This is a genomic window from Hymenobacter fastidiosus (genome assembly GCF_039539565.1).
Lineage (GTDB): Bacteria > Bacteroidota > Bacteroidia > Cytophagales > Hymenobacteraceae > Hymenobacter > Hymenobacter fastidiosus.
On record NZ_BAABDJ010000002.1, the window covers coordinates 372117 to 487459 of the forward strand.

Genomic DNA, 115343 nt, shown 5'->3' on the forward strand with positions numbered 1-115343 from the left:
CTCATTCTGGCCCTGAACCGGCAGCTGCACCGGGCCACTGCGCAGCTACGCCACGCCGACTTCCGGCTGGATGAGCTGGTCGGTTTCGATCGGCACGGCAAAACCGTGGGCATCATTGGCTGCGGAATCATCGGCGGAACGATGGCCGGGCTGCTCCACGGGTTCGGGGGCCGGCTGCTGGGTTCCGATGTGCAGGAAGATGCCACCCTGAGTCAGCGCTGCGGCCTGGAATACGTGCCGTTGGATACGCTGTGCGAGCTGTCCGACGTCGTTACGGTCCACGCTCCGCTCACGGCGGCCACCCGCCACCTGCCCGATGCCGGGCCGCTGGCCAGGATCAAGCGGGGCGTGATGCTCATCAACACGAGCCGGGGTGGCCTGCTCGATACCAAAGCCGCGTTGGCCGCCCTGGACTCGGGCCAGCCGGGCTACCTGGGCCTGGACGTGTACGAAAAGGGGCTGTTCTTCTACGACCATTCCCAGGAGCCCCCCCAGGATGCGCTGCTAACCCAGCTGCTGGCCCGGCCCAACGTGCTCATCACGGGGCACCAGGGCTTCCTGACCCGGGAGGCGCTGACCAACATTGCCACCACCACCATCGAAACCCTCGACTGCTGGCTCGGTGGGCAGCCCGCCGCTAATGAGCTTGCTGCTGCTGCTCCCGTCCCGGAAGAAGCGCCGGCCGGCGGAACCGGGGCCCCGGGCCGCGGCTAGCGTACTATCGTGATGGTACCGTGCTGCACTACCCGCTGGCCGGTTTCGTCGGTGGCCTCGAAGCGCCAGACGTAGGGCCCGGGTACGGGCGGGGCCGAGCTGATGCGGCCGTCCCAGGTCTGGGTGCGGTCGGTGCCGCGAAACACCTCCTGGCCGTTGCGGTCGACGACGGTGAAGCGGAACGTGGTCAGGAAGCGGCCTTTCACTTCGAGCACGTCATTCAGCCGGTCGCCGTTGGGGCTGAAGGCGGTGGGCAGAAACACTCTGAACTGCCGGGCTACGGTGGCAATGTTGGAATAGCTGACCGGCTGGCCGGCTCCGCTGGCCGCAATCCGGTAGCGCAGCACCTGCCGGTCGGTGGGCGGCTGCAGATCCAGAAATTCGGGGGCAGTGAGGCTGCCGCTGATATCCCGCCACGAGTTATCGGCCTGCTGCACCTGAACCAGGTAACGTACCGAGCTGGCCGGGGCCGGGCTGCGGAGTGCCGACCAGCTGAGCTGCGCCTGGGTGCCCTCGGCATCGGCCGCGGCGGCGCGCAGCACTACCGGGCAGAACCCCGCACTGGCTGCCGAGCTGTTCCCGCAGGCATCCAGAAACTGTACCGTGTAGCAGACGGGCTCAATCAGGCTGGTAACCGTAGAGTCGCGGACGGTGCGGCTGGGCGTGGTAGCCACCGTCAGCGTGTTGTCGCGGCGGTACAGGAGCTGGCCACCGGTGGGCAGGCCAGGTACCGTGGCCGTCAGCTCTACCTGATTGCGGGCCGTGAAGGTGGCAAACAGGCGGGGCACCGGCTGCGTCCGCAGTGCTGAAGTCAGCACTGACACTTCACTGGTCGAAACGGCGGCCGTGGCTCCCGTCCCGGTGGTGGCTTCGAGACGGTAGCGGTAGCTTACCCCGCAGGTGATACCAACAGAATCGAGGTACGGCGAAGACCCCGGGGGCAGGATTATGCCTTCGCGCCGGAGCACGTAGCGGTACCCGGCCCTTGGAGTCCAGCTCAGCAGGTTGCGGCCGTCGTTGGAAGTACCCGTCAGCTGAACGGAGCATAGCTCACCCGAGGGCAGGTTGCTGATGCTGGGCTGGCAGGCGTCGGTGAGCAGCAGGCGGTAGCAGCCCGCCGCCGGGGCAGGCGCAAGCGTGTAAGAGGTTTGACCTGCGGTGATGGGCGCAACCGTGCGGAAGCCGCCGGGAGTGGCGGCATCGGCCTGTTGAAGCTGATACTGGTAGTCGGCTTGCAGCGGCCCGAACTGGAAGACGAAGCGGCCGTCCTGCGCGTCGAGCTGCCGGATAAGGGGCCTGACCGCGGCAGGCTTGGGCGTGAACGACCTGGTGCTGGCCGCTTCGCACCCGCCGGTGTACTTACCGATTACGGTTACGGTGGTTACTCCGCTGCCTACTGCGTAGGGTGTGGCTTGCGCCGGTTGCCGGGCCCCAGTGCCCAGCTGCACGAAGTACTGGTCGTAGTTGCGGTCGTCGATGGTCACCTGCACGAAGCCGGGGGCGCAGACCGTGAGGGTAAAAGCGGGCCGGGGCAGGGCCTTTACCGCAAACGGGCGGGGGTAGGTAAATCCCGGAGCGGCCGGTACCAGGTTCGGGGTGAGCTGGGTGATGACGATGCTGCCCGCCGCGGTGGGGGTGTAGAAAGTAGCAGTATCGGTGGGGGCAAAGGAGCAGGTGATGGCCGGCCGGGCCACGTAGTAGATAACGCTGGGCGAAAGGCTCCGGCCGCTGGCATCCTTGAGCCGGTACGTCTGGCCCACGCACAGCGTGCTTACCTCCAGCCTGGTGCTGGCATCGTAGACCCGGAATCGGCTGTTGCCGTTGGAGTTGTCGAAGCATTGGGCCTGACTCCGGCCGGGAAAGAAACCTGCCAGCAGCAGCAGCAAAACCAGAAAAAGCTGTTTCGTAGTCGCCATATTCATCAGGTCTGTAACGCGGGCCGGTGGGGTTTGCGTTTTCGCCGGCCGAAAAATAGCCCGCGCCGGCTTAGTCGGCCCCGCGGCTACTGCCAGTCGTACGTGCGTACGAAGGCGGCGGCGGCGTGCAGGTCAGGGTAGAGCACCCGGTCCCGACTCACGAACTTTACTTTTTCGCGGAAGGCGGCCACCACCTTTTCCAGGGCCGGCGAGGTGCGGGTGGGAAGGCGGAAAGCCAGGGCCTGGGTCGCGGTCAGCAGCTCAATACCCAGAATCTGCTCCACGTTCTCCACCACGCGCCGCACTTTGGTGGCCGCGTTGGCGCCCATGCTCACGTGGTCTTCCTGCCCATTGCTGCTCACGATGCTGTCGATGGAAGCGGGAGTACAGAGCTGTTTGTTCTGACTCACGATGCCCGCGGCAGTATACTGCGGAATCATCAGCCCCGAGTTCAGGCCCGGCTCAGCCACCAGGAAAGGCGGCAGGCCGCGCTGCCCCCCGATAAGCTGGTAGGTGCGGCGCTCCGAGATGCTGCCCAGCTCGGCCACGGCCAGTGCCATAAAGTCGAGGGCCAGGGCCAGGGGCTGGCCGTGGAAGTTGCCGCCGCTCAGAATCAGGTCGTCGTCCGGGAAGATGTTGGGGTTGTCGGTTACGGCATTGCACTCGGTTTCGAGCGTATGAGCCACGTAAGTCAGCGCGTCGCGGGAGGCGCCGTGCACCTGAGGCTGGCAGCGGAAAGAGTAGGGGTCCTGCACCGCCGTTTTGGGCTGGCGCTGCAATTCGCTGCCGGCCAGCAGCTCCCGGATCCGGGCGGCCACCAGCCCCTGCCCGGCGTGGGGCCGGATGGCGTGCAGGCGGGCATCGAAGGGCTCGGGCCGGCCCTCAAAGGCTTCCAGCGACAAGGCTCCAATCACGTCGGCGGCGTTGGCCAGGCGCTCGGTCCGCAGCTGGCAGTGGACGCCGTAGGCCAGCATGAACTGGGTGCCGTTGAGCAGGGCCAGGCCTTCCTTGGCTTCCAGCCCCAGCGGCTTCCAGCTGAACAAGCTCAGCACGTCGGCGGCCTGCAAACGGTAGCCCTGGTAGTTCACTTCGCCCAGGCCCAGCAAGGGCAGACACAGATGCGCCAGCGGGGCCAGGTCGCCGCTGGCGCCCAACGAGCCCTGCTGGTACACCACGGGAAAGATGTCGCGGTTGTAGAAGTCGAGCAGGCGCTGCACCGTAGCTACCTGCACGCCGCTGTGGCCGTAGCTCAGGCTCTGCGCTTTCAGCAGCAGCATCAGGCGCACTACTTCCTCGGGCACTTCCTCGCCCGTACCGCAGGCGTGCGACATCATCAGGTTCGTCTGCAGCTGTTGCCGCTCCTGCGGGGCGATACTCTGGTTGCACAACGCGCCAAACCCGGTGTTGATGCCATATACCGGGGCGTCCGACTTCCCGAGTCGGTCGTGCAGATACTGGTGGCAGGCCTGGATGCGCTGGCGGGCGTCGTCGGCCAGCTTAACGGTAGGTTTATCGGCCAGCAGCCGGCGCAGGGTGGGCAGGTCGAGGTGGACGCTGGGGGTGAGGTGGTAGTCGGCGGACATAAACGAGGGCAGGCAAGCGGGGGTGGGAGGTCCGAAAGTTCCTCAATTCTTTTGGAACTGGTTGCCGGGCTGAGGAAGAGGGAAACAAAAAGACCGTCATGCCGAGCGAAGCCGAGGCATGACGGTCCTGGTAAAAACTGACGGTCTAGGCCAGCGCCGCTACCACTTCAGCCAGCGTCAGCGTCTGCTCCTGCCTGGCCCGAAGATCTTTGAGCTTGAATTTGCGAACACCAAGTTCTTCAGGAGCCTCCAACAACATATAAGGAATCCCTTTGGCATCAGCATATTTATACTGTTTGACCCGCTGTTTATCAGATTCAGCTTTATCCGGATACAGCTCACTGGCAATGCCGGCCGCCCGCAGCTCGCGCAGCACCGGCAGCATGGCCGTCATGCCCGCCGCGTCGAAGTTGGCGACCAGGCAGCGCGTGGTGGCCGCCGCGCCCTCCGGAAACAGGTTCAGCTCTTCCAGACAGTCGTAGAGCCGGTCCACGCCGAAGGAGAAGCCCACGCCCGACACGCCCGGCAGCCCGAAGGCGCCGGTGAGGTTGTCGTAGCGCCCGCCGCCGCTCACGCTGCCCATGTTCACGTTGTTGATCTTGATTTCAAAGATGCAGCCGGTATAGTAGGAGAGGCCGCGGGCCAGGGTCGGGTCGAATTCAAGCTGCTCGAATTGGGGGAAGCCGAAGCCGCGCAGCAATTCCAGCACCTGGCCCAGTTCCCGCAGCCCCTTGTAGCCATCGGCGTGGTCGGCAGCGACGCCGGCCGTAACGAAGCCGGCCAGCAGGCGCTCCAGCTTTTCCGGGAAGTCGCCGCTCACCGACAGCAGCTCAAACAGGGTGTCGATAACCGGCTCCGAAAAACCGCGCTCCAGCAACTCCTTCGTCACCCCGTCGCGCCCGATTTTGTCGAGCTTATCAATGGCCACGAACAGGTCCGACTCCTTGCCCTCGCCGCCCAGGGCCTGGAAAATATTGCGCAGCACCCCGCGGTGGTTGATTTTGATGGTGAAGTCCGTCAGGCCCAGCGCGTTCAGCACCTCGGCCATCATCAGCACGATTTCGGCTTCGCAGAGCAGCGAGTCGGTGCCCACCACATCGGCGTCGCACTGGTAGAATTCGCGGTAGCGGCCGCGCTGGGGCCGGTCGGCGCGCCACACGGGCTGAATCTGGTAGCGCTTAAACGGGAAAACCAGCGTGCCGCGGTTCATCACCACGTAGCGGGCAAAGGGTACGGTGAGGTCGTAGCGCAATCCTTTTTCGGCCACTTTGGGCAGCACCCGGCGGGTGGCCCGGCCGTCGTCATTAGCCAGATCCTCGGCCGTTACGTCTTTCAGAAAGTCGCCGGAGTTCAGCACTTTGAACAGCAGCTGGTCGCCCTCATCGCCATACTTGCCGGTGAGCACCGAAAGATTTTCCAGGGTTGGCGTTTCGAGCGGGGCGTAGCCGAACTTCTCGAACGTGCGGCGGATGATGCCGAAAATGTAGTTGCGGCGGGCCACTACGGCGGGGCCAAAGTCGCGGGTACCTTTGGGAATGCTGGGCTTCTGGGTGCTCATCAGGAAGTAGGCGGAATACTGGCGCGAAGGTACAACGGCCCGCCTGACTTCAACCTGCCGCCGCCGAGTTGCCGCCGGGCGCGGCGCGGCACATCATCATGTGAGCCGGAGTCCCCTATTCAGGGCAGTGGCCCGGCTCGGGTAAGTTGTATCTTCAAGGAGTTGACTTTGTGGGGGATAATCGAATTCTCTGCTCCCGGAAGCTATGCACATTCAGTCTTTCCGGCCCGCGCCGGCTTTGGCCGCTTACGTGGAGCAATACTGCCTTTGGGACGACGAGGCCACGCCCGAGACCCCGGTGCTGCACCCGGTCTTTCCGGGCCTGGTAAACGGCCTCAACGTGCTCTACGGGGACCCTTTCGAAACCGTGACTTTCGCCGGCGACGAAGTGCTGACCACGCCGGGGGTGGAAATGATCGGTATCGTTACGGAGCGCCGACTCTACCTGCGGCAGACCGGCCGGGTGGGGGTATTGGGAGTCTACTTTCGGCCCACGGGCTTTTTTAGTCTGTTCGGGATACCCATGTCGGCCGTGACCGACGCTACCCTGGAGCTGGACCACGTAGCCGGCCCGTTCGCCCGCGAGCTATATCAGTGGGTTGGGGAAGCCACTACCCCGGCGGCCCGGCCGCCGGGCCGCCGATAAACATCCAAGCAATCGGGGCTAGGATAAGGCGAGTAAGCCTCTAGTCCTACGTTCCGACTCTTTAAATGGTATCCTATTGTAGTTTTTTCAGCTGTTCCACGGCATTCTGACTCGTCGGATCGAGCTTCAGTACCTGCTTATAATTTCGGACGGCCAGCTCCTTATTGCCCAGCTCCTGGTAGGTTTCGGCCAGGCTGTCGTAGGTATTGGCGCTTTTGGGGTTCAAACTCACGTTCAGCTTGAACACTTCCACGGCGTCCCTGAGCTGATGCTGCTTTACCAGCGCGTAGCCCCAGTTGTTGACGTCCGCTTCAGGCAGCTGGTAGCCGGCATTTTTCTTCTGCTCCTTCTTCACCAGCTCCAGAGCGTGGCTAAACCCTTGCTGGCGCAGCTGCAGATGCAGCGCCCGCAGGGTCGGCGGCAGCCCGAAGCCCGTTGCGGGCCGCATGTCGGGAATGTAGTAGCTGGCAATTTCGTCGATGTAGGTGTCGGGGTTCGCGCCCATCAGGTTGGTCAGCACCACAATGGCCAGCTCGTCCTGGGGGTAGAGAAACACCGCGGAGCGGCCGCCGCCCACGGGCGCCACGGCCGGGTGTTCGGGCCGGTCGACGGTGGGCCAGCCCAGGGCGTAGCCCGTAAGCTTGCCGCCGAAGCTGCGCTGGCTGCCGTCGTTGAGGCGGCCGGGCGTCCAGAGCGTGACGAGGCTGGCTGGCTGCAACAGTCGGCCCTGCTGCAGGGCTAGCAGCCAGTGGGCCATTTCTTCGGCCGTCGAGCTCATGCCGGCCGCTGGGCGCACGGAAGGGGGAAACACTTCGAACAGGTTGCGCAGCTGCGGGCTGCGCCGCCGCTGCCCGTTGACGTACTGAGTGTAGGTGTAGCCGCGGGCACCGTGGGGCAGCACGTCGTGGGCATCGCCGGCGCTGGTACGGGGCATACCGACCACGTCGAGCTGGCGCTGCCGGATAAACTGCGCGAAGGGCTGGCCGCTAAGCTGGTCGATGAGGCGGCCCAGCAGCAGGTAATTGGTTTGGTTGTAGGCAAACTGCTGGCCGGCCGGAAAGTCCAGCGGCTGGGTTTGCACCTGGGTCCAGGCCGCTGTTTCGTTGTTTTCGGTCACCAGCGCGTCTTCGGGCATAATGTCGGGCAAGCCGGAGGTATGCGTGAGCAGCTGCCTGACGGTAACCGGGTGCCAGGCGGTGGGCAGCTCGGGCAGGTAGCGTCCCACCGGCGCGGCCAGGTCGAGCTTGCCGGCTTCTACCAGCTGCATCACGGCCACGCCTACGAAGGCTTTGGTAATGGAGTTGAGGAAAAAGCGCGTCTGCGTGATTACCGGCACCGAGTCCTGCACGTTGGCCAGCCCGTACTGGGCCAGCTTCACGATTTTGCCGTGCCGAACCACGGCCAGCTGCAGGCCGGGAATGCGCAGCTGCTGCATCTTCGCCTTCAGAAATAAGTCCAGACTATCGGCGGGGGCAGCGGCCCGGGCGTTCCGGAGTGGGCTGGTGGCCAGGCAGAGCGCGAGGCCGATACCGGCCAGCCAGGTTGAGGTACGCATGGTGGTGGGAAAGAGAGTGGAAGGGAATGGGCGCGGGAAGCGGACCGGAGGCCGGCCGTACTTACTGCCCGGGGATACCAGACAGTCCCGCAAGAATAAGTAGAATATATTGATACCCGGATTTAGCCGGAAATTACCCGCCAAACCCGCCGCCACCGGCCTGGGGCTGGCTTTCAATCTTCTTCGGGGGCTTGTTGGAGCCGAAATACCAGGAGAAGCCCAGGTAGCCCACCCGCGTTTCGTACTTGTTGTAGTACGAGGCAGCGAAGCCGGGGCCGTAGGCTTCTATGCGCTGGCGCTGGTTGTTCAGCACGTCGCTGACGCGGAGGGTGAGGGCACCCCGGTCGTTGAACAGGCGCTGGCGCAGGGCTACGTCGATACCACCCTGCGGTGCCAGCCGGCCCTGGGGCGTGATGACGGCCGCCCGGTAGGTGCCGGTCAGCTGCAGGTCGAGCTTGCTGGTGGGGTTGAAGGTATTCTGCAGGCGGGCCGTGCCCGTGAGGTTGCGGCGGCTGGTTTCGGTGCCCGTGGCGGCCGTAATCTGGTTGCGGAACAGCGAGCCGCTGGCCGCTACGCGCCACCACTTCGCCAGGGCCTGGTTCAGCGACACTTCAACCCCGTAGCTGGTGCTCTGCCCGATGTTGCGGTTCAGCTCGGCCGTGACCACGCCGCCGGCCCCGTTTTTCCGGGTAGCTACGGTATCCACCTCCCGGATGCGCTGAATGGAATTGTTGGTCTGGCGGTAGAACAGGGTGCTGCTCAGGCTGGCGCTGCCCACGGTGGCCTGGTGACCCAGCTCGAAAGAGTTGATGTACTCGGGGCGCAATGCCGGGTCGCCGAGACGGTAGTAGCGCGGGTCCTGGTAGAGTGGGAAGGCCAGCAGCTGCATAAAGTTGGGGCGGTTGAGGCGGCGGGCGTAGCTGAGCTGCAGCTTCTGGTCGTGGGGCAGGGTGCGGGCCACGGTAGCCGAAGGGAACAGGTTGAAGTAGCGCAGGTCGAAGGCACCCTGGCCACCCACAACCTGGCCGTAGGTGTGGGTGTACTCGGCCCGCAGGCCGCCCTGGTAGCTCCACGGGCCCCGCTGGGTCTGGTAAGTGGCGTAGCCGGCCTGCAGGTATTCGGTGAAGTCGTAGGTGAAGGAGCGGTCGGCCACGCGGGTGGGCTGCTCGGGGTGGTACAGCATCAGGTAGTCGTCGGCGCCGTTATTCTGCTGCCACTGCCCCTTCAGCCCCAGATCCAGGCGGCTGAGCGAATCCAGCGGGTGGGTGTAGTCGAGCTGGCCGTAGTAGGCGTGCAGGCGGATGCGCAGATCCTGCTGCCATTCGGGCTGGGTCGCGGTTTCGGTCGTCAGCTGCTGGCCCACGTTCACGTCGGCCCCCACGGTGCTATAGCCCAGGCTGGTGGTCAGCTCCCGGCCCTTATGCGCGGCCCAGGTCCGCCGGTAGTCCGATGATATATCCAGCGTATTTACCTTTTCCGTTACGTAGAGGCGGTTTTCCTGCTGGCTGGGCGCCGTGCTGCCCGCGCGCAGGGTGGCCAGCTGGTTGCCCACGTTGTTGTTGCGGGTCTGGTTCGGCTCAACCGTGATGCTCAGGTTCTGCTCGGGCGAAAGGGTGTAGTCCAGCCCCACCCGGCCGCTATGGTTGCGGTTGTGGCGCTGCCCCAGACCCCGCTGGTCGATGGTGAGGGTTTTCTGCTCCAGGACCGTGGTCTGGTGCGAGTTGTTGATGTTCCGGTACCGGTCGTCGCGCAGGTCGTAAGAGCCGAACACGTTCAGCTTGCCGGTACGGCGGTTCAGGCTTAGGGAGGGGTTGTACTTGTCCTGGCTGCCGATATTGGCGGTAGCCTGCCCGTTCCAGCCGTCTTTTTTCTGCTTTTTGAGAATGATGTTGATGACCCCGCCCGCGCCGGCCGCGTCGTAGCGCGCCGAGGGGTTCGTGACCACTTCCACCTTCTCGATGGCGCTGGCCGGAATCTGCTCCAGCCGCGTGCCGGTACCGCCATTCGTGGCGCCCGAAGGCTTGCCGTCGATGAGCACCGTAATGTTGGTACTGCCGCGCATACTCACCGTGCCATTCTGATCCACGGAAACCGACGGCACGTTCTGGAGCACGTTCACGGCCGTGCCGCCCACGCTGCTCAGATCCTTTTCCACGTTGATGACCTTCTTGTCGAGGTTGTCGACTACGGCCGCCCGTTCACCCTGCACCACAACTCCTGCCAGCTGGGTGGCCACCGCGTGTAGCTGCAACTCTCCCAGCCGAACTTCGGGAGCTGCCCCCGTTACGGCAATGGTCTTGCGGAGCGGGCGGTAGCCCAGCACGCTGGCCCGGAGCAGGTAGGAGCCCGGGGCCACCCGCTCGATTGCGAAAGCGCCGGTTTCAGTGGTCTGCGCTCCGGCTACGAAGCTCGAATCCTGCCTGCTTAGCAATACTACGTTCGCAAACGGAATACCCTGAGTAGTGCTTTGGTCCAGCAGGGAACCGGTAACCCGGCCCGGATTCTGAGCCTGCAATGCCAGCGGCAGAAGCGGGAAGAGCAGCGTCAGGCGCCGGAGCGACCAGGAGAAGGGTAGAAGGAAGTTCATGAATGATGGATTGGAATGGGGAATGCCGGGGAGCATCCAATGAGGGTTTTGGTCCGGGCGGCAGTCGTTTATTTTTTTTGTCAAGTACCATGCTATGCAAGGTAGTTTTAGCAAAAAAAATGTGGATTTAATTCCACGTTGGCCAGGGTGTTTAAGTAAGGCTACTGGCGGGACCAGCCACTGTAGCATCACGTTGTGTGCCTCCGGAATTCCCGGGTAGTGGCGTGCGCCGCCACCCCCGGAAATTTCGGAATAAGGTCTCAGCTGCCGTCGGCGTTAGCGGAGGGCGTAGAACCGCTGGGCCCGGCGGTTTATGCCTAGCTCGCTGCCTAACAGCGTGTTACTTTGGGCGTGGTGTAAGTAAGCCAAAGCATTGCTCAACTGACGGGCCGTGCGCCGGCACTTAGCGGTACCCCGGCTCGGATCCAGGCACAGCTCATTCAGACGCTCCTCATAAATCTTCTCGTGCTGGGCAGTGTAAAAGCGGATGACGCTGTAGTCCCGGCGGGTCTGGTCGGTTTCGATGGACCAGTAGCCGGTGCCGGCTTGCTGGGCATCTTCGGTGTAGACTGTTGTTTGGGCACTGGCCACGGTTACGGACAAGCCAAACAGGACGGCAAAAAAGCTCAGGCGGGCAATCAGGAAAGTTTTCATAGTTCAGAAAGACAAAAGGTTGGAGGGGAAATCGGCAAATGAGCGTACTGACCTCTTAGGGCCGGCAAACCGAGAAAGGGACAGCTGAGAGACTGGGAAAGCAAGACGATGCCGACGAAAGCGGCATTAGCGGGCGGCGGCCAGCAGACTCTGGGAGCCCACCGTGGGAGCCGTAGCCAGTTGAGTGTTCAGGGGTTGGAGGGCAACAGTACCCAGGGCTACGCTGGGCTGCTTGGCCTGAACATCGATCCGGGGATAGTGTGAGCGGTAGCCAAGGATGGTAGTGCGGAAGGAATATTGCCCAAAGGGTACTTTAGATACTACAAAAGTGCCATCAGAACGGGTAGTAGTGCTGCTGATGAGGGCTTTATCGGATGCCCGCAGCAGCACTATGTGAGCGTTGGGGATGGGCTCGTGGGTATCGGCATCCAGCAGTTTGCCGGTGACCTTACCATACCGGGGGCTTTGAGCCTGGGAAGAAAGGGTGGCGGCCAGGAGGAGCAGCATCGCGAAACCAGCAAGCACACGGAGGACGAAAGACATTTTCATGACTGAGGGAGAAAAGGGAAAATGAAGGAAATACTCAGCCGGTGCGCGTCTGGAAAGCCGCGGTTCTGTCCCGTAGCACGGGGCTGAGCAAGAAAAAAATGAAGGGAGTAGGGTGCCGGCTGGGATGCGGTTGGCATCAAGCAGCCGGGCAGTCTTCCAGCTCTTCTAGCTGAAAGGGCTCTGAGAGGCGGTTGGCCAGGCCTTAGAGTAACGCAAGGCCTCCACCAGGGAGAGTAAAGGAACGCAACAAAGATATTCTAAGGTACTATGCAAAGCAAGGTACTTTGAAAATTTATTTTCTTTGGAGGAAAAACGATGTGACTAAGAGGAGGGGAGGGGGGCAACAAGCAGCATAATCAGGGCCGGTAGCCAGGTGATTGGTGCTGTTGTGAGGGTAGATGAGGAAACGCAGTAAAGCGTTGCTTGGCCGGTGAGAAAACGTTAGAAAATACTGGGCATTCCCTGAGTTTGAGGCCCCACAAAGGTAGAACAGGCTTTTGGGCAGGGGTATCGCACATTGATGTGAGCCATGGGTACAGAATTTGGGCTCCTCCGAAAGAGCCGTGAGTCGTTACCGAACGTCAGAAAGAGTGTTGAATGAAGCAGCCGCTAAATCCAGCTCTGTTTATGGATGAGACAGACTACTTATCTGATCTACTAACTACGAAACGATTCGTAGGTTGCATGCATTGCCTTGGCCAGAGGAAATCTTTTCCGGGTATTGTTTTACATGGCCTGTTCAATGGTTCTACTGCGGTTCGGCTTGATGTCAGGATGACTCTACCCTGCTATTTTTAAGCCTTTGGCTGCCGCTTCCCGGCGCTTGATTTCAAGCATCCAGAGGCCGTTTTGGGCAGCCGGTATACGAACCGGGCAAAATTGAAAAGCTGCCTTCAGACACTGTTTTGGCGCCTCATGATTTTTAGTCGGCAGAGTACTTGACTACTAATCCCGCTAGGGCCGTGAGGGTAAAGAGCAACAAGGCCAGGTGGTTAGCCCGCTTGCGGTATTGCGGCGACTGGTTGCGCTCATCGTGGAAGATGGGGAAGGCAAATGGAATCATGGCGTACGAAGGGGTTAGGTGAGAGACAGATAGTGTATCGCCGGAGCAGGTAGTGTATTACAGGTTACAGGATAAAATTTTCTTCGGCCTAACGCTTCTTTGGGTATTCGGACCTTTTCCCCGACTGGGGACGATTTTGCCACCCACCGCATGGGCCCCTGACGCGTTTGATTATCGCTATGTTCTCCGTTCAGCCAAAAGACCTGTTTCCAAATACTCAAACATCCAAAAAAACAGAACGTCATGCTTCATCTGGCGTCCGCGAAGTCGAAGCATCTCGCGTGCTGATGTCTGATTGCTAATTCCAGCGTCAGCACGCGAGATGCTTCGACTTCGCGGACGCCAGATGAAGCATGACGCCTCCTTTTTAGTATTTGGGAACAACTCTAAAGAGTCGGGTTTCCGGATTAAGCCCATCTGGGTCCAGGAACTATTGCGGGTGCTGTAGCCCGGCGTATTCTGCTGCTCACCACGCACGGCGAGGCCTTTAAGCAAATCCTGACTGCGGAATAACAGCAGCGCTTCAGCTCGGGGCTACTGGTGGTCCGGAGCAATGTCACGGAAGGCCACCGGGTTTTTGCGGCCTTCCAGCCGGCGCTGTGCTTCCGGGCCTGGGCGCTTACTTGCCGGGTTTCACCAGCTGGCCGTTGCGGAAGGTTTTCCTTTGCACCACGGCCTTGCCATCGGGGCCGTAATAAGTCCAGATGCCGGTTTCGCGGTTGTTGCGGAAAGTGCCGGCAGTTTCGGGAGTTCCATCTTCGCGGAGCTGCCGGAAAGGGCCAGCCTTAATGCCCTTCACGTAGGTGGTTTCCGCTTTGAGCTTGCCCGAGGGGTAGAATTCCAGCCCCAGGCCCGTCGGCTTGCCGTTTTCGTACGGTAGCTTGCTGCGGAGCGTACCATTAGGATCGTAGAGGAGCTTCTCGCCGGCCAAGCGGCCATTCACGTAGGTTTCCTGCTGCTGAAGCTGCTTGCCGCCGGGATGAAAGGTGCGCCACAGACCCGCGGGCTGACCGCCTTTAAACTGCTGGTCAGCCTGCACGTTGCCGTCCTCAAAGTACGAGGTGACTTTCCGGTCGCGGGCCTGATTGCTGTAGTCGGTTTTCTGCTGAGGCTTGCCCGATTCGTAGAAATCTTCCTGCGTGCCGCTGAGCGTACCGTTGCGGTAGGTCATGCGGCTTTTCACCGCGCCGCTTTCGTAGTAGGCTTTGGCCGGCCCATCGAGGTTGGCGGTGCCCCCCGCCAGGCTCTTGGCCTGCTTGGTCAGATCATCAGACAGCGGGTTTTTGATGGCCCGACCCGTGAAGGTGGCCGCCACGTAGGTACCTTCGGTGCGCAGCTTACCCGAGCGATAGTAGCTGCGGTAGCTGCCCCGCCCCGATTTGTCGGCCAGCACCTCGGTTTCCACCTGCCCGTTCTCGTAGTAGGTTTTATAGGGTCCGGCCAGCAGACCCCGGCTGTAAGTGCCCTCGCTCTGGAGCTGCCCATTGGGAAAATAAGTTTTCACCGGCCCGTTCGCCTGCCCGTTCTGATACGTGATTTCGGCCTTGGGCTTGCCCGACGGATACAGCTCCCGGACCGCGCCGGCGGGCTGGCCGTTGGTGAGGGTGGTTTCCAGCTTTACTTCCCCGTTGGGATGGTAGTAGCGCAGCGTGCCGGTGGGCTGGTCATCGTTGTAGGTGCCTTCCTGGGCTGGTTTGCCGGTTTCGTAGTAGGTTTTGAATGGGCCCTGCCGCACGCCCTGCTGGTAGGTGACTTCCAGCCGGCGCGGGCCGCCGGGGTGAAACTCGACGTAGACGGAGTCGCGCTTACCACCGGAGTAGCGGGTCTGGGCTTCGAGCTTGCCCGAGCGGTAAAATCGCTTGTAGGGCCCTTCCATTACCGTGTCGCCCGCCACTATGGCCGAATACACTTCGCGGCGGCGGGTATTGGTCGAATCATAGTAGGTGGTGAAGCGCCGCTGCTGAGCCTGGGCCGCAGTGGAAAGCAGAAGCAGAAAGAACAGCAGTCGTTTCATAGCCACGGATTCAGTCAGATTTTGGACCACGGATTTTTCGGATTGGTCGGATTAGTCGGATTTTGTAGACGCAACGCCGGCGCCCTGGTTTTCCATGCAAAGTAACGGCATAAAAAAGAGCCCCGCCGCCAAACGCCGCAGGGCTCTTTGTGCTCTGACTCGTTGCGGACCGGCCCAAACAAACAGCCGTCCACAAAATCCGACCAATCCGAAAAATCCGGACGAATCCGTGGTCCAAAATCCGGACCAATCCGTGGTCGACGAATCCGGACGAATCCGTGGTCTAGATTTTCTCGATAACGATGCTGCTCGCGCCACCACCACCATTGCAGATGCCGGTGACGCCGATTTTGCCGCCTTCGTTGCGCAGCACGTTCAGCAGCGTAGTCACAATGCGGGCCCCCGAAGCCCCCAGCGGGTGACCCAGGCTCACGGCCCCGCCGTACACGTTCACCTTGGTGCCTTCCAGGTTCAGCAGCTTGTTGTTGGCCAACGACACCACCGAGAATGCCTCGTTGATTTCGTAGAAATCTACTTCTGAAGCGTCGATGCCAGCGTTTTTCAGGGCTTTGGGAATAGCCAGCGACGGCGTGGTGGTGAACCACTCGGGCGCCTGCTCCGCGTCGGCAAAGCCGCGGATGATGGCCAGCGGCGTTACGCCCAGTGCTTCCGCCTTTTCCCGGCTCATCAGCAACACGGCCGCCGCGCCGTCGTTCAGCGTCGAGGCATTGGCGGCCGTTACGGTGCCGCCTTCTTTAATGAAGGCCGGCTTCAGGCCCGCTACTTTCGTGAAGTCCACCTTCAGATACTCCTCATCATCTTCCACAACCGTGGTCTTGCCGCGGCTCTCAATCGTGACGGGTACGATTTCATCCTTCTTCTTGCCGGCTTTGGCCGCGTTGGCGCTGCGGGTATAGCTTTCAATGGCAAAGGCATCCTGCTGCTCACGGGTGAACCCCATTTCCTTGGCCGTATTCTCGGCCGCGTTGCCCATGGCGTAGTCGTGGTAGGGGTCCCAGAGGCCGTCGCGCACCAAACCGTCAATCATTTGGCCGTGGCCGTACTTAGCGCCGAAACGGGCTTTGTCGAGGTAGTAGGGGACGTTCGACATGCTTTCCATGCCTCCCGCCAGGACCACATCGGCCTGGCCCAGCATAATAGCCTGGGCCGCATACATAATGGCTTTGGTGCCCGAAGCGCACACCTTGTTCACGGTAGTGCATTCAACGGTGTCGGGCAAACCGGCTTTCTTGGCGGCCTGGCGGGCGGGGGCCTGACCCAGGTTGGCCGAAATGACGTTGCCCATAATCACCTGCTGCACTTCCTTCGGATCGACACCGGCCTTTGCCAAAGCGCCTTTCAGGGCAATAGCGCCCAGTTCCGTCGCCGACAGCGACGACAAGCTGCCGCCGAATGAGCCAATGGGAGTGCGCACAGCAGCAACGATTACAACTTCTTTGATTTGCATAAGCGGGAGGGGTGGGGAATTGGGTGGAATAGGGGGCAAAGGTAAGAATTGGCCGGCAGCCAGCCCGCAAAGTTCCGGCCCGGCCTGCTGACCACCTCTTTTCCGGATCAGGCCGGGTTTACCAGGCGGGCTTTTTCGGATCGGGTTGGCGGGAGGACTTGTGGGGCAGCTGCTGCAGATACTGTTGTTCGGCCGCGTTCAGGGTTTCCAGCAGCCGCCGGGCCTGCCCCGAGCTGAGGTTCATCTGTTGCAGCCGCTCACGCTGAGTCTGGAGCTGGGTCTCACTCAGGGATGCCGGTTGTGCGCCCGGCTGTCGACGGGTACCATCTTCAACTCCCTCGGCTGCCTCACTCAGCCCCCGCACGGAGCCGGGTTCCGAGCCAATAGCTACTTTTTGCTGGCTGCCCTGCCCCGGCTGAAAGCCCGCGGCCCCCCGGCCCGCGCTGGCCGCCGACTGACCGGGGTCACGCTGGCCCTGTTGGTCCGGCCGGGCCTGCGGTGTATTCAAGGGATTCTCAGGCTGAGCTGGATTATCGAGCTGGCCGGTGCGGTCGTTGCCGGCCCTGGACCGGGGCTGGTTGGCCGGGTTTTCTGGGGTTGTGGGGCGCGGCTCATTGGCCTCCGCGCCGGCCGGAGCGGGCGGCGGAATCCGGGGTTCCCGCTGCTGACGATCCAGGTATGATTTCAGCGCTTCATAATTATAGCGGGCGGCAGTATTGGTCGGATCGGCCAGTAAGGCCTGGCGCAGCAGGCTTACTGCCCGGGCGTAGTCGCCTTGCTGCGCGGCCAGAACGGCTAGCTGCTGGCGGGCAATGCTGCGCGTCGATGAGGTTCGGCTCGTGAGTAGGCGGCCGTAACAGCTCCGGGCTTCGGCCCGCTGTCCTGCCCGCAGGCAGGCGTGGGCCAGATTCAGTACCAACGCCTCATCGGCGGCCCCGGGCTGCTCCACCGCTTTGCGGTAAGCGGCGGCCGCCAGCCGGAAATTTCCCCGCGCGTAAGCCGCCTCCGCCCGCTGAACGGCAGCGTTACGGTCGCGGATGTGGGTAAGGCTTCCCCAGCCGCCCAGAACCACTAGGCTGGTTAAGAGGAAAGTTTTCACGGGCGAATTATTTTCACGGTGACAAGGATATCCAGCAGCAGCAGAACCAGGGCCAGCAGGAGCGGGTAGCGGTAGCGGTTATCGGCCACGGCTACGGTACGAACCTGTTGGGCTTGTCCTTCCACGCGGTTTAATGCGTTGACCAGCAGCGGAAATTCATTGCGCCGGTCTGTCAGTTCGAAATACTGCCCATTGGTTTGCTCGGCCAGACGCCGTAACGCCAGCGGGGCGAGCTTGGTCACCACATCGCGCCCCTGAGCATCGCGCAGGTAGCGGCCGGCTATCCGGGGCAGGCGAGACCCTTCGAGCGTGCCGACGCCCATGGCAAACAGCCGGACGCCGGACCGGGTGAGTTCCCGCAGGGTTGGTTCCAGACTTTCGCCAAAGTCCTCCCCGTCACTGATCAATACCAGCGCCGTTGCCCGGGGTGGTGCTCCGGCAACGGCAGGGGCCGCTTTCAGGCGGGCCAGGACTAAGTCCAACGGGGCCGCCAGGTCGGTAGGCCCAACCGGGACCAGACCGGTTTGCAGCGTATTGATGAAAATCTGCAGCGCCCCCTGATCGTAGGTAAGCGGACAGTGCACGAACGCATCAGCCGCAAAAACGATTAACCCGATGCGGTCGGCCTGAAAGCGTCCGATCAGGGTAGTTAGCTCCGCCCGGGCTTTCTGTAGCCGCGTGGGCACCACATCGGTTGCGTTCATAGACCGCGACAGATCTACCAGCAGCCAGACATCTTTGCCCGCCGTGCGAACGGGCTGCTGCGTGACGCCGTAGGCGGGGCCCAGCAGGGCCACCAGCAGTAAGGCGAAATACAGGAGCCGGAGTCCCAGTTTCCAGCCCAGCGGCCAGCCTTTTTGGCGCAGTGGCAGGGCCAGCCGACGGGTGCGCAGCGCATACCCAACGTAGAGCCCCAAAAAAAGAAGGGCCGCTGAGAGCTCCATCCACGAAAGCGGAAAGGCCCAGCTCATAAAGGTAGCGGGTTAGCCAACTGGTTATAATTCATTGGAAAACGACGTGCGCACTGGTCCGCCGGGTTGGCAAAGATAGGTTGCTATCGTCTTAGGGGTTGATTCAGCAGGACAAGTTATTTTGGGGGGGAGGGTTTGTTTTTCGGGACTAGTCGTATATTTGCGCACTCTTCGGACGGAAGAGCAGCCTTTGCGGAGAGATGGGTGAGTGGCTGAAACCAGTAGTTTGCTAAACTGCCGTAGCTCTAAAGGTTACCGGGGGTTCGAATCCCCCTCTCTCCACTTTGATAATTATGAATGCTGCATTACGAATGCTGAATTGGGCATAACTCACCTCAGAATTCATAATGCAGCATTCATAATTAGTTTTCGGGGTGTAGCGTAGCCCGGTATCGCGCCTGCTTTGGGAGCAGGAGGCCGCAGGTTCGAATCCTGCCACCCCGACTTCACTGTAGCCGCCAGCCCGCCTTTGGGGCAGGCGGCTATTTGTTTTTGACCCCGTAGCTCAGCTGGATAGAGCAGCTGCCTTCTAAGCAGCCGGTCATGTGTTCGAATCACATCGGGGCCACAGTACGCAATGGCAAATGCTCTGATGGCTACCCCGCCATCAGAGCATTTTTGTGTTGATATACTTTCCGGATTAGATTTTTTTGGAAAAGCTTATCTTGGACGTTCAACACGCGGCTTTTTCCTTCCCTTGGGTCCGTTGCCGGGGCGTGCAAAAGCTGGTTTCTCACTTATCTTTTCCTTCCCCCCTCGTTTCTCTTTCCACGAAGAAAATTCTACTTCCCCTTGCCTTATGCTGCGGGCTGGGTTTCTCGGCCCAGGCCCAATGGACGCTCCGGAACACAACCAACCCCTCGACGCCGCCGAGCTATTGCTCCCGGCAGATGCACACCGTCAGCTGGTCCAGGAAAGCGCGCAGGGCGCTACGGTCAACCTGTTCACGCGGACCGCTGATGGGGGCGCAACCTGGTCGTTCAATCCGGTGAATGGCGCGGCCAACTGCCAGGCCGCCAGTGTTCACGCCCTGGATGTCAATACGGCTTTCGTGGCGCAGTTCGGGGCCGCCGGGGGCGGCGAAATCGTGAAAACGGTGAATGGCGGCACCCGCTGGACCAAGTCCACCACCATTTCCCGGTTCGCGGCCCCGGTTGGTTTTGCCAACTGGGTGTATTTCTTCGATGCCAACAACGGGGTGACGCTGGGTGACCCCAATGGCGGCTCATTTGAAGTCTACACCACCAGCAATGGCGGGGGGACCAGGATGCACGTAGCGGCCTCCAATCTGCCGGCCCCGCTGAGTGCGGGTGAATTTGGGCTGGTGGGGTCGTATTGCGCAATTGGCAACACGATCTGGGCCGGTACCATCCACTTGCAGAACCCCGCTGATCAAACAACGGGTATCCCCGTCCGCGTGCTGAAATCTACGGACCGGGGACTGACCTGGACAGCTTCGGCTCCGACGCCTCTGCTGGGTTCGATCAGCAAGGAGAAAGCCGGCCTGTATACGCTGGAGCTACGCACCGAAAGTGGTGTGGTCCGGCAGAAGCTTATAGGTCAATAAGCTGCCGGAGTCATTTGCTTCTTTCTGAAAAAGCTCCTTCCACCCGGAAGGAGCTTTTTTGGGGGTGTCCGTACTCAGGAATAACCAGGGGTGCCTGTTTTTCGAAAAAGGCCATCAAACGCTTCTAAGAGGCCTTTTTTTGGGTTTTGCCGGCTGGCTGGAAACCTCGGAAAGCTGGCAAAAACCGGATAAAATCGGTATCTTTGTCGGTAAGCAAATAAGCTGCAACAAGAGCGTTACTCATGAGCGAACCGAAAGTAAACAAAGCCGACGATCTGTATTCCGCCGATAGTATTCAGGTTCTGGAAGGTCTGGAGGCTGTACGCAAGCGGCCGTCGATGTACATCGGCGATACGGGCGTCAAAGGGCTGCACCACTTAGTGTGGGAAGTGGTCGATAACTCTATCGATGAAGCCCTGGCCGGTCACTGCGACCGGATTGAAGTAACCATCAACGAAAATAACTCCGTCACCGTCCGCGACAATGGCCGCGGTATCCCGGTTGACTTCCACCAGAAAGAGGGGCGCTCGGCCCTGGAAGTGGTGATGACCGTGCTGCACGCCGGCGGCAAATTCGACAAGGATTCCTATAAAGTATCCGGTGGTCTGCACGGCGTGGGCGTAAGCTGCGTGAATGCCCTGAGCAGCGACCTGAAAGTAACCGTGCGCCGCAATGGCCACATGTACGAGCAGGAGTACAAAATCGGGGTGCCGCAGTACGCGGTGAAGGAAATCGGCGACACCGAAGAGCACGGCACCGAGGTGGAATTTCTGCCCGATGCCTCCATCTTCACCGAGTCGGTGTATAAATACGAAACGGTAGCCAACCGGCTGCGGGAGCTGTCGTACCTCAACAAGGGTATCCGCATCACCCTGACGGACCGGCGGGAGAAGGAAGACGACGGTTCTTTTCTGTACGAGGAGTTTTTCTCCCACGGCGGCCTGAGCGAATTCGTGCAGTACCTCGACAGCGGCCGCACGGTGCTGATGCCCGCGCCCATTCACGTGGAAAGCGAGAAAGGCGGCACGCCGGTAGAGGTAGCCCTGCAGTACAACGACTCGTACCAGGAGCACATCTTCAGCTACGTCAACAACATCAACACCATCGAAGGCGGCACCCACGTAGCCGGCTTCCGCTCGGCCCTCACCCGTACGCTGAAGGCCTACGCCGACAAGTCGGGTCTGCTCGAAAAGGCCAAGGTAGAAGTACTCGGCGATGACTTCCGGGAAGGCCTCACCGCCGTTATTTCGGTGAAGGTGCAGGAGCCGCAGTTCGAAGGCCAGACTAAAACCAAGCTCGGCAACTCCGACGTGAGCGGAGCCGTGAATACGGCCGTGGGTGAGATTCTGAACCAGTATCTGCAGGAAAACCCCAAGGAAGCCCGCATCATCGTGGAGAAGGTGATTCTGGCCGCCAAAGCCCGCGTCGCGGCCCGCAAGGCCCGCGAAATGGTGCAGCGTAAATCGGTGCTGGGCTCCAACTCCCTGCCCGGCAAGCTGGCCGACTGCTCCGAGTCGGACCCGGCTATCTGCGAGCTGTACCTGGTCGAAGGCGACTCGGCCGGCGGCACGGCCAAGCAGGGCCGCAACCGGGCGTTCCAGGCTATTCTGCCGCTGCGGGGTAAGATCCTGAACGTGGAGAAGGCGCAGGAGCACCGCATCTACGAAAACGAGGAAATCCGGAACATGATTACGGCCCTCGGCGTGAGCTTCGAAAAGAAGACCGACGAAGATGACGGCAGCACCACCCGCTCGCTGAACGTGGACAAGCTGCGCTACCACAAGATCATCATCATGACCGACGCCGACATCGACGGCTCGCACATCCGGACGCTGATCCTGACGTTCTTCTTCCGCTACATGCGCGAGTTGATCGACAAAGGCTACATCTACATTGCCCTGCCACCGCTTTACCTGGTGAAGCGTGGTAAGGAGGAGCGCTACTGCTGGACCGAAGCGGAACGCATGGCGGCGCAGGAAGAGCTGGGTCGTGGCAAGCCCGAAACGGTGAACGTGCAGCGCTACAAGGGTCTGGGCGAGATGAACGCCGAGCAGCTCTGGACCACCACCATGCAGCCCGACACCCGCTCGCTGAAGCGCGTCGACGTGGAGTCGGGGGCCGAAGCCGACCACCTGTTTGCCATGCTGATGGGGGATGAAGTGCCGCCCCGTCGTGACTTCATTGAGAAAAACGCCAAGTACGCCAAACTGGATGTGTAACGCTCATCCCGGAGCCGGAGCGGAAACGCTGGCCGCTGGTTTGGAGCAGCGGTCATCATTCCGGCGGGTGGGCCTGAACTAGAAAAAAGCTCGCCGCAAGGCGGGCTTTTTTCCATTACTTCCTTTTTTACTTCGTGCTATGCGCCGCACTATTGCTTCCGCATCCGCCTGGGAAAGTATCGTGGGCTACTCCCGGGCCGTGCGGGTGGGCCGCGTAGTGGAAGTGTCGGGGACTACGGCGTCGGGTCCGGATGCCTATGAGCAAACCCGGCAGGTCCTGGAAAAAATGCAGGCCGCTCTGCACCCTGCCGGCGCTACTTTGGCCGATGTGGTACGTACGCGCATGTACGTCGTCACTGACCTTAGCCAGTGGGCAGCCGTGGGGCGGGCGCATGCCGAAGCCTTTGCCGACATCCGGTCCACAACGACCATGGTGCAGGTGGCGGCGCTGATTGATCCGCAGCTGGTGGTCGAAACTGAAGCCCCGGCCATTATTTCACCGCGTGAAAACGCGTAACTGAAGCCGCGGCACGTATATTACCCGGCTTTTACTCTCGCTATGAAACTCTTCAAATCTGCCGACCTTATCCGCAAGAGCAAGTACATCAGCCGCGACCTGAGCTGGATGCGGTTCAACTACCGCGTGCTCGACCAGGCTAAGGATGCGGGCCGTACCCTGTTTGACCGGCTCCGGTTTTTGGCCATCACGTCCTCCAACCTCGACGAATTCTTCATGATTCGGGTGGGCTCGCTCTACAACTATCTGGATTATGGCAAGGAGCGCGTCGACTACTCGGGGCTGCGCGAGCTGCCGTTTCGCCGCAAGCTGCTCGATTTCGCCCACCGCTTCGTCAACGACCAGTCGCTGACCTATATCAATGAGCTCAAGCCCCAGTTTGAGCGCAACGGGTTCAACATCCTGCGGATGGACGATCTGACGGAACTGGAGCTGAAGAAGGCCGAGGGCTACTTTAAGAATACCGTGTTTCCGCTGCTCACGCCCATGGTGTACGATTCCTACCATGGTTTCCCGCTGATGATGAATCAGATGCTGATCTTCGGGGTCGCTACCAATATCGGGACTGAGTCGGGAACCGGGCCGGTGGAGGAGGGCAAAGGGCAGGAGCGGCTCACCTTCGTGCAGATTCCGCAGAACCTGTCGCGCTTTTTCGAGCTCACCCGCAAGGACAAGGTGATGTTTGTGCCCATCGAGGAAATCGTGCGGGCCAATTTGCCCAAGCTGTTCCGCAACGTGGAAATCGTCTCGGCCAACCTGTTCCGCATCACCCGCAACGGCGACTTCACGCTGGAGGAATCCGACGATATCGACTCCGACTTCATCAAGGAAATCCAGGTGGGCCTCAAAACCCGCAAGAAGGGCCGGGTGGTGCGCCTGGAAGTGGAGAAGGATGCTTCGCCCGTAATGATGGCCGTGCTGAAGGAACGCTGGCAGATCGACAACGGCAACGTGTTCGTCATCAACTCGCTGATGGATATGAAGGGCCTGCTGCAGATTCTGAAGCACCCCAACCTGCGCAGCCGCTCCACGCGCCCCCCCGCCACGGTGCCGCCGTTGAGCTTGCCGGAGGGCGCGGAGGAGAATATGTTTGAGTTCCTCAAGCACCACGACGTATTACTGCATCATCCCTACAACAGCATCGAGCCGGTGGTGCGGCTGCTGGAACAGGCCGCCGAGGACCCGCACGTGCTGGGCATCAAGCAGACTATCTACCGCCTGGCCGACGATTCGCGGGTGAGTGCCGCGCTGCTCAAAGCGGCCGAAAACGGCAAGCACGTTTCCGTGCTGTTTGAGGTTAAAGCGCGGTTTGATGAGGAAAAGAACATCCGGGAGGGCGCGCGGCTGGAAAAGGCCGGCTGCTTCGTGATTTACGGCGTCAGCAAGTACAAGACCCACACCAAGCTGCTGATGATCATCCGCAAGGAAGGGGAGAAGGTGACGCGCTACGTACACATCGGCACGGGCAACTACAACGAACAGACCAGCAAGGTATACACCGATGTGAGCCTGCTCACGACCAACGACGTGTACGGCCACGACGTGTCGGAATTCTTCAACGTCATCACCGGCCACTCCCAGCCCGACGAATACGAGTACCTGATTACGGCGCCCAAGGATATGCGTCAGCAACTCATCCAGCTGATTCGGGAGGAAGTGCGCAATGCCAAGAAGGGCCTGCCCAGTGGTATTGTAATGAAGATGAACTCCCTGGAAGACAAAGAGCTCATCGATGAGTTTTATAAGGCGTCCAGGGCCGGCGTGCCGGTGCGCTTCATCGTCCGGGGTATCTGCTGCCTGCGGCCGGGGCGGGTGGGGCTGAGTGAGAACATCGAAGTGCGCAGCGTGGTCGGCGACTTTCTGGAGCACGCCCGGTTGTTCTACTTCCACCAGGCCGGCGACCCGAAGCTGTACGCCGGCTCGGCCGACATTATGGTGCGCTCCTTCGACCGGCGCATTGAGGCCCTGTTTCTCATTGTCAACCCCCAGCTCAAGCGGGAGGCCATCAGCATCCTGATGCTGAACCTGCTCGACAACCAGAACTCGTACCAGATGCGCGAAGACGGGGCCTACGTCCGCTGCCAGCCCAGCCCGGATGAGCCCGTAGTGAACGTGCACCGCGACTTCTACCGCCGCGACGAGGAGCGAATGGCGGCGGCTACCCCCGTAGGGCTGCTGCACCTCATGTTTCAGCAGGCCCGCCACCAGCTGGCGGCAGCTGCCCGGAAATCTGATGAGGCCACGGCGCTGGAAGTCTGCCCGGAACCTGCGGACGAAGAGGATGAAATCGACGAAACTGTTTCCGACGACATCAAGGACGTCGCCCTGATGGAAGGCGAGGCCGACGCGGAGGACGGCTTCGCCAACGCGTAGGTCGTTGTTGATTGTTGGTTTTTGGTTTTTGGTTATTGGTTATTGGTTTATCGTTGTTGGTTTTTGGCTGTTGGCTGTTGGCTGTTGGTTTTCGGCTGTCATCCTGAGCTTGCGAAGGACCTTCCTCTTTCTGCACTGCCAACGTAGTTCACAGTACCAAGTCCTTTACCATCGCCTGGTAAAGGACTTGGTACTGTGAATCAAACCGCGTAGGAAATAAGAGGAAGGTCCTTCGCAAGCTCAGGATGACAGCCGAGAACCAATAACGAACAGCCAAAAACCAACCACCAAAAACCAACCACCAACCTACTCCATTTCCGCCGAGCGGCTGGGGACCGAGGCTACCGGCGTGATGCCGGAATGGTCGGCATGGGGCCGGATTTCCTCGAAGTGGGTTTCGAACAGGGTTTGCAGCATCCCGTCTTTCAGGCCGATGTCGGGCACGATCATCTGGCTGATGTTGGCCCACTCCATGGCCGAAAGGTAGATGTGGCCGGCGGGAATAATCACGTCGGCGCGGTCGGGGTTGAGCATGGCTACGTTCACCCGCTCGTCCATGGTCATCTTGGTCAGGTTGGCGAGCACAGTGGCCATGCGCCGGCGCGTCACGGGCTTGTCGAGCGAGGACTGGGCCAGGCTGTAGAGCTTGTTGATGTTGCCGCCGGTGCCGATAGCCCGGGTGACGTGGTACTTGCGGCCGTTTTCCGTCACCCATTCCTGCATCCGCTCCCACAGTCCGTTCTGGGCCCCGGTGGTCTGCATCCCGCTTTCTTCCTGCTGCATCCGCCGGATCGACCCGATTTCAAACGACTGCGACGCGACCTTGTGCCGGTCGTGGTAGATGTTGAACTCGGTGCTGCCCCCGCCGACGTCGATATGCAGGTAGTGCTTCTTGTCTTCGAGCAGGTGTTCGATGACGCGGTTGATATAGGCCGCTTCGGCCTGGCCATCAATTACCTGAATGGTCATGCCCAGCTCCCGCTGGATGCGGGCGGCTACTTCGGGGCCATTGGTGGCCGTGCGCATGGCCGAAGTAGCGCAGATCAGGTAGTGGTTTGGGGCCACGTCGTGCACTTCCATCAGCAGCTTGAGGGCGTGCAGGAACTTGATAAACTTGTCCTGCTTTTTTTCCGAGATGGTGCCCGTGGCGAATACGTCTTCGCCCAGTCGCAGCGGGTAGCGCACGTATTCCACCCGCTTCAGCCGGTACCGGTCGCCGTAGTGGAGAACTGCTGAAATCTGGCAACGCACGGCGTTGGAGCCAATATCGATAGCGGCCAGTTTCAGCAGGGGATACTCCATCAGGAAGGGGAAATAAAAAAAGGAAGCCAAAGATAGCCGTTTGCAGCAACCAGACTAGCTTTTTTCAAATTTCCCCGCCTCCTGCCAACCACGAGCGTCCCACGCCGTCGGGTAAGAGGCGTGCTGAAGGTGCGGGCCGATTCGCAGCTCAGCTGCTCAAGCGTAACTGGCACTCGGCACCGCCGAGCGGCGGCGGCATAGATGCTGAAGGTGCCGGCAGGATATAGAGCCGCGACCCTTTGCGTCGCGTCGCTCGCGCCTTCCCAACGATTGTCGTTCAACGCCGAGAGGCGCAGTATCGTGGCTCTATTGGTCAATGCGGAAGCCCACGCCGAACTGGATCAGGCCATTCTCCGGCGACTTCTGGTAGGACACCGACAACGCCAGCTGATCCGAGACCGGGGCGATGAAGAAGCCCGCGCCGTAGCCGTCGTGCCAGCCGCCGGGGGAGTTGCCTTTGAAGTACACCCGGCCCCGGTCGTAGAAGCCGAATACACCGTAGGAGAAGGGCAGGAAGGAGGTTTGCACCCGGCCCAAGGCCAGCCGGATTTCCGTGTTCAGGTACAGGCTGGCGTCGCCGCTGAAGCGGTTGCGGTAGTAGCCGCGCAGGTTTTCGCGCTGCCCCAGGCTGGTGAATTTGTAAAACGGAATTTCGTCGTTGTCGCCGTAGTTTCTGGCCCCGCCGCCTTTCACGACCAGCGTCACAGGCACCAGCAGGCGGGCCGTGCCGTAGTATTCGGCGAAGCCCTGGGTGAGGCCGAAGTTCCCCTTGGTGCGGTTGAGCTGGTGGTACGTGTCGTGCTGGGCCAGCAGGCGCACCCCGCGGCGGGCAAAGAGCTTCCGGTCGCGCAGGTCGAGGTCGAGCAGGGCATTCAGGCCCACCAGGCGCTGGAACGCGGTGTTGGGCCGCACCACGTCGGCCGGCTGCGGAGTGGTTTGCAGCTGGCCCAGCAGGCTGGTGCCGGCGAAGCTGCTGGTGTACTGCTCGTAAGCGGGACCGAAGCGGAGCCGGCTGCGCTGGAAGAAGACGTGCTCGGTGAAGGCATTGAAGGTGTAGCCTTTGTAGCGGGCCGTGTAGTAGCCGTTATCGAATTGCGTCTCGTCTTTTGCGGTGTTGTTGCCCAGCCCGAAGAAGTTGTAGAAGGGAAAGAAGTTGCCGTACTCGGTGCGGGCCCCAATGTCCCAGGTGCCGATGGCGTGGCGCTGACGCATGTTCAGGGCCACCTGGAAGTTGCCGTTGGAAGAGCCCCGCACGTCGATGCCGTACAGGTTTTTGTAGTCCGGCTTGCGGAAGCCCTGGCGTACGATATCGAAGCCCGCCCCGATGCCGAAGCCGTCGTTGCGGTTGTAGATGAGCGTGGCCCGCGGGTTGTAGCCGTCGTACTCGAACGCCTCCCGGTCGTAGTGGTTCACGGTCAGCTTATCAGACGTATGGTTATCGGTTTCCCTGCTTGGCTTCAGCTCCGTGTCTGTGACGTCGTAGATTTTAGTTTTGGTGCGCAGCCCCGATACGCTCGATTCGTCGGTTATTTTATCCTTGCCGTCGCCACCGATAATGCGGACCAGTACGCTTTTAGGGGCCGTACCCGTCACGGTAAATACGTCCTTGCCATCGAGGCCGTAAATGGCCACCTCGTCGGTTTCCCGGTGCTTGAAGGTGCGGTCGAACAGCGGTTCACCGCTAGGCACGTCGCCGTCCTTGCCTTTGTCGAACATACGCACCCGCACGTTGCCGTCGGGCTGGCGGTCTACCTGGAACACCTCGGCCTTATTGGAGCCTACCACGTCCACCCGCCTGGCCAGCATGAGGTAATACTCATCCAGGGCCTTGGGCAGCTCCTGAATCCGGTCTTTTAGCTTGCGGTTGAGGTCCTGCCCGGAAATAGGCTGGATTTCCTTCGGTAGCTCGGCCGTGGCCTGGTCGATGGCAGCAGGGGTGATGCGCTGTTGCAGGTAACGGCCTGCTTCCTGCCACTGCTCCCGGGTGAGAGAAGTGAGCAGGAACCGGTCGAGGTGGCGGGCGGGCCAGTTCAGACTTTCCATGTCGTGAAACTCACTCTGGAAATCCTCAATGCTGGGCACGGCCCACTCGCGGTTGGCAGTATAGGTGAGCAGGCCGTTCCAGAGAGTGAAGCTCTGGTCCCGGTCGCGGGGAATGGGACGGAATACGGTGGTTTTGCCCTGCTTAAAGCCGGCCCACTTCCAGTTGTCCTCGTGCTTGCCGAAATCGGCCACCAGCATGTCGAAGGCCCGGGCCTTAGCCAGCGCCGGGGCGTCGATGCGGTTGTCGTGGTCCTTGTAGAGCTGGCGGAAAAAGCTGAACGAGCGGCGCACTTCGTCGGCCCCGCCGAAGCCGGGCAGGTTGGGCTTGGGGTCGCCGGGCCGGTCTTCGAGGGTGCCGAACAGGCCGGCGTACTTTTCGCGGTAGGGCCCCAGCGTGTTGTTGTCGGGCAGCACGAACAGGCGGGGCCGGGCGTGCAGAATATCGGTCCGGTCGAGCAGGGAGCCAGCAACCAGGGCCGAGTAGGGGTGGGCTGTGGGCGTGATGTCGCGCAGCACGTCAGCGGCCACGGAGTTGCGCAGCTCGGGCGGCAGAATCTTGGTCACGTCCTTATCCACGGAGCGGAACACGTACTCGGAGGAGTCGGCGGCAATAATCTTGACCGACGTGGTCTGCCGGCCGCCGCCCTTGCCGAAGATGCGCAGCCCGCCCTTTTCGGTGGCCAGGTCCAGGGTTTTGGCTGCCACCGGCTGGGTCCAGGAAGTGCGATAGCCCGGCCCCAGAAAAAACCGCTTGCCCGGCCCGGCCTTGTACTGCGGCCCCGGCGCCAGGGTCACGGTGGGCTGAGAGGCCGCATCCGGCCTGGGCGCCGCTACGCCCTTCACTGCCGTCGGGCACTCCGGAATAAAGAAGTTCACCGGCACGTTGGGCAGGCGCGGCTCGGTGCAGGCCGACTGGAACAGCGTGGCGCTGTAAGCTTCTCCGGCAGTAGTGCCGGCTTTGTCGAAGGTGTAAAAAAGGGCCTTCACGGTACCGTCGGCGTAGTAGTCGAGGCGGGAGTAGCCTTTCTGCGCCGCGTTATACATCGACTGGCCTTTGGCGCCCACGTGGTCTTTTTCCGTGAAGCTGCCGGCTACCAGGTGGTAGTTGTCTTCGAAGCGGGTAAGCTGCAGGCTGTAGTCGTGGGCGGCGGCGTATACTACGCCGGGATGTTCCTGGAGCGTGTTCAGCATTTCCCGGCGCAGCTCCTGGTAGGCGGGGTTGGCCAGGTCGCGGGGCAGGCCCACGTTCTGGCGGTAGGCCGAATACAGGGTGCCAAATACCGGCAGCGGCACGCCATTCTCGAAGGGAAACAGCTGGCGGCTCAGCGGCATCCGGCCCCCGTACACGCCGTTGCTGATAACGGGCTGGTGACCCACAAGCAGCACGTTTTTGCCCTTCGTGTCGTCGAGTACGTCCTGGAGCTGCTCCCGAAACTCCTCCTTAGTCATGGTTTTACACTCCGTATCGGGCGCTTCGGGCCGGTCGTAGGGGTGCGTCCACCAGGGGGAGTTGATAGCCACGAGGCGCACGTTGGGGGCTAGGTCCACGATTTCGGGACCGGGGCAGCCGCCGGTGGGCAGGAAGGCGTTCTGGCCGGGGAGCTTCTGCTCGATGTATTCTTCCAGGCGCTTCACCCGCTTCAGCCCATCGGGGCCGGAATTGTCCCAGTCCTTGTCGCCGGGCAGGAAGTAGATGCGGCCGTTGGGCAGGCCCTGCACCAGACCGAGGAGCTGGTCGATGCGGGCGGTGGTACTGGCTTCGGGCTCTTTTTGGAGGCCGGTATTGGCGGCAATATCCCCCAGATGAACTACGGTAAACGGGCCCCGGTGCTGCTCCAGCTGTTGCCGTAAAACGCGCAAATGCGCTTGCGGCAGCTCTTTTTCTGCGGTATTGCCGAGTAGATAGACGGCGTGGGTCGCGGTAGAGGATTGAGCATAGAGGGCAGGGGCAAGTGCGGTAAGCAGCGCTGCCAGGAGCAGCCGGTAAGTTTTTCGCATAGAAGGGAAGCGGGACGGAGGATTGAAATCCCCCTTACGCAGGAAATCCAGCCGGGGTGCATAAGGTCAGCGGGCTACCGCGGTTTGACGCGAAAAAAGCCGCTGCACCGTCAGGAGCAGCGCGCAGGGCAGCGCCACCCAGATGGCTTCGCTCTGCAGCACCCGCCACACCGTCGAACCCACGAACTGCCGGATGCCAGTGGGCGAAGCCTCAATCGGGTTGAAGCCGAAAAAGTAGCGCTCCAGCCTGAACGGGCTGAAAAATGCTACCCCCAGTCCGCCAGTGGTCATGGCATCGAGCACCCCGTGCGAGGCCGTGGCCAGGAATACCAGCACCCACAGCCGGCCCGGCGGCGGCCCGGCCTGACGGTGGAAAAGCCGGACCAGCGCAACGCTAGCGGAAGCAACCATAGCCGCCGCGAACAGCGAATGCGTCAGGCCCCGGTGCCCCCACAGGCTGGCGTAAGGCACCTGAAACCGGAAGCCCACCACGTCAATATCGGGCAGGAAGGCGCAGGCAGCGGCCAGCAGCCAATAGCGCAGGTACCGTGGGTCGGGCAGCAGCAGCTTGCCCAGCGTGACGCCCAGCGCCACGTGTCCGAAAATAGAGGCCATGCGCTTACAGCTGGCGCCTTAGCTCGGCCGCCACGCGGGGCACGCCCGTGCTGGCTGGCTCGGTGATGAAGTGCCGGTTGCGCCGGGCCGTAAGCGGGGGCTGGTGGGGGTCAATAATGTAAACAGGACAGTGAGCGGGCGCATACTGTACCAGCCCCGCCGCCGGGTACACCTGCAACGAGGTGCCCACTACCATAAAGATGTCGGCCGTGGCGGCTTCTTCCATGGCCCGCTCCATCAGCGGCACCTGCTCCCCGAACCACACGATGTTGGGCCGCAGCTGGTGGCCTTTCTCGCACCGGTCGCCCAGGTGAATGGTGTCGCCGGTCATGGGGTAGATCAGGTCCTCGTGCCGGGTGCTGCGCGACTCAAACAGCTTACCGTGCAGGTGCAGCACGTGGCGGGAGCCGGCCCGCTCGTGCAGGTCGTCCACGTTCTGGGTGATGATGACCACTTCAAACTCCTGCTCCAGGGCCACCAGGGCCCGGTGGCCGGCGTTGGGCTGGGCGGCCCGGGCGGCGGCGCGGCGCTGGTTGTAGAAGTCGAGCACCAGCGCCGGGTTGCGGGCCCAGCCTTCGGGCGAGGCTACGTCTTCCACCCGATGTCCTTCCCAGAGGCCGTCGGAGCCGCGGAAGGTGGCCAGGCCGCTTTCGGCGCTGATGCCCGCGCCGGTGAGGGCAACCAGTTTCTTTTTCATGAGCATTATTTAACAACGACGGTTCCCGCAGAGGAGCGCAGAGGTTTACGCAGAGGACGCTGAGGGTGGACGGCCGCAAAGTAGCCAGCCGGCCGCAATTCTAGAAGCGCTTCAGCTCATCATTTCTGAACGTCCACTCGGGGGTGCCGAAGCGGGTTTCCTGCGGGTTTACCGCAAACCAGGCCCCCAGCCCCGCGTCGCCCCACACGTTGCGCAGCACGTGCATCTGCTGGGCGGGCATATAGCTCTGAGCCAGCAGCACGTAGCGGCGGCCGGTAGCCAACTGCTCGGCTACATCCAGCACGATAACGGCATGGCCGGGCGAGCCGCCGCGAATCAGCACGTCGCCGGGCTGCACGTCCGTCAGCGGCACCGCCGACAGCTCCCGGGCCAGCGACAGGGTACCGGCGTAGGTGAAAATCTGGTCGAGGTAGCGGCGGAATACGGCGTGGGTGGGCGGCTCGGCCGGGCGTGGGGCCGGCAGTACCTGGTCGCCGCTCACCCGGAAGCCCTGCCCACCGGCCCAGTCGGCAAACCGGACATCGTCGCCGCTGGTCAGGTGGAAATGCACCCGCGTCGGGTCCTGCCCAAACTGGTACTCCCCCCGCAGGCGGATGACGGCGTCGGCGCACTGCTGCAAATCCCGGGTGCCGACGTCAATGTCGAGCACGGCGGCATGCACATCCTGCGGGTCTTTCAACTGGCCATTGTGGAGCCGCACGGCCGTACCCGCGGGTAGCAGCGGCAGATACCGCAGCCAGTGCCCAAACGAGCCCGGGGCCACCGCCACCCGCCGGCATCCGCGCGGGGGCGCAAACCGGGCGGCCACGCTGTGCTTTCTATCATAGGTGCCGGCCGGGAGCCAGGCGTAGCGGTTGGGCTCCACCGTACCGGTTTGAATGGAAACAGCTACTGGGGCCGTGGTGAGCTGGTCGGCTTCAGTGGGGCTGCTGGTGCAGGTAGTGAGCATTGCTAGGGCAGCCCCGGCGTAATATCGCATGAATAACGTGGTAAAGGGTAGCGGACCGGATAGCGTACTAACGAGCCCTTCCAGGTTAAATTTCAAGCTGACCAGGTTAAATACCGGTCAACTGAACGAGTACAAAAAAGGTCCTGATTTTGAAATCAGGACCTTTTGAGGAATGAGTCGTTAGCTCTACTTGGCTTTTACCGCCGGCTTCTTCGCCGTGGTGGCAGGAGCTTTTTTCGCCGCCGGTTTTTTGGCGGCGGTTTTTTTGGCCGCCGGCTTTTTCTTGGCGGGCTTATCGGCCGCTTCTTCAGCCGCCGGGGCAGCTTTCTTGGCGAAGCGGCCACCCTTGGCGGGCTTGTCCGGGGTGGCGTCGCCCAGCTCGATGCAGCGGGCCAGCGTGAGGTCGGCGGGCTCTTCGCCCTTGGGAATCTTCACGTTCTTCTTGCCCACCACGATGTAGGGCCCGAAGCGCCCGTTCAGCACCTGAATGTCCTCCCGCTCGGGGAAGCTCTTGATCAGCCGCTCGGCGTCGGTTTTGCGCTTGGTTTCAATCAAGGTCACCCCCTCGTCGGCCGTAATGGTGTGCGGGTCCTGCTCCTTGGTGAGGGAGTAGAACTTGCTGTCGTGGCGGATGTAGGGCCCGAAGCGGCCCAGGGAAGCCGTCATGTCCTTGTCCTCGAACTGGCCCACGATGCGCGGCAGCTTGAACAGGTCCAGGGCTTCTTCCAGGGTGATGTTCTCGATGAACTGCCCTTTGCGCAGGCTGGCGTACACCGCTTTTTCATCTTCCGGGGCGCCCTCTTTCGGCTCAATCTGCACGTAGGGGCCATAGCGGCCCAGGCGGGCGGTCAGCTTCTGCCCCGTTTCGGGGTGCAGCCCGATTTCGCGGGTGCTGCCCAACGTGCTGCGCTCAATGTCCTGCCCCCGCTCGATGGTTTCGTGGAAGGCCCCGTAGAAGTCGCCCAGCATCTTGCCCCACTGCTCCTGGCCGTTGGCAATCAGGTCAAACTCGCCTTCGACCTTGGCCGTGAACTGGTAGTCGATGATAATGGGGAAGTGTTCCACCAGAAAATCATTGACTACCATGGCCGTATCGGTCGGGAAGAGCTTGGCTTTGTCGGCGCCGTAGGTTTCGGTTTTGGCCTCTACGTTCACCGTGTTGCCGTCCAGCGTCAGCACGTGGAACTTGCGCTCCTTGCCTTCGCGGGTGTCCTTTTCCACGTAGCCGCGCTTCTGAATCGTGCTGATGGTAGGAGCGTAGGTAGAAGGCCGGCCGATGCCCATTTCCTCCAGCTTTTTCACCAGCGAAGCTTCGGTGTAGCGCGCTGCCGGCGAGGCAAACCGCTCCGTGGCTTTCAGACTCTGTAAAGGCAGCTCCTGCTGCAGGCTCAGCGGCGGCAGTCCCCGCGAAAACGACGATTCGGGGCTGGCTTCCTCATCCAGCGTTTCCTCATCCTTCGACTCGCTGTAGGCTTTCAGAAAGCCCTCGAACGTGATGACCTCCCCGCTGGCCGTCAGATTGGTACCGGGCTGGGTGCTGATACCGATAGTAGCCACCGTGCGCTCAATGGTGGCGTCGGCCATCTGCGAGGCCATAGCCCGCTTGCGGACCAGGTCATAGAGGCGCTGCTCCTGCGAGTCGGACCCGGCTTTGAGCAGGGCAAAGTCGGTGGGGCGGATGGCTTCGTGGGCTTCCTGGGCCGAGGCCGACTTGGTTTTGAAGTGGCGGGTGTGGGCGTACTCGGGGCCGTAGGCGCTGCTGATTTCGGCCTTCGCCGCCGCCAGCGCGTCCTGGCTCAGATTCACCGAGTCGGTCCGCATGTAGCTGATCTTACCGGCTTCGTAAAGCTTCTGGGCCACGCTCATGGTCTGGGCCACCGAGAAGCCCAGCTTGCGCGAGGCTTCCTGCTGGAGCGTGGAAGTGGTGAAGGGCGGCGCGGGGCTGCGCTTGCCGGGCTTCTTCTCCAGGTCCTCAATCTTATAGGTCGCGCCGATGCAGCGCGCCAGAAACTCCTGGGCCTCGGCCTGGATTTTGAAGCGCGTCGGCAGCTCCGCTTCGAGCACGGCACCGCGGCCGGCGTCGAAACGGGCCGTGATGCGGTAGGCGGAAGAGGATTTATGCTGGTTGATTTCCCGCTCCCGCTCCACCACGAAGCGCACGGCTACGCTTTGCACGCGGCCGGCGGAAAGGCCGGTCTTCACCTTTTTCCACAGCACCGGGCTCAGCTCGAAGCCAACCAGCCGGTCCAGTACCCGGCGGGCCTGCTGGGCATTTACCAGGTTCAGGTCGATTTCCCGGGGGTTGTCGATGGCATTGAGAATGGCGTTCTTGGTGATTTCGCGGAACACGATGCGCCGGGTTTTGGCGCTGTTCAGGTTCAGCGTTTCGGCCAGGTGCCAGGAAATGGCCTCGCCCTCGCGGTCGTCGTCACTCGCCAGCCATACGATTTCGGCTTCCTTGGCGAGTTTCTTGAGCTGGGAAATGATTTCCCGCTTGTCGGGCGACACCACGTAGGTGGGCTTGAAGCCATTGGCAATATCAATGGCATTGTTGTCCTTCGGCAAGTCGCGGACGTGGCCGAAACTGGACTTCACGATGAAGTCCTTACCCAAATACCCTTCAATGGTTTTGGCTTTGGCCGGGGACTCGACGATGACTAGATTTTTTACCATAAGAGGTACGGAAGGGCAGAGGATGAGTGGGTTTGGGTAGGAAACGCCCGAAGCAAAGCAAAAGTTGAATTTTGCCGCAAAGATGCTGCAATAATCCGGCGTAACCACGCAACGGCTTGTAATTAGCCCCTTGGCTGGTGGTCTGGTTCCCGGTGCGGACCGGCTTATTTTGTTGCCCTGAACCCGCCAAGTGCTTTATAATATGATACTTGGCAAAGTATTTTCCTATTTGCAAACTCATGGGGGGGGAAAGGCCGTATTTATTACCTTTGTAAGTCTGAGGGCCGCTGCGTGGCGGTTTCTGGTTTACAGCACGCCCTTCTTTTCCCAGGCTTCGCAATCCATCCTTTCGTATGGCTTCAGGTAAGACTACCAAGATTACTACCACTCCGGAAACCGACGCTCCCGAGTCATTTACTGCCGCCCTGCCCACGCCGTCGGCTGCCTACGATAAAGGCCAGGTGTTGCGGCCGGCCGGGGCCCGGACCAGCTCCGATATAACCCGGAAGCGGGGGAGTGGCCGCGGCTCGGAGGACAGCCAGGAAGCCGATTACGTCAACGACCAGCTTAACCGGGTGCTCTACGCCCTCGACGCCTTTAAGAAGGGCGACGTATCGGTGCGCCTGACCAAGCAGAACGACGACATCTTCGCCGAAATCGCCGAAGCCTACAACTCGATGGTAGAGATGATCGGCGGCGTAGGTGGCGAGGTGTCGCGCATCTCGAAGGTGGCCGGAGTAGAAGGCAACCTGAAAGCGCGGGCCTCGGCCGAAAATGCCTCGGGCTTCTGGCGCGACATGATCAACAATATCAACGGCCTGGTCGATAGCATCGCCGTACCGGTGTTGGAAGTAGGCAAAGTACTCAAGAACATCAGCAAAGGAAACCTGGACGAAACCTTCCAGATTCCGGTGTCGGGGGACTTCAAGGTGATGGCCGAAACCATCAACAAGACGATTGACAACCTGAACCTGTTTGCCGGGGAAGTAACCCGCGTGGCCCAGGAAGTAGGTACGGAGGGGAAACTGGGCGGCCAGGCCTCGGTACCCAACGTGGGCGGGGTATGGAAACAGCTCACCGACAACGTAAATACCATGGCCCTGAACCTGACCTCGCAGGTACGGGACATTGCCAACGTCGCCACGGCCGTAGCCAAAGGCGACCTGAGCCAGAAAGTTACCGTCGATGTAAAGGGGGAGCTGCTGCAGCTCAAGCAGAACCTGAACCAGATGGTGGACTCGCTGAACCTGTTCGCGGGCGAAGTAACCCGGGTGGCCCAGGAAGTAGGCACCGAAGGCAAGCTCGGCGGCCAGGCCTCCGTGCCCAACGTGGCCGGCGTGTGGAAGGAGCTGACCGACAACGTAAACTACATGGCCTCCAACCTGACCAGTCAGGTGCGCGACATTGCCAACGTAGCTACCGCCGTGGCCAAAGGCGACTTGTCGCAGAAGATTACGGTTGACGTTAAAGGGGAGCTGCTCTTGCTTAAGCAGAACCTGAACCAGATGGTGGACTCGCTGAACCTGTTCGCGGGCGAAGTGACCCGGGTGGCCCAGGAAGTAGGCACCGAAGGCAAGCTCGGCGGCCAGGCCTCCGTACCCAGCGTAGCCGGCGTGTGGAAGGAGCTGACCGACAACGTAAACTACATGGCCTCCAACCTGACGCTGCAGGTACGGGACATTGCCAACGTAGCTACCGCCGTAGCCCGCGGCGACCTGAGCCAGAAAATCACCGTCGATGTAAAGGGGGAGCTGCTGCAGCTCAAGCAGAACCTGAACCAGATGGTGGACTCGCTGAACCTGTTCGCGGGCGAAGTGACCCGGGTGGCCCAGGAAGTAGGCACCGAAGGCAAGCTCGGCGGCCAGGCCTCCGTGCCCAACGTGGCCGGCGTGTGGAAGGAGCTGACCGACAACGTAAACTACATGGCCTCCAACCTGACCAGTCAGGTGCGCGACATTGCCAACGTAGCTACCGCCGTGGCCCGGGGTGACCTGAGCCAGAAGATGACGGTAAACGTGAAGGGCGAAATCCTGGAGCTCAAGAACATCCTCAACCAGATGGTAGACTCGCTCAACATCTTCGGTGACGAAGTAACCCGGGTAGCCCGTGAGGTAGGCACCGAAGGCAAGCTCGGCGGCCAGGCCAACGTGCCCCGCGTGGGGGGGACCTGGAAGGAGCTGACGGACAACGTAAATACGATGGCCTCGAACCTGACGCTTCAGGTACGGGACATTGCCGCCGTAGCTACCGCGGTAGCCAAGGGTGACCTGACCCAGAAGATGACGGTGAGCGTGAACGGCGAGATTCTCGACCTGAAGAACATCCTGAATCAGATGGTGGACTCGCTCAACATCTTCGCCGGGGAAGTAACCCGGGTGGCTCGCGAAGTAGGTACGGAAGGGATTCTGGGCGGTCAGGCCAACGTGCCGAGCGTGTCGGGAACCTGGAAAGACCTGACCGACAACGTAAACACCATGGCCTCGAACCTGACCTCGCAGGTACGGGACATTGCCAACGTGGCTACCGCCGTAGCCAGAGGTGACCTGAGCCAGAAAGTAACGGTAAACGTGCGCGGGGAGCTGCTCCAGCTCAAGGAAAACCTGAACCAGATGGTGGACTCGCTGAACACGTTCGGCGACGAAGTAACCCGGGTGGCCCGCGAAGTAGGCACCGAGGGCAAGCTGGGCGGTCAGGCCGTGGTGCCGAACGTGCGCGGAACCTGGAAGGACCTTACCGACAACGTAAACACCATGGCGGCCTCCCTGACCTCGCAGGTACGGGACATTGCCAACGTAACCACCGCCGTAGCCCGCGGCGACCTGAGCCAGAAGGTATCGGTTGACGTGAAAGGCGAGCTGCTCGACCTGAAGGACAACATCAACCGGATGGTGGATTCGCTGAACATCTTCGCCGGCGAAGTAACCCGCGTGGCCCAGGAAGTAGGTACCGAAGGTCGTCTCGGCGGCCAGGCCAACGTGCCCAACGTGAGCGGGGTCTGGAAAGACCTCACCGACAACGTAAACACGATGGCCGCCAACCTCACCACGCAGGTGCGGGGCATCGTGAAAGTAGTAACCGGGGTATCGAAAGGTGACCTGACCCAGAAGCTGAAGCTGGAGGCCAAAGGCGAAGTAGCCGAGCTGGCCGACACCATCAACCGCATGGTGGACGACCTGAACCGCCTCGCCCTGGAAGTAAGCCGGGTAGCGAAAGTAGCCGGGGTAGAAGGCAAGCTGACCGAGCGCGCCACGGTCGGCGGCGTATCGGGCTCGTGGAAGGAAATCGTGGACACGCTCAACGACCTGATCGAATCCATTGCCTCGCCGGTACTCGAAGTATCGCGCGTGGTACGCGCCATCTCGGAAGGTGATCTGACTCAGAAAGTTGAAATCCAGACCGCCGGCGACATTCTGGCGATGTCCAACGCGTTGAACATCGCCGTGGACAACCTCAACGAGCTGCTCGGCGAAATCAACGAGTCGTCGCAGTTCGTGGGCGAGTCGTCGGAGGAAATGGCGGCCAAGGGCCAGGAGATGAGCCGGGTTACGGTAGACGTGGCGCTGGCCATGCAGCAGATGGCCGAAGGCGCCCAGAACCAGGCATTGAAAACCGACCAGGCCTTCAAGCTGATTGAGGAAATCATGCAGGCCACCAAGGAAACGGCCGGTAAGGCCGACGTGGTGAACAAAGCGGCCATCCTGGGGGAGCAAACTTCCCAGCTCGGTCTGAAAACCGTAGCCGAAGTGGTAAAGAACATGGAGGAAATCTCCAACGCCGCCACCCAGACCTCGCGCACCATCGAAGTACTGAGCACCCGCTCGCAGGAAATCAGCAAGTCGCTGGGCGTAATCACCGACATTGCCTCGCAGACCAACCTGCTGGCGCTGAACGCCGCCATCGAAGCCGCCCGCGCCGGGGAAGCCGGCCGTGGTTTCGCCGTAGTAGCCGAGGAGATTCGCAAGCTGGCCGAAGGCTCCCGCAAGTCGGCCTCCGAAATTGCCACCCTGGTAGAAGACGTTAAGAAAGATACGACCTCGGCCGCCACCGCTATTTCGACCATGGAAGGCCGGGTACTGAAAGGCAAGAACGCCACGTTCGAAGCTTCCAGCGCCTTTAAAAACATTGCCACCAGCAGCGGCGAAACGCTGCGCACGTCCCGCGACATTCTCACGGCCACCGAGGTCCAGAAGACCTCCATTGGCGACGTGGTAAAATACGTGGAAGAAGTGGTAGCCATTGCCGAGCAGACGGCCTCCGGCACTCAGCAGGTCGCCAGTACCGCCAAGCAGCTGTCGACCTCGATGCAGGAGCTGACCACTTCGAGCCAGAACCTGACCGACATTGCCGATGATCTGCAGTTGGGGCTGTCGGCCTTCCAGCTGGCGGAGGAGATGCTGCCCGAGCCCGAGCCCGAGCCCGAGCGCCGGGGGGCTTTGCGCCGCATGAGCAGCCAGCGGGCCGCCCAGCCGGCCCCGGCAACGACCCCGGAGCGTACTCCGCGCCGGACTTTAGACCGTAAGGGAGTGGCTGACGGACGTAGCGGTACTGCCCAGCGTTCAGCTCCGGCCGCCAATAAAGTCAGTGCCCGGCAGCGTCCGACTCCAGCGCCGGCGACGCCGGCCCGGCCGGCCAATGGCCAGTCGGCGTCCGCTGAGCGCCGCACTGCCCGCCGGGCAGCTGCCGTTAAGGCAGCGGAACCGACGGCTCCGGTCAACGGTAAGGCGGTGCCCAAAGCCCGGGCGAAGAACAAAGCCAAATAACTCATTCGCAAATTCCCGGTGAGCAGGCTGCCGCCTGATAGTGCGGTGGCCTGCTTCCCCAACCTTATTGGGCATGCCTGACATAGAACCGACCAACGAGAAAAAGGTAGTCAAACAGGATAAGCTGGTCCAGCTCATCGTGTTCCGGCTCGGCGACGAGGAGTATGGAATTCGCATCGAGCAGGTGAAGGAAGTGACCGTTACGCCGGATATTGCCCGGATGCCCAAGACCCCTTCCTTCGTTAAAGGTATTGCCAACCTGCGGGGCGACATCATTGCCATCATCGACCTGGAAGAGCGCTTCAAGCTGCGCTCGGCTACCACGCCCCTCACCGGCGTGAGCTACACGCTGGCGGTAGAAGCCAAGGACTACACCATCGGCATCGTGGTGCGTGAGGTGCCCCAGCCGCTGTCCATTCCGGTTTCCATCATCGAGAAAGCACCGGAGTTCATCCAGGATATCAACATTCACGATAAATACATTGAGGGCATCGCCAAGGTAGACGAGCGGATTATCATCGTGCTCGACATGCTTAAGCTGCTCTCGCCGGAGGAAATCATGCAGCTCCAGCCGAAAACAGAATCTTCACCTGCTCCGGCCCGTACAAAGGGCTGATTCGCGCGCAGTCGCTCTCCGTTTCCTCTTTTCGCTTCACTGAACCAAACCGTATGAAAAACCGCATTCTCATCGTAGACGACTCGTTCTACATGCGCACGATGCTTAAGAATATGCTTACCGATGCCGGCTACGAAGTAGTTGGGGAGGCTGCCAACGGACAGCAGGCGCTGGAAATGGCCGCGGCTACCAAGCCCGATCTGATTACCCTGGACGTTATTCTGCCTGACAACACGGGCCTCGATGTTCTGAAGGGCATCCGTCAGGAGCAGCCCGACGTGAAGGTGGTGATGTGCAGCGCCGTGGGGCAGGAAATCATTGTGAACGAAGCCCTCGAAAGCGGGGCTACCGCTTACATCGTGAAGCCGTTTTCGGAAGAGAAGGTCCTCGAAATCGTGGGCAGCGCGTTACAGAGCGCTGATACCGGTTCCACCGAAGACTAACTATTCGCCTGGCCCGGCCATGACTCCTGGTTCAGGCTGAAGCTTTGATTTCAGCGCGTATTCCCCACTCAGTGTACGATCTTTCTGCTCCATTCACCCTCTTGCTCGGCGACTTGCCCACCCTGGTGCGCATGGAGCTGACCAAGCTGTTGCATGCCGAGCCCGACTTGCGGGTGGTGGGCTCGGCGGTTGGTTCCGAGGAGTTGGTAAGTCAGGCCCGCCGTCTTCGGCCGGGACTGATACTAGCGGCCGAAAACCAGCTGCGGGGTCTGGAGCAACTGGCGCAACGGCATGCTGTGCCCATACTGCTCTACAGCAACACGGCGCCCTTGGCTGGTATGCTGAATGAAACCGCGCGCTGGGGCGTGTATGACCATATCCTCCCTTTGCTGGGCCGCCAGCACCCTGGTTTCAGTAGCTACCGGCAGGACCTGCTGCGCAAGATTCGTTCTGCTCGGGTGTCCGGGGCTATAGTTTCAGCCGGTCCAGCAACTACCCGCCTGCCTACCGTGCCTATGCCGCCCAACCGCGTGATAGTTATTGGGGGCTCAACCGGCGGGTCTAAAGCCGTCGAAACTCTGATCCGCTCCCTGGGTGCGATGCCCTATACCACCATTATGGTAGCTGTTCACCTGCCGGCCTCTTTCACCGATTCCTTCGTGGAGCGTCTGCGGCGGGCTTCGGCTATGCCGGTGATGGCCGGTATACCCGGCGCCCTACTGGCGGCGGGAACGATTGTCGTGGCCCCGGGCGGACAAAACATGGTTATCCGACCCGTGGCGAAAGGGGCCTGGCTTACCTGGCAAACGGACGTCAGCCCGGAAGCTGGCCCGACCCCCGACGAACCTTCCATCGACTTGCTTATGCGGTCAGTGGCACGGGAGTTTGGGCGCAACACTATTGGCGTAGTGCTCACGGGGCTGGGCACCGACGGCACGCTTGGGGCACGCAGTATCCGTCAGGCCGGAGGGCTCGTGCTGACGCAGAACGAAGCTTCGGCGGCCGTATTCAGTATGCCGAAGTCGGTGATTAAGGCCGGGCTGGCCAATGCGGCCCTATCCCTGCCGGAGCTGGCCGAGTACCTGAACCGCGCCGCAGTAGTGAGTCGTACTCTCCGGACCGGGGCCACTACGTCCTTCTCCCAACCCGCCGCACGATGAAGTCACGGGAGCAGGAGTACCGCGAGATGTTCATGGCCGAGGCCCTGGAATATTACGATGCCATGAGCCGGTACATCAGCGAGCTGGAAAAAGACCCGACCGATGAAAAAGCCCTGAATGAGCTATTCCGGTTTATGCACAACCTGAAGGCCAACGCCCTGGCCATGGGCTATGCCGACATTGGCGAGGTGGCGCACCGGATGGAAACCATTTTCGGGCTGATTCGCAGCAAGGAACGGGCTTTTGAGGGCTCGTTGGTGCCGGTGCTGTTTACCGGCGTCGACACGCTGGGCCTGATGATCCGGGCCGTGGGCGACGGGGAGGAAACGGCCAATGCTGACCTGCTGCTAGCCAACCTGGAGCGACTGGTAGAGGGCGAAGAACCCATTCTGGAAGAAGACCTGAGCAATACCGACGAGGACGCCACGCGCAAGCTGGAGCTGTCGGATCTGGTCTACATTCAGATCAAAAAGCTCGATCATCTGCTCAACCTGGTAGGAGAGCTGATTATTGACCGGGACCGGATTCTGACCCTCAGCCAGGAGATAGGGAACCCGGCCCTGCAAAGTACGGCGGCTCACCTGTTCCGTATTGCCGACGATCTGCAATACAGTGTGATGGATGCCCGGCTGGTAAACGTGGGCTCCCTGTTCAACAAGTTTCCCCGCGTGGTGCGCGACGTGGCCACGGCTGAGGGCAAGGACGTCGAACTGCTCATTGCCGGGCAGGACATCCAGATCGACCGTAACATCCTGCAGATCATTACCGATGCGCTGCTGCACCTCGTGCGCAATGCTATTGGCCACGGAATTGAAACGCCGGCCGCGCGTGTGCAGGCGGGGAAGCCGGAGCAGGGCCACCTTACGCTCTCCGCCCAGACTGAACGCGACGACGTGCTGATTCAGGTGATTGATGACGGCCGGGGTATTGACGTGGAAAGCGTGCGTAAGAAAGCCGTGGAGCGCGGACTGGTCACGGCCAGCACGGCACGCGGCCTCGACGATGATGCGGTGCGGGCCTTCCTGTTTGAGCCGGGCTTCTCCATGGCCAAGGAAGTAACCGATATTTCCGGCCGCGGGGTGGGCCTCGACGTAGTGAAGCTGGCCATTGATTCGCTGGGTGGGCAGCTGCGCGTCGATTCAGTACTGGGTCAGGGAACCACGTTCGCGCTGGTGCTGCCTACTTCTATTGCCGTAAAAGGCGCGTTGCTGTTTGAGTTGGCCGACCGCAGTTACGCCATTCCGCTCATGCACACTGATTCGGTGGTATCGTTGTGGCCCGAGGAGATGCACATCGTCGGCGGCGTGCTGCTGGCCCGGGTGCTGAGCGAAAATATTCCGGTCATCAACCTCCACAATTTACTGCACAGCGCCGAGGAGGGCCCGCTGCCGACGGCTTCCAAAGCCAGCCTCGTGGGACGGCAGGACATCATCATCGTAAACTACAACGGCCGCAAGCTGGGCCTCATCGTCGACCGTTTTCTGCGCCAGCAGGACATTGTCATCAAGCCCATGAGCAAGCCGCTGGATATGATTGACCTGTTTGGTGGCGTCACGCTGCTGGGCAGCGGCCAGGTGTGTCTGGTGCTCGATGTGCCGGCGCTGACGCGCCTGTTTCTAGCCAGGCGACCCTAACAACACGTATTGCAGACACCGGGTGACCTTATAGTAGTTCATCCCACTCAACTGACTGACTCCTATGGATTTGCACATGACGGAACTAGAGCGGGATATTATCCGTGAGATTCTGAACATAGGCTTGGCCCGGGCGGCTGATTCTTTCGCCACCATTGCCCAGGAAAAAGTATTGCTCGAAGTTCCGAATCTGGACATCATGCCCGGGCATAATATGCTCGACAAGGTGCTCGAGTACTCCGATACCCACGCCGTCATTCAGTCCGATATCCGGGGTGACTTCACGGGCACGACTCTGATGTTTTTCTCGGGGCAGCACGTGCAACGCCTGTCGCGGGTTTGTCTGCGCATGTCGGTGCCCGAGTCCATTGCCATTGATGAGATGCAGGAGTCACTGCTGCTCGAAATCAGCAACATCATCACCGGGGCGCTGGTCACGCAGCTGGCCAATATTCTGAAGGCCAAAATCTACGGGGCGCCGCCCGTTGCGCCCCGGGGCGACATTGCCAACGCGCTGACCAGCCTGATGACGCACGAAGCCCTGGTGCAGCCGCTGATTTTCTCGGTTATCACCCAGTTTTCGGACAAAGAAAACTCGGTGGAGCTGCCGCTGATGCTGTTCTTCGACCGCACTACCTTCGATAAGATCCTGGAAATTATCCGCACCTACGATTTTCTGGGCGGCCAGTTATGAGTTGCCAGGTATGAGTTGCCAGTTGTCAGTTGCCAGTTGCCAGTTCGTTCAACGACTACTTCGCAACCCTTAACGCAACTGGCCACTGGCAACTGGCAACTGACAACCGGCAACTGACAACCGGCAACCGGCAACCGGCAACTGGCAACTGGCAACTGGCAACTGGCAACTGGCAACTGACAACTGACAACTGGCAACTGACAACTGGCCACTGACAACCGGCAACCGGCAACTGGCAACTGGCAACTGACAACTGGCAACTGACAACTGACAACTGGCAACTGACAACTGGCCACTGACAACCGGCAACCGGCAACTGGCAACTGACAACTGACAACCGGCAACCGGCAACTGGCAACTGGCAACTGACAACTGGCAACTGACAACTGACAACTGGCAACTGGCAACTGGCAACTGGCAACTGGCAACTGGCAACTGACAACTGGCAACTGACAACTGGCAACTGACAACTGGTAACTCATACCTGGCAACTCACAACTCACAACTGATATGCCTTCGAGCTTAGAGAAAAAACTAGCCGGTTTCGACCCCAATGCCCTCGGCGACGCGGCCGGGGGCGTGTATGGCCTGCCGTTCACCGTTGAGGAAGCCCAGGTGGTTATTGTGCCCGTGCCCTGGGAAGTGACCGTATCGTACCGCGGAGGCACCGCTCAGGGGCCCGAATCCATCCGGGCTGCTTCCTTGCAGGTAGACCTCTACGACCCGGACCTGCCCGACGCCTGGCGGATGGGCCTGGCTATGGAAGAGTCAGATGAGAAAATTTCTGCCGAAAGCCGGACCCTGCGCACTTTGGCCGCCGACTACATTGCCTGGCTCGAAGCCGGTCAGCCAGCGGCCGATGCCGGCAAATTCGCGGGTGCCACCGCCAAAATCGGCGTACGGGGCAAGGCCATGGTGGAATGGCTCCGGCAGAAAACCGGCGCTTACCTCGACGCCGGCAAAGGCGTGGTAGTACTGGGCGGCGACCATAGTACGCCCCTGGGCTACCTGCACGCCCTGGCGGAGCGGCACGAGGAATTCGGTATTCTGCAGATCGATGCCCACTGCGACCTGCGCCCGGCCTATGAAGGCTTCGAGTATTCGCATGCTTCCATCATGTACAACGCCCTCAGACTGCCCCAGGTGAAGAAGCTGGTGCAGGTCGGCATCCGCGACTTATGCCAGCAGGAAGCCGAGCTGGTGGCCCAGTCGGGTGGCCGGGTGGTGATGTTTCACAACCGGTTTCTGTCAAATGAAAAGTTTGCCAAGAAGTCGTGGAAGAAGGTCTGCAGTAAGATCATTGCCCAGCTGCCTGCCAAAGTATACCTGAGCTTCGACATCGACGGGCTGGACCCCAAGCTGTGCCCGGGTACCGGCACGCCCGTTCCCGGCGGTCTGGAGTTTGAGGAAGCGCTGTACCTGATCCGTTCCATCGTCGAGTCAGGCCGGACCATCATCGGCTGCGACCTGAACGAAGTAGCCCCCGGCGACACCGAGTGGAACGCCATTGTGGGGGCGCGGCTCCTGTTTCAGATGGCACACTGGATGGGCGTTTCCCAGGGCCGCCTCCAGGCCCGCGTAGCGGAGTAAATATCCCGGCCAACGTCCACCGCGAATTTGCGTATCGTTGTCCGACCTGTCGACCGGCGGGTCGGACTTCTTTTTTTTACCAACCTGCCCTACCATACCCATGGGATTTATCCTCAAACTCCTGCTTACCGCCGTGCTGACGTTCGTGCTGGCCAAATTCCTGCCCGGGGCGCATCTGGGGGGCTTCAGCGACGCTATTCTGCTGGTTATCGTACTGGCCGTTCTAAATGCCGTGCTCAAGCCGATTCTGAAGATTCTGGGCTTTCCCATCACGGTGCTCACCCTAGGCCTGTTTCTGCTGGTCATCAACGCCGTTATCGTGCTGCTGGCCGATTATTTCCTGGCCGGGTTTAAGGTCGATGGCTTCTTCGCCGCCCTGCTGTTCAGCGTCGTGCTGTCGGTCGTGACGTCGGTCGTGGATATGGTGGTAGACTAGTTGCGCTACAGCCTGATTATCAAAAGCAAAAGCCCCAGCCGGTCATCGGTTGGGGCTTTTGCCTGGGTAAGTACGGGCAGTTTATTTCAGCCGGCTTTAGCAGCTGGGAACGGATGCCGACGCTGCCGCCAGGCCCGCCAGCCCCAGGTTCCGGCCGCGCCCAAGAGCAGCAGCGGCCAGGTGGTAACCAGGGCCAGCACCAGGGCGGTTAGCAGCTCCCACCCGCTGTAGAAGGCCTGAGTGAAACGGCTGGCGAAAGACAGCACGGGGGCATCCGGCGTGTTCAGCGTGATTTCCTGGAAGTAGGTGAGCGTGATAGTAGAATAGCCCACCTGGTCGTCGAGGGTTTTTAGCTTGCTTTCCGTGGCTTCAATGTCGCCGCGCACTTCCCCGAGCTTTTCCTCAATTTCCAGAATCTCCGTTACCTTTTTTGCCTGACTCAGCAAAGCTACGTAGCGCTGCTCCAGGGCCCGCTTGGTGCGCAGCCGGGCTGATACGTCCGCGTGTTCCGCCGTTACGTCGTCGGTGCCCAGCGTTTTCGATTCCAGCGTACCCAGGCCATTCAGGCTGGCCAGCAGTGCCGGGAAGCGGGCCGGCAGCACCCGGATTGTCATCTTATGTTCCCACTCGCCATCCTGCCGCGTTTCCGCCGCCGCCGAAACGTAGGCTCCGTAGGTCCGGGTGAGGCTGTCCATGCGGGCGTTGGCCCGGACCAGGTCGGCTACTTTCACCCGAACCTGCGCGTGGTAGATGAGCTTGCGGCTGGTCGCCGGGGCCGCCGTTATGCGCGTGGGCTCGTCGGCATCGGGTACCGCTTCACCGGCCTCTTCCCCACCTGGTGACTCCATCAATTCCGCTACAGCAAGAGTTTTATCTTGTTCTGAAGCGGATTGCTTGGCGCTGCACGCCGTAACAAATAACAAAGCAAGGGTCCACGCACAAGTTTTCATAGGGCAAGGATAAAGAGTGATAAGAACCAACCACATCTTCAGTTCATCGCCAAAAGCCTGACGGGTAACCCACGGCCTCTGGTATGGCCCCAAAAAAGCCCGGTCTTATAGAAAAGACCGGGCTTCAGGTTATAGTAGAACGGTAGGCTTACAGGCGCCGGATCTGGGCGCCCAAGGCGTTCAGACGCTTATCGATGAACTGGTAGCCGCGGTCAATCTGCTCCACGTTTTCGATTACACTCCGGCCCTCGGCCGAAAGCGCGGCGATAAGCAGGGCTACGCCGGCCCGGATATCGGGGGAGCTCATAGTGATGCCGCGCAGGGCATTGCGCCGGTCGAGGCCAATAACGGTGGCACGGTGTGGGTCGCAGAGGATAACCTGGGCCCCCATGTCGATGAGCTTATCGACGAAGAACAGCCGCGACTCGAACATCTTCTGATGAATCAGCACCGTACCCTTGGCCTGGGTAGCCACTACCAGTACAATGCTGAGCAGATCGGGGGTGAAGCCGGGCCAGGTGTGGTCCGAAACCGTCAGGATGCTGCCGTCGAGATAGGTGGCAATCTCGTAGTGGTCCTGGGCTGGCACGAAGATGTCGTCGCCGCGGAACTCGAGCTGAATGCCCAGCTTGCGGAAGGTGTCCGGAATCAGGCCGAGCTCCGGAATCTGGCAGTCTTTGATCAGGATTTCCGAGCCCGTCATGGCGGCCAGGCCGATGAAGGAGCCAATTTCAATCATGTCGGGCAGCATGCGGTGCTCGGTGCCGCCGAGGCTGGCCACGCCCTCAATCGTGAGCAGATTAGAGCCGATGCCGTTGATTTTGGCCCCCATACGCACCAGCATTTTGCAAAGCTGCTGCAAATACGGCTCGCAGGCCGCATTGTAGATGGTGGTGATGCCTTCGGCCAATACGGCCGCCATCATAATATTGGCCGTGCCGGTTACCGAAGCTTCATCGAGCAGCATATACGTACCGTGCAGGCCGTTGGGCGCCGCAATGCGGTAGAAGTCCGTGCCTTCGAGGGTGAGCTTGCCGCCCATTTTCTCCAGCCCTAAAAAGTGGGTGTCCAGCGGGCGGCGGCCGATTTTGTCGCCGCCTGGCTTGGGCAGCTGGCACTTACCGAAGCGGCCCAGCATCGGACCCAGGATCATAACCGAACCGCGCAGGGACCCGGCCTGGGCCACGAACTCGGGCGTATCGAGGTAGTCGAGGTTGATATTTTCGGCCTGGAAAACGTAGGTGTCGGTAGCCAGCTTGCCCACTTTTACCCCCATATCGCGCAACAGCTCAATGAGCTTGTTCACGTCGCGGATGTCGGGGATGTTGCTGATCGTGACTGGCTCGGCGGTGAGGAGCACGGCACACAGAATCTGCAGTGCTTCGTTTTTTGCGCCCTGGGGCACGATCTCGCCTTTCAGCGGAGTGCCGCCAATTACTTCAAATGAGGCCATGGATATGAGGAGTTAGAAGTCAGGAGTTAGGAGCAAGGAGAGAATTGCCTGATGGCATTCTATCTCCTTGCTCCTAACTCCTGGCTTCTTAAAAAAAAATATTACTGAGGCGGTTGCTGGGGTTCCTGGCGGCTTTTCTTGCCCCCGCGGCGCTGCTTGTCGCGCCGGTTGTTGGTACCGCCGCGGCGCATTTCCCGGTCGCCCCGGTCGCCCCGGTCGCCCCGGTCGCCCCGGTCACTCCGCTCACTGCGGGGCTGGGGCACGACGAACGGTGCGGACCGTGTGCTGGTGGCGGCGGCGGGGGCGGGCATGGTGCTGAACTCAAACAGGCCTTCGTCATCTACCCGGGTCGGATCGAGCTCCAGCTTACCGCCGGAGAGCTCCTTCAGATGCTTGAGAATGGTGACGTCCTTCGCGTTTTCCTTGCTGTAGGAACGGTACAGGAACTTCATGGTGCGCCCGATGGCAATGGTCGCCAGCTCCCGCTCGGCGGGGTCTTCCAGGGTCAGGGCGTGGGTGATCATGGTTTCCACGCTGCCTCCGTAAGGCTTCAGCTTGGGTCCCTTGGTGGGGTAGGCCACGCGCTGGGGCTGCTTGGCCAGAATGTCGAGCTTGTGCAGCTCGAAGGGAGCGTCTACGTCCAGCTCGCCGTCGGTCATCTCAAAGATGTGGTTCCAGACTTTCTGCTGGGAATCGGGCTGGTCGCGCAGGGCGGCATTCAGGCGAAAGATGAGCTGCACGATCTGCTGGGCGCGCTTGGTACGCTCCTCTCGGTCGTCGATGGTGCGCAGCTGCTGAATAAGCTCGTAGGTGCTCTGGCCGTATTCGCGCAGTAGCAGCTCGTGTTTGAAAGGGGAAGGTAAAGCCATTGGGAAAAGGCGAAGCCGCGAGTGAAAGCGGCTGTGGAAAGCAGGAAAAGGCGATGCCGCAGCATCAGCCGGTAAGAGCGGGGCCAGAAAGAAGGCGGCCGGCGTACCCAAAAACAGGCTGCCGGACGAGCCGACAGCGTTAGCTAAGGTCAAGTTACTACGTTCGGCTAACTAACGACGCGCAATTTCGCAAAACTCAGCAATAAGGTCTTTTCACCCACTTCCTCGAACTGGATGATGGCCTTCACCGAGCCGTCCTGCTTTTCGAGCTTGGTTACCGCGCCGAAGCCAAACTTGGGATGCTCCACGCGCTGGCCGGTCTGCAGGTTGCTGGTATCACTGGGCTTGAAGTCAGCCGGGGCCACGTACTTCGTCGCCACGGTTTTACGGGGCGGGGTGGGCAGCAGGTTGCTGCGCCGCTCCAGCACGTGGCCGAAGGTACCGTCGCCGGAACCCGCCGGGCTGGCCGCAAACTTGAAGTCGACGTACTGGGGGTCAATTTCGTCGAGGAAGCGGCTTTTCTCGCAGCTGCGCAGGTTGCCCCACTGGTAGCGGGAGGTGGCGTAGCTGAGGGTGAGCTTCTTTTCGGCCCGGGTGATGGCCACGTAGAACAGGCGGCGCTCCTCCTCCAGGTCGGCCCGCGAGGTTATCATCATCTGGCTCGGGAAGAGGTTTTCCTCCATGCCTACGATGTACACGTTGCGGAATTCGAGGCCCTTGGCCGAGTGAATCGTCATCAGCGTCACCGACTCGCCTTCGTCCTTGGCGTCCTTCAGGTCGGTATCCGTAACCAGGGCAATATCCTGCAGGAAGGCGGCCAGCGACTTTTCCTCGCGCTCCGGGTCCTCCACGAAGGCTTTCACCCCGTTCAGGAGTTCCTGGATGTTTTCGTAGCGCGACAGGCCCTCAATGCTCTTGTCGGAATACAGCTCCTCCACCATGCCCGAGTTCTTGGCAATGAACTTGGCCGCCTCAAAGGCATCTTCCTTGCCCGCCAGCACCGCGTAGCTCTTGATCTGCTCCGCGAACGTCTCAATCGGGTTGGCGATGCGCGTATTCAGGAAGGAGTTGGCGTTGCTCACCACTTCCCACAGCGTGTGGTTCGATTCCTCGGCCGAGTTGATCAGCTTGCTGATGGTGGTGTCGCCGATGCCGCGCTTGGGGTAGTTAATCACCCGGCGCAGGGCCTGCTCGTCGTTGTGGTTGACGGTCAGGCGCAGGTAGGCCACCAGATCCTTGATTTCCTTGCGCTGGTAGAAGCTCAGGCCGCCAATGATTTTGTACTTGATGTTGAGCTTGCGCAGGGCTTCCTCCATGGCCCGGCTCTGGGCGTTGGTGCGGTAGAGGATGGCGAAGTTCTCGTAGGACAGATGCTGGTTCATCTTGTCCTCGTAGATGCTGTTGGCGACCAGCTTACCTTCCTCGTTGTCGGAAGAGGCTTTCAGCACCTCAATCAGCGTGCCTTCCTCATTCTCGGAGAATACGTCTTTGCGCAGCTGAGCCTTGTTGTTTTTGATGACCGAGTTGGCGGCCTTCACGATGTTCTTCGTGGAGCGGTAGTTCTGCTCCAGCTTGAACACCTGCAGCTCGGGGTAGTCCTTCTCGAAGTTGAGGATGTTGGTGATGTCGGCGCCGCGGAAGGCGTAGATGCTCTGCGCGTCGTCGCCCACCACGCAGATGTTGCGCTCCTTGGCGGCCAGCTTCCGGGTAATCAGGTACTGGGAGTAGTTCGTGTCCTGGTACTCGTCGACCATCACGAACTTGAAGATGTTCTGGTACTTGTTCAGCACGTCGACGTGGTTCTTAAACAGCACGTTAGTGTTGAAGAGCAGATCATCGAAGTCCATGGCGCCGGCCTTGAAGCAGCGCAGGGCATATTGCTGGTAGATGGCCCCGATCTTGGGCCGCAGGGCCGCCTCGTCGTCCTGCTTAATCACTGGGTCCTGCAGGTACTGCTCTACCGAAATGAGCTTGTTCTTGGCCGCCGAAATGCGCCCCAGCACCATGTTGGGCTTGTAGAGCTTGTCGTCGAGGTCCATTTCCTTCACGATCTGGCCCAGCAGGGTTTTGCTGTCCTGAGTGTCGTAGATGGTGAAGTGGCGGGGGTAGCCGATTTTGTCGGCTTCGGAGCGCAGGATGCGGGCGAAGATGCTGTGGAAGGTGCCCATCCACACGTTCTTGGCCTCGGGGCCCACGACTTTCTCAATCCGGGCGCGCATTTCCTTGGCGGCCTTGTTGGTGAAGGTCAGCGCCAGGATGTTGAACGGGTCGACGCCCTGCTCGAGCAGGTTGGCAATGCGGTAGGTGAGCACGCGCGTCTTGCCCGAGCCGGCGCCGGCGATAATCATGCAGGGGCCGTCGATCTGCATGACCGCGGCGGCCTGGGAGGGGTTCAGAAGTTTCTGGTAATCTAAGGCCATTCGTCAGGGTAATTCAGTCTCTCGGCTATAGAGGCAAAGGTACGCCTTTCGGGGCGAGTGCGGAAACGGGGTTATCTTTGCGGACGTTATTTCTCGCAGGGTCTCGGGGGGGATTTCGCAGGGTTCCGCTATGACCGTTGAACGACCCCGCGAGACCCTGCGCTACCCACTGCGAACCACTGCGTGAAGCCCTAAGCATGATTATCATCCAGAATACCGTCATTTCCGACGACATCCGCGACAACTTCTTCGTCTGCAACCTCGAAGCCTGCAAGGGCGCCTGCTGCGTGGAAGGCGACCTGGGCGCGCCCCTGGAAGACGCTGAGCTGCGGATCCTGGAGCAGGAATACGCCAACATCAAGCCCTTCCTCACCGAAGCCGGGCAGCAGGCCATCGAGCAGCAGGGCCTCTACATCAAGGACTGGGAAGGCGACTTCAGTACCACCACCATCAACGACCGGGAGTGCGCCTACGCGCTCTACGATGAGCGCGGCATTCTGAAGTGCGGCATCGAGCAGGCCTACCTGGCCGGGGCTACCTCGTTCAAAAAGCCCATCAGCTGCCACCTGTACCCGATCCGCATCAGCAAGTACGACGGCTTCGAGGCGCTGAACTACGACCGTTGGAACATCTGCAACCCCGCCTGCAGCTTCGGCGCCAGCCTGGGCGTGCGCATCTACCAGTTCCTTAAGGAGCCGCTGATCCGCAAGTACGGCGAGCAGTGGTATGGCGAGCTGGTGACAGAAATCGAGACGAACAGCCCACCGGTGAACTAAGCAAGAAAAGGCCGACTGGGGAGTCGGTCTTTTGGTTAAACAAAACCAATACGGAATCCAGGGCCGGTTGCTGGGAAACGGGGTTTACTTCGCCAACGGATTCACCACCTCCAACCCTAGTACGCGCCGAAAGTGACCATCCTCTGAAACCAGGGTGCGGCCTTGCAGCCAGGCACTTGCGGCCACGATGGCATCGGCCGCCCGCAGTCGGTAGAGCTGCCCGAACCGTATGGCCACATCAACAACTTCGGCCGAAACCGGGATTATTTGCAGGAGCTCGAACGTGGCCTCAAAGTAGGCCTGTGCTCCGGGCAACAGGCCGTGAAATCCCAACACTTCCACCTGACTGATAGCAGAAACAGCCGTTTCCGGGTTCTCAACTCAGATGCGCAACTGCAAGGCGGGCTTGGCCGAATGAATGCGGATGTTGCTGTCCAGCAAATAACTCATTGCTCAAAGGGAAGGTCGCGGCCGGCACGCTGCTCCCGCTGCCACGCCAGCGGGTCAGGAATATTGCTCACATCGGCTCCTTTGGCAATAATGAGCAGTAATTCCTCCCGCGTCCGCTTGGGCTTCAACGGCTTTTTTGACACCGTACCATCAGCCGCCACCTGCAACCCTACGGCATCCGCTATCCGCACCAGCTGGCGATAATCGGCATCGTCGGGGATGGTAAGTCGGTGCGGTTCCATGCAGGCAAGATAAACAGTAATTCGCTTTTGTACTTCGCCCAATAGCAAAAATGCCCCAACAAAGCTGTTGGGGCATTTTTGTAAAAAGGAATGTGAGCGGCTTACAAAGTCGAAAAGTCAAACGAGTCCAGGAACGCCGTGGTGAACACGCCTTCCTTGAACTTCTCGTCGTCCATGAGCTTGAGGTGGAAGGGAATCGTGGTCTTGACGCCTTCTACCACGAACTCGCTCAGGGCGCGCTTCATCTTCACGATGCACTCCTCGCGGGTCTGAGCCGTGGTGATGAGCTTGGCAATCATCGAGTCGTAGTTCGGCGGAATGGCGTAGCCGGCATACACGTGGGTATCGACGCGCACGCCGTGGCCGCCGGGAATGTGCAGCACCGTGATTTTGCCGGGCGAAGGGCGGAAGCCGTTGCGCGGGTCTTCGGCGTTGATGCGGCACTCCATGGCGTGCATCTTGGGGAAGTAGTTGTTACCCGAAATCGGGATGCCCGCCGCCACCTTGATCTGCTCCTTGATCAGGTCGTAGTTGATGATTTCCTCGGTCACGGGATGCTCCACCTGAATCCGGGTGTTCATCTCCATGAAGTAGAAGTCCCGGTTTTTATCCACCAGGAACTCAATGGTGCCCACACCCTCGTAGCTGATGGCGCTGGCCCCGGCTACGGCGGCCGTGCCCATCTTCTCGCGCAGCTCTTCGGTCATGAACGGCGACGGCGCTTCCTCTACCAGCTTCTGGTGGCGGCGCTGAATGGAGCAGTCGCGCTCCGAAAGGTGGCACACGCGGCCGTACTGGTCGCCCACAATCTGGATTTCGATGTGGCGCGGCTCCTCCACGAATTTCTCCAGGTACATGCCGTCGTTGCCAAAGGCGGCCTTCGACTCGGTGCGGGCATCGTCCCAGGCTTTCTGAAACTCGTCGTCGGAGTTAATCACGCGCATGCCGCGCCCGCCGCCGCCGGCCGTGGCCTTCAGAATCACGGGGTACTTGATTTTGGCGGCAATCTTCTTGCCCTGCTCCACCGAATCCAGCAGGCCCACCGAGCCGGGAATGCAGGGTACGCCGGCCTTAATCATAGTGGCTTTGGCGGTGGCTTTGTCGCCCATCTGGTTTATCATCTCGGGCGTGGCCCCGATAAACTTGATGCCGTTTTCCTGGCAGATGCGCGAGAACTCCGCATTTTCACTCAGAAAGCCGTAGCCGGGGTGGATGGCGTCGGCGTTGGTGATTTCGCAGGCCGCAATCAGGTTGGGCATGCTCAGGTAGGAGAGCGTGGAAGCCGGTGGCCCGATACACACGGCCTCATCGGCGAACTTCACGTGCAGGCTTTCCTTGTCGGCAGTGGAGTACACGGCCACCGTCTTGATGCCCATTTCCTTGCAGGTACGGATAATGCGCAGCGCAATTTCGCCCCGGTTGGCAATCAGTATTTTCTTAAACACGAGTTCAGTATTGAGTATTAAGTAGTGAGTAATGAGAATAGGGTAGAGACAAACTCCGTCTTCAGGGAGCTACCTAGTCTCAATACTCACTACCCACTACTCAATACTAAAAATTACATCGGCTCAATCAGGAACAGCGGCTGGTCGTACTCCACCGGGGTGGCGTTTTCAACCAGAGCTTTCACCACCCGGCCCGAGGCCTCGGCTTCGATTTCGTTGAAGAGCTTCATGGCTTCGATGATGCAGATCACCTGGCCTTTTTCCACCAGATCACCCACGTTCACGAAAAGCGGCGACTCCGGGCTGCTGGAACGGTAGAAGGTACCAATCATCGGGGCTTTCAGCGGTACGTAGCTGGCGCTGGCAGCTTCGGCAGCCGGAGCCGGGGCGGGAGCCGCTATTGGAGCAGCCACCGGTGCCGGAGCTAACGCTGCTTGCTGCGGTGCAGCCGGAGCCGAGCTGATAACGGGCTTGTAGCTGGGCTCGCGCTGGACCGAGATTTTAAATTCCTCGGTTTCAATGTTGACTTTGTTCAACCCCGATTTGGCGATGAAGTCAATCAGGTCCTGTAATTCTTTGGCTTTCATAGAGGCGCTGGAGGGGGACGACTTGTGCGGCTGCTTATTTGACTCTTTCGACATAGGAGTAGTCGCTTGTCTTGACGCGAATTTTGGTGTCGGTATCAATGAACAGCGGTACCTGGATCCGGGCACCGGTTTCCACCGTGGCGGGCTTAAGCGTGTTGGTGGCGGTGTCGCCTTTCAGGCCGGGCTCGGTGTAGGTCACGATCAGCTCCACGGTGGTGGGCAGCTCGGCCGTGAGGGGCTGCTCGGTTTCGGCGTGGAACAGGATAGTGGCTTCCTGGCCTTCCTTCATCAGGTCGGCGAAGGGCACCATGGCTTCGGGCAACGACACCTGCTCGAAGGTAGCGTTATCCATGAACGTGTAGCCGTAGTCGTCCTTGTAGAGAAACTGGTGGGGGCGCTGCTCTACGCGGGCCGTGGTTACTTTGACGCCGGCGTTGAAGGTGTTATCGAGCACCTTCCCGGTTTTGATGTTGCGAAGCTTGGTCCGGACGAAGGCCGGGCCCTTACCCGGCTTGACGTGCTGGAATTCGGTAATGACGTACAAGTCATTGTTGTACTCAAGTACCAGTCCGTTGCGAAAGTCTGCGGTGGTGGCCATGTGGTGGGAAGGAGGAATGGATAATTAGTAATTAATAATTAAGAAGTAGAAATTCGAATGGACCAGTGACGACTCCAGGATGGAGGGCGGCTCAATTCTTAATTCTTAATTCAAAATTACTAATTCAAAAAAAAGAGCCGTCCCGGCAGGTGGTGGGGCGGCTCGTCGGGAGTACAAGTATAGGAGTTTTCCGCGTTCGGCCCGCTATTTATGCCGTTTGCGGATCTGGTTTCGGATCGTAGGCCCACTTCAGGTAGATGGAACCCCAGGTGAAACCGCCGCCAAAAGCTGCCAGAATCAGGTTGTCGCCTTTGTGCAGCTGCTGCTCGTAGTCGGCCAGGCACAGCGGAATGGTGCCGTTGGTGGTGTTGCCGTAGCGCTGAATGTTGAGCATCACCTTTTCCGGCCCCACGCCCATGCGGTTGGCGGTGGCATCAATAATCCGCTTGTTGGCCTGGTGGGGGACCAGCCAGGCGACATCATCGTTGGTCAGCTGGTTGCGCTCCATTACCTGGGCGGCTACGTTGGCCATGTTAGTCACGGCGAACTTGAACACCGTGGCCCCTTCCTGATAAACGAAATGCTCGCGGTTGGCTACCGTTTCGGCGGAGGGTGGGCGGCGGCTGCCCCCGGCTTTCTGGTGCAGGAACTGCTCGCCGTTACCATCGGAGCGGAGCACCTGATCCAGCAGGCCCAGGCCTTCGGTATTGGGTTCCAGCAGCACCGCCCCGGCCCCATCACCAAAGATGATGCAGTTGGCGCGGTCGGTGTAATCGATGATAGACGACATCTTGTCGGCTCCTACAATAACTACTTTGCGATACCTGCCGCCCTGAATGTACTGCGCGCCGGTAGCCAGGGCAAACAGGAAGCCCGAACAGGCCGCCTGCATGTCGAAGCTGAATGAGTTGGTGGCGCCCACGGCGGCCGTAATAATGTTGGCCGTGGCCGGAAACACCAGATCCGGGGTCGTCGTAGCGCAGATCAGCAGGTCGATTTCCTCGGCCCGGGTGCCGGTTTTAGCCAGCAGCTGCTGCACGGCTTTAATAGCCATGACCGACGTGCCCTGGTTTTCCCCCTTCAGTATCCGCCGTTCCTTGATGCCGGTGCGGGTGGTTATCCACTCGTCGGTGGTATCCACCAGCTTTTCCAGCTCCTTGTTGGTCAGCACGTAGTCGGGCACGTAGGAGCCCACTCCGGTAACGGCGGCAGTGATTTTCATTGGGCGCGCAAAAGCACAAGTCAGCCCACGCGGGGCGCGGGCCGACTTACGACTTGAAAGTAGATTTTATCTGATCCGAGATGCCGGATTCGGCCATTTGGTAGCCCTGCAACAGCATGTTGCAGATGGCCAGCGGCGTGCTCACGCCGTGACCGATGATGGCGTTGTCGTTGATGCCCAGAATGGGGCTGCCACCGATGGCCTCGTAGTTGAACTTGTCAAAAAACGGATCGTGCATCTGCTTGGCTTCGAGAATCTCGTAGATCGACTCCGCCATTTTCAGCAGCACATTACCCGTGTAGCCGTCGCAGACCACGACGTCGGTTTTGTCGTTGAACAGGTCGCGTCCTTCAATGTTGCCGACGAAGTGAATATGGGGGTTCACCTTCAGCAGCTGGTGGGCCGCCTGGGTAACGGAAGTGCCTTTGCCTTCCTCTTCCCCCAGACTCATCAGCCCTACTTTGGGCTTGGGAATGCCTAGCACGTACTGCGCATACAACGAGCCCAGTTCGCCGAATTGCTCCAGCATTTCGGGCTTGCATTCAGCATTGGCCCCCACATCGAGCAGGATGCCATAGCCACCGGCCAGCTTCGGGGTGAAGTTGGCAATGGCCGGGCGCAGTACGCCGGATACGGGTTTCACGCTGAACATGGCACCCACGAGCATCGCGCCGGTATTGCCGGCCGAGCAGAAAGCTTCCACGTCGCCGGCGTGCAGCAGGCGGTAGCCCACGGCAATGCTGGAGTCCTGCTTTTGCTGGTAGGCTTTGGCCGGATGCTCCCCCATCGCAATGATCTGGGAGGCGTGCACCAGCTCCAGGCTCGCCGCCGCGGCCCCGTGCTGCTGGAGCAGGGGCCGGACGACTTCTTCCTGGCCGATGAGCACAATCTGAGCTTTGCCAGCGAGCTTTGCCGCTGCCAGCACCGCGCCGTCGACGGCTGCCTGGGGAGCGAAATCACCCCCCATTGCGTCCAGGGCTATCTTCATGTACGAGGTATCAAGGAATACGGAGTCGGGAGGACGGACCGGGGCTACCGGCCGGACGAAGGTTATTCTTCGTCGGAAGCGGGAGCTGCCGCAGCGGCAACGGGGGCGTAGTTTTTGATGGCTACTTTACCGTGCAGGTACAGGTCGCCGTCTACCACGTAGGCCTTATGACGCAGGTGCAGCTCGCCGGTGCTCGTGCACAGCGTGATGGCCTTTGGCGTGAGCTGGTGGTGGGTGCGACGTTTGTCGCGGCGGGTTTTGGAGGTTCGGCGCTTAGGATGTGCCATAAGTCAGGAAAGGTTAAATGTTGAAGGTTAAGTGTGGTAGGCCCTTAGTTGAGGTTGCGCAGCGCATCCCAGCGCGGGTCGCCGCTATCCTCATCCTCGTCGTTGTCGCCGGACTGGCGGGTGGTGAAGATGAGCTTGCTGTCGGCCCCGGGGTTTTCGTCGGGCTCGTTCTGGAAGCGTGGGTGCAGCTTTTTCATCGGCAACGCCAGGCCAATGTAATCGAACAGGTGCTGGGCAATGGGCAGCGTCTGGGTATCGGGCGTGATTTGCAGCACGTTGTCGTCGAGCTCCACCTCCCGGTCGCCGTAGCGCACCAGCAGCTGCTCGGTGATATCCAGAGGCTGGTCGAACTCATCTAGGCTCCGGTCGCAGATCAGGCGCACGGTGCCGGTGATGCGGAAATCGAGGGTGATAAGGCGGTCAGTTTTGGTCAGCGTCACGTCCGCGTGCAGGTTGCCGTCGGGAATGAGGCTCTGCTCAAACTGATCGAAAAAGGTCCGGTCCAGCTCAAACGCAAACTGGTGCGTTTTGTGGGCTAGTTTGGCAATGGCCAAGTCGAATTGGGAGTCCTTTTTCACGGTAGAGTAGCTGGCAGGGGGCAAAAGTAGCTGGTTTCCCCCGTTTTTAAAAAGTAGGCTAAGCCTTATGGTGCGCTTCAGGCGTTCTTGAGAATGAAATCGGACGGAATGCCCAGCCGCTCATAAAGCCGCTTGGCCAGGTCGAGCGTGACGCGGCGCTTGCCGCTCAGAATCTGCGAGAGGCGGCCGGCCGGTACTTCCAGCAGCTCCGCCAGCTCCTTTTGCTTAAGCCGCATCTGCTGCCGCTTCAGCTCGATCATCTCGGCCAGGGAAGTGGGCAGGTTGGGAATAGGCAGCAGCCCCAGCTTGCTTTCGTACACGTCCAGCGCCAGGATCAGCTCCCGGAACTCGGTTTCCAGCGCCGCGTTGCCTTCGACTCCGGCCGCTACCAGCGCATCGAGGCGGCGCAGGGCAGTACGGTAATCGGTGGGGGTCTGGAGCGTCATGCAGCGAAGTGAAGAAGACCCAAATCCACCGGGTACGACGGCTTTGGGTCTGCAAACCTACGGGGATAGTTTTAAAACAGCAAACAAAATTTCATTATTGGAAAGAAAGTGTGCTGAAACGAAATTACTGCATCCGTCCTATTGCTTTCATTGGCAAAGCGTTGCAGGCAGAAATAGTCGGCCGGAGCAGCCAGAAAAAAAATACTGCTACCGCAGCTAAATACCGGCTCTACCGGCTCTGCTCCGGACAAATCCGTCGGCCGAAAGACCGGAACTTAGGCTATTCGTGTCGTCCGCCCCGCAGCGCCGGGCCGGGAATCAGAGGCTTGAGGCCCGCGTATTTATTGCGCTGGTGCACCAGGTCGCAGGCCAGGTACACGGCTTCGCGGAAAGACGTTTCATCGGCCTTGAACTGCCCGGCCAGGCCGTAAGCCGTGCCGTGGTCGGGGGAGGTGCGGACGATGGGCAGGCCGGCGGTGAAGTTGACGCCGCGCTCAAAGGCCAGGGTTTTGAACGGAATCAGCCCCTGATCGTGGTAGAGCGCCAGCGTGGCGTCGAACTTGCGGAACTGGCCGGTGCCGAAGTAGCCGTCGGCGGGGAAGGTGCCATACACGAGGTGGCCTTCCTGTAAAAACTGCTGGATAATGGGGTTCACCAGATTCGCTTCCTCGGTACCCAGCAGGCCGTTTTCGCCGGCATGGGGATTCAGGCCGAGTACGGCTACCCGGGGCTTGTCGATGCCGAAATCAGCTTTAAGCGACTTCAAAAGGATGCGCAGCTTGGCCGTCAGCAATTCCTTGGTGAGCTTGGCCGGCACATCCCTGAGGGCAATATGGCCGGTGGCGGTGGCCACGCGCAGATCTTCGCTGGCCAGTAGCATCAGGCTTTCGGGGGCCCCGAAGAAGCTGGTCAGAAATTCGGTGTGGCCGGGGTAGCGGAAGTCATCAGCCTGGGTGTTTTCCTTGCTGATGGGTGCCGTGACGAGGGCGTCGAGCAGACCTTCCTTCAGGTCGCGGGCCGCTGCCAGCAACGACTGACGGGCCGCGCGGCCGGAGGCTTCCGAAGGCTGGCCCGGCGTCAGAGTAAAGTCATCTTCCCAGCAGGTCACGGCGTTGGGCTTGCCGGGAGCAATGTCGGCAGCGGCGCGGACCTGGCGGAACGTGAGCGGCTCGGCCTGCTGGTCGGCCGGAAAGTCATCGAACAATACGGTGGCCGTGCCATAGACCACGGGGGTGCAGTATTTGAGCAGGCGGCTGTCAAGAAGCGTTTTATAGATGATTTCCGGCCCAATGCCGGCCAGGTCGCCGACTGAAATACCGAGGCGGGGAAGGTTGTTCATGGTGGGGTGGGTGGTCGTGCTAGGTAAAAGAACGTCATGCTGAGCCGGTCGCAGCATCTCGCGTGCTGACGTCAGATTACTACTCCAACATCAGCACGCGAGAGGCTGCGACCGGCTCAGCACGACGGGCGGCTTACTCCTGGTTTACTAAAAAGTCGTACAGCAGCCGCACGCTGGTACCGGTGCCGCCTTTGCCGCGGTAGGAATCCGGGGCGGTGAGGTAGGCGGGGCCGGCAATGTCGAGGTGAATCCAGGGGGTGCCTTCGGTGAAGCGCTCCAGGAACTTGCCGGCGGAAATAGCGCCGGCTTCGGCTTTGCCCAGGTTGTTGATGTCGGCAATGTCGGATTTGATGTGCTCGGCGTATTCATCCCAGAGGGGAAACTCCACCACCCGCTCGTGCACGCGGTTGCCCGCCTGTTTGAGAGCCAGCAGCTGGTCTTCGTCGGCGGTACCCATGGCTACGATGCCTTCCTTGCCAATGGCGCGGGCGGCCGCCCCGGTGAGGGTGGCAATGTCGAATACCAGCGTGGGCTCATACTTTTTGGCGAAAGCCAGGGCATCGGCCAGGATCAGGCGGCCTTCGGCGTCGGTGTTAAGTACTTCCACGGTCAGGCCGCTGTACATCGTCAGCACGTCGCCGGGCACGTAGGCCATGCCGCCGGGCCGGTTGTCGGTGGCGGGCACCAGGCCGATAACGTGGACCGGCACCTGGTTTTTGGCCAGGGCGTAGAGCACGCCCGTCACGGCCGCGCCACCCGACATGTCGCACTTCATCATGTCCATCGAGCCGGGGGTGGGCTTCAGGCTTAGCCCGCCGGTATCGAACACCACGCCCTTCCCCACCAGCACGTAGGGTCTGGCGTTGCGGGCGTTCTTGGGCTTCCACTCCATGATGGTGAACGTCGGCGGCTCGGGGCTGCCCAGGTTCACGGCCAGCAGCCCGCCCATGCGCAGGGCTTCGATGCGCACCAGATCGAGGATTTCGGTGTGGTAGCCCGCTTCGTCGCCGGCGGCCGCCATGCGCTCCGCAAACTGAGTGGCGTTGAGCTTGTTCAGGGGCGCGTTGATCAGGTCCCGGGCCAGGCATACGCCCTGCAGCAGGTTGTCCAGCTCCTGGATAGCTTCGGCCGAGGCCGCGCCGGTAAGCAGCACGCGGGTCAGTACGGCGGCCTTCTTCGATTTCTCGTCCGTTTTGTAGCCTTCAAACGCGTAGGCCGTGAGGTAGAGGCCCTCGGCCAGCGCTAACGCCAGCTGGCCATCCGCGTCTTTGGTCAGGTCCTGAATGTAGAGCTCGGCGACTTTATCGGCCTTTACCTGCGTGTGCAGCTGGTGGCCACTCTTGCGCATCGCTTCGGCAATAAGTTGGGCCGTGCCTTTCTCGCTGGCCACCACGAAGTAGTGGCGGTGAGAGTAGTGGTTGACCGTAATCAGCTTGGAATCAGCCGCGAGCTGGTCGGCCACGTACGTGCGGGCCGCCTCGGGGAGGTCGGCCAGGGCGGCGGGCAGCTCCTTGGTGCCGGCGGGCAGCAGGAAGACGGAATCGGCCGCCGGGGGCAGCGTGGCGGCGTGGGCTAGTTGAATCGGCATAGACGGACGTATCTTTGGGGCCATGTAAGTGGCGCAAGGTAGGCGTTTTTTCAGAGGAGCCAGAAGCCAGGAGACAGGAACAAGAAGCCAGGAGCAAGAAGCCAGGAGCCAACTATAGATGTGCTTTGGTATCTGACGGCTACTACTTACTTCCCCCTTCGCCGCCGCTGCTGCCTGTTGCCTTCTAACGCCTGACTTTTAGCTTCTAACTCCGATTCTCCCAGCTCCTCCCTATGGACCACGTCAGCCCCAAAAAACACCTCGGTCAGCACTTCCTGGCGGAACCCGAAATAGCCCGCCGTATCGTGGAAGCCCTCCGTCTGCCCGATGGGGTGACGGAAGTGCTGGAAATCGGGCCGGGCATGGGCGTGCTTACCGGGGACCTGCTCCAGCACCCGGAGTATAAAACCACCGTCATTGAAATTGACCGCGAATCGGTGACTTACCTGAAGCGCAACTTCCCCGCTCTGCACGGTCGCATTATCTCCGCCGACTTCCTGAAGCAGGATCTGAGCCAGCTGTTTCCGGACCAGCCGCTGAGCATCATCGGCAACTTTCCCTACAACATCTCCACCCAGATTTTCTTTAAGGTGCTCGACCACCGCCAGCAGGTGCGCGAGGTGGTGGGCATGCTGCAAAAGGAAGTAGCCGAGCGCATGGCCGAGGGGCCGGGCTCGAAGGTGTACGGAATCCTGAGCGTGCTGCTGCAGGCCTACTACACCGTGGAGCTGCTGTTTCTGGTGCCGCCCCACGTGTTTATTCCGCCCCCCAAGGTGCAGTCGGCAGTGCTGCGCCTCAGGCGCAACGACACCGAAAAGCTGGCCTGCGACGAAAAGCTGTTTTTTAAGGTGGTGAAGCAGGCCTTTTCTACGCGCCGCAAAACCCTGCGCAACGCCCTGAAGCCGTTCGGCATGACGGCCGAAAATACCCTGGAGCCAATCTTCAACCAGCGCGCCGAGCAGCTGGGCGTAGCCGAGTTTGTGTGGCTGACCAATCATATAGAGAAACACCGGCTGGTAGCTGGTAACTAAGGCTAAATATTCAAAAAGAACGCCCTGCTGAGCCTGTCGAAGTCTCTCGCGTGCTGACGCCGGGACGAGTAATTCAACGCAGCACGCGAGATGCTTCGACAGGCTCAGCAGGACAGACGATTTTTAACAATCAATAGAAACAACCCCAAGATGTCTATTTGCTTAGCAGTTGACGAAATGCACCCTTCCCTTTCGGAGCTGCTGGCGCCCCTGGGCGTGACGCTGCACTACCGACCGGATCTGACCGCTGCCGAAATCCCCGCCGCGCTGGCCGCCCAGCCCTACGATGGGCTGATGGTGCGCTCGAAGCTGCGCGTGACGGCGCAGCTATTGGCCCACGGGCCGCACCTGCGCTACGTGGCCCGGGCCGGCGCCGGGGTCGATAACATCGACGAGGCCGCTCTGGCCGCGGCCGGTATTACGCTGCTCAACGCCCCGGAAGGTAACCGCGACGCCGTGGGCGAGCATACGCTGGGGCTGCTGCTGGCCCTGTTCCGCAACATTGCCCGCGCCGACGCGGAGGTTCGGCAGGGAATGTGGCGGCGCGAAGCCAACCGGGGGGAGGAAATCGGGGGGAAAGTTATCGGCCTGCTGGGCTACGGCCATATGGCCTGCGCTTTTGCCCGGCGGCTGGCGGGTTTTGGGTGCACCGTCCTGGCCTACGACCACAACCCCGACTGCGCCGGCGACCATAATGCCACCTTGGTGCCGCTGGCCGAGCTACAGGCCCGGGCCGAGGTGCTGAGCATCCATATTCCCTACTCGGCCGCCAATCATCAGTTTGTCGATGAAGACTTTCTGGCGGGTTTTCGCCACCCTGTTTGGGTGCTGAACACCGCCCGGGGTGAGGTGCTGGACCATGCGGCCCTGGTGCGGGGCCTGCACCGCGGGCAGGTGCGGGGCGCGGCCCTGGACGTGCTGGAGCAGGAAAAGTTGACCCAGCTCAGCCCGGAGCAGCTGGCGCAGTTCGATTTTCTTAAAACTGCGCCCAACGTGGTGCTGTCGCCGCACATAGGCGGCTGGACCCACCAGTCGTACCAGCGAATCAACGAGGTGCTGGCGCACAAGATTGGGGCTTTTCTTCGTCTTCGCCCGGAACAGAGGTAGCAGAAGTTGCCGGGTCTTCGTATATTTGTCTCAGAACCTTTTTGGAGAACGGTTGGCCTCGCCGACCGTTCTCCTTGTTTTTTAGCTAATCATCCCCCCGACATGTCTTCCGTCAATTACTATAGTCCCGAAGGCCTGCAAAAGCTCAAGGATGAGCTGCAGGAGCTGAAAGTCCGCGGCCGGGCAAAAGCTGCCGAAGACCTGCGCGAAGCGCGCGACAAAGGCGACCTGAGCGAGAATGCCGAGTACGACGCCGCCAAAGACGCCCAGGGTCTGCTCGAGCTGAAAATCTCCAAGCTGGAAGAAGTGATGGGCAACGCCCGCGTGCTCGACGAGACGAACCTGGACCTGACCAAGGTGCTCATCATGAGCAAGGTGAAGCTCAAGAATCTGAAAAATAATATGGTGCTCGACTACCTGCTCGTAGCCGAGGAGGAAGCCAACCTGGCCGCCGGCAAGATTTCCGTGAAGTCGCCGATTGGCAAGGGCCTGCTGGGCAAGAAAGCCGGCGACACCGCCGAAATCATCGTGCCGGCCGGCAAGCTTCAGTTCGAGATTCTGGAAATCAGCCGCTAGTCGGGGAAATGGAGAAGTTGTGAAGAGTGAATTACCAGCACTCCTGAAAGGGCGAAACCAGCGGTTTCGCCCTTTTTGCGTTTTGCCCCGTACTTTGGCGCAGGCGCTATAGCGCAGAGGCGCTGCTGGTACCCGTTTTCTCGTCACAACTTCACTATTTCACAACTTCACCTCATGCCTTCCATCTTTTCCCGCATCGTCTCGGGCGAATTGCCCGCCTATAAAGTTGCCGAGGACGACCACCACCTGGCGTTTCTGGACATCACGCCGCTGGTAGAGGGCCACACGCTGGTGATTCCGAAGCGGGAAGTGGATTACATCTTCGACCTGCCGCCGGCGGAGCTGGCCGCCCTGCACCAGTTTGCCCAGCGCGTGGCGAAAGGGGTGCTGGCCGCCGTGCCCTGCAAGCGTATCGGCGTGGCCGTGATTGGGCTGGAAGTGCCCCACGCCCATATTCACCTGATTCCGATGAACAAGGTGTCGGACCTGAACTTTGCCAATCCCAAAATAAAGGTGGCGGCAGCCCGGATGCAGGAGCTGGCCGCCGCCATTGCGGCCCGGGTGCCCGGCGCAGACGGTACAGGCAAGGACGTGAAGCCGATGGAAACCAAAGCGGAGCGCGAAACGGTCGGGTCCGGCCTGGCCGCTGCTCCTGAGGCGGCGGATGCCACCACGGAGCAGCTCAGTCACCTCACCAAAGATTTGCTGTTCATCAGCGAGTCGGAAGCGCCGCTGACGCCGGTTGCCTACGCCGCGCCCGCCGGCGAGCTGACCGATGCCGCGCTGCTGAAGCTGACTGGCGAAGCAGCCGGTACCAAAGTCGAAACGCTGGAGCTGGTGCATTTCCTGCGCAACCACACCGCCGACGACGGCGTGCTCGGCGACCCGGAGCTGGCCAACCGCTACAAAGCCCTGCAGATGTTTATGAAGCAGGAGCTGCAGGATACCAAGGTGTACCGCGTCGGCAGCGGCTCGCAGGTGCCGGTCTATGCGCTGGGCAAAACGTCGGCGGGCCAGCTGGCCGGGTTCAAAACGGTGCTGACGGAAACCTAGGCCACTTCCGGCTGCTGATCTTCGTTTTTTACCCTGCAGTTTCTATGACCTTTCGCATGAAAAGCCTGGCCCTGGCCTTGGGGCTGGGTGTTTGCGCCCTGGCGCACCCAGGGTCTGCCCAGGCTCCGCTACCCAGGTCGGTGGCTAAAGCCCTGGATAAAGTCAGCGCGGCCGACTATAAAGCCCACGTAACCTACCTCGCCGACGACAAGCTGCGGGGGCGCCAGCCGGGTACGCCGGGCTATCAGCTGGCGGTGGATTACGTAACCGGGCAGCTTAAAAAGCTGGGCGTGCAGCCGGCCGGCGACCACCAGACTTACGTGCAGAAGGTGCGGCTGCGGCGGGCCTTTACCGAGCCGGGCGGCACGCTCAGCAGCTCCGGCGCAGCCTACCGCGCCGGCGCGGACTTTATGTTCTACCCCAACCCCCAGCAGCCGGCCGCTGAGGTTACGGCCCCCGTCGTCTTCGCGGGCTTCGGCATCAGCGCCCCCGAGCTGGGCTATGATGATTATGCCGGCCTGGATGCCCAAGGTAAAATCGTGGTGGTGACGCGCACCGAGCCCCGGCACCTTGCGGGCAATGAAAAGCTCTACGCCACCGACCTGCTGACGATTCTGCAAACGGCCGCCCGGCACGGGGCGGTGGGCGTATTGCTGGCCGTGAGTAAGCCGACGACGAAGCTGCCAAACGTCGGCAAAGGAGCCGTGAGCGTGCTGGGGCCGGAGGGCCAGGTGGCAGTTTCGCGGACCTATACTTCCCGACAGATCCAGGTGGTCGGCTCGGTGAGCACGGCCACGCTGCAACGCTTTTTTGCCGGCGCGGCTACCGATACGACCCGCACGTTTGCCGCGCTGCGGACCGGCAAACCGGCTTCCCAACCGCTGGCCGTGACGCTCACGGCCTCAGTCCGCAGCCGCTACCAGGATGTGGACAGCTATAACGTGGTGGGCAAAATCGTGGGCTCCGGTGCGCGGCTGCGCGATGAATACGTGGTGCACAGCGCCCACCTCGACCATCTTGGCATCGGGGCGGCCGTGCGGGGCGATTCGCTCTACAACGGCGCCCACGACAACGCCACCGGCGTGGCCAGCGTGCTGGAAATTGCCAAAGCCTACGCCAGCCTCAGGCAAAAGCCCAAACGCTCGGTGCTGTTCGTGCTCCTGACGGGCGAAGAGCTGGGCCTGCTCGGCTCGGCCTACTTTGCCAGGTACCCCACGGTGCCCAAAGCCAGCATCGTAGCCGACATCAACACCGACATGCCCACGATCATCGCCCCGCTGCTGTCGGTGGTGCCGCTGGGGGCAGAGAACTCCTCATTGGAAGCAGAAGTGGCCAAAGCCGCCGCCCAGTTGGGCCTCCCGGTGGAAGCCGACCCGGAACCCATCCAGAACCGCTTCATCCGCTCCGACCAGTACAGCTTCGTGGTCCAGGGCATTCCGGCCGTGCACGTCAAATACGGCAACAAAACCGCCGACGGCACCAATAACCTCAGCGAGCAGGTGCAGAAGTGGCGCGACGTTACCTACCACCAGCCCCAGGACGACATCAACGGCACCTTCGACTTCGAAGCGGGCCGGAAATACGCCCAGCTCAACTTTCTGATCGGCTACCAGGTAGCCCAGAACCTCCAGCGGCCGACGTGGAAGCCGGGGAATTTCTTCGGGAAGCGGTTTGGGGGCGGGCAGTAAGCCAGCGTTGGATAATAGCTTCTGCCATTCCCTTGGCTCCCCGGAGGCAATATCTTCTCTCTGGGGTGGGCTTACCGAACGAGGTTTTCGGTGGGGGCTGGCTTCCGGGCAAAGGCAGCGGTGGTAGCGACCAGCAGGAGCAGAGCGAGTAATGGAGTTTCATCCGCTTCGAGGTTGAAACCGGGATGGTAGGAAGGCTATGGTCTGCTATATTAGGACTTACGCAGTCGGCTTACAGAGTAGCTTTCCCGCAGAGTTTCGCAGAGGTAAAACGCAGAGGGCCGCAGAGTCTTTCTCCCCACCTCTGCGAACCTCTGCGGGAAAGCTGCCGTGCGTAAGTCCTGTATATTAATGGTCGTAGCTGATAACCCGGGTTACTTTCCACTGCCCGTCTTTGAGGCGCCAGAGCATGGTGTTCTTAAAGGTGCCGCAGTCGTCCTTGCCGTTTTCGACGTGGCAGAACCGGTGCTGGTAGGTTTCTACCGCACCATAGTCTTTGATGGGGTACACTTCCAGGGTACCGGGCACCAGCTGGCGGTTGAGGCCGGTGGTTTGGTTTTGCTCAAACATGCGCCGGAAGCCGTCCATCGATTGCTGGTAATTCGCCAGGCCGCCCCGGTCGTGGTAGAACTCGAGGTCTTCGGCAAAGAAGGTTTGCAGCCGGGCCAGGTCGTGGCGGTTGAAGGCTACGAACATAAGGCTGTCCTGCCGGGCAATGGTGGCATAAAGCTCCTGCGCGGCCGGTGACCGGGGCGCGGCGGCGGGCACGGCGGGTTTGGCCGTGGAACAGGCGAAGGTACCCAGCAACGGCACCGCGGCGAGGAGCAGGAGTTTCATCAGCTTCGGGAATAGGGGGATAGTTGGGAAGGGAAGAAGCGAAAGGCTGGTGGGCCGTAACGCGAAGTTTCACTTCGCGACGCGTTGAACGAGGCATCCACAGCCATCAGCAGCGCCCCGCGAAGAACGATGCGTCCACAGCCAGCAGCAGCGCCCCGCGAAGCGGAACTTCGCGTTACATGTTCCTGCATTTGCTTACCGCGTCGGCCCCTTATCCACTGCCGCTTCCAGCCGGGCCTGCACGGCTACGGGCAGCTTGCTGAGCAAATCCAGACCGGTGGCATTTTCGATGGCGTCGACCGACACGCGGTAGCGGCTCCAGTCGGGGCTCACGGCGTTGTCGTTGGGCGTGTCCACGGCCAGGATGCGGGCCTGGGCGGGAATGCGGCGCAGGTCGTCGGAGCCTTCGGGCAGCACGACCAGCACTTTCCACACCCGGGCAGGCACCGTCACGCGGCCGCCGTCGAGGGTGGTGGCGAAGCCTTTGGCGCCGGTGCCGCCCTTGCCGTAGCTACCCATGATGACGTAGACTTCCTGCCCCCGCTCCACCAAAGCGCGGCCGTATTCTTCGAGGCTGCTCCAGGTGCGCTGGTTGTTATTGGGGGCCTGCGGAATCATGTTCGTCATCAGGAACGTGGCCGAGTTGTCGTCGAGGTCGGTGGTGCGGTCGGCGCTGGGGCAGTTGTGGCCCTTATCAAAGCCCGAGCTGCCGTAGCCGCGGGGCGACACGGCGTAGACCCCCCGGGGCAGGGCCGGATCGGGGCGGAAGTCGTCCTGGCGGGGCGCGGAGCCGCGCCAGGCCCGGTTCAGGTGCCAGCTCACCCAGTTCGGAATGCCCCGGCCGGCGTTATAGCTCATGGTGAACTGGGGTTTGCTGAGCAGGTAGTTGTTGGCATTGGCGGGGCTGGCGGTAGCGCCGCTGGGGTTGCCCAGGGCCATATTATCGTCGCGGCTGGTAACGACGGCCGTGGCCTGCCGGGTGGCCGCCGGCGGCAGGGAAGTGCCGGCCGGGGCACTGGTACTCCCGGCGGCCGGACCGGCGGAACTGCCGGCAGGAGCACCGGTCGCCGTTTCCAGCGTCACATCATCAATGTTCAGCCGCCCGCTGCCGCTGGTTTTGCGGATTTCCAGGCGCAGAGAACCCGCCGCGTCCCCTTCAAAAGCAGTAGCTACGAGGCGCGGCCCCTGCGTACGCACCGGCTGGCCGATCCGGCGGAACGTGCGGCCGCCGTCCACGCTGCCCCACAGCTCCCAGGTGCTGGCCGCGTCGTCGCCGTAGGCGGCCGCGCTGATGCGGATGCGGGCCACGCCCGGGGCCGTACTGAAATTCATGCGCAACCGGCCCTGGTTCCGCAGCCGCGCGGCGTGCTGCCCGCGTTTGTGGTCCTGCTCCGACGAGCCGATCAGGGCATCCTCGAAGTGCCAGGAGCCGGAGCCCAGGGTTTCGTCGGCGGTAGCGTAGGCGCCTTTGCTGCCGGCCTCAAACGTTTCGGGGAAGCGGCCGGCGCCCTGGGCCGGGGCTTCGGATTCCACCGCAATAGCCGGGGGCCCGGCGGACGGCAGGGAGCGGGCGGTTTCGGGCGGCGGCGGGGAGCAGGCCAGCAGCGCGAGGGGCAGGAAAAACAGGAGGCGGACCATAGCGCGAAGGTAGCAGATCCGGGCAGCTGTCCATACGCCATCAGAACTCCGCGCACCTCCGCGAAACCTCCGCGGGCCTCTGCGGGAAATGGCAGTCGGGAAAAGGAAAGCCCCAGGCAACGCTATGCAGGAAATCGGGTCCTTGTGGCCTACCTTGCTCCCCCTTCTACTTCTTTCCCCCGCATGACCAAACCCTTTACCCCCAAACTGCTGCTGCTGGCCGCCGCCACCGCCACCGCCTTAGCCCTGGGCAGCTGCGACTCCGGCCAGCATGCCGGCACCACCGCCGTGCCGACGGCCGACGCGAACTTCGAGCAGTTCAAAACCCGCTTCATCGATTCGCTCTGGTACTACAACCCCGAGTGGGCATCCGACCAGGGCTACCACCGCTACGACTCGGTGCTGATTGCACCCACGGCCGCGCGGCGGCAGACCGAAGCGGCGGCCCAGGCCCGGCGGCGGAAGGAACTGGAAGGGTTTGCGGTGGCCGAGCTGTCGGTGAACAACCAGACCGACTTCCGGCTGCTCGAAAACTACCTGAACCGCAGCCGCTGGTACGCCGATACGCTGCGCAGCTGGCAGTGGAACCCGGCCGGCTACAACCTCGGCGGGTCGGTATCGGAGCTGCTCAACGGCCGCCACCGCCCCCTGGACCGCCGCCTGCGCAACATCTCCGACAAGATTTCCCGCTCGGTAGACTACTATGAGGCCGCCAAGCAGAACATCAGCCGGCCTACTAAGGAGCACACCCAGCTGGCCATTCTGCAGAACAAGGGCGGCATGGAAGTTTTCGGTCCGGCCCTGCTGGATTCCATCAGCCGCTCGGGTCTTTCGGAGCGGGAGAAGAAGGACTTCCGCGACCGGATAGCCACCACCCGCCTGGAAATGGAAAGCTACATCCGCTTCCTGGAAAAAGAAGTGCTGCCCAAGGGCCAGTTCCGCTCGTTCCGCATCGGCCAGGCGCTGTTCGACCGCAAGTTCGTCTACGACATCCAGGCTACGGCCACCGCCGACCAGGTATACGCCAAGGCCCAACGCCACAAAGCCGAGCTGCTGCACGATATGGGTCGGCGCGCCGCCCGGCTCTGGCCCAAGTACTTCGCCGGCCAGCCCCTGCCCACCGACTCCATCCAGCTCATTAAGCGGGTAATCGGCAGGCTGTCGGAAAAGCACGCGGCCCCGGCCGACTTCGCCAAGGCCGTGAAGGCCCAGATTCCCACGCTGGTGAAGTTCGTGAACGACAAGAAGCTACTGACCCAGGACCCTACCAAGCCCCTGGTGGTGCGCGACACGCCGCTCTACATGCGCGGCAGCGCGGGCGCGTCGGTATCGGCCCCCGGCCCCTACGATCAGGCTGCCAACACCTACTATAACGTGGAGCCCGTGCCCGCCGAGTGGACCGCGACCCAGGCCGAAAGCTACCTGCGCGAGTACAACGACTACACGCTCCAGATCCTGAACATCCACGAGGCCATTCCCGGCCACTACACCCAGCTAGTGTACGCCAACCGCAGCCCTTCGCTCATTAAGTCCATCTTCGGCAACGGCGCCATGATAGAAGGCTGGGCCGTGTACAGCGAGCGGATGATGCTGGAAAGCGGCTACGGCGGCAACACCGACGAAATGTGGCTGATGTGGGATAAGTGGAATATGCGCGTGACCCTGAACGCCATCCTCGACCGCGACGTGCAGGTGAACAATGCTTCGGAGCAGGAGGTAGTGGCGATGCTGATGCGCGAAGGCTTCCAGGAAGAAGCTGAAGCCCGGGGCAAATGGAAGCGCGCCACCCAGAGTCAGGTGCAGCTCAGCAGCTACTTCACCGGCTACACCGAAATCTACGACCTGCGCCAGGAGCTGAAAAAGGAGCAGGGCTCCGCTTTCGACCTCAAAGCCTTCAACGAGCAGTTTCTGAGCTACGGCAGTGCTCCGGTGAAATATATCCGGACCATGATGCTGAAAAAATCGTAGGAAGCTCAACCATTGTGCGTTGCTAACAAAGCCGCCCCGGATGGAATTTCCGGGGCGGTTTTTGTGTCTGCATACCCAGTACCCGCAGGGCCGTATGCCGTCCTTGTTTTCACCCGACTCATGAAAGAAGCTGCCCGCCAACAGATAATCGATACCAACGATGAGGGCCTGCGTCGCTACACCCGCGACCATGTGAAGGTGTTCGTCAAGTTTACTGCGGCAGACTGTGCTATCTGCAATCAGCTGGCCCCGCCTTTTGCCAAGTTTGCCGACGATACGCCCTTTGAATCCATTCTGTTCCTGCGGCTGGCGTCGGAAGAAAATCCGGTGGCCCAGAAGCTGATGCAGCAGCGCGTCGCCCCGTTTTTCGTGAGTTACTGCCAGGGCCAGCTGCTGGAGTGCGACACGCTGACAACCGAGGACGAGGTTTATCAAATGCTCCAGCGCCTGCGGGACTTTATGCCCCAGAGCAACTAGCGCGTGGCTAGAGAAGCACCACGCAAAAATGAAGTGTCATGCTGAGCGAAGCCGGGGAATCTCGCTTGCTGACGTCAGATTGCCATAGCAACGATGCCACGCGAGATGCTTCGACTTCGCTCAGCATGACGTTCTTTTTTGAAGCTGCTGCTGCTGCCGGCTCGATTCCCAGCCCGCCGGGCTTTTTCCCGCTAGCTTCGCGGCCGTGTTTTTCCTGCTCTCCAAACTCCTGCTCTACGCCATTCTTCCGGTCGGAATCTGGCTGACCGTGCGTATGCTGCGCAACCCGAAATGGCGGCGGCGCCTGCTGCCGGTGATCATCGGGCTGACGGTAATCGGCCCCAACAACGCGCTGAGCAACGAAGCCCTGCTGGTCTGGGAATTGCCCCCGGCCCCGCTGCGGAGTCTGGCCCACCATGATGCGGGCGTGCTGCTCACCGGCATCACCCAGATTCACAAGTCGCCCCACGACCGGGTATACCTGGGGCCGGGAGCTGACCGGCTCACCAACACGCTCTGGCTCTACCGTGCCGGCCGCATCGACCGGATCATCATTAGCGGCGGTTCCGGGGCCGTGGGCCAGGTAGCTCACACCGAGGCCCGCGACCTGTACACGCTTTTGCGGCTGGCCGGGGTGCCCAGGGCCCATATTCTGCTGGAAGAGCGCAGCCGCAACACCCGCGAGAATGCCTTATTCACGAAGGAGCTGCTGACCCAACATCCCGAAATAAAGTCACTGGTGCTGATTACGTCGGCTTTCCACCAGCGCCGGGCCCTGGGCTGCTTCCGCCGCGTAGGCCTTGCACCCACGCCCTGGCCCGCCGACTTCCGCACCACCGACCGGCAGCTGGACCCCGATTACTGGCTGCTGCCCAGCGCCGCCGCCGTTTCCCGCTGGTTCCTGCTGCTGCATGAGATGACGGGCTTCGTTACCTATAAGCTGCTGGGGTATTGCTGAGAAGCGCCGGTCCTGGCGAGCGGAGCGAAGCAATGACAGGGGGCTATTCTACCTTCTTCGTTGCCGGTTCGGCTTCCCCGCCAATCCAGACGGTTTTCTGATTGAGGAACTCCCGCAGGCCCAGGTGGGAAAGCTCCCGGCCGTAGCCGGACTTCTTCACGCCCCCGAATGGCATTTCGGGCGCGGACTTCACCATCGAATTCACGAACACGGCCCCGGCTTCGAGGCGGCGGGCCACGGCTTCCCCGCGCTGCGCGTCCCGGGTCCACACGGCCGCGCCGAGGCCGAAGCGGGAGTCGTTGGCCAGGCGAATGGCATCGTCGTCGTCGCGGGCTGCCAGAATGATGGCCACGGGGCCGAACAGCTCCTCCGCGTAGGCGCGCTGGCCGGGCCGCACGCCGGAAATAATCATGGGCCGGAACAGCGCCGTGCCCGGTTTCGACTGGCCCCCGAACAATTCCACTTTGGCCCCGGCCCGCACCGAATCCTCCACTTGCTGGGTCAGCTCATCGGCCAGATCGGGGCGGGCCAGGGGGCCATATTGGGTGGCTTCGTCGAGCGGGTCGCCGGTGCGCAGGGCCAGCAGGTGGGTTTTGAGCTGGCTGATGAAGGGCCGGAGGATGGACTTGTGCACGATGAAGCGCTTGGCCGCAATGCAGCTCTGCCCGGAGTTGATCATGCGGGCCTGGGCGGCAGTTTTGGCCGCCAGCTCCAGGTCGGCATCGGCCAGCACCAGGAAAGGGTCGGAGCCGCCCAGCTCCAGCACGGTTTTCTTGATGTGGGCCCCCGCCGTGGCCGCTACTTGGGAGCCCGCCAGCTCGCTGCCGGTCAGCGTGACGGCCTGCACCCGGTCGTCGGCAATCAACTTTTCTACCAGCTCGGAGCCGATGAGCAGGGTGCGGAAGGTGGCGGGCGGGAAGCCGGCATCGTGGAAAATGGCTTCCAGGGCCAGGGCACACTGCGGCACGTTGGAGGCGTGCTTGAGCAGGCCCACGTTGCCGGCCATCAGAGCCGGGGCGGCGAAGCGGACCACCTGCCAGAAAGGGAAGTTCCAGGGCATCACGGCCAGCACCACCCCCAGGGGCTCGTAGGCAATGAAGCTGCGCCGGGCCGTGGTCTTCACGATTTCGTCCCGCATGAATTCCTCGGCGTGGTCGGCGTAGTAGGCGCAGGTGAGGGCGCACTTCTCGACCTCGGCGCGGCCATCGGTCACGGGCTTGCCCATTTCCAGGGCCATGAGCCGGGCCAGCTCGTCCTGCCGGGCCCGCAGCAGGTCGGCGGCGCGGTGCATCAGCCGGGCCCGCTCGGCGAAGGACGTCCGGGGCCAGGTGCGGGCCGCTTGCGCCGCCTGGGCGAGGATGCGCTCCGTTTTGGACCAGGAGAAAGCCGGGAAGCGCCGCAGCACGCGGCCCGTGTAGGGGTTAACAGATTCGATGGCCATAACGGGAAAGTCAGAAAAAGAATAGGAGGGACGAGGAATCCAGTACGAAAACCCGGCCAGCTAAGCCATGTTCAGGCCCCTGGCCGACGGATAAGCCGTAAGAAAAGGACCAGATCCGGGCTTAAGCCGGGTAGAAAGCCGGCTTCCCTCACGATTCCGGCTTAAACCATATCAGTGAAATTAGCTTTATCTGTACATTCGCCTCATTGTTGGCCGGTAATGCTACCAATGTCAGCTCCTCCTAAGTTGCTCCCGTGACACCAATCTCCCCTGAGTCAACGATTCCCGATTTTGAGGCGCTGCTCGTGCAGCGCCTGCGCGACCGGGACGAATCGGCCATGACCCTGTTCTACGACAAATATTCGGCGGCGCTCTACGGCGTTATCCTGCGCATCGTGAAAACGGAGGAAGTCGCCGAGGACGTGCTGCAGGAAGGGCTGGTGAAGATCTGGCATTCCTTCGCCTCCTACGACCCCACCAAAGGCCGGCTATTTACGTGGGTGCTAAACGTTTGCCGGAATCTGGCCATCGACAAAATCCGGTCCCGGCAGTACCGCGTAAGTAGTCGCACGCAACCTTTAGAGGGCAGTGCCGCGTTGCGTCAGGCCGCCGTTCCCACGTTCCGGCCCGAGCACATTGGTTTGCAGGAAATGACGGCTAAGCTCAACCCCGAGCAGAAGCAAATTATTGACCTGCTTTATTTTGGCGGATTTACGCAAAGCGAAGTGGCGGAAGAACTCAATCTGCCCCTCGGCACGGTGAAAACCCGCGCCCGGGCAGCTATCAAAGTATTGTCAAAACTGATTCGATAACCGTGGACATTCAGGAATACATCGAATCAGGAATCCTCGAAGAATATGCCCTGGGCGTACTCAGTAAGGCAGAGCGCGCTCAGGTAGAGCAACGAGCGGCCGAAAGTCCCGAGATTCAGCAGGAGCTGGATCTGATATCGCAGACCGTGGAATTGTACGCCGAGGCGCATGCTCAGACCCCGCCCGCCGGAATGCGGGAACGAGTTCTGGCCGGGTGGCAGACGGCCATTCACCAGCAGCCCACCAACCTGGAGGCTCCAGCAGTAGCTATGGCCGCTCCCACGGAGCCGGTGGTGCGGCAGCTAGTACCGACGGCGGAAACGCCGAACTCAGGCTTCAGCTGGATGATGGCGGCTTCCGTCGCTTTATTGCTGTTCAGCGCCGCGGCCAATATGGTCCTCTACAACCGGTGGAAAGACGCTGAAACCAGCCTCGTCATCGCCCAGAACGAGCAGTCCCGCGTGGCGACTACCATGCAGGCCACGAATAAGAGTCTGGCGGCCGAAGTGCGGGTGCTCCGCAACGACGAGTTCAGGGCCATTGACCTGGCCGGTACCGCCGCCGCGCCCACGGCCAAAGCGCGGATCCTGTACAATGCCGCTACCAAGGCCGTGTTTGTCGACGTCCGGAGTCTGCCCGCCCCACCCGCCGGCAAGCAGTACCAGCTCTGGGCCCTCGACAACGGTAAGCCGGTGGATGCGGGCGTACTGGTAGCCGCCACCACGGCCGGCGACAGTCTGCAGCAGATGAAGGATATCGACAGCGCCCAGGCTTTTGCTATGACGGTGGAGCCCGAAGGCGGCAGCGAAAATCCGACGCTCTCCACCATGACGGTGTTGGGTAAATTCTAGAAAGCCATAAAAAAGGAGCCCCGGACCGAAGTCCGGGGCTCCTTTTTTATGGTGCTAAGCGCGGTCCGGCCAGCCCTGTACGCGGCACGATTCGGGTGCGCCGCGACTAATTCCGGGGCCGGGGACAATCCGGTGACAATTGGCAGCTACCTTGCCGGGCACACTTTTCCTAAAACTCTTTCCGCCTTTCTTCCTTCAGCTCTCATGGAAAAAAACACCTACTACAACCCGGCCGACCTGGCCAAATTTGGCAGCATCAGCGAGTGGCAGCCCGAGATGGGCCGTAAGTTCTTCGACTACTACGGGGAAGTATTTAAGGACGGCGCCCTCTCGGAGCGCGAGAAAGCCCTGATTGCCCTGGCCGTAGCCCACGCCGTGCAGTGTCCGTACTGCATCGACGCGTACACCACCGATTCGCTCCAGAAAGGGGCCGACGAAGCCCAGATGATGGAAGCCGTACACGTGGCGGCCGCCATCAAAGCCGGCTCGGCTCTGGTCCACGGCGTGCAGATGATGAACAAGGCCAAGGAAGTTTCTATGTAGTGTATAAAGATATAGTGTATGAATAACAATGAACTTGAACTTGAATTTAATCCTTGGTTAGGATTAGAATACAATAGCTTGCCTAATATCATAGGAGTGAAAATGTTGTTGTTGGGAGAGTCTCACTATTCAGAAGAGAGCCAGTTAGCAGATTTTACTCAAAATGTAATTCGGGATTTAGCTATAAATGGCCGCTTTAATTATTTCTCAAAGCTGAGAACGCTGGTTTCTAAGGCTATCGATAATCCGGATTTGAGTCCTGAACAGTTCTGGAATGCTGTTGCTTTCAGTAACTATATTCAAGATATAGTGGGGGACACTCCACGCATTGCTCCAACAGAGAAAATGTGGAGTCGAGCGGCTAATTCACTGAGGAAAATTCTTGACGAAACTAAGCCAGATGTTGTGTTGGTTGTTGGTAAACGTCTCTGGGAAGCAATGCCTGATGAGCCTGATGGACTACGCTTCATCAAGCGAGTTACGGGTAGCGAGGAAAAGTGGTGGATTTACTCTATGACTGATCAAAAGGAAATTCCTATTGCATACATAGCCCATCCTGCTTCTGGAGGATGGAGTTATATAGCTTGGACGAAACAAGTGAAAAAGCTTTTAGCGTCCTGACGATCAGCACATGACCACCAGATCCCTCCACGCCCAGCACCATCCGTTGGCCGACAGCGCTTACCAGCTCACGGTGCTTACCCAGGCCGAGGCGGAGGGCGCGCACCTGCTGCCCTTCGCGGCCCGGCTGCGCGAAACCGGCCTGCTGCCCCTGCGTCCCACCGGCCTCACCGTGATGCAGGTGAACGTGGGCAAGATGTGCAACCAGACCTGCCGCCACTGCCACGTCGATGCCGGCCCCGACCGTACCGAAATCATGACCCGGGCCACTATGCGCGAGTGCCTCGCGGCGCTGGCCCAGACGGATATCCCGGTGGTGGACCTCACCGGCGGAGCGCCGGAAATGAACCCCGACTTCCGCTGGTTCGTGGAGCAGATTTCGCTGCTGGGGCGGCAGACCATTGTGCGCTGCAACCTGACCATTATCGTGGCCAACCCCAGGTACCACGACCTGCCCGAGTTCTTTGCTCTCCACAATGTGCGGGTAGCATCGTCGCTGCCGCACTTCTCGGCCGCCCGCACCGATGCCCAGCGCGGCGAAGGCGTATTCGGCCGTTCCATCCGGGCCTTACAAATGCTGAATGCCGTGGGCTACGGCGTGGCGGGCTCGGGGCTGCTGCTGGATCTGGTGTTCAACCCGGCCGGCGCGTTTCTGCCCGGCAACCAGGCGGCCCTGGAGCGCGACTTTAAGCAGCGGCTGCTGCGGGAGCACGGCGTGGTGTTCAATAGTCTGCTCACCATCACCAACCTGCCCATCAGCCGGTTTCTGGAGTATCTGCTCGAAAGCGGCAACTACGAAAGCTACATGGAAAAGCTGGTGGCGGCCTACAATCCCGTGGCGGCGGCCAACGTGATGTGCCGCAGCACCCTGTCCATCGGCTGGGATGGCCTGCTCTACGACTGCGACTTCAACCAGCAGCTGGATTTGCCCGTGGCGGCTCCTGCCCCCCAGCACATCCGCGACTTCAACGAAGCGGCCCTCAACGCCCGCGCCATCGTGGTAAACCAGCACTGCTACGGCTGCACGGCCGGGGCCGGCTCCAGCTGCGGCGGGGCTACTACCTGAAGCAGAAAAATGAGGCGAACCGGAATCGAGCGGAAGGTAAAAAGCGGCTTTGGTTTGCTGTTGGCAGCGCTGTGCCTGCTGGCGGGGCCCGCGTGCAGCCAGGAAAAACCGGCCGGCCCCGGGCCCAGTCCGGCCTACGCCCAGCTGCTGCGCTCGTTGTACCGCGAAACGGTGCCCACTATTCAACCCGCCGAGCTGGCCGCGCTGCGCACTAAACCCAACCCCGTGATTCTGCTCGACACGCGTACCCCGGCCGAGTACAAGGTCAGCCACCTGCGCGGGGCCCGGTTCGTGGATTTCGATGCGTACGAGCAGGCGGCGTTCCGCGACCTGCCCCACGACCGGCCGGTGGTAGTATATTGCTCCGTGGGCTACCGTAGCGAGCGGGTGGGGGAGCGGCTCAACGCCCTGGGCTTTACCAACGTGCGCAACCTCTACGGCGGCCTGTTTGAGTGGGTCAACGAAGGCCGTCCGGTATACAACGCCCGGGGCCGGACCAACAATATTCACCCCTATTCCGCCCTGTGGGGCCCGTGGCTGACGCGCGGCACCAAGGTGTACGAGTGAAATGATGGCTTTTGAATCAGCCTGTCATTGCGAGGAGGAACGACGAAGCAATCCGTCCTGAGCAACGAAGAAGACCCGGTTAACCCAGAAAGCCCGGACGCTGGCTTACGTCTTGTCCTTACCCAACTCTTTTTCCGGCTCCCCGGAGGTAGCGCCAGGGCCTTTTTTTGCGGGCTGACCCCGCTTGAAAAGCAACCCAATGAATCGGCAACCGCTCAAAAAAGCCCTTCCGGCCACATGGCTGGAAGGGCTTTTGAGTTTTGGGTAAGGACAAGACCGCTGTGGCGGCCGGGGGCTTTTTCTTGCTTTGCCGGGCGCGGGCCGGGCTTAGGCCGCCCGCCCTAACGAGCAACGCGGCCCGCAGGCCGCGCCGCAAGAAAAGGTCAGGAGTTTATCGGGCGGGCTAGTGCTTAGGGGCTTCTTCGGCGGCCGAAACGGCCGCCGGGCGGAAAGCGGGCAGGTTTTTCAGGGTTTCGGGCAGAAACTCCACCTGGCCGTCGTGCAACCGGTACACGGCCCCTACAATCAGCACCTCGCCGTTCTTGTACTTCCGGCTCAGGATGGGGTCAAGGTCGCGCAGCTCTTCGACCTGGTCGAGGACGTTTTGCCGGATGGCGTTGTCGAGCGGGTCGCCGGGCTGGTCCTTACTTTCGGCCACGGCGTGCTTGATGCTGTTGATGAGCGTGACGATGTGGCCCGGCACGTCGGGGCGCTTCAGGGCCGCGTCCACGGCCCCGCAGCTCTGGTGGCCCATCACCACCACCAGCCTGGTGCCCAGCACCAGGCTGGCAAACTCGATGCTGCCGTACGAAGCGGCGGCCATCACCTGCCCGGCCGTGCGCACGATGAAGAGGTCGCCCAGGCCCTGGTCGAAGAGGATTTCGTGCGGCACCCGGCTGTCCGAGCAGCCCACAATAACGGCGAAGGGCTTCTGTTTTTTCTCAACTTTCAGCAGGGCAGCCAGGTCCTGGCGCGGCCGGATACTCTTGTTTTCCACAAAGCGGCGGTTGCCGCCCCGGAGCGTGCGCAGGCCCGCGCGCGGGTCGAGGAAGGCCGAGTCGCGGTTGACGACGTAGTGCTCGCGCCGCCACTGCACCGAGTCGATGGCCCCGGCGCGGCGCTTGGCGTTGGGATTGCTTTTGACGGGGGCCGCCGGGCGGCGCTGGGCGCTGGCCCCCTGACGCAGGGCGCTTACCAGCAAGAGTAATACAAGGAACCGAAGCACGCGCATGGGAATAAAAAAAAAGGGTTGAGGGGGAGCACCGACGACTGCCGTGGCGAGCAGGGCTTTCTTCGTATGCCAAAGAAAAACTAAATGTACCCGCGCGAACGGTAGCCGGAAAACTGCGCGGCCAGGTGTTTTGCCCGCGTCGTCGTTGCTTGCTTTTGCCCGGCCGGCCGTTGGCCTCCCCGGTTACTGCCGCCCCACGGGGCAAGCTCCCAAAAAGCCCGTCAAAGAAGCGTACTGCCCCGCGGCCGGGCGCTTACGTGTACTGCACGAGGGCAAAATATAGTGGCATGCCCAGCGTAATGTTGAACGGAAACGTGACCCCCAGGGCCATGGGCAGGTAGAGGCCGGGGTCGGCCTTGGGTGCGGCCAGGCGCATGGCCGCCGGCACGGCAATGTAGGAGGCGCTGGCCGCCAGGATGGCAAAGATGAACCGGTTGCCCACGCTCTCCGTAATGCCGCGGCTGGCGACGGCCACCACGCAGCCGTTGAGCAAGGGCACGAGCACGGCGAAGGCCGTCACGAAGCGCCCGTAGCGCAGGAAAGCGGTGAAGCGCCGGGCGGTAACCATGCCCATTTCGAGCAGAAAAATGGCCAGAAAGCCCTTGAAGATATCCGTGGTGAAGGGCTTGATGCCGTCGGCCTGTTTCGTGTCGGCAATCAGGCCAATGACGAGGCTGCCGAGCACCATCAGCACGCTGCCGTTGGTGAAGGCGTGCTGCACGATGGAGCCCATCTGGGGGGCGGCTCCGGTGTCGTCGGCCTCGTAGCGCCGCATGAGCATTACGCCCACAATAATGGCGGGAGCTTCCATCAGGGCCATCACGGCCACCATGTGCCCGCCAAAACGCACCTCTTGGGCTTCCAGAAACGACGTGGCCGCCACAAACGTGACGGCGCTCACCGAGCCGTAGGCCGCCGCCACGGCCCCGGCATCGGCAATGCTGAGCTTCCGCTTGAGCACGAAGAACGTGTACGTCGGAACCAGCGCCGCCACCAGCAGCCCGAACCCCAGCGAGTACAGTATTTCGGCGTTGAATGGGCTGTGGGCCAGTTCCTGCCCGCCCTTGAAGCCGATGGAAAACAGCAGATACAGGGAAATAAACTTGATGGTAGTTGGGGGGATTTCCAGGTCGCTTTTTACCATCGTGGCCACTACACCGAGCACGAAGAACAGCAGCGTCGGGTTGGTCAGGTTCAACAGCAGTAAGTGTGCATCCATGCGACAACAGAAAAGGAGAAGTAATGAACAGGCTATCCGATGAGCCCCCAATCTTACCCGTAGCCCGCGGCTGTAGGCAAGTAGCAGTTCAAAAGCGGCACAAAACTATCCATCCTTTTCAATTAAACAATCATCACAAATAGACTTATTATTAATAAAAATAGTAAAGCTATTAAGCCAGGGGCTTTGCTTCTGGCCGAGGCGTGACTGGTTTCTGACGCCAGGGCCTTTTTTTGCGGGCTGACCCCGCTTGAAAAGCAACCCAATGAATCGGCAACCGCTCAAAAAAGCCCTTCCGGCCATATGGCCGGAAGGGCTTTTTTGTTTTGGGTAAGCACAAGACGCTGGCCTACGTTGGGGCTTCTATAAAGCGCGGTACATTTGAGAGGACGGATTGCTTCGTTCCTCGCGATGACAGCAGGCGGCACTCGTCATTCAGCATTCAACAGTACTTCACTCCCATTCCCCTTGCAGCATCTGCTTATTTTTGCCCGGCACCCGGAGTTGGGGCGCGTGAAAACCCGCTTAGCGCAAGCTATCGGTAACGAAGCGGCTCTGGTGGTGTACGAAGAGCTGCTGGCTCACACCCGCGCCGCCGCGGAGGGCCTGGCTCCGGCCCATAAAACCGTGTGGTTTGCCGATCAGGCCCCGCCGGCCGACGACTCCGCGGACTGCTGGACCGGCTACGAGCACCAAACCCAGCCGGCCGGCGACCTGGGCTACCGGATGGCCACGGCGTTTGAAGTCGCTTTTGCCGCCGGGGCTACGGCCGTGGTCATTATCGGTACCGACTGCCCGGAGCTGGGCACGGCGCATCTGGAGGCCGCTTTTCAGCAGCTGCACGGCCACGACGTGGTGCTGGGACCGGCGGCTGACGGCGGCTATTATCTGCTGGGCATGAACAAGCTGTACGCGGCGCTGTTTGCCGATAAAAGCTGGAGTACCGATTCGGTGTTGACGGCTACGCTAGCCGACGCCCACGCTCTGGGGCTTCGGGTGGCCCTGTTGCCCCGGCTGCGCGACGTGGATACGGCGGCTGACCTGGTCGCCTGGCGGCAGCAGGTCCCCGGCGAATAGGGAAACCTGCCGGGCGTTGGGCCGTATTCCAGCGCCATAGTTCCGTTTTCCGTTGTGTGTATGCGTCAGCTCTTATCCCTGTTTTCTCTATTGGTTTTGGGGAGCAGCCTCCCGGCCTGCTCCGATGATGCGGCAGCCAGGAAGATGAAGCGCCCGCCGGCCGTGGCCGTGGATGCTGCCCTGACGCGCCTGCGGCCGCACTTCAACCAGCAGTGGGCCATGCATACGCTCTGGGAAGACGGGCTGGCGGAAGTAGCCCTCTATGAGGCAGAGCGGACGATTTACCAGAAAAAGCGCCGGTTCGAGTACACTCTGATTACGGTGAAGGAGGAATTCAACCAGCAGTTCGACGTCAAGACCGACGACTACCAGCGGCCGGATTTGTTTCCGGTGATGAAGGTGAATCAGTTCTGCCGCATCCCCACCGAGCAGTATCCCTACCACTTTCTTACATCCTTGTTCTTCCGCCGCGACCAGCCCGTGGCCCTGCACAAAATGACCACGTCCTCGCAGGAATGGTGCGGCACTACGTTCAAGGCCCTCACCAACGAAGGCACCCGCTACGAGCAGACGTACAACTCCTACTGGGACGGCCAGGGCACCGGCCAGCGCCGGCTGCGCCACGACGTGCTCTTCGAAGATGCCCTGCCCTACACGCTACGGGCGCTGAACTTTGAGGCGCTGCCCACTTTTGAGGCTATTATCTGCGACCTGCAGCAAACCAGCAAAGTCACTGCCCCCGTCTACTACCAGGCCCGCATAACGGTAGCCGAAGCTCAGCCCAACGATACGCCCGAAGCCGCCTGGCAGGTGCAGGTGCAGCTCGACGGCCAGAAGGAAAACGCGTATTGGTTTGCCCGCAAATATCCCAACGTGCTGCTGCGCCAAACCACCTGGGACGGCCGCAACCTGACGCTGAAAGCCGTACGCCGCTACGCCTACTGGACGCATTAAAGCGGTTTCGCAAACGGGGCGTCTGCCGGTCCGGCGGCTACCAGCCGTCGGGCCGGTCGTCGTTAGCCCAAGACGTGCAACATCCGCTCCCGGCGACCAGTCCAGAGCAGCGGGCACTGGCTACCCTGTTCACGACACTGCTAAAAGCGGTTTCGCAATGCGTGTAAGCCGTAACGCGAAGTTTCACTTCGCGAGTCGTTGCAGGTTGTTGCAGGCGACTCCAACGGCCGCAACGACCCGCGAAGTGAAACTTCGCGTTACCACCAGACGGTACCCGGACTTCGCTATCCTTAGGTCAAACCCATTGGCTGGCGGCGCAGCTCCCAGATCAGGACTGCTGCTACGCCGGCATATTCCAGCGCCACCAGCCCCAGGTTTTCGGCGTACGCCGCGCTTTGGTACGCTCCGTAGGACAGTACAATCAGCCCGGACCAGACCAGCGCGAACCGGAAGCGGGTGAACACGCTCAGAGCTATCAGCGGAGTGAGGTACCACGGATGCACGATGGTTGCCAGCAGGTAGTAGCCCATCAGGGCGGCCAGGGCGGCCAGCGGCAGGGTGCGCAGCGTGGGCTGTTTTTCCCCCAGGGCTAGTACGGCCACCAGCAGGGCCGTCAGCCAACCCAGGCCGGAGCCGATGCGGGCAATTTCGTTGTAGCCCGTCACCCGATACCCGATGGCCCGGGCCAGGTAGTAGAGGCTGGCGTTGAACTCGAATTTGTGGAAGTACAGGTCGAGGCTGCGGCCGAAGTTCTGCCCCAGCTCCGCCGACAGGAACGGCGCGAACAGCAGCAGGACTACCACCGCTACTACGCTGCCATACCGCAGGAAAGCCCGCCAGCCCAGCCGGCGCAGCAGCAAGGGCAGCAGCAGCAGCGGCAGCAGCTTGGTGGCCACGCTCAGCGCCAGCGCCACCGCCGAAAACCCGTTTCGGTGGCGGGTCAGGGCCCACAGGGCGGCCAGCAGCCCACAAATCAGCAGCGCCTCGAAGTGCAGGTTGCCGGTCAGCTCCACGATAACCAAGGGGTTGAGCAGGTAGAGCAACGCCTTTTCCGCGGGCTGACCAAAGTGGCGCAGCAGGGCCAGCAGCAGGGCCGCCGTGGCCAGCTCCGCCGCCAGCAGAACCAGGCGCAGCCCCAGGATGAAGCCCAATTCGCTGTGGGGAAACAACTTGCCGGCCAGGCCAAAAACTGCCTGGCACACCGGGGGATACACCGAGTAATAATGGGGCGAGTTGAGCCGGGGATAAAGCGCGGCCAGCGGCGAATCCGGCGGCGCGGCGCCCACCAGCTCATCCGGGCGGTGCTGGTAGGGATTCCGGCCGGTGGCCACCAACGTGCCGTCCCAGCGGAAACGGTGGTAGTCGTCGGAGAGGGCGGGGGTGGCCGGCAGCCAGAGCAGCCGCAGCAGCAGGGCCGCCAGCAGGCCGTAGCGCAGGGGCAGGGGGCGGTAAAGCAGCCAGGCATACGCCCCGAACGCCCCGGCAAACAAGAGCAGCAGCGGCCCGAACTCCGCCCGGGGCGTCAGGTAAGCCAGGCCAGCGTAAGCGGCCGCACTGACGAGCAGCGCCACTCCCTGCCCAACGTTCAGCGCCGGGCGGCTCATGCCGCGAGTCGGTTGTGGCGGACCGAGTAGTAGAACACCAGCCCGAAGCCCGTGGTCAGCAGCAGGTGCAGGGGCAGCAGGCCGAGGTTGCCGAAGTAAAGTCCCGCGCCCAGCCCGAACAGGAAGTAGAGCGTGAGCAGGCCTTCGAGCACCGTGCGCCCGTCGAGGCCGCCGGTGCGGTAGCGCTGCTGCCACTGCACCTGCTTCCCCAGGCCCAGCTTGGGAGTGCGGATAAAAGCCGACTTCCGGCCCGCCAGTCCGGCCAGCACCGCCAGCGCATTGTGCAGCGACAAACCCATCGACATAGCCAGGAAAAGCAGGAACCGGGGCACGAACTCCCGCCACGGGGCCGTGGGCTCGGCCAGGCGCCACGCGGTGAAGTAGTAGTACACGAGTGGGGCCAAAGCCAGCAGAAACAGGGAAGCCAGCTGGAATACCGGCTTGAATTCGGGCAGGTGCTCGCGGGCAAAGATCAGCGGCACGCTCAGCACCGCCATCAGCAGAATGGCGATGAACACAGTGCTGTTGAGCAGGTGAAAAGTGGCGTGTACTTTGGTGCTCGGGGCCACGCCGGAGCGCAGCACGCTGCCCAGGTGCTTGCGGGCAGTTTCGGCTCCGCCTTTGTTCCAGCGGAACTGCTGGGAGCGGAGCGCGTCCATGGCGGCGGGCAGCTCGGCCGGGGCGGCCACCAGCGGCAGGTAGTGGATGCGCCAGCCCCGCAACTGGGCCCGGTAGCTCAGGTCGAGGTCTTCGGTGAGGGTATCCGACTGCCAGCCGCCGGCATCGGCAATGCAGGTGCTGCGCCATACCCCGCCCGTGCCGTTGAAGTTGATGAAGTGCCCACCCGCCGTGCGGCCCACCTGCTCCACCAGAAAGTGGGCATTCAGCCCGAAGGCCTGCAGCTTGGTGAGCAGGGAATCCTGCTCGTTCAGATGAGTCCAGCGGGTTTGCACCACGCCCACGCCCGGCTCGGCAAAGTAGGGGATGGTGCGGCGCAGGAAGTCGGGCTCGGGGAGGAAGTCGGCGTCGAAGATGGCCACGAATTCGCCGTCGGTTTGCTGCATGCCGTGGCCCAGCGCCCCGGCCTTGAAGCCCTGCCGGTCGGTGCGGCGCACGTGGTCGATGCGCAGGCCCCGGGCCCGGTGGTGGGCAATGCGGGCCGCGGCCAGCGTCACGGTATCGTCGGTGGAGTCATCGAGCACCTGAATGTGGAGGCGGTCGGCGGGGTAGTCGAGGGCGGCCATGGCGTCGATGACGCGTTCCACCACGTAGAGCTCATTGTAGACGGGCAGTTGCACGGTCACGCGCGGCCACTGGCCCGCTGCCATGGGCCCGGGCACTCCGGCCGGCATTTGGCGGTAGGCCCGGCGGGCCAGGCGCGTGAGGTGCAGCTGCGCGAGGCTGAAGCCCAGAATAAACGCGAGGCACAGTCCGTAGAGAACCAGAAGGGCAATTTCCATTTAAGTAGGCCGAAGGAATTAGTTTGACTTATCAGCACGTCATGCTGAGCCTGTCGAAGCATCTCTACCGCTTCGCTGAACGGACCTGATGAAGCGGTAGAGATGCTTCGACTTCGCGGACGCCAGATGAGCATGACGTTTTTTTTATTGCAAAGTAATTTTCACGACCTACTTAGTACTTAGGGCCTGGTAGTTGGTGCCTGGTGTTGAGTAGTGCTTTTTTTCTCGTCTGTCATCCTGAGCCTGCGAAGGACCTTATCAGGGTTGAATAAGCTCGGCCTACGCTCATTGTGCCGCTGGCACAAGGTCCTTCGCCCTGCTCAGGATGACAGGCTATTTTCCAGGCACCAGGTCCTACCCGCTGGTTACAGATATTTGAAAATAGTCCACAGAATCTTGTAGCCGGCCCCCAGGGTGCCTTTCACCGTGCCCGAAACCTTCGACACGCCGATGCGGCGACGGTAGCGGACCGGCACTTCCTGGGTGCGCAGCTTGAGTTTGGCGGCTTTAAGCTGCATTTCCACCGTCCAGCCGTAGGTTTTGTCTTCCATCCCGATTTGTTTGAGGGCCTCGGTGCGAATGGCCCGGAATGGCCCCAGGTCGGTGTAGCGGACGCCGTAGAAGCCACGCATCAGGGTAGTGGCCAGCCAGTTGCCGAAGATCTGCTGGGGCAGCATGGCTCCGCTTTCCCGCTCGCCCAGGGCCCGGGAGCCAATAACCATATCGGCCTCGCCGCGCAGGATGGGCGCCAGCAGCCGGGGCATTTCGGCGGGGTAGTCGGAGTAGTCGCCGTCGAGAAACACGATGATGGCGGGCTGCTCGGCGGCGGGGCGGGCAAAGCAGTGGGCCATGCCGGCCAGGCAGGCGTGGCCGTAGCCGGGGCGGTTTTCGCGCAGCACCGTGGCCCCGGCCGCCCGGGCTACAACTCCCGTCTGGTCCCGGGAGTTATTGTCGACGACCAGCACTTCCCGCACCAGTCCCGCCGGAATTTCGGCCAGCACGTGCCCAATGGACTGTTCTTCGTTGTAAGCCGGAATAATGACGTCGATGAGCGGGGCAGCGGGCAGGGGGGGCATGCGGGACAAACGAATAAGCAGCGGAAACAGATTGCCGCCGCCCGGTAAACGGGTCGGCGGCACCTGCCGGAAAAGCACAAAGATGCGGCGAGGAAATGGCAGAATCATCACGGCGGCTTAAACCTTCGGGTGGTCAAACGGTTTGCCCGCCACCAGGTTTATCTTCATTTCTGTTCCGCGCTCATGCTCCAGGTAGGCGACCAAGCTCCCGATTTCACCCTGACCACCACTTCCGGCACCTCCTTCCGCCTGGCCGACCTGCGCGGCCGTCGCCGCCTCGTGCTCTACTTTTATCCCAAAGACGACACGCCCGGCTGCACCGCCGAAGCCTGCTCGTTCCGCGACCAGTACGAGGATTTTCAGGACCTGGGAGCCGATGTCGTGGGCGTAAGCTCCGACAGTGAGAAGTCGCACCAGAAGTTCACCCGGAAGCACCAGCTGCCCTTCGAACTGCTGGCCGACGAGGGCGGGCAGGTGCGCCGGCTCTACGAAGTGCCCCGCGCCCTGCTGGGGCTGCTGCCCGGCCGCGTCACGTTCGTCATCGACCAGCACGGCGTCATTCAGTACATCTTCAACTCGCTGAGCGGGGCCGCCGACCACGTGAGCAACGCCAAGAAGATTCTGCGGGGCCTGGCGGAAAAAGCCGGAGACTACCGGCCCGCCAGCCCGGCCGGGACGCCGGGGGGGGCCACCGGCGCCGACCCAGGGCTGAGGATAAACCCGCCCACCTAAATAAAGGCTATTTTTGCGGGCGTCTTTGCCCCTGTTTCCGCAAACCAGCCGTGCCTTAAGTTTCTATTATGACCAATCTGCCCGATAATCTGATTCCCGCCGGCGATGCCAGCCGGGTACGCAGTCTGCATAATTTCCAGATTCTCAATACCACGCCGGAGCCTATCTTCGATGAATTTGTAGCCTTGGCGGCCCAGTTATTTAACCTGCCCGTCTCGCTTATTTCTTTGGTCGATGAGCAGCAGGTTTTCTTTAAGGCCAATACCGGGCTGCCCGGCCTGAAGCGGCTGGAGCGCACGGAGAGCCTGTGCTCGGCGGCCATTCTGCAAAACCAGGTATTGGCTTACAGCGACCTGTCGGAGGAAGGCTGCGGATTGGTGAACCCCTATATCGCCCAGTCGGCCGGAATGCGCTTCTATGCGGGCGCCGCCCTGCGGATGCCCGACGGCGAGAATATTGGCTCCATCTGCGTCATTGGCCGGGAGCCGCGGACCATCGCGCCGGAAGAAGAGGGGCTGCTTTCGAATCTGGCGGAGTTGGTGAGCCTGACCATCCGGCTGCGCTCGGACTATCTGCACCAGGGCCGCCCGGCCGACTGGCAGGCCGCCCAGCACCAGCTGGAAACGCTGCTGCACGACCACGCGGCGTTTGTCCGCTACCTCACCACGCGCACCGGCACCGTTTCGGCCAGCCCGCAGGATTTGCCCGGCATCCAGAGCCGGTTGCAGGAAGTGCGCAGCACTTTGACCCACTTGCTGGCTGAGGTGAGCTCCTCCGACCGCTACTCTGCCACCACCGCCGACTGAAGACTGTTTTGTAGCTGGGGCTCCGCTTTTTAGCGCGCCACACCCCGCACCTGGAAGCGCCAGGGTAGTTTCATAAGGCGCTGCTGGCGTTTCTGGGGTGAAAACCTACCGGCGGTTGGGATATGATACTTCGCATACGCATCGGAACCCCACGTTTGGAGCCGGCCCGGCGTAAGTTCCCCGGGCCTTAGTGGTGCAGGTGGGCAGTGGGTCGAGGTAGCTACCGCCCTTCGTGACGCCGCGCTCCTGAACCATCTCGGCCACGTTACCGGCCAACTGGTACAGGCCGAAAGGCGTGGGGGCAAGTCCGTACACGTAATCGGGGGTATTCAGCGTGAGAAACTGCGGACCCGCCCAGCGGTAACGAATGGTGGGAAGTGAATTTTTCGTGCGGTTGAAACTGATAATGGCAGCCTTTACCTGCTCCCCAGATTGGGTGGTGCCAGAACGCCGCTTCAAGTAAGCGGCCGCAGCCGAACGGACCTGAGCTGGTTGCTCAAGGCAGGGCATTGCGTATGGTTGGGCGGTGCCGGCATTAGCCATGTACTCCCATTCCGTTTCCGTAGGTAGACGATACACGATGCGGACAAAATCCGGGTGTAAGGTATCGAGCGGAGCGCCTGACCGGTTTAACTGGCCCTGCTGGTATAAGCTGGTTACGCGCTGGCTACGCCACCGGCAGTAGGCCAGCACCTGCTCATAGCTGATGCCAGTGACCGGATAGAGCAAGTAAAATGGGTCGGTGAAATAGTCGGGCCGGGGCAATGCCTCGCGGCGGGGCCAGATGCGGGCGGCCTGGGCTGAGTCGTTATCAAAGCTGAGGTAGCGAATGAACTGTTGCCACTCCAGGTTAGACACTTCCGCCTCATCGGGCCGGTAGCTCACGCCGGGCAGCAGCAGGTTTCCCGGGAACTGAAGCGTCTGTTTGGTAGCAGCCTGGGCTTGGGCAACCAGCCGGGCCATTGGGTCAGTGGGCGCCAGCACGCAGGCCTGCATCCTGAGCACCGCATCGTCGCAGAATCCCCGGTAAATGGGCTGATTCGGGCTTTCTATATCGACAAGCTCGCCGGATTTCTGCCAGCGCAGGTTTGGTGGAGTATCACCCGGCCAGGAAATGCCGCCGCCAATAATGGGCTGGGCCGTGTACGCGCTGTACGCGCCAGGCAAGGTGCTGGAGGGTAGACGGGCAGAGCATCCCGCCAAGAGGCATCCCACTCCCAATGTCTGCAACAGCCGGCCTAATCTCATATCGATCGATAAAGAAGTTGTCGGGTTTTTTAGGATAGTATCCGCAGCGAATCGGAGTGAATGAGCGCAGACGCCTGGTAGCGGCCTTCGCGGGGGCCGTTTTCCAGGTTGAGCACGCCCCGGGGGCAAACCGTGGAGCACAGGCCGCAGCCCACGCACGAGGCCCGGATGATGGGCTCCCCACGCTGGGCGTACTGCTTCACGTCGATGCCCATTTCGCACACGTTGGAGCAGTTGCCGCAGCTGATGCACTGGGCCCCGTTGGTGCTGATGCGGAAGCGGGAGAAGTGCTTTTGCAGCAGGCCCAGGTAGGCGGCCATCGGGCAGCCGAAGCGGCACCACACCCGCGCCCCCATCAGGGGGTAGAAGCCGACCCCAATCACCCCCGAAAACACCGCCCCGATCACGAAGCCGTAGGTTTTGCTCAGCCCTTCGGAAATGGGCTGCAAAGCCGGCACCGCGCCCGAGGCCGCCACCCACAACAGGGCCGTGACCAGCACGATGAAGACCAGCACCGCGTAGATGATGCGTACTTCCCAGCGCCAGGCCGCCCGGCTTTTGTCGGACAGCTGGCGGTAAGGGTCGCCGGCGGTTTCGGCCAGGCCGCCGCAGCCGCACACCCAGGAGCAGTACCAGCGCTTGCCGTAGAAATAGGTGAGCACCGGCGTGGCCACCAACGACATCACCGCGCCCCAGAACACCATGAACACGCCCAGCGCCTGCCCGTCTTTCACGAGGTAGCCCACGGTGCCGGGAAATAGATAGTCGTACTTCAGGGGCCAGAAGTAGGAAAAGTAGAACTCCGGCTTCTGAAACAGCAGCAGCAAACCGGGCAGCAGAAAGCTGAAGCCCAGCTGAAAAAACATGACCGAGGCCGTCCGGATGAGCTGGTAGCGGGAGTGGCGGTATTTCCACAGGGCCCGGCCGCCCATCAGCAGCACCGCCAGCGTGTAGAAGGTGCCGTACAGAAACCACTGGTCCGCCGCCTTGCCGCGCAGGCTTTGGCTGAACGGGTCGAGGGTACGGATCAGGCGTTCGAGATACTCCGGAAACCAGTAGAGCAGCACGTAGAAGCCCGTCAGCACCAGGCCCAGCACCCAGGCTATGGCCCCGCGGCTGGTGCTGGCGCGGAGCCAGAGGTTGTTCTGCTGCACCCCGGCGGGGCGGTGGCCGAACTTCACCCCGGCCCAGGCCAGCGTGCCGCCGCTCAGCAGAGTCAGCGCCAGGTACATGCTCAGGCGGGCCCGGTAGGTATCGGCATCAGCGGCGGCCACCAGCAGGGCCAGCAGCCCCAGGGCCACGGCAGCCAGCGTCAGCTTTTCGGAGGGAGCCGTGAGCGGAAGCGGGGGGTGAGCCAGCGCCAGGCTGGTATCGGCAGAAGAAGAGGCCATCGGGGAAAGGCAAGAGGTGAGGGCGGAAGAATACCGGATGGGAACCGCCCGTGGGCGGTCATTGCTCAGGATGACAGTACGATGGCCGGCTTAATGGTGATGATGGCCTTCGTCGGGCTTACCGAACAGGTTCATCAGCGAGGCTACCGCGTACAGCGCCACCCAGCACACGTAGAGCCAGTTGAAGCCCGGCAGCGTGCGGTTGACGAGAAAATGCAGAATCAGATGCGCCCCGGCACTCATGATCAGGCCGGTGCCGGCAATGAACTGGTAGCTGTTGAGGGCGCTGGGCTTATAGAGCTTGGAGAAATCCACGGGGTGAGAATTAAGAATTAAGAATGAAGAATTAAAAATGAAGAATGAGGATAAGCGGTCAGCCTGAAAAGGGAGAAGGCAGCGGCCTTTTTTAATTCTTCATTTCTCATTCTTACTTGAAAAAAGTCCCTTACGGCGCTTGAGCACCGCGGGCCGCTGCGGATACTGCTGGTTGAACTGCCGGATGATGGCCGGTTCGTGCCGACGGAAAAACTCGGGGTCGAAGTTGGCCGCGCCCAGCTGCTCCAGCACGGTATGCACCGGGGTTTGGTCCTCGATCCAGCGGGCGCAGACCTCGTGGCGCAGGCGCAGGCCCAGGGCGTTGAAGCCCGTTACGGCCCGGCGGCCGGCCGCCGCGAAGTTGATGCGCAGGGCGTGGTGGCCGCCGGGGTGCTGCCAGTAGAAGCTTTCGATGCCGTCGGTGGCGCGGGCAGGGACCTGGCCGTAGGTCTGGTATTCGAGGTTGAAGAACTTGGCCGAGTTGAACCAGATGCCGCGGCGGTAGGGGGTGGGCTGCCCGCAGAGGGTGTGGGCCACGGTTTCGCCCTGCATCCGGCCCGTGTACCAGAGCTGCTCCACCGGCACCTCGCCCGCGCCGGGCTGGCGGTGCTGGGCGCAGTCGCCGGCGGCGTACACGTTGGGCACGGACGTTTGCAGCAGCGCATCCACCAATATTCCCCGGTCGGTTTCCACCAGGGAGCTTTGGGCCAGACCCAGGTTGGGCGTTACGCCAATGGCGAGGCCCACCCACTGGCAGGCAATTTCTTCGCCCGCCGTAGTGACGATGGCGCGCACGCGGCCGTCGGCGTCGCCCAGGATTTCGCGCAGCTCGGTCTGGTAGCGGACCGGCACGTGGTTTTCGTCGAACTGCTGCTGCACCAGGTGGCTTTCCTCGGGGGGCAGAATCGCGCTCCAGTAGTGCTGCTCGCGTACCAGCACCGTGGCCCCGATGTTGCGGGTGTGCAGCATTTCGGCCAGCTCCACGCCAATCAGGCCGCCGCCCACCACCACGCCGTGCCGGATGCCGTGGGTGTCGCGGGTCATCTTCTCCAGGTCGGGCAGGTTGTAGAGGCCCTGCACGCCGCGCAGGTGCCGGCCGGGCCAGTCGGCGTAGCGGCTCACCGAGCCGGTGGCCAGCAGCAGCTTGTCGTAGCCAAGGTGCTGCCCGGTGCTGAGCAGCACGGTTTGCTGGTCCGGATCGAGGGCGGTGGCGGTGGCGTGCAGCAGGTCGAGGCGGTTTTCGCGCCAGAACCAGTCCTCGTAGGGTTTGATATCCTGGTAGCGCAGGTGGCCCATGTACACGTACATGAGGGCCGTGCGGGAGAAGTGGTGCTCGGTCTCGTCGGAAATAAGCGTGATGGTGGCCGTGGGCTGCAACCGGCGGGCGGTGAGGGCCGCCGTGACGCCGGTGATACCGTTGCCAATAATAACGAGGCGCATAGAGAAGCAGGTAGAGCGCGAAGGGCGGGAGGCCCGGATATTCCGGAGTCGTGACTCAAATGTAACCCGGCCGTATCACAATCCGGTCCGTAGACTAGTACGTTTGTGGCGTCAGGTTTGCATAGCCCGGAGCACGAGCTGCCCTGATTTTACTTTCCTAAACCTACTGCATATGCTTCTGTTCGGTTTCCTGACCCCTTCCTTTCGCCGCCTGCTGCCGTTGCTGCTGCTGGCGGGCGTGGCTACCGGCACCATGGCCGCTCCGGCCCCCGATGCCGAATCCCTGGCCGCCGCCACCTCCGTTTTCCTGCGCCAATACGTGAGTCCCGAGGGCAACGTGAACTACAAGGCCCTCAAGGCCAGGCCGGCCGCGCTGCAAACGCTGCTCCGGCAGGTGAAGACCTTCAACGCCAAAGCCGCCACCGCCGCCGAGCGTAAGGCGTTTTATCTGAATGCCTACAACCTGACCGTAATCGGGGCCGTGGTGGAGCGCTATCCGCTGCAGTCGGTGATGAAAGTGCCGGGCTTCTTCGATAAGAACCTGTATCTGGTGGCCGGCGAAAAGCTCACCCTCAACAACCTCGAAGCCACCAGGCTGCGCCAGCCCTACAACGACCCGCGCATTCACTTCGCCCTGGTGTGCGCCGCCGTCGGTTGTCCCCGCCTCAGCCGCGAAGCCTACGCACCCGCCACGCTCGACGCCCAGCTGACCGCCCAGGCCCGGCGCGTGCTGACGAATCCGGAGTTTATCCGCGTCGATGCCGGAGCCAAAAAGGTGCTGGTATCGGAGATTTTCAAGTGGTACGCCGATGATTTCAAGGCCGGCGGCAAAGCTACGGTGGCCTACATCAACCAGTTTCGCGGCGCCCAGCCCATTCCCGCCGGCTTTACCACCGACTACTACGCCTACGACTGGACGCTGAACGACCAGGCCCGGTAGGGACTCAACCAAGCCCGGCAGGGTGCGTAAGAGAAGCCAAACTTCACTACAATCTTCCCGCCATGGCTACCGATAACGACAACAACCCCGCCCCGGAAAACATCATCCCCAAAAACGAGCAGTTCGAGAAGGAGAAGGCGTTTAAAAAGGGCGAAAGCAACGGCAAGGAGATGGACGATGCCTCGGCCCACCGCAACGTGGGGGCCAACGGCTACACCCAGCGCTCCGACCAGAAAGACCAGCTCGAAAACCTGCACATCGGCGGCAGCGAAACCACTCCCCAGGGCGGCAACAACCATTCCACCGATGGCGAGCAGGCTCAGGGTCCCGGCTTTACCAAGGAAGGGAGCTACGAGATGGGCAACGGCATCCGCAGCCAGGAGCAGGAGTTCGGCGAAGAAGCCCCCAGCGGCCCGGCGGAGGGTGCGCACGACTAACCAACATTGGATTCATCTGACCGAAAGCTCCCCGCCTGACCGCGGGGAGCTTTTTGTTGGGGCAGCCTGTGTCAATCCGGGTCAGGGTGCCGGACATTGATAGCGCACAGCGCGGCCTACCAAACTGCTACTGCCGTTTTTCAGAGAGATTATCTTGCGTTCAACAGCCTGCTGGCCACTACGTGGGTGAAAGACCGGCGGCCCTGGCGGCGGGCCCAACCAAGCGGCAAGCTCTAAACTTAGCGCCCGGGCTACGCAGGAGTTACCGTCGGGTTACGGTAAAATTATGTTTGTACGGTACTAATTCTATATCTTTAGAAACCATTAGTCAGTCGTCTGGGCAAACGTCGTACTGATGGTCCCGTTGTTCTGCTCTTTCTGCCCGCAAAACCACTCTTTCAAACTACTCAAGTGCAACTCTATGAGCTTAGAAAATTACCCTTCCGAACCGGAAAACGACAACAATGAATTGTTAGAGGACGAAGAACAGGATCTGTCCTCCGGCAACCGCAAACTCGGTATCATCGTGGGAGTGGTGGTGCTGCTGGCGGGGCTGGGCTACGCCTTCGTACCGGGCAAAACCGGCGTTTCGCCCATTGCCAGCGTGATGCCTTCCGTGATGCTCGGCGATGCCACCGTAACCGGGAGCCGGCCGGCGGAAGAAGCAACTGCAAAAACGGAAGCGGAGGTGGAAGAAGAAGCGGCCAGGTCGGAGACTACGGCGGCCGTCGCCGCGCGGCCCGTCGCCCGGCCGGTAACCACAACGACTGCTCCGGTGGCCAGCGCCAACGCGGCCGTTGCGGCCCCGGTTGCTCCGGTGGTGGAAGAAGCCCCGGCCCCGGTGGCGGCAGCCGCGCCGGCCGAACCGACCAACGTCACGTTATCCGGCCGGATTCTGAATGAAGATGGCCGGCCCATGGCGGGGGCTACCGTAATGCTGAAAGGCTCGCGGAAAGTAACCAGCACCGATGCCAATGGCAATTACAACCTGGAAGTACCCGCCGGCGAAAACACGCTGACCTACGGCTACGGCGGCTACAAGGACCAGGAAATGCGGGCCCGGGGCGCGCAGCCCGTCAACGTCACGCTGCTGCCCGAGGAAGGAACATCCAGGCGTCGTCGCAAGTAATTTACCCTACTACCTGACGCCAGCAAAAAGCCCCTTCCGTGCAAACGGAAGGGGCTTTTTGCTGGCCAGGCGGTGCTCCTTACGCTACCGGTCGCTTATTGGCAAACCGGTTGCCGAACAGGAAGTAGACCGGCACCCCCAGCGCTACCAGGCCCAGGCCGCGGCGGGAGAATTCGGCGGTATCGGGGGCGATGAGCAGGATGATGCAGAAGGCCGAGGCCAGCAGCACATACAGCAGCGGCACCACCGGGTAGCCCCAGGCGCGGTAGGGCCGGGGAGCCTCGGGACGGGTGCGGCGCAGCACGAAAATGCCGATGATGGTGATGACGTAAAACAGAATCACCGAGAACATTACGTAGTTCAGCAGCTGTCCGTACGAGCCGCTCAGACAGAGCAGGCAGGCCCACAGGCACTGCACCCACAGCGCCCGGCCGGGGACGCCGGCGCGGTTCAGCTGAGCCAGGCCGGGGAAAAACAGGCCGTCTTTAGCCATGGCGAAATAAGCGCGGGCCCCGCTGAGGATGATGCCATTGTTGGCCCCGAAGGTGCTCAGCATAATCAGTACGGCCAGCACGTAGGCTCCGGCGGGTCCCAGCACCGACTCGGCTACGGCGGTGGCTACCCGGTCGTCCTGGGCGTACATAATGCCGCGGCCCGCTACCGTAGTGGCTTCGGGCGAGCCGGCCAGGGGCAGTACCAGCAGATACACCACGTTGAGCAGGATATACAGCGCCGTCACAATGGCCGTGCCGAGGGCCATGCTGCGTACCAGGGTGCGTTCGGGGTTCTGAATTTCCTCCCCCGCGAAGCCGATGTTGTTCCACGAATCGGAGGAGAACAGCGAGCCGGTCATGGCCATGCCGATGGCAATAATCAGGGCCGAGCCGCTGAGGGGTACCGTGGCGGCGGCCACGCCGGGCGCGGCGTGGCGGGTGGCCGTCCAGAGGTCGTGGAAGTTAGCCTGAATGGCTTCGGCGTTAACCCCGAAAGCCACCCCCAGGATAATCAGCAGCGCCAGCGCGATAAGCTTGGTGCTGCCCAGCACGTTCTGAATGAGCTTGCCGGCCTGCACGCCCCGCGCGTTGATGGCCGTGATGACCACGATGAGAATGATGGCCAGCAGCTGCACACTACTGAAGTCGAACGGGCCGAGGCTGAACAGCAGATTCTTTACGCTGAACCAGGGGATCAGCACCCCCGTGAATTTGGCGAAGGCCACGGCCACGGCGGCAATAACGCCGGTCTGAATGACCAGAAACAGCGTCCAGCCGTACAGAAAGGCCGTCAGCCGCCCGAAGGCCTCGCGCAGATACACGTATTGCCCGCCCACTTTCGGGAACATCGACGCCAGCTCGCCATAGCTGATGGCTCCGGCCATGGTGATGAAGCCGGTAATAAGCCAGACGACCAGCAGCCAGCCGGCGCTGCCCACCTGCCGCGCAATGTCGGCCGATACGATAAAGATACCGGAGCCGATCATGCTGCCGGTAACCAGCATGATGGCGTCGAAAAGGGTAATGGCGCGCTTGAAGTGGCCTGGTTGTTCGGGCATTGGGCAGGGAAATAGCTTTTAGGGGCCGGAAGATAGGCGGTTGGAAAGGAACCAGCACCTCCGGGCCATAACTAACAACGGTATTTCCCGCAGAGGCCCGCAGAGGGTTGCGCAGAGGTGCGCAGAATTCAGGGGTATAGCCAAAAGCCAATCGTCCCCAAATACTCAAACATCCAAAAACCAGAACGTCATGCTTCATCTGGCGTCCGCGTAGCCGAAGCATCTCGCGGGCTGACGGTGCAACGGCCTGCCGACGAAGCGAGCGAGATGCTTCGACTGCGCGGACGCCAGATGAAGCATGACCGTCTGTTTTTTTTAGGTGTTTTGGTATTTGGAAAAAACTCTAAAAGCAAATCGTCCCCAAAATCCGACTAATCCGCAAAATCCGGAGGAATCCGTGGTTCAGATTAAAACTCGCTGCGGTCGTACCAGCGGCGCATGCGCCAGGCGGTGCCCTTGTTTTTGCGCACCAACACCAGGCGCGCCGAGCCGGCCCCGTTGAAATTCTGGTCGTCGCGCTGCTCAATGCTGAGATTGAAGGAGCGCTCCACGTACACCAGCGTATCGGAAAAGGCGGTGTCGGAGGTGGGCAGGTACTGCGTCCACTGCAGGTTGGCACTGCGGGCGGCGCGGAACAGCTTGTAGGTGGTGCTGATTTCCACGTCGCGGTTCCAGGTACGGTCGAGGTTGTTGGCGAAGTCGCGGAACGTGAAGGTGAAGCGCGGCTCCAGCAGCTGGCCGTAGAGGGTGGAGTCGCGCAGCTGGTAGCTGGAGCGGAACCGGTCGAAGAAGCCGCGCACCGTGATGGGATTACCAAGCAGCTTATTGGGGTCGGTAACGACGTCGTCGAGGGCCGGGGCGAAGGGATTGCAGGCCGTCGCTGCCAGCACCAGCATGGTCGCCGGCAGCCCCCGGCGCAGCCCGGCCGACGGCAGAAACGAAAGCGACGGCAGTAACGGCAGTTTCATAGGAAAAATAAGTGGTCAGTGGTTTTTTCGTGCTGCTGTTCACTTTCCCTGGCAACCGGCAACCGGCAACCGGCAACTGGCAACCGGCAACCGGCAACCGGCAACTGGCAACTGGCAACCGGCAACCGGCAACTGGCAACTGGCAACTGGCAACTGGCAACCGGCAACTGGCAACCGGCAACCGGCAACCGGCAACGGAAATCAATGGCTGATAAAGTATTTTTTCAGATCGGTCCAGCTGGCGCGGGCCGTCGTGGTGCGCTGGTCGCGCCAGCCGGCAATCTTCCATTCGTTGTTGCGCCGCCGGACCACCAGCCGGATGCTGCCTTCGAGCAGCGTCGGACGAAAGGCGGTGTCCTGCTGCACGATGCGCAGCTGGTACAGCGCCGATACTTCGGCCGAGTCAGTGGTGAAAAACTGGTCGCGCCGGCTCGTAAAGGTCAGTCGGTTGGCCGGCGTGGCGGGCGACCGGCGGCGCAGGCTGTTGAAGTAGTCGCGTTCCTCACTCACGCTCCAGTTGGCAAACAGGACGGCGGTGGTGCCCGCCGCCGTGGGGTCGGGCACAAAACGATAGGCCGGGCCGCTGAAGCACCGCTCGTAGTTGGCCGGGTTCAGGCGCTCAACGGCCGTGGTGAAGTTGGTGAGCAGGATATCAATCTGGGTGGGCTGCAGCCATTCGCTGACGGCATCGGCCGGTTCCGGGTCGCGGATCTGGAAGCAGGCGCAACATAGCCCCGTCAGCAGCAGAAAAAGCAGAAGGCAAGCCGGGCGACGCATAAAGGCATGATAAGTACCCAATATACGGGATCCAAGCCTACGAATGGAATTGTTCGATAATCCACGCCCTGCTGCGCCGGGCCGGCGGAGGAGTGGGGGAGTTGCGGGTCCGGGCATTTCCCGCTCCCGCAAAGTAACTTTCCGCGGTCCGGCCTCGAATAGCTATTTTTGCCGCCCGCATCTCCCGGCCCCGCTGCATGTCGCAAAAGCTTTTGGTGTTTCTAAGTGGCTTGCTGATGGTCTCGGCCCTGGCGTCCTACGTGTACTACCGCCGCAGCGTGGCCCGCGTCCCCGTTGATATGTGGGCGCTGGTGCCCGACGATGCCGTGTTCGTGATGGCCACCCGCGACCATCCCACGCTGATGCGCCACCTGAAGGAAACCCAGCTCTGGGACAATCTGACCGCCGTGCGCTACTTCCAGCAGGTGGAGGAAAACGTGGCCCTGGTCGACAGCGTAGCGGGTTCGCGCAACGTGCTGCTACAGTTTCTGGGCCGCAAAAAAGTGCTGACCTCGGTGCACGTCACGGGCCCGGCGGCCTTCGACGTGCTGTTTCAGGTGCCTATCGGGAGCGTGCGCGAGTACCGGCAGGTACGGACCCTGGTCGATGGCCTGGGCCGGGACGGCCGCTACCGCGTCAGCCGCCGCGACTACCACGGCGAGCAGCTCATCGACGTGCGCGAACGGGGCACGGGCCACGGCCTGACGTACTTCAACTACCGCAACCACCTGATCATGAGTGCCAGCCCGGCCCTGGTGGAAGCCGTAATCCAGCGGCTCGACCATCCCGGACTGCCCTCCGTGGCCGCCGATTTTCAGAACACGGACTTCTTCCAGCTCCGGGACGTCGATGCCACGCTGCTGATCAACTACCGGCGGATGCCGCAGTTTCTGCGCTTGTTTTTTCGCGCCGAAGTCGGGCCCGGGCTGGCCCTGGTCACGAGCCTGGCCCGCAACGGGCAGTTTGAAATGAAGCTGGCCGGCAATAAGGTGTTGTTCAATGGCTTTGCCAATCCCGAAACGGCGCGGGGTACGCTGCACCAGCAGCTGCGGGGCCAGGCGGCCCAGCGCCTGCGCATGGCCGGGGTGCTGTCGGTCCGGACGGCTTTGCTGGTGCATCTGGGGCTGGATAAAACGACGGGGTTGCGCGGGGCCCGCCGGCCCGCTCCGGCGGCTGATTCGCTGGCGGCCGGTACGGCCCCGCTCGTCGATAGCCTCGCGGCCGGACTGGGGCAGGAAGCGGCCCTGTGCTACCTGGCTTCCCCGTCGGCCCGTATCCGCCCGGCGAAGCTGGCTCTGGCGTATTGTCCGGCTGCCGGGCAGGCCGCCACCTGGCTGGGGCAGCTGCGGCGGCAGACGGGAGCCAGCCCGGGCTTCGAGCGGGTAGGTCCTTACCAGATCTACCAGACCGGGGTGCCCGAGCTGCCGGCGCGGTTGCTGGGGTCGCTGTTCAACGGTTTCGCCGCGCCGGTCGTGACGCAGGTGGGGGGCTACCTTGTGTTCGGGGAAGATGCCACGGGGCTGCGCCAGTGGCTGGAAGATGTAGTAGCCGGCGAAGTGTGGAGCCGGTCTCCCACCCAGGTCGCCTTCCTGCAGGAAACCCAGCCCCTGGCCCGGATGAGCGTATTTCTGGATACCCGCAACAGCTGGAACGTGATGCTGCGGGCCCTGGTGGAAGAGCGCCGGGCCGGGTTGCTGCGCAACGAAACCCTGTTCAAGCGCTTCCCGCAGGTGGCGCTGCAATTCGTGCCCGCCGCCAATGAAACGGACGCCGGGGCGCAGTACTACACCCAGCTGGTGCTGCGGCATCCCGCGCTGGGTCCCGCCGTGGCCCGGCCCCAGACGGCCAATGGCACCGGCAGTACGCTGGCCTTCAAAACGCCGCTGACCAGCTCCCCCGCGCTGATAACCGTGGCCGGGGCCACCCGGCCGGGTACGCTGGTACAGGACGGCCGCAGCGTGCTGCACTACGTAACGCCCGACAACGTGGTCAGCTGGTCCGATTCGCTGCCCGGGCCGATAGTAGAGCCGGTACGGCAATTCGCCGCCACCGGCGGCTACCTGTTCGCCACGGCCGACCGCCTGCACCTGCTCGATGAGCGCGGCCGCGAAGCCCCTAACTTCCCCCTCAACCTGCCCGATACGGTGCAGGTAAGCTCCCTCACGGTGTCGCCGGGGGCCGGGGCTACGGCCGCCCGGCTGCTGGTGGCGGGGGGGGGCGGCAACCTGTTTCTGTACGATACCAACGGTACGGCCTACCCGGGCTGGCAGCCGAAGCGCCTGGAGTTCGGGTTGGCCGCCCCGCCGCACTACCTCGTGGTAGGTGGACGCGACGTAATTGTGGTGCCCCTGGAAAACGGCTACGTCTACGCCTTCGACCAGCAGGGGAGCGTATACCCGGGATTCCCCATCAGCGTGGGGGCCCGGCTCAATACGGGGACTTTCGTGGAAAAGGTATCCACGCTGAGCCGCACCCGCCTCACGGTCGTCACCCAGCACGGGGAGCGGGTCACGTTCAACCTGAGCGGCGACATCGTGAGCCGGAGCCGCGTGGCCACCTGGAGCCGCAGCTCGGTATTCCGCCTCATCCCGGACCAGAACCAGCGCAGCTACGTGGTGACCCGCGAGGAAGGCGGCCGGCTAAGCTTGTTCGAGCCCACGGGCCGGCAGCTGCTCACCCGGAGCTTCGTGACTTCGGGAATGAAGCCCGCGCAGTTTTTTGATTTCGGCCCCGGCCGCCGGGTGTTTGTCCTCACCGAGCCCGGGCCCCGCAAAGCCTATCTCTACGACAACCAGGGCCGCCTCGTCGGGGGCCAGTCCTTCGACAGCAGCACGCCGCGGGTAGGGCTGGTCTACGATGCGGCCGCCGCCACCTATCAGCTCTACCGGGTAGTCGGCACCGAGCTGCGGCACACGGCGCTGAAATTCAATTAACAATGAGCAATTATCAATGAGCAATGAGCAATTGCGGCTGCCGGTCCGGCGGCTTCCAGCCGTCGGGCCGGTCGTCGTTGGCCCGGGACGTGCAACATCCGCTCCCGGCGGCCAGTCCAGAGCAGCGGTCGTTGGCTACATTGTTCGCAAAACTGCCGCACAACGAAAATCAGGAACGACAACATTACTGATTGATCATGCTCATTGATAATTGCTCATTGATCATTGAATCTCACCGACTGCTCAGCCAGCCTTTACGGTAGAAGTAGTACATCTGGCCCGTTACGATAAGCGCGAGGATGCCCAGCAGAATAGGGTAGCCCCAGGGCTGATACAGCTCCGGCATGTTGAGGTAATTGATGCTGCCGTCGGGGGCTTCCCGCTGGAAGTTCATCCCGTAGAGGCCCACCACAAAGCTCAGTGGAATGAAGATGCTGCTGATGATGGTCAGCACTTTCATTACCTCATTCATGCGGTTGCTCTGGTCGGAGAGGTAGAGGTCCATCAGGCTGCTGATGGATTCGCGGTAGCTTTCAGCCAGGTCCATAGCCTGAATGGCGTGGTCGTAGCAGTCCTTGAAGTAGATCTTCATCTCCTCCGGAATCACCTCTTCGGGCATCCGCAGGATTTCGGCAATCTTCTCCCGCTCGGGGTACACCAGGCGGCGGAAGCGGACGATGTCCTTCTTGACGTGCAGGATGCGGTTGAGGATCCGCCGGTCGGAGCCGTTCTTAAAGATGCGCTCCTCCAGACTTTCGATGTAGTCGCCAATGGCGGCCATGGTGGGGTAGTAGTGGTCGAGCACGACGTCGGTGAGGGCGTAGGCCAGGTACAGGGCCGGTTTGCGCTTGATCTGGCTGAAGCCCGAGCGGAGCCGGAGGCGGACCGTTTCGAGGCAGTCGTCGTAGTCGTCCTGAAAGCTGATAACGTAGTTGGGCCCCGTGAAGAGAGACAGCTGGTCGTCGTCGATTTCGAGCAGGGACGTGAAGTCCGTCATGCGCGAGACCATAAACAGGCGGTTGTCGTCGAAGAGCTCCACTTTGGCCCGCTGATAGTCGCCGAGGACGTCTTCCATCTGCAGCGGATGGAGGTCAAAATCCCGCATCAGGCGCTCCATCAGGGGCAGGTTGTTGTAGCCGCGCACGTCAATCCAGTGGCGCAGCTCGGGGTGGGCCTGGAAATAAGCCCGCAGCGCGTCGTAATCGGGGTATTCCTTTTCTTCGAAGAAGGTTTCGCTGTACGAAATCAGAAACAGGCGCGGCACCAGGGAGCCTTCCCGCACGGTGAGCGTGCCGGGGCGCTGGCCCACGGTTTGCTCCCGGGCCTGGCGGGTAGCGGCCCGGTCGGATATTCCACCCAAGGCCGGGTCGGCCCCGGCGGCAGGAGCAACGGGCTCAGGTTCCGGGGGCAGCGGGGAAGCTGCCAGGGGCATGTGGTCGGTAGGCATGGGCTGGGAGAGGTCGGGCGCGGAATGTGGGAACGTGTACGTAGGGCAGGGCCCCAAGCGTTGTTGCCGGCTAAAGCAGTGTAAAACTAACCGGCTGGCGTTAGCCCGGGCGGCGTGGCGGGAGATTTACGCGTACTTTCGCCCTTCGTGCCCTGCCTGTCGCTATTCCGTTGAGTGTGTCTTCTGCTTCGTTCTGCCTGCTGCCCCTCACGGATACCCGGTACGCGGTGCGCGTGCAGGCCGGCCCGTGGCACGAGGCGGCGGTGCTGCCGCTGGCGTTTGAGTCGTTTCTGTACCTGCGCCCCGGGCAGCTGAACCGGCAGCCCCACGATGGGGAGCGGCTGTCGTTTTACCTCGAAGACCACGCCGCGGGGCTGACGGTGGCCCAGTTCCACGTGAGCCGCGCCGCTGACACGGCGCACAGTCCGTGGCAGGCGCCGTTCGGCTCGGTGCAGCTGGCGGCGGGGATGAGGGCTGACGTGCTCCTGGAGTTTCTGCGCCTGACCGAAGCACAGCTGCTGGCCCGCGGCCTGCGCCACATCCACATCCGCAGCTACCCTTTCGCCTACGACCCCGCCGGCAGCGCCCTGCTGACGGACGCCCTGCGCCAATCAGGCTACCAGGTAACGCGGGCCGAGCTGAACAACCACCTGCCCTTGGCGGCGGATTTTGCCGCCCGCCTGCATCCCTCGGAGCGGCGGCGGCTGCACAAGTGTCGCCGCCATGGTCTGCACTTCGAGCAGGAACCCCCGTATCTGCTGCCGCTGGCCTACGAGTTTCTGGCCCGCTGCCGCCAGGAAAAAGGTCAGCAGCTGTCCCTGGAGCTGGCGCGGCTTCAGGAGCTGTTCCGGCAGTTTCCCCGCGAGTACTTCCTGTTTTCGGTGCGCGATGCCGCCGGGGAGTGGGCCGCGCTGACGGTTGCCATCCAGGTTAATAGTGAAGTGCTCTACAACTTTTATCCCGCCAGCCCCCTGGCCTACAACGCCTTCAGTCCGGTGGTGATGCTGAATGAGGGACTGCACGCTTTCGGCCGGGCCAGCGGGTTGCGCCTGCTCGATCTGGGTACCTCCACCTTACCTACGGGCCTGAATCAGTCCCTGCTGCAGTTCAAGCGCCACCTCGGCGGCGTGCCCAGCCTCAAGCTCACGTTCGACAAGTAGCGCTGCCAGGCCATAACCAGAGTACCGCTGCGCTCGGGTTACCAGACTGCCGACTGGTGGTACTTTGCGCTATACTCCTCCCGAAGTGGCTCCCGAAGTAGTTCACGAAGTGGTTCACGAAGTAGGGGCGGGGCTTGCCCCCGCCCGTCGTTGAACGAAAGCAGGCGTTACCGGGCAACGACGGGCGGGGGCAAGCCCCGCACCCGACGGCGTGATGCGTAGAACTCAGTACCCCTGAGGTCCTGGCCGAACATCCGCTACTTTTGACCCGATGCTGCCCGTCCCCGCCGAAACTATTGTCCGCCCCGAAACCCGCGCCGCCGTGCTCGGGCGCTTTCTGCGCGGGTCAGCCGGTTCGGGCGTCGCCATCGGGGCCCGCACGGCCGGGGCGTTGCTGCTCAACAAGCTGCTGGCGGTGTACGGCGGGCCTGGCGGCCTCACCCTGCTGGCCCACTTTCAGAACCTGATGGCCTTGTTTACCACGCTGCCGAACGAAGGCGTCCACGTGGGGCTCATCAAATACCTCGCTCCGCTGCGGGCCGGCTCGGGCCGCTACCGGGCGTGGCTGGGCGCGGGCGTGGTCCTCAACGCGGTGGCGCTGCTGCTGGGCGCGGCGGTTTTGCTCGGGGGGCGGCAGCAGCTGGTCGGCATGTTTCGCCCCACGGCCGGCTGGGTGGCCCTGTTTGTGCTGGGCCTTGCCTTGCTGACGGCCCACACCTTGCTGGTGTCGGTGCTGCTGGCGGCCGGGCGGCTGCGGGCTTATGTGGGGCTGACGGTGGCGCTGAGCGCCCTGGGCGTGGGCGCGGTAGCGGCGGTGCTGGCGGGGGGCTGGCCGGTGGAGCAGGCCCTGCTGACCTACCTGCTGGCCCAGTGCGTCACGCTGATTCCCTCGATTGTCATTTGCCGGCGGCATGGTCTGCTGCCGGCGTTGCGGGGGCCGGTCAGCCGGCCGGCCCTGCTTGGCCTCGGACGGTTTCTGCTCATGGCCGTGAGCGTGCTGCTGTTCAGCAAGGCCGTGGACTTCGTGGTGCGCGACCTGCTGATTGAGCGCTTCACCCTCGCCCAGACCGACAACTGGCAGGCCGTAGCCAAGCTGTCGGACAACTACACCATGGTGTTTTCGGCGTTGATGGGCAGCGTGTACTACCCGCGGCTGGCGCAGCTGGCCGGGCAGCCCGCCGCCCTGCGCCGCTACGTGCGGACGGTGCTGCTGGCGCTGGCCCCGGTGCTGGCGCTGGGCCTGGGCGCGCTATACCTGCTGCGCGACGGGCTGCTGACCCTGCTGTTCGACGAGCATTTCGCCGCCGCCCGGGGCTTGCTGGCCCCGCAGTTTATTGGCGACTGGGCCAAGTTCCTCACCTGGACGCTGCTGTTTCTGCTGATGGCCCAAGCCAAAGTGGGCCGCTACGTAGCCGTGCAGGCCGGCTCGGCGGTGCTTTACGCGGGGCTGCTGGCCGTGCTGCTGCCCCGGTACGGACTATTGGGGGCGCCGCTGGCCCACGCGGTCCGCTTCGGCGTGCTGCTGCTCGGCTGCGGGGTGTACTTCCGGGACTATCTGCGCCGCTAATCGGATGAAGCCCACTACCACCAACCCTGTTTGGCCCCTGGTAACCATTGTGGCGCTGTGCCACAACCACGCCCCGTTCGTGCGCGAGGCGCTGGATTCTATCCTGGCCCAGACCTACCCCAACCTCGACGTATGGCTGGTCGATGATGCCAGCACCGACGACAGCGGGGCTATTCTGCGGGAGTATGCGGCCGCCAATCCGGCCTGGCAAACCATCTTCCTGCCCGCCAACGTCGGCAACTGTACGGCCTTCAACCAGGCCTTCCGGCGGGCGGGCGGCGAGTTTTTCATCGACTTCGCCACCGACGACGTACTGCTGCCTTCCCGCGTGGCCGAGCAGGTGGCCGTATTCCAGCGCCTCGATGCGACCTACGGCGTCGTCTACTCCGATGCCGAGCTGATTGATGAGGCTTCCCGGCCCGTGCGTCACCACTACCGCCGCGACGGGCAGGGGCAGCTGCACCCGCGCCCTGCATCGGGGCCGGTGTTTGCCGAGGTGCTGCGCCGCTACTTTATCAGCACGCCCACCATGATGATGCGCCGCACCGCGCTGGAGCACCTGGGCGGCTACGACGAAACCCTGGCCTACGAGGACTTCGACTTCTGGGTGCGCGCCGCCCGCGACTTTCAGTTTCACTTCCTCGACGCCGTAACCACCCAAAAGCGCCTGCACCCGGCTTCCATGTCGCGCCGTGGCTACCGGCCCAACGACCCGTTTCTGGCCTCGACCATCCGGGTGTGCCGCAAGGCGCTGGTGCTCTGCCGGACTCCCGACGAGCGGGCGGCTCTGGCTGAACGGGTCCGCTGGGAATTGCGGCAGGCCGTGCGCTGGGGGAATTTCCGGGAAGCCGCGGACCTACACGCTCTGCTGCGCGAAATCCACGCCGTGCGGCCCCTGGACTGGGTGCTGGGAAAGTATGCCCGGCTGCGGAAGTAGCTCCCCGCTCCGGCCTGGACAGGCGGTAGAGTGCTTTGCCCGTTTGGGCATTCGATTGTGCGGCTCGACACCGGTCGTGCTTATCCTCGGGGCGAAGAGGAAGACCAAAACGGCGTAGGGGCGGGGCTTGCCCCCGCCCGCTGTTCGCTTCGGCCGCGAGGATAACCCAAACGCCTTTTACTGCACCCGGTACAGCTCCACCTTGCCATCCTGCGCTACCAGCTGCCGGGTGGGAAAACGGGCCAGCACCTCGGCCGCCGAGTAGCGAATCAGCTTGCGCGTCAGCTCGTCGTTGGTGAGAGTGCTGCGGTTGAGCAGCAGCCACGCCCGTTCGCCGGGAGCCAGCCGCCCCGAGTCGGCGGCGGCATAGCGGCGGAACCGCAGGCCGGCGGGGACCCGAAAGCCGTAGGAGAAGTCGTAGTTGCCAATCAGGAAATCATCGACGAAGACCACCCCGCGGGCCGGCGCGGACAGGTGCTGCTGCAGCACCCGCTGCTGGGCAAAGTGAGCCGAGACGCTGGGTTTCTGCATGAAGTACAGGGGCCGCACGGCCAGCCCGGCCGCCAGGGCCAGCACGGCCAGCGCCGCAAAAGGGGTAGTGCCCGGCCGGCGCCAGGCCGGGCTCGTGGCCGGTGGGCCCAGCAGCGTCAGCGCCGCCAGCCCGGTGGCCCCCGCGAAATACAGGGCCAGTCCGCCGTAGATAACCGATACGCTATTGTGGAGCCAGCCCGCGCCCAGCAGCAGGCCCAGCGTCAGCCAGCCGCCGCCCCGGCCGCTTCGCACGAAGTTGCGCAGCCCGAAGCCCGCCGCCAGGCACAGCGGCGGCAGCAGGGGCGTAGTCATGCGCGGAAGCAGCGTAATGGGGTTGTACTGGGTGAGCGACGTGCTGCCCAGCCAGTAGAAAGCCAGGGTGGTAAACGCGAGGCCCAGCCAGAATCCCGCGTCGGAATGCTGGTTCTGCCGCCGGCCAAACGCGGCCGCCAGGGCCAGCAGCAGCGCCGCGCCCAGGCCGATGCCCACCAGAAAGCTCAGCGGCTGATACGTGATGCGCGCCAGCAGGGCGGTCCGGTTGCCGAGCAGGAAGTTGCCTTCCTTCAGAAATTCGTTGGTGTGCTCGATGAGGTGAATCCGGTACAGCGCATCGTGGGTGAAAACCTGGTAGAAGGCCAGGTAGCCCGCCAGAATAACCGTCCCGCTGAGCGAGGCCGCGACCCAGAATTTCCCGGGCCGCCGCCGGAAAATATCCAGCCCCAGCACCCCCAGGTAGAAGGGCAGGTAGTACACGATAGTCTCCTTGCTCAGCAGCGCGGCAAAGTTGAGCGCGGCAAACCCCACGCCCCAGCCGATCTGATTCCGCGTGGCCTGCCGCCCCTGGAGCAGCGCTAAGGCGCAGCATAGGCACCAGAACATCAGAATGTTATCGGGATACAGATAATTGGTCAGATTAAGGGTGAAGTAGTGCAGGCCCAGCAGCAGCAGCGCCCCGGCCGCCACCACCGGTTCGCGCCGCCGGTACTGCAGCCAGATGAGCACCGAGCAGCCCAACGTGCAGAGCAGAGGCCACAGGGTAGTGGTAATGATGCTGATGCCGAAGACCCGGTAGAGCAGGGCCACCGGCCCGAAGATGAGCCACCGCTCCTTCAGCGGGTCGTGGAGCAGGCCCTGCGGATCGGGGGTGACGTGGAAAGTGCCGCTGGCCAGCTGATGGGCGTAGCGGGCGTAGAAGTAGTCGTCGAGGTCGTACAGGCCCTCGTGGGTAAGCAGGAAGTAAGCTGCCGTGAACAGCACTACAAACAGCAGCGTGAGGTCGGGCAGGCGGGAGGAGAGAGGCTTCACGCCGCAAAGCAACCGATTTGCGCTCAATTCCCGCGGTTAGGGCCGGCGATGATCGGCTGTTAGGGCGAGCAGCGCGAAGCAATCCGTCCTGAGCAACGAAGAAAGCGCTGTCAACTGAAAAGCCCCGACCTGCGCTCTTGTCCTTCTCCAAAACTTTTGTAGTGCCGCGCTGAAGCTTTTACGCCGTGTTCCGCCGTGTTTTTACGGAATGGCACTGCGAGACACTGCGCTTTAACCCAGCGGGACCCTGCGTGAAGTGAATCCGGGCAAGCCCGCTCAGGATTTGGGTAAGGATAAGACCTGCGCTAGCCGCAGGGTTTTCTGCTTCTACAAAGTGCGGTACATTTGAGACGACGGATTGCCCCGGCTTACGCCTCGCGAGGAAAATTCCCCGATCATCTCCTGCCCTGATTCCCAATCCCCACTTGTTCTGGCCGAAGTTTCTGCGCGTCGTACTGTTGCCGGCCGGGCTGCTGCTGCTGGCCGGCTTCGGGCTGGGCTGCTACTACGAAACCAACGACGACGTCGTCATCACCCTGCTGCTGCGGGGCGTGACGGCGGCGGCCCCGGTGACGGACCTGCACCTCTACTTTCATGGCCTGGCCGCCCTGCTGGCCACTCTGTACACTCATTTTCCGGCGCTGCCCTGGTACGGGCTGCTGCTGTACGGCCTGCTCTATGCCGCTGCCGTCCTCAGCTTTGCCGTGCTCGACCGACTCCTGCGCGAGCGGCTGACCGGCGGGGTGCTGGTTGGGGCGCTGGTGCTGTTTTATGGCGTAGCCTGGCTGGAACACGGGCTGTGGTTCAACTACGTGCGCGTGCCGATTCTGCTGGCGGGCGGTGGCCTGCTGTTCGCGGCCCAGCGGGCGGAGCGGCAGTGGGCGCTGCTCGTCGGCCTGCTGGCGCTCGTTCTCGCCTGGCTGATCCGCCCCAGCGCGGCCCTGTTGGGTTTACTGGCGGCGGCGCCCGGGGCCTTATGGCTGGCGAAACGGCGCGGCGTGGTGCTGCTGCTGGCCGTCGGGCTCTTTCTCGGCGGAGCCCAGCTGCTGCTCACCCTGACCCGCTCCCCGGCCGCCGCCACGTACCGCCGCCTCGACGTGCTGAAGTCCAACCTGAACGACTTTTACCTGTCCCGCCCCCGCCCCCAGACCGCCCCCGACCGCCTGGGGCTGCAGGCCGTAGCGCACTGGGCCCTGGGCGACTCCGCGCTGGTAAATGCGGCGCTGTTTCAGCGGGCGACCCGCTTCGAGGCAGGAGTATTCGCGCGGGAGCAGGCGCCGGCCAAGCTCACCGCCCTGCTCAGCCAGCTGGCCCGGGACTATTTTCCGCTGCTGCTGCTCCAGCTGGCTTGCTGCCTGACCATATTCCGCAACCCGCACCGCTACGCGGGCCGTCGTACTTTCGGGCTGGTGCAGGCCGGGTTTCTGCTGCTGATTTTCGGGTTGGGCCTCGGGCTGAAGTTGCCGCCCCGGATTGGTCTGCCGCTGGTGGGCTTGTGGGTGCTGACCAATCTGACCTACGTGCTGCGGGGCGTGCGCCAGCCCCTGCGGCTGACGCCTTTCAGCGTGGCGGCCGTGTTGCTCGTTGGCGGGCTCTACGGCTACAAAACCGGGCACCGGGTGCTGGTGCTGCGCCGGGAGCAGGCGCAGAACACGGCCTGGCTGCGGGAGCTGCGGCAAGTAGCCACGCAGCCGCTGTGGGTAGCGGCCGGGCTGGAAAGCACCTTTAAATCGTGGTCGCCCTTCGCCGAACCGGCTTTCGCGCCCCATTCCGTCCTGAGCCTCACCGGCTGGTACACCCTCGATCCTTCCCAGCCGGGGCTGCGCCAGCGCCTGACCGGCACCCGGGACCTGCCCGTAGCTTTGCGCCGCCTGGCGGGCCGCGCAGATGTTAGCTGGCTGCTGACCCCGGAAGTAGCATCTTGGTTACGTACTTATCTGGCGGTCAGCAGAACCGCTGGTCAGCCGTACCTCGTATTTACTCCCGTGGGCCACTGTCCGGCAGTGCCTGGCGGGCAACCTCAACCGTACCAGGTGCGGGCCGAACGGACGAAATAACGGCAAAAGCCAAAATTTTGTAGGCCTTCGTTCAGGCTCTTTTGACGTATCAGTGTTAAGTGAATGCCTACATTTGACCCCATATTCATTTCGAACTTCCTGCCATGATTGCAACTGTAGCCTCCCGTTCGGAGGTGCTTCAGCATCTCGAACCTTTCCTGAAAGCCAACCTTGATGGTTTTTTGAAGAAAGTTGATGAAAGCTGGCAGCCTTCCGACTATATGCCCGACTCCCGTTCCGAGACGTTCTTCGAGGAGGTACGCGCCATTCGCGAAGCTGCCCAGGGACTGAGCTACGATTTGCTGGCCGTGCTTATCGGCGACACTATCACCGAAGAGGCCCTGCCTAACTACGAAGCCTGGTTCCATCAGCTCGATGATATGAACAAGGACCCGGATAACGGCTGGGCCCAGTGGATCCGGGGCTGGACGGCGGAGGAAAACCGCCACGGCGACCTGCTCAACCGCTACCTCTACCTCTCGGGCCGCGTGAATATGCGCGAGTTTGAGGTCAGCACCCAGTACCTGATTGCCGACGGCTTCGACCTGGGCACGGCCCACGACCCGTACCGGGCTTTCATCTACACCAGCTATCAGGAAGCGGCCACCAATCTCTCGCACCGCCGCGTGGGCACCCTGGCCCGCAAGGCCGGCGATGCTCAGCTGTCCAAGATCTGCGGCATGATTGCCGGCGACGAAGCCCGCCACGCCCGGGTGTACCAGACCTTCGTAGAGAAAATCTTCGAGGTGGACCCATCCGAAATGATGCTGGCCTTCGAGGATATGATGCGCAAGAAAATCGTGATGCCGGCTCACTACATGCGCGAAATGGGCGTGGAGATGGGCAAGACTTTCGGCCACTTCACCGACGCGGCCCAGCGCCTGGGCGTATACACCAGCCAGGACTACACCGACATTCTGGAAAGCCTGATTACCACCTGGAAGCTCGACCAGGTTGCGGACCTGAATGGCGCGGCTGAAAAAGCCCGCGACTATATCATGGCCCTGCCCAACCGCCTGCGCCGCGTCGCCGACCGGATGCCGGTGCCCAAGCTCGAATACAAATTCAAGTGGATTGAGTAACCCCGCTTCAGAAACCACAAAAAAGCCGCGCCCGGATTTCCGGGCGCGGCTTTTTTGTGGCAGATATTCCCGGGTGCTACCCGGTGGCCCTGGGCTCGTTGAGTACCTCCACCTGCCGAAACTCCAGGCTGCTTCCCGCCATCCGGTAGCGGATGGTGCGCCGGCCGCCACTCGGGCAGCCCGGCGCATCGGCGGACTGATAGACGGGGAAACTGCGCTGCAGCGTGTTGCCGCGCACCTCAGACTGGTCCTGGCCCCGGTAGCCGCGGGCCGCAACACCGGTGAGCGGGGGCAACGGCTCCATCGGGTCCCAGTGCTGCCCGCCAAACCAGTCGTCGCGCACGGTGCCGGCCGCGTTGCGGCGGTCGTCGCGGAGGAAGATGAGCAACTCGTCGCCGGGGCCGGTGGTGAGTTTGGCCAGCTGGACTTCCTGCACTTCGCCGGCTATGGTATCCGGGGCCGTGGTTAGCTCTTGGCTATTCTGCCCGGCCCGCACCGCCAGCACCCGCGCCCCGGCCGGCCCGCGGGTGCTGACCACGTACCGATAGGGTCCGCTGGTCAGCTCCCGCCGGAAGCCAGGGGCAACGGCCGCGGGGGCCGGAGCGGAGGCCAGGGGGGGGGGGGCGGCCAGTGGTGGTTTCACGGGTACTGTCGCAGGCCGTCAGGGCGGCCCGGGCCAGCAGGCTGCGCAGGCACAAAGAAAAGCGCCTGGAAGGGCGGGGGAGGCGGAAAGAGCCCCAAGATACGCGCTGCCGGGCTGGCCTGGCAGACGGGTTACTCCACTACTTTCACGCCCTTCCAGAAGGCCACCCGCCCCTTGATTTCCTGGGCGGCATCCTTGGGCTCGGGGTAGTACCAGGCCGCGTCCTTGTTCAGCTCCCCGTTTACGCGCACCGAATAGTAGCTGGCGCGGCCCTTCCAGGGGCAGCTGGTCTGGGCGATGCTGCTCTCAAAGAACTCCTGCTTCAAAGAGTCGGCGGGGAAGTAATGGTTGTTTTCGACTACCACGGTGCTGTTGCTTTCCGCGAGTAAGGTGTCGTTCCAGATGGCTTTCATGGGGTAGGGGTGGGGGAGTAGGTGATTAGGTAAATCGGCTGCGACAACCGGCCCGCGCAATGCTACGGGTTTGCCGAATGCCCAAAACGAACAATGCCGGCCGTGCCGTTGTTCTGACGACCTAATCTCTTTCCTATGGCTGCTGGTTTCCGTTTCCGGGATTTCGTGCCCGAGGACTCGCCCGAAAAAGGGTTTGAGTCGCTGTTTAAGATCTTCATGCAACTGGTTACCATCACGTCCGGCGACGTGGGCGAGGCCCTGTCCTGGCTCAACGAGCTCGACAAGCAGCACAAGCTCACCGATGGCGAGTATGGTATCGGCAACTTCATCGAGGACTTGAAGAAAAAGGGCTACATCGACGAGAACGAGCAGGAGCGGGGCGCCTTCAAGATTACGCCCAAGACCGAGCAGGGCATCCGCAAGAGCGCTTTGGAGGAAATCTTCGGCAAGCTCAAGAAGGGCAACACCGGCAACCACCGCACCCCGCAGGTGGGCCAGGGCGACGAGCTGAGTACCGACCTGCGCGAGTTCCGCTTCGGCGACGCCGTGGACCAGATTTCAATGACCGAATCCATCCGCAACGCCCAGCTCAACCACGGCCTGACCGACGAGTTCATCCTGGCCGAGGGCGACCTGGAAGTGCGCGAAACCGAGCACAAAACCCAGACCAGCACCGTGCTGATGATTGACATCTCGCACTCCATGATCCTCTACGGCGAAGACCGCATCACGCCCGCCAAGAAGGTAGCCATGGCC

General features: G+C 61.8%; 96 protein-coding genes, 3 tRNA genes and 1 pseudogene (2 of these 100 cut by a window edge). 47 read left to right on the top strand and 53 right to left on the bottom strand.

Annotated elements, in window-relative coordinates; translation table 11 throughout:
* Positions 1 to 714 (top strand): annotated as a pseudogene (locus ABD833_RS02365) (NAD(P)-dependent oxidoreductase) (its annotated part extends 99 nt beyond the left edge of the window); the annotation flags it as partial.
* On the opposite strand, the gene ABD833_RS02370 reads toward ABD833_RS02365, so the two are convergent.
* The 3 genes from ABD833_RS02370 to hisS form a co-directional block, all read right to left on the bottom strand.
* Positions 711 to 2630, bottom strand: a complete 1920-nt coding sequence (locus ABD833_RS02370) for a T9SS type B sorting domain-containing protein (protein ID WP_345070721.1) — start codon at positions 2628 to 2630, stop codon at positions 711 to 713. The pseudogene ABD833_RS02365 and the gene ABD833_RS02370 sit on opposite strands and share 4 nt — an antisense overlap.
* Positions 2631 to 2716: 86 nt before the next feature.
* Positions 2717 to 4213, bottom strand: a complete 1497-nt coding sequence (hutH, locus tag ABD833_RS02375) for a histidine ammonia-lyase (RefSeq protein WP_345070723.1) — start codon at positions 4211 to 4213, stop codon at positions 2717 to 2719.
* A gap of 145 nt (positions 4214 to 4358) precedes the next feature.
* Positions 4359 to 5771, bottom strand: a complete 1413-nt coding sequence (gene hisS / locus ABD833_RS02380) for a histidine--tRNA ligase (RefSeq protein ID WP_345070725.1) — start codon at positions 5769 to 5771, stop codon at positions 4359 to 4361.
* 205 nt (positions 5772 to 5976) lie between these two features.
* On the opposite strand from hisS, the gene ABD833_RS02385 reads away from it, so the two are divergent.
* Positions 5977 to 6417, top strand: coding sequence for a DUF6597 domain-containing transcriptional factor (locus ABD833_RS02385; protein WP_345070726.1), 441 nt, complete (start codon positions 5977 to 5979; stop codon positions 6415 to 6417).
* A 73-nt stretch (positions 6418 to 6490) separates the two neighbouring features.
* Here ABD833_RS02385 and ABD833_RS02390 read toward each other — a convergent pair whose 3' ends face one another.
* The 9 genes from ABD833_RS02390 to ABD833_RS02430 form a co-directional block, all read right to left on the bottom strand.
* Entirely contained in the window at positions 6491 to 7972 is a 1482-nt protein-coding gene (locus tag ABD833_RS02390) for a serine hydrolase domain-containing protein (protein WP_345070728.1), read from the bottom strand.
* 133 nt (positions 7973 to 8105) lie between these two features.
* Positions 8106 to 10559: a TonB-dependent receptor gene (locus ABD833_RS02395; RefSeq protein ID WP_345070729.1), complete on the bottom strand. Its 2454-nt coding sequence runs from the start codon at positions 10557 to 10559 to the stop codon at positions 8106 to 8108.
* Between the two features lie 276 nt (positions 10560 to 10835).
* Positions 10836 to 11213 (bottom strand): hypothetical protein, encoded by a 378-nt coding sequence (locus ABD833_RS02400; RefSeq protein WP_345070731.1) that lies wholly within the window; start codon positions 11211 to 11213, stop codon positions 10836 to 10838.
* 126 nt (positions 11214 to 11339) lie between these two features.
* Entirely contained in the window at positions 11340 to 11720 is a 381-nt protein-coding gene (locus ABD833_RS02405; protein WP_345070732.1) for a carboxypeptidase regulatory-like domain-containing protein, read from the bottom strand.
* 964 nt (positions 11721 to 12684) lie between these two features.
* Complete coding sequence (locus ABD833_RS02410; protein WP_345070733.1) at positions 12685 to 12825, bottom strand: hypothetical protein; 141 nt, start codon at positions 12823 to 12825, stop codon at positions 12685 to 12687.
* A gap of 619 nt (positions 12826 to 13444) precedes the next feature.
* A complete protein-coding gene (locus tag ABD833_RS02415; RefSeq protein ID WP_345070735.1) occupies positions 13445 to 14839 on the bottom strand; it encodes a toxin-antitoxin system YwqK family antitoxin in 1395 nt (464 codons plus the stop codon).
* 283 nt (positions 14840 to 15122) lie between these two features.
* Complete coding sequence (locus ABD833_RS02420) at positions 15123 to 16307, bottom strand: acetyl-CoA C-acyltransferase (protein ID WP_345070737.1); 1185 nt, start codon at positions 16305 to 16307, stop codon at positions 15123 to 15125.
* Positions 16308 to 16425: 118 nt separating this feature from the next.
* Positions 16426 to 17406 carry a tetratricopeptide repeat protein gene (locus ABD833_RS02425; RefSeq protein ID WP_345070739.1) on the bottom strand — a complete coding sequence of 327 codons (981 nt, stop codon included), beginning with the start codon at positions 17404 to 17406 and terminating at the stop codon, positions 16426 to 16428.
* Positions 17403 to 18323: a vWA domain-containing protein gene (locus tag ABD833_RS02430; protein WP_345070740.1), complete on the bottom strand. Its 921-nt coding sequence runs from the start codon at positions 18321 to 18323 to the stop codon at positions 17403 to 17405. Before ABD833_RS02430 ends, ABD833_RS02425 begins: the two co-directional genes overlap by 4 nt.
* Before the next feature lie 248 nt (positions 18324 to 18571).
* Between ABD833_RS02430 and ABD833_RS02435 the strand changes: the two genes are divergently transcribed.
* The 7 genes from ABD833_RS02435 (at position 18572) to ppk1 (ending at position 25053) form a co-directional block, all read left to right on the top strand.
* Positions 18572 to 18659, top strand: a tRNA-Ser gene (locus ABD833_RS02435).
* A gap of 88 nt (positions 18660 to 18747) precedes the next feature.
* Positions 18748 to 18821 (top strand) — tRNA-Pro (locus ABD833_RS02440).
* A 50-nt stretch (positions 18822 to 18871) separates the two neighbouring features.
* Positions 18872 to 18945 (top strand) — tRNA-Arg (locus ABD833_RS02445).
* A 264-nt stretch (positions 18946 to 19209) separates the two neighbouring features.
* Positions 19210 to 19944 (top strand): beta propeller repeat protein, encoded by a 735-nt coding sequence (locus tag ABD833_RS02450; protein WP_345070742.1) that lies wholly within the window; start codon positions 19210 to 19212, stop codon positions 19942 to 19944.
* Positions 19945 to 20186: 242 nt separating this feature from the next.
* Positions 20187 to 22163 carry a DNA topoisomerase (ATP-hydrolyzing) subunit B gene (gyrB, locus tag ABD833_RS02455; RefSeq protein WP_345070743.1) on the top strand — a complete coding sequence of 659 codons (1977 nt, stop codon included), beginning with the start codon at positions 20187 to 20189 and terminating at the stop codon, positions 22161 to 22163.
* A gap of 139 nt (positions 22164 to 22302) precedes the next feature.
* Complete coding sequence (locus tag ABD833_RS02460) at positions 22303 to 22680, top strand: RidA family protein (RefSeq protein WP_345070744.1); 378 nt, start codon at positions 22303 to 22305, stop codon at positions 22678 to 22680.
* Positions 22681 to 22722: 42 nt separating this feature from the next.
* Positions 22723 to 25053, top strand: a complete 2331-nt coding sequence (gene ppk1, locus ABD833_RS02465) for a polyphosphate kinase 1 (protein WP_345070746.1) — start codon at positions 22723 to 22725, stop codon at positions 25051 to 25053.
* A 306-nt stretch (positions 25054 to 25359) separates the two neighbouring features.
* On the opposite strand, the gene ABD833_RS02470 is transcribed toward ppk1, so the two are convergent.
* From ABD833_RS02470 to topA, 6 genes are all read right to left on the bottom strand, one after another.
* Positions 25360 to 26385: a Ppx/GppA phosphatase family protein gene (locus ABD833_RS02470; protein ID WP_345070747.1), complete on the bottom strand. Its 1026-nt coding sequence runs from the start codon at positions 26383 to 26385 to the stop codon at positions 25360 to 25362.
* 276 nt (positions 26386 to 26661) lie between these two features.
* Positions 26662 to 30396, bottom strand: a complete 3735-nt coding sequence (locus tag ABD833_RS02475) for a BamA/TamA family outer membrane protein (protein WP_345070749.1) — start codon at positions 30394 to 30396, stop codon at positions 26662 to 26664.
* Between the two features lie 66 nt (positions 30397 to 30462).
* Positions 30463 to 31011 (bottom strand): metal-dependent hydrolase, encoded by a 549-nt coding sequence (locus tag ABD833_RS02480; protein ID WP_345070750.1) that lies wholly within the window; start codon positions 31009 to 31011, stop codon positions 30463 to 30465.
* A gap of 4 nt (positions 31012 to 31015) precedes the next feature.
* The gene (locus ABD833_RS02485) at positions 31016 to 31714 is read right to left on the bottom strand and encodes an SIR2 family NAD-dependent protein deacylase (RefSeq protein ID WP_345070751.1); all 699 of its coding nucleotides are present in this window, start codon (positions 31712 to 31714) and stop codon (positions 31016 to 31018) included.
* A gap of 94 nt (positions 31715 to 31808) precedes the next feature.
* A complete protein-coding gene (locus tag ABD833_RS02490) occupies positions 31809 to 32678 on the bottom strand; it encodes a DUF4846 domain-containing protein (protein ID WP_345070753.1) in 870 nt (289 codons plus the stop codon).
* A gap of 186 nt (positions 32679 to 32864) precedes the next feature.
* Entirely contained in the window at positions 32865 to 35351 is a 2487-nt protein-coding gene (gene topA, locus ABD833_RS02495) for a type I DNA topoisomerase (protein WP_345070755.1), read from the bottom strand.
* Between the two features lie 353 nt (positions 35352 to 35704).
* On the opposite strand from topA, the gene ABD833_RS02500 reads away from it, so the two are divergent.
* From ABD833_RS02500 to ABD833_RS02535, 8 genes are all read left to right on the top strand, one after another.
* Positions 35705 to 40111 carry a HAMP domain-containing protein gene (locus tag ABD833_RS02500; protein ID WP_345070756.1) on the top strand — a complete coding sequence of 1469 codons (4407 nt, stop codon included), beginning with the start codon at positions 35705 to 35707 and terminating at the stop codon, positions 40109 to 40111.
* Between the two features lie 73 nt (positions 40112 to 40184).
* Positions 40185 to 40727, top strand: coding sequence for a chemotaxis protein CheW (locus ABD833_RS02505; RefSeq protein ID WP_345070757.1), 543 nt, complete (start codon positions 40185 to 40187; stop codon positions 40725 to 40727).
* Positions 40728 to 40780: 53 nt separating this feature from the next.
* Complete coding sequence (locus tag ABD833_RS02510) at positions 40781 to 41170, top strand: response regulator (RefSeq protein ID WP_345070758.1); 390 nt, start codon at positions 40781 to 40783, stop codon at positions 41168 to 41170.
* A gap of 71 nt (positions 41171 to 41241) precedes the next feature.
* A complete protein-coding gene (locus ABD833_RS02515; protein WP_345070759.1) occupies positions 41242 to 42330 on the top strand; it encodes a chemotaxis protein CheB in 1089 nt (362 codons plus the stop codon).
* A complete protein-coding gene (locus tag ABD833_RS02520; protein WP_345070760.1) occupies positions 42327 to 43964 on the top strand; it encodes a chemotaxis protein CheA in 1638 nt (545 codons plus the stop codon). The genes ABD833_RS02515 and ABD833_RS02520 overlap by 4 nt, the downstream gene beginning before the upstream one ends.
* 64 nt (positions 43965 to 44028) lie before the next feature.
* A complete protein-coding gene (locus ABD833_RS02525) occupies positions 44029 to 44658 on the top strand; it encodes a chemotaxis protein CheC (RefSeq protein WP_345070762.1) in 630 nt (209 codons plus the stop codon).
* Positions 44659 to 45168: 510 nt separating this feature from the next.
* The gene (locus ABD833_RS02530; protein WP_345070763.1) at positions 45169 to 46248 is read left to right on the top strand and encodes an agmatinase family protein; all 1080 of its coding nucleotides are present in this window, start codon (positions 45169 to 45171) and stop codon (positions 46246 to 46248) included.
* A 100-nt stretch (positions 46249 to 46348) separates the two neighbouring features.
* The gene (locus ABD833_RS02535; RefSeq protein WP_345070764.1) at positions 46349 to 46684 is read left to right on the top strand and encodes a phage holin family protein; all 336 of its coding nucleotides are present in this window, start codon (positions 46349 to 46351) and stop codon (positions 46682 to 46684) included.
* Between the two features lie 86 nt (positions 46685 to 46770).
* Here the strand turns inward: ABD833_RS02535 and ABD833_RS02540 are convergent, their stop codons facing one another.
* From ABD833_RS02540 to ABD833_RS02555, 4 genes are all read right to left on the bottom strand, one after another.
* Positions 46771 to 47532: a DUF4349 domain-containing protein gene (locus tag ABD833_RS02540; protein WP_345070765.1), complete on the bottom strand. Its 762-nt coding sequence runs from the start codon at positions 47530 to 47532 to the stop codon at positions 46771 to 46773.
* Between the two features lie 250 nt (positions 47533 to 47782).
* Positions 47783 to 49087, bottom strand: coding sequence for a UDP-N-acetylglucosamine 1-carboxyvinyltransferase (gene murA, locus ABD833_RS02545; RefSeq protein WP_345070766.1), 1305 nt, complete (start codon positions 49085 to 49087; stop codon positions 47783 to 47785).
* Between the two features lie 101 nt (positions 49088 to 49188).
* A complete protein-coding gene (locus tag ABD833_RS02550) occupies positions 49189 to 49956 on the bottom strand; it encodes a DUF4290 domain-containing protein (RefSeq protein ID WP_345070767.1) in 768 nt (255 codons plus the stop codon).
* A gap of 167 nt (positions 49957 to 50123) precedes the next feature.
* Positions 50124 to 52376, bottom strand: coding sequence for an ATP-dependent helicase (locus ABD833_RS02555; RefSeq protein ID WP_345070768.1), 2253 nt, complete (start codon positions 52374 to 52376; stop codon positions 50124 to 50126).
* Between the two features lie 197 nt (positions 52377 to 52573).
* Here ABD833_RS02555 and ABD833_RS02560 point away from each other — a divergent pair, with 197 nt between their 5' ends.
* Positions 52574 to 53152: a DUF3109 family protein gene (locus ABD833_RS02560; RefSeq protein WP_345070770.1), complete on the top strand. Its 579-nt coding sequence runs from the start codon at positions 52574 to 52576 to the stop codon at positions 53150 to 53152.
* A gap of 84 nt (positions 53153 to 53236) precedes the next feature.
* On the opposite strand, the gene ABD833_RS02565 is transcribed toward ABD833_RS02560, so the two are convergent.
* From ABD833_RS02565 to ABD833_RS02620, 12 genes are all read right to left on the bottom strand, one after another.
* A complete protein-coding gene (locus tag ABD833_RS02565) occupies positions 53237 to 53488 on the bottom strand; it encodes a PIN domain-containing protein (RefSeq protein ID WP_345070771.1) in 252 nt (83 codons plus the stop codon).
* A gap of 110 nt (positions 53489 to 53598) precedes the next feature.
* A complete protein-coding gene (locus ABD833_RS02570) occupies positions 53599 to 53844 on the bottom strand; it encodes a hypothetical protein (protein WP_345070773.1) in 246 nt (81 codons plus the stop codon).
* Between the two features lie 101 nt (positions 53845 to 53945).
* Positions 53946 to 55289: an acetyl-CoA carboxylase biotin carboxylase subunit gene (accC, locus tag ABD833_RS02575; protein WP_345070774.1), complete on the bottom strand. Its 1344-nt coding sequence runs from the start codon at positions 55287 to 55289 to the stop codon at positions 53946 to 53948.
* A 113-nt stretch (positions 55290 to 55402) separates the two neighbouring features.
* Positions 55403 to 55876 carry an acetyl-CoA carboxylase biotin carboxyl carrier protein gene (accB, locus tag ABD833_RS02580; RefSeq protein WP_345070776.1) on the bottom strand — a complete coding sequence of 158 codons (474 nt, stop codon included), beginning with the start codon at positions 55874 to 55876 and terminating at the stop codon, positions 55403 to 55405.
* A gap of 34 nt (positions 55877 to 55910) precedes the next feature.
* Positions 55911 to 56474 carry an elongation factor P gene (efp, locus tag ABD833_RS02585; protein WP_345070777.1) on the bottom strand — a complete coding sequence of 188 codons (564 nt, stop codon included), beginning with the start codon at positions 56472 to 56474 and terminating at the stop codon, positions 55911 to 55913.
* Between the two features lie 208 nt (positions 56475 to 56682).
* The gene (locus tag ABD833_RS02590; protein ID WP_345070779.1) at positions 56683 to 57696 is read right to left on the bottom strand and encodes a beta-ketoacyl-ACP synthase III; all 1014 of its coding nucleotides are present in this window, start codon (positions 57694 to 57696) and stop codon (positions 56683 to 56685) included.
* Positions 57697 to 57742: 46 nt separating this feature from the next.
* The gene (gene plsX / locus ABD833_RS02595) at positions 57743 to 58684 is read right to left on the bottom strand and encodes a phosphate acyltransferase PlsX (RefSeq protein ID WP_345070780.1); all 942 of its coding nucleotides are present in this window, start codon (positions 58682 to 58684) and stop codon (positions 57743 to 57745) included.
* Between the two features lie 62 nt (positions 58685 to 58746).
* Positions 58747 to 58971 carry a 50S ribosomal protein L32 gene (gene rpmF, locus ABD833_RS02600; RefSeq protein WP_345070781.1) on the bottom strand — a complete coding sequence of 75 codons (225 nt, stop codon included), beginning with the start codon at positions 58969 to 58971 and terminating at the stop codon, positions 58747 to 58749.
* 44 nt (positions 58972 to 59015) lie between these two features.
* Positions 59016 to 59549 carry a YceD family protein gene (locus tag ABD833_RS02605; protein ID WP_345070783.1) on the bottom strand — a complete coding sequence of 178 codons (534 nt, stop codon included), beginning with the start codon at positions 59547 to 59549 and terminating at the stop codon, positions 59016 to 59018.
* Between the two features lie 77 nt (positions 59550 to 59626).
* Positions 59627 to 59995 carry a helix-turn-helix domain-containing protein gene (locus ABD833_RS02610; protein ID WP_345070784.1) on the bottom strand — a complete coding sequence of 123 codons (369 nt, stop codon included), beginning with the start codon at positions 59993 to 59995 and terminating at the stop codon, positions 59627 to 59629.
* Positions 59996 to 60275: 280 nt separating this feature from the next.
* Positions 60276 to 61334: a 4-hydroxythreonine-4-phosphate dehydrogenase PdxA gene (gene pdxA / locus ABD833_RS02615; protein ID WP_345070786.1), complete on the bottom strand. Its 1059-nt coding sequence runs from the start codon at positions 61332 to 61334 to the stop codon at positions 60276 to 60278.
* 133 nt (positions 61335 to 61467) lie between these two features.
* Positions 61468 to 62922: a leucyl aminopeptidase family protein gene (locus tag ABD833_RS02620; protein ID WP_345070787.1), complete on the bottom strand. Its 1455-nt coding sequence runs from the start codon at positions 62920 to 62922 to the stop codon at positions 61468 to 61470.
* Positions 62923 to 63155: 233 nt separating this feature from the next.
* On the opposite strand from ABD833_RS02620, the gene rsmA reads away from it, so the two are divergent.
* The 5 genes from rsmA to ABD833_RS02645 all read left to right on the top strand — a co-directional run bounded on the left by rsmA (position 63156) and on the right by ABD833_RS02645 (position 68377).
* Positions 63156 to 63953, top strand: a complete 798-nt coding sequence (gene rsmA / locus ABD833_RS02625) for a 16S rRNA (adenine(1518)-N(6)/adenine(1519)-N(6))-dimethyltransferase RsmA (protein WP_345070788.1) — start codon at positions 63156 to 63158, stop codon at positions 63951 to 63953.
* A gap of 177 nt (positions 63954 to 64130) precedes the next feature.
* On the top strand, positions 64131 to 65060 hold the full coding sequence (locus ABD833_RS02630) for an NAD(P)-dependent oxidoreductase (protein WP_425553557.1): 930 nt from the start codon (positions 64131 to 64133) through the stop codon (positions 65058 to 65060).
* A 102-nt stretch (positions 65061 to 65162) separates the two neighbouring features.
* A complete protein-coding gene (gene greA / locus ABD833_RS02635) occupies positions 65163 to 65636 on the top strand; it encodes a transcription elongation factor GreA (RefSeq protein WP_345070791.1) in 474 nt (157 codons plus the stop codon).
* 174 nt (positions 65637 to 65810) lie between these two features.
* Positions 65811 to 66689 (top strand): nuclease A inhibitor family protein, encoded by an 879-nt coding sequence (locus tag ABD833_RS02640; protein ID WP_345070792.1) that lies wholly within the window; start codon positions 65811 to 65813, stop codon positions 66687 to 66689.
* A 44-nt stretch (positions 66690 to 66733) separates the two neighbouring features.
* Complete coding sequence (locus tag ABD833_RS02645) at positions 66734 to 68377, top strand: M28 family peptidase (protein WP_345070793.1); 1644 nt, start codon at positions 66734 to 66736, stop codon at positions 68375 to 68377.
* A 348-nt stretch (positions 68378 to 68725) separates the two neighbouring features.
* Here the strand turns inward: ABD833_RS02645 and ABD833_RS02650 are convergent, their stop codons facing one another.
* Positions 68726 to 69214, bottom strand: coding sequence for a nuclear transport factor 2 family protein (locus tag ABD833_RS02650; RefSeq protein ID WP_345070794.1), 489 nt, complete (start codon positions 69212 to 69214; stop codon positions 68726 to 68728).
* Positions 69215 to 69409: 195 nt separating this feature from the next.
* Positions 69410 to 70852 carry a DNA/RNA non-specific endonuclease gene (locus ABD833_RS02655; RefSeq protein ID WP_345070795.1) on the bottom strand — a complete coding sequence of 481 codons (1443 nt, stop codon included), beginning with the start codon at positions 70850 to 70852 and terminating at the stop codon, positions 69410 to 69412.
* A gap of 183 nt (positions 70853 to 71035) precedes the next feature.
* Between ABD833_RS02655 and ABD833_RS02660 the strand changes: the two genes are divergently transcribed.
* From ABD833_RS02660 to ABD833_RS02670, 3 genes are all read left to right on the top strand, one after another.
* Positions 71036 to 72820: a DUF885 domain-containing protein gene (locus tag ABD833_RS02660; protein WP_345070796.1), complete on the top strand. Its 1785-nt coding sequence runs from the start codon at positions 71036 to 71038 to the stop codon at positions 72818 to 72820.
* A gap of 120 nt (positions 72821 to 72940) precedes the next feature.
* Entirely contained in the window at positions 72941 to 73297 is a 357-nt protein-coding gene (locus ABD833_RS02665) for a thioredoxin family protein (protein ID WP_345070797.1), read from the top strand.
* A 205-nt stretch (positions 73298 to 73502) separates the two neighbouring features.
* Positions 73503 to 74255, top strand: a complete 753-nt coding sequence (locus tag ABD833_RS02670) for a YdcF family protein (RefSeq protein ID WP_345070799.1) — start codon at positions 73503 to 73505, stop codon at positions 74253 to 74255.
* Between the two features lie 43 nt (positions 74256 to 74298).
* Here the strand turns inward: ABD833_RS02670 and ABD833_RS02675 are convergent, their stop codons facing one another.
* Positions 74299 to 75696, bottom strand: coding sequence for an NAD-dependent succinate-semialdehyde dehydrogenase (locus tag ABD833_RS02675; protein ID WP_345070800.1), 1398 nt, complete (start codon positions 75694 to 75696; stop codon positions 74299 to 74301).
* 254 nt (positions 75697 to 75950) lie between these two features.
* Here ABD833_RS02675 and ABD833_RS02680 point away from each other — a divergent pair, with 254 nt between their 5' ends.
* The 6 genes from ABD833_RS02680 (at position 75951) to ABD833_RS02705 (ending at position 80156) form a co-directional block, all read left to right on the top strand.
* Positions 75951 to 76508, top strand: a complete 558-nt coding sequence (locus tag ABD833_RS02680; protein WP_345070801.1) for an RNA polymerase sigma factor — start codon at positions 75951 to 75953, stop codon at positions 76506 to 76508.
* 2 nt (positions 76509 to 76510) lie between these two features.
* Positions 76511 to 77359, top strand: coding sequence for an anti-sigma factor (locus ABD833_RS02685; protein WP_345070802.1), 849 nt, complete (start codon positions 76511 to 76513; stop codon positions 77357 to 77359).
* Positions 77360 to 77563: 204 nt separating this feature from the next.
* Positions 77564 to 77902 (top strand): arsenosugar biosynthesis-associated peroxidase-like protein, encoded by a 339-nt coding sequence (locus tag ABD833_RS02690; RefSeq protein WP_345070804.1) that lies wholly within the window; start codon positions 77564 to 77566, stop codon positions 77900 to 77902.
* A gap of 18 nt (positions 77903 to 77920) precedes the next feature.
* Positions 77921 to 78523 carry a hypothetical protein gene (locus ABD833_RS02695; protein WP_345070806.1) on the top strand — a complete coding sequence of 201 codons (603 nt, stop codon included), beginning with the start codon at positions 77921 to 77923 and terminating at the stop codon, positions 78521 to 78523.
* Between the two features lie 10 nt (positions 78524 to 78533).
* The gene (gene arsS / locus ABD833_RS02700) at positions 78534 to 79589 is read left to right on the top strand and encodes an arsenosugar biosynthesis radical SAM (seleno)protein ArsS (RefSeq protein WP_345070808.1); all 1056 of its coding nucleotides are present in this window, start codon (positions 78534 to 78536) and stop codon (positions 79587 to 79589) included.
* A 9-nt stretch (positions 79590 to 79598) separates the two neighbouring features.
* Positions 79599 to 80156 carry a rhodanese-like domain-containing protein gene (locus tag ABD833_RS02705; RefSeq protein ID WP_345070809.1) on the top strand — a complete coding sequence of 186 codons (558 nt, stop codon included), beginning with the start codon at positions 79599 to 79601 and terminating at the stop codon, positions 80154 to 80156.
* Between the two features lie 403 nt (positions 80157 to 80559).
* On the opposite strand, the gene ABD833_RS02710 is transcribed toward ABD833_RS02705, so the two are convergent.
* Together ABD833_RS02710 and ABD833_RS02715 are read right to left on the bottom strand one after the other, a co-directional pair.
* Positions 80560 to 81381, bottom strand: coding sequence for a carbonic anhydrase (locus tag ABD833_RS02710; RefSeq protein WP_345070810.1), 822 nt, complete (start codon positions 81379 to 81381; stop codon positions 80560 to 80562).
* Positions 81382 to 81640: 259 nt separating this feature from the next.
* Positions 81641 to 82606 carry a sodium-dependent bicarbonate transport family permease gene (locus ABD833_RS02715; RefSeq protein ID WP_345070811.1) on the bottom strand — a complete coding sequence of 322 codons (966 nt, stop codon included), beginning with the start codon at positions 82604 to 82606 and terminating at the stop codon, positions 81641 to 81643.
* Between the two features lie 468 nt (positions 82607 to 83074).
* On the opposite strand from ABD833_RS02715, the gene ABD833_RS02720 reads away from it, so the two are divergent.
* Both ABD833_RS02720 and ABD833_RS02725 read left to right on the top strand, forming a co-directional pair.
* Positions 83075 to 83683 carry a TIGR04282 family arsenosugar biosynthesis glycosyltransferase gene (locus ABD833_RS02720; protein WP_345070812.1) on the top strand — a complete coding sequence of 203 codons (609 nt, stop codon included), beginning with the start codon at positions 83075 to 83077 and terminating at the stop codon, positions 83681 to 83683.
* A 60-nt stretch (positions 83684 to 83743) separates the two neighbouring features.
* On the top strand, positions 83744 to 84637 hold the full coding sequence (locus ABD833_RS02725; RefSeq protein WP_345070813.1) for a hypothetical protein: 894 nt from the start codon (positions 83744 to 83746) through the stop codon (positions 84635 to 84637).
* Between the two features lie 290 nt (positions 84638 to 84927).
* Here the strand turns inward: ABD833_RS02725 and ABD833_RS02730 are convergent, their stop codons facing one another.
* From ABD833_RS02730 to ABD833_RS02740, 3 genes are all read right to left on the bottom strand, one after another.
* A complete protein-coding gene (locus ABD833_RS02730; RefSeq protein WP_345070814.1) occupies positions 84928 to 86241 on the bottom strand; it encodes an MptA/MptB family glycosyltransferase in 1314 nt (437 codons plus the stop codon).
* Positions 86238 to 87701: a cellulose synthase family protein gene (locus ABD833_RS02735; protein WP_345070815.1), complete on the bottom strand. Its 1464-nt coding sequence runs from the start codon at positions 87699 to 87701 to the stop codon at positions 86238 to 86240. Before ABD833_RS02735 ends, ABD833_RS02730 begins: the two co-directional genes overlap by 4 nt.
* Before the next feature lie 365 nt (positions 87702 to 88066).
* On the bottom strand, positions 88067 to 88777 hold the full coding sequence (locus ABD833_RS02740) for a glycosyltransferase family 2 protein (RefSeq protein WP_345070816.1): 711 nt from the start codon (positions 88775 to 88777) through the stop codon (positions 88067 to 88069).
* Positions 88778 to 88960: 183 nt separating this feature from the next.
* Here ABD833_RS02740 and ABD833_RS02745 point away from each other — a divergent pair, with 183 nt between their 5' ends.
* Both ABD833_RS02745 and ABD833_RS02750 read left to right on the top strand, forming a co-directional pair.
* The gene (locus ABD833_RS02745) at positions 88961 to 89509 is read left to right on the top strand and encodes a peroxiredoxin (RefSeq protein WP_345070817.1); all 549 of its coding nucleotides are present in this window, start codon (positions 88961 to 88963) and stop codon (positions 89507 to 89509) included.
* Between the two features lie 68 nt (positions 89510 to 89577).
* Positions 89578 to 90315 (top strand): GAF domain-containing protein, encoded by a 738-nt coding sequence (locus ABD833_RS02750; RefSeq protein WP_345070819.1) that lies wholly within the window; start codon positions 89578 to 89580, stop codon positions 90313 to 90315.
* Positions 90316 to 90420: 105 nt separating this feature from the next.
* Here ABD833_RS02750 and ABD833_RS02755 read toward each other — a convergent pair whose 3' ends face one another.
* The 4 genes from ABD833_RS02755 to ABD833_RS02770 form a co-directional block, all read right to left on the bottom strand.
* Complete coding sequence (locus ABD833_RS02755; protein ID WP_345070820.1) at positions 90421 to 91482, bottom strand: formylglycine-generating enzyme family protein; 1062 nt, start codon at positions 91480 to 91482, stop codon at positions 90421 to 90423.
* Between the two features lie 110 nt (positions 91483 to 91592).
* A complete protein-coding gene (locus tag ABD833_RS02760) occupies positions 91593 to 92954 on the bottom strand; it encodes a 4Fe-4S binding protein (protein WP_345070821.1) in 1362 nt (453 codons plus the stop codon).
* A 90-nt stretch (positions 92955 to 93044) separates the two neighbouring features.
* Positions 93045 to 93269, bottom strand: a complete 225-nt coding sequence (locus tag ABD833_RS02765; protein ID WP_345070822.1) for a hypothetical protein — start codon at positions 93267 to 93269, stop codon at positions 93045 to 93047.
* A 99-nt stretch (positions 93270 to 93368) separates the two neighbouring features.
* Positions 93369 to 94709 carry an NAD(P)/FAD-dependent oxidoreductase gene (locus ABD833_RS02770; protein ID WP_345070823.1) on the bottom strand — a complete coding sequence of 447 codons (1341 nt, stop codon included), beginning with the start codon at positions 94707 to 94709 and terminating at the stop codon, positions 93369 to 93371.
* A gap of 172 nt (positions 94710 to 94881) precedes the next feature.
* On the opposite strand from ABD833_RS02770, the gene ABD833_RS02775 reads away from it, so the two are divergent.
* The 3 genes from ABD833_RS02775 to ABD833_RS02785 all read left to right on the top strand — a co-directional run bounded on the left by ABD833_RS02775 (position 94882) and on the right by ABD833_RS02785 (position 97215).
* The gene (locus ABD833_RS02775; protein WP_345070824.1) at positions 94882 to 95649 is read left to right on the top strand and encodes a DUF547 domain-containing protein; all 768 of its coding nucleotides are present in this window, start codon (positions 94882 to 94884) and stop codon (positions 95647 to 95649) included.
* A gap of 62 nt (positions 95650 to 95711) precedes the next feature.
* Positions 95712 to 96086 carry a hypothetical protein gene (locus ABD833_RS02780; RefSeq protein ID WP_345070825.1) on the top strand — a complete coding sequence of 125 codons (375 nt, stop codon included), beginning with the start codon at positions 95712 to 95714 and terminating at the stop codon, positions 96084 to 96086.
* Positions 96087 to 96507: 421 nt separating this feature from the next.
* Positions 96508 to 97215, top strand: coding sequence for a carboxypeptidase regulatory-like domain-containing protein (locus ABD833_RS02785; protein ID WP_345070826.1), 708 nt, complete (start codon positions 96508 to 96510; stop codon positions 97213 to 97215).
* A 79-nt stretch (positions 97216 to 97294) separates the two neighbouring features.
* Here ABD833_RS02785 and ABD833_RS02790 read toward each other — a convergent pair whose 3' ends face one another.
* Both ABD833_RS02790 and ABD833_RS02795 read right to left on the bottom strand, forming a co-directional pair.
* Positions 97295 to 98767 (bottom strand): APC family permease, encoded by a 1473-nt coding sequence (locus ABD833_RS02790; protein WP_345070827.1) that lies wholly within the window; start codon positions 98765 to 98767, stop codon positions 97295 to 97297.
* A 407-nt stretch (positions 98768 to 99174) separates the two neighbouring features.
* Positions 99175 to 99735 carry a hypothetical protein gene (locus ABD833_RS02795; RefSeq protein WP_345070828.1) on the bottom strand — a complete coding sequence of 187 codons (561 nt, stop codon included), beginning with the start codon at positions 99733 to 99735 and terminating at the stop codon, positions 99175 to 99177.
* A 29-nt stretch (positions 99736 to 99764) separates the two neighbouring features.
* On the opposite strand from ABD833_RS02795, the gene ABD833_RS02800 reads away from it, so the two are divergent.
* Complete coding sequence (locus ABD833_RS02800; protein WP_345070829.1) at positions 99765 to 99947, top strand: hypothetical protein; 183 nt, start codon at positions 99765 to 99767, stop codon at positions 99945 to 99947.
* Here the strand turns inward: ABD833_RS02800 and ABD833_RS02805 are convergent.
* The gene (locus tag ABD833_RS02805) at positions 99937 to 100512 is read right to left on the bottom strand and encodes a hypothetical protein (protein ID WP_345070830.1); all 576 of its coding nucleotides are present in this window, start codon (positions 100510 to 100512) and stop codon (positions 99937 to 99939) included. The genes ABD833_RS02800 and ABD833_RS02805 overlap by 11 nt on opposite strands.
* Before the next feature lie 197 nt (positions 100513 to 100709).
* On the opposite strand from ABD833_RS02805, the gene ABD833_RS02810 reads away from it, so the two are divergent.
* Positions 100710 to 103445 (top strand): hypothetical protein, encoded by a 2736-nt coding sequence (locus tag ABD833_RS02810; RefSeq protein WP_345070832.1) that lies wholly within the window; start codon positions 100710 to 100712, stop codon positions 103443 to 103445.
* Positions 103446 to 103677: 232 nt separating this feature from the next.
* On the opposite strand, the gene corA is transcribed toward ABD833_RS02810, so the two are convergent.
* Positions 103678 to 104892 carry a magnesium/cobalt transporter CorA gene (gene corA / locus ABD833_RS02815; protein ID WP_345070834.1) on the bottom strand — a complete coding sequence of 405 codons (1215 nt, stop codon included), beginning with the start codon at positions 104890 to 104892 and terminating at the stop codon, positions 103678 to 103680.
* A 176-nt stretch (positions 104893 to 105068) separates the two neighbouring features.
* Here corA and ABD833_RS02820 point away from each other — a divergent pair, with 176 nt between their 5' ends.
* The 3 genes from ABD833_RS02820 to ABD833_RS02830 all read left to right on the top strand — a co-directional run bounded on the left by ABD833_RS02820 (position 105069) and on the right by ABD833_RS02830 (position 108556).
* The gene (locus ABD833_RS02820) at positions 105069 to 106052 is read left to right on the top strand and encodes a hypothetical protein (protein WP_345070835.1); all 984 of its coding nucleotides are present in this window, start codon (positions 105069 to 105071) and stop codon (positions 106050 to 106052) included.
* A 271-nt stretch (positions 106053 to 106323) separates the two neighbouring features.
* The gene (locus ABD833_RS02825; RefSeq protein WP_345070836.1) at positions 106324 to 107619 is read left to right on the top strand and encodes an MATE family efflux transporter; all 1296 of its coding nucleotides are present in this window, start codon (positions 106324 to 106326) and stop codon (positions 107617 to 107619) included.
* 4 nt (positions 107620 to 107623) lie between these two features.
* The gene (locus tag ABD833_RS02830) at positions 107624 to 108556 is read left to right on the top strand and encodes a glycosyltransferase family 2 protein (RefSeq protein WP_345070837.1); all 933 of its coding nucleotides are present in this window, start codon (positions 107624 to 107626) and stop codon (positions 108554 to 108556) included.
* A 177-nt stretch (positions 108557 to 108733) separates the two neighbouring features.
* On the opposite strand, the gene ABD833_RS02835 is transcribed toward ABD833_RS02830, so the two are convergent.
* Complete coding sequence (locus ABD833_RS02835) at positions 108734 to 110392, bottom strand: glycosyltransferase family 39 protein (protein WP_345070839.1); 1659 nt, start codon at positions 110390 to 110392, stop codon at positions 108734 to 108736.
* A 425-nt stretch (positions 110393 to 110817) separates the two neighbouring features.
* Between ABD833_RS02835 and ABD833_RS02840 the strand changes: the two genes are divergently transcribed.
* Positions 110818 to 112449 (top strand): hypothetical protein, encoded by a 1632-nt coding sequence (locus ABD833_RS02840; protein ID WP_345070840.1) that lies wholly within the window; start codon positions 110818 to 110820, stop codon positions 112447 to 112449.
* A gap of 104 nt (positions 112450 to 112553) precedes the next feature.
* Entirely contained in the window at positions 112554 to 113531 is a 978-nt protein-coding gene (locus ABD833_RS02845) for an acyl-ACP desaturase (protein ID WP_345070842.1), read from the top strand.
* 76 nt (positions 113532 to 113607) lie between these two features.
* On the opposite strand, the gene ABD833_RS02850 is transcribed toward ABD833_RS02845, so the two are convergent.
* Both ABD833_RS02850 and ABD833_RS02855 read right to left on the bottom strand, forming a co-directional pair.
* The gene (locus tag ABD833_RS02850; RefSeq protein ID WP_345070844.1) at positions 113608 to 114174 is read right to left on the bottom strand and encodes a hypothetical protein; all 567 of its coding nucleotides are present in this window, start codon (positions 114172 to 114174) and stop codon (positions 113608 to 113610) included.
* A gap of 131 nt (positions 114175 to 114305) precedes the next feature.
* On the bottom strand, positions 114306 to 114587 hold the full coding sequence (locus ABD833_RS02855; protein WP_345070845.1) for a DUF427 domain-containing protein: 282 nt from the start codon (positions 114585 to 114587) through the stop codon (positions 114306 to 114308).
* A 135-nt stretch (positions 114588 to 114722) separates the two neighbouring features.
* Between ABD833_RS02855 and ABD833_RS02860 the strand changes: the two genes are divergently transcribed.
* Positions 114723 to 115343 carry the 5' portion of a vWA domain-containing protein gene (locus tag ABD833_RS02860; protein WP_345070846.1) on the top strand. The gene runs 483 nt beyond the window's last position, so 621 of the gene's 1104 nt are visible here — the first part of the coding sequence; the start codon lies at positions 114723 to 114725; its stop codon lies beyond the right edge, outside the window.

Excerpts from the sequence above, each read along its gene's own strand:
- ABD833_RS02370 (WP_345070721.1), bottom strand. The coding sequence starts at position 2,630 with ATGGCGACTACGAAACAGCTTTTTCTGGTTTTGCTGCTGCTGCTGGCA.
- hutH (WP_345070723.1), bottom strand. The coding sequence starts at position 4,213 with ATGTCCGCCGACTACCACCTCACCCCCAGCGTCCACCTCGACCTGCCC.
- hisS (WP_345070725.1), bottom strand. The coding sequence starts at position 5,771 with ATGAGCACCCAGAAGCCCAGCATTCCCAAAGGTACCCGCGACTTTGGC.
- ABD833_RS02385 (WP_345070726.1), top strand. The coding sequence starts at position 5,977 with ATGCACATTCAGTCTTTCCGGCCCGCGCCGGCTTTGGCCGCTTACGTG.
- ABD833_RS02390 (WP_345070728.1), bottom strand. The coding sequence starts at position 7,972 with ATGCGTACCTCAACCTGGCTGGCCGGTATCGGCCTCGCGCTCTGCCTG.
- ABD833_RS02395 (WP_345070729.1), bottom strand. The coding sequence starts at position 10,559 with ATGAACTTCCTTCTACCCTTCTCCTGGTCGCTCCGGCGCCTGACGCTG.
- ABD833_RS02400 (WP_345070731.1), bottom strand. The coding sequence starts at position 11,213 with ATGAAAACTTTCCTGATTGCCCGCCTGAGCTTTTTTGCCGTCCTGTTT.
- ABD833_RS02405 (WP_345070732.1), bottom strand. The coding sequence starts at position 11,720 with ATGCTGCTCCTCCTGGCCGCCACCCTTTCTTCCCAGGCTCAAAGCCCC.
- ABD833_RS02410 (WP_345070733.1), bottom strand. The coding sequence starts at position 12,825 with ATGATTCCATTTGCCTTCCCCATCTTCCACGATGAGCGCAACCAGTCG.
- ABD833_RS02415 (WP_345070735.1), bottom strand. The coding sequence starts at position 14,839 with ATGAAACGACTGCTGTTCTTTCTGCTTCTGCTTTCCACTGCGGCCCAG.
- ABD833_RS02420 (WP_345070737.1), bottom strand. The coding sequence starts at position 16,307 with ATGCAAATCAAAGAAGTTGTAATCGTTGCTGCTGTGCGCACTCCCATT.
- ABD833_RS02450 (WP_345070742.1), top strand. The coding sequence starts at position 19,210 with ATGGACGCTCCGGAACACAACCAACCCCTCGACGCCGCCGAGCTATTG.
- gyrB (WP_345070743.1), top strand. The coding sequence starts at position 20,187 with ATGAGCGAACCGAAAGTAAACAAAGCCGACGATCTGTATTCCGCCGAT.
- ABD833_RS02460 (WP_345070744.1), top strand. The coding sequence starts at position 22,303 with ATGCGCCGCACTATTGCTTCCGCATCCGCCTGGGAAAGTATCGTGGGC.
- ppk1 (WP_345070746.1), top strand. The coding sequence starts at position 22,723 with ATGAAACTCTTCAAATCTGCCGACCTTATCCGCAAGAGCAAGTACATC.
- ABD833_RS02475 (WP_345070749.1), bottom strand. The coding sequence starts at position 30,396 with ATGCGAAAAACTTACCGGCTGCTCCTGGCAGCGCTGCTTACCGCACTT.
- ABD833_RS02480 (WP_345070750.1), bottom strand. The coding sequence starts at position 31,011 with ATGGCCTCTATTTTCGGACACGTGGCGCTGGGCGTCACGCTGGGCAAG.
- ABD833_RS02485 (WP_345070751.1), bottom strand. The coding sequence starts at position 31,714 with ATGCTCATGAAAAAGAAACTGGTTGCCCTCACCGGCGCGGGCATCAGC.
- ABD833_RS02490 (WP_345070753.1), bottom strand. The coding sequence starts at position 32,678 with ATGCTCACTACCTGCACCAGCAGCCCCACTGAAGCCGACCAGCTCACC.
- topA (WP_345070755.1), bottom strand. The coding sequence starts at position 35,351 with ATGGTAAAAAATCTAGTCATCGTCGAGTCCCCGGCCAAAGCCAAAACC.
- ABD833_RS02500 (WP_345070756.1), top strand. The coding sequence starts at position 35,705 with ATGGCTTCAGGTAAGACTACCAAGATTACTACCACTCCGGAAACCGAC.
- ABD833_RS02505 (WP_345070757.1), top strand. The coding sequence starts at position 40,185 with ATGCCTGACATAGAACCGACCAACGAGAAAAAGGTAGTCAAACAGGAT.
- ABD833_RS02510 (WP_345070758.1), top strand. The coding sequence starts at position 40,781 with ATGAAAAACCGCATTCTCATCGTAGACGACTCGTTCTACATGCGCACG.
- ABD833_RS02520 (WP_345070760.1), top strand. The coding sequence starts at position 42,327 with ATGAAGTCACGGGAGCAGGAGTACCGCGAGATGTTCATGGCCGAGGCC.
- ABD833_RS02525 (WP_345070762.1), top strand. The coding sequence starts at position 44,029 with ATGGATTTGCACATGACGGAACTAGAGCGGGATATTATCCGTGAGATT.
- ABD833_RS02530 (WP_345070763.1), top strand. The coding sequence starts at position 45,169 with ATGCCTTCGAGCTTAGAGAAAAAACTAGCCGGTTTCGACCCCAATGCC.
- ABD833_RS02535 (WP_345070764.1), top strand. The coding sequence starts at position 46,349 with ATGGGATTTATCCTCAAACTCCTGCTTACCGCCGTGCTGACGTTCGTG.
- ABD833_RS02540 (WP_345070765.1), bottom strand. The coding sequence starts at position 47,532 with ATGGAGTCACCAGGTGGGGAAGAGGCCGGTGAAGCGGTACCCGATGCC.
- murA (WP_345070766.1), bottom strand. The coding sequence starts at position 49,087 with ATGGCCTCATTTGAAGTAATTGGCGGCACTCCGCTGAAAGGCGAGATC.
- ABD833_RS02550 (WP_345070767.1), bottom strand. The coding sequence starts at position 49,956 with ATGGCTTTACCTTCCCCTTTCAAACACGAGCTGCTACTGCGCGAATAC.
- ABD833_RS02555 (WP_345070768.1), bottom strand. The coding sequence starts at position 52,376 with ATGGCCTTAGATTACCAGAAACTTCTGAACCCCTCCCAGGCCGCCGCG.
- ABD833_RS02560 (WP_345070770.1), top strand. The coding sequence starts at position 52,574 with ATGATTATCATCCAGAATACCGTCATTTCCGACGACATCCGCGACAAC.
- ABD833_RS02570 (WP_345070773.1), bottom strand. The coding sequence starts at position 53,844 with ATGGAACCGCACCGACTTACCATCCCCGACGATGCCGATTATCGCCAG.
- accB (WP_345070776.1), bottom strand. The coding sequence starts at position 55,876 with ATGAAAGCCAAAGAATTACAGGACCTGATTGACTTCATCGCCAAATCG.
- efp (WP_345070777.1), bottom strand. The coding sequence starts at position 56,474 with ATGGCCACCACCGCAGACTTTCGCAACGGACTGGTACTTGAGTACAAC.
- ABD833_RS02590 (WP_345070779.1), bottom strand. The coding sequence starts at position 57,696 with ATGAAAATCACTGCCGCCGTTACCGGAGTGGGCTCCTACGTGCCCGAC.
- plsX (WP_345070780.1), bottom strand. The coding sequence starts at position 58,684 with ATGAAGATAGCCCTGGACGCAATGGGGGGTGATTTCGCTCCCCAGGCA.
- rpmF (WP_345070781.1), bottom strand. The coding sequence starts at position 58,971 with ATGGCACATCCTAAGCGCCGAACCTCCAAAACCCGCCGCGACAAACGT.
- ABD833_RS02610 (WP_345070784.1), bottom strand. The coding sequence starts at position 59,995 with ATGACGCTCCAGACCCCCACCGATTACCGTACTGCCCTGCGCCGCCTC.
- pdxA (WP_345070786.1), bottom strand. The coding sequence starts at position 61,334 with ATGAACAACCTTCCCCGCCTCGGTATTTCAGTCGGCGACCTGGCCGGC.
- ABD833_RS02620 (WP_345070787.1), bottom strand. The coding sequence starts at position 62,922 with ATGCCGATTCAACTAGCCCACGCCGCCACGCTGCCCCCGGCGGCCGAT.
- rsmA (WP_345070788.1), top strand. The coding sequence starts at position 63,156 with ATGGACCACGTCAGCCCCAAAAAACACCTCGGTCAGCACTTCCTGGCG.
- ABD833_RS02630 (WP_425553557.1), top strand. The coding sequence starts at position 64,131 with ATGCACCCTTCCCTTTCGGAGCTGCTGGCGCCCCTGGGCGTGACGCTG.
- greA (WP_345070791.1), top strand. The coding sequence starts at position 65,163 with ATGTCTTCCGTCAATTACTATAGTCCCGAAGGCCTGCAAAAGCTCAAG.
- ABD833_RS02640 (WP_345070792.1), top strand. The coding sequence starts at position 65,811 with ATGCCTTCCATCTTTTCCCGCATCGTCTCGGGCGAATTGCCCGCCTAT.
- ABD833_RS02645 (WP_345070793.1), top strand. The coding sequence starts at position 66,734 with ATGACCTTTCGCATGAAAAGCCTGGCCCTGGCCTTGGGGCTGGGTGTT.
- ABD833_RS02650 (WP_345070794.1), bottom strand. The coding sequence starts at position 69,214 with ATGAAACTCCTGCTCCTCGCCGCGGTGCCGTTGCTGGGTACCTTCGCC.
- ABD833_RS02655 (WP_345070795.1), bottom strand. The coding sequence starts at position 70,852 with ATGGTCCGCCTCCTGTTTTTCCTGCCCCTCGCGCTGCTGGCCTGCTCC.
- ABD833_RS02660 (WP_345070796.1), top strand. The coding sequence starts at position 71,036 with ATGACCAAACCCTTTACCCCCAAACTGCTGCTGCTGGCCGCCGCCACC.
- ABD833_RS02665 (WP_345070797.1), top strand. The coding sequence starts at position 72,941 with ATGAAAGAAGCTGCCCGCCAACAGATAATCGATACCAACGATGAGGGC.
- ABD833_RS02675 (WP_345070800.1), bottom strand. The coding sequence starts at position 75,696 with ATGGCCATCGAATCTGTTAACCCCTACACGGGCCGCGTGCTGCGGCGC.
- ABD833_RS02690 (WP_345070804.1), top strand. The coding sequence starts at position 77,564 with ATGGAAAAAAACACCTACTACAACCCGGCCGACCTGGCCAAATTTGGC.
- ABD833_RS02695 (WP_345070806.1), top strand. The coding sequence starts at position 77,921 with ATGAATAACAATGAACTTGAACTTGAATTTAATCCTTGGTTAGGATTA.
- arsS (WP_345070808.1), top strand. The coding sequence starts at position 78,534 with ATGACCACCAGATCCCTCCACGCCCAGCACCATCCGTTGGCCGACAGC.
- ABD833_RS02705 (WP_345070809.1), top strand. The coding sequence starts at position 79,599 with ATGAGGCGAACCGGAATCGAGCGGAAGGTAAAAAGCGGCTTTGGTTTG.
- ABD833_RS02715 (WP_345070811.1), bottom strand. The coding sequence starts at position 82,606 with ATGGATGCACACTTACTGCTGTTGAACCTGACCAACCCGACGCTGCTG.
- ABD833_RS02725 (WP_345070813.1), top strand. The coding sequence starts at position 83,744 with ATGCGTCAGCTCTTATCCCTGTTTTCTCTATTGGTTTTGGGGAGCAGC.
- ABD833_RS02730 (WP_345070814.1), bottom strand. The coding sequence starts at position 86,241 with ATGAGCCGCCCGGCGCTGAACGTTGGGCAGGGAGTGGCGCTGCTCGTC.
- ABD833_RS02735 (WP_345070815.1), bottom strand. The coding sequence starts at position 87,701 with ATGGAAATTGCCCTTCTGGTTCTCTACGGACTGTGCCTCGCGTTTATT.
- ABD833_RS02740 (WP_345070816.1), bottom strand. The coding sequence starts at position 88,777 with ATGCCCCCCCTGCCCGCTGCCCCGCTCATCGACGTCATTATTCCGGCT.
- ABD833_RS02745 (WP_345070817.1), top strand. The coding sequence starts at position 88,961 with ATGCTCCAGGTAGGCGACCAAGCTCCCGATTTCACCCTGACCACCACT.
- ABD833_RS02750 (WP_345070819.1), top strand. The coding sequence starts at position 89,578 with ATGACCAATCTGCCCGATAATCTGATTCCCGCCGGCGATGCCAGCCGG.
- ABD833_RS02760 (WP_345070821.1), bottom strand. The coding sequence starts at position 92,954 with ATGGCCTCTTCTTCTGCCGATACCAGCCTGGCGCTGGCTCACCCCCCG.
- ABD833_RS02770 (WP_345070823.1), bottom strand. The coding sequence starts at position 94,709 with ATGCGCCTCGTTATTATTGGCAACGGTATCACCGGCGTCACGGCGGCC.
- ABD833_RS02775 (WP_345070824.1), top strand. The coding sequence starts at position 94,882 with ATGCTTCTGTTCGGTTTCCTGACCCCTTCCTTTCGCCGCCTGCTGCCG.
- ABD833_RS02780 (WP_345070825.1), top strand. The coding sequence starts at position 95,712 with ATGGCTACCGATAACGACAACAACCCCGCCCCGGAAAACATCATCCCC.
- ABD833_RS02785 (WP_345070826.1), top strand. The coding sequence starts at position 96,508 with ATGAGCTTAGAAAATTACCCTTCCGAACCGGAAAACGACAACAATGAA.
- ABD833_RS02790 (WP_345070827.1), bottom strand. The coding sequence starts at position 98,767 with ATGCCCGAACAACCAGGCCACTTCAAGCGCGCCATTACCCTTTTCGAC.
- ABD833_RS02795 (WP_345070828.1), bottom strand. The coding sequence starts at position 99,735 with ATGAAACTGCCGTTACTGCCGTCGCTTTCGTTTCTGCCGTCGGCCGGG.
- ABD833_RS02805 (WP_345070830.1), bottom strand. The coding sequence starts at position 100,512 with ATGCGTCGCCCGGCTTGCCTTCTGCTTTTTCTGCTGCTGACGGGGCTA.
- ABD833_RS02810 (WP_345070832.1), top strand. The coding sequence starts at position 100,710 with ATGTCGCAAAAGCTTTTGGTGTTTCTAAGTGGCTTGCTGATGGTCTCG.
- corA (WP_345070834.1), bottom strand. The coding sequence starts at position 104,892 with ATGCCTACCGACCACATGCCCCTGGCAGCTTCCCCGCTGCCCCCGGAA.
- ABD833_RS02825 (WP_345070836.1), top strand. The coding sequence starts at position 106,324 with ATGCTGCCCGTCCCCGCCGAAACTATTGTCCGCCCCGAAACCCGCGCC.
- ABD833_RS02830 (WP_345070837.1), top strand. The coding sequence starts at position 107,624 with ATGAAGCCCACTACCACCAACCCTGTTTGGCCCCTGGTAACCATTGTG.
- ABD833_RS02845 (WP_345070842.1), top strand. The coding sequence starts at position 112,554 with ATGATTGCAACTGTAGCCTCCCGTTCGGAGGTGCTTCAGCATCTCGAA.
- ABD833_RS02855 (WP_345070845.1), bottom strand. The coding sequence starts at position 114,587 with ATGAAAGCCATCTGGAACGACACCTTACTCGCGGAAAGCAACAGCACC.